109 protein-coding genes and 1 tRNA gene (2 of these 110 cut by a window edge) are annotated in these 113028 nt (G+C 69.0%); 45 read left to right on the top strand and 65 right to left on the bottom strand.

The features are described from left to right. On the bottom strand, positions 1–2452 hold the 5' portion of the coding sequence (locus tag ACZ50Z_RS00810) for a thioester reductase domain-containing protein (protein WP_464481834.1). The gene continues 800 nt to the left of window position 1, outside the view; the window shows 2452 of its 3252 coding nt (coding positions 1–2452); it begins with the start codon at positions 2450–2452; its stop codon lies beyond the left edge, outside the window. A 443-nt stretch (positions 2453–2895) separates the two neighbouring features. Beyond that, entirely contained in the window at positions 2896–3927 is a 1032-nt protein-coding gene (locus ACZ50Z_RS00805) for a diacylglycerol kinase family protein (RefSeq protein ID WP_464481833.1), read from the bottom strand. Between the two features lie 186 nt (positions 3928–4113). Between ACZ50Z_RS00805 and ACZ50Z_RS00800 the strand changes: the two genes are divergently transcribed. Beyond that, complete coding sequence (locus ACZ50Z_RS00800) at positions 4114–4995, top strand: oxidoreductase (protein ID WP_464481832.1); 882 nt, start codon at positions 4114–4116, stop codon at positions 4993–4995. 106 nt (positions 4996–5101) lie between these two features. Further along, positions 5102–6019, top strand: a complete 918-nt coding sequence (locus ACZ50Z_RS00795; protein ID WP_089152117.1) for a DMT family transporter — start codon at positions 5102–5104, stop codon at positions 6017–6019. A 52-nt stretch (positions 6020–6071) separates the two neighbouring features. On the opposite strand, the gene ACZ50Z_RS00790 is transcribed toward ACZ50Z_RS00795, so the two are convergent. Both ACZ50Z_RS00790 and ACZ50Z_RS00785 read right to left on the bottom strand, forming a co-directional pair. Further along, positions 6072–7379 carry an MCE family protein gene (locus ACZ50Z_RS00790; RefSeq protein WP_464481831.1) on the bottom strand — a complete coding sequence of 436 codons (1308 nt, stop codon included), beginning with the start codon at positions 7377–7379 and terminating at the stop codon, positions 6072–6074. A 311-nt stretch (positions 7380–7690) separates the two neighbouring features. Then, positions 7691–8983, bottom strand: coding sequence for an MCE family protein (locus tag ACZ50Z_RS00785; RefSeq protein ID WP_464486026.1), 1293 nt, complete (start codon positions 8981–8983; stop codon positions 7691–7693). A 315-nt stretch (positions 8984–9298) separates the two neighbouring features. On the opposite strand from ACZ50Z_RS00785, the gene ACZ50Z_RS00780 reads away from it, so the two are divergent. Together ACZ50Z_RS00780 and ACZ50Z_RS00775 are read left to right on the top strand one after the other, a co-directional pair. Continuing rightward, positions 9299–9835 (top strand): hypothetical protein, encoded by a 537-nt coding sequence (locus ACZ50Z_RS00780; RefSeq protein ID WP_464481830.1) that lies wholly within the window; start codon positions 9299–9301, stop codon positions 9833–9835. A 23-nt stretch (positions 9836–9858) separates the two neighbouring features. Further along, positions 9859–10347 carry a glutathione peroxidase gene (locus tag ACZ50Z_RS00775; RefSeq protein WP_042912978.1) on the top strand — a complete coding sequence of 163 codons (489 nt, stop codon included), beginning with the start codon at positions 9859–9861 and terminating at the stop codon, positions 10345–10347. Between the two features lie 12 nt (positions 10348–10359). On the opposite strand, the gene ACZ50Z_RS00770 is transcribed toward ACZ50Z_RS00775, so the two are convergent. The 5 genes from ACZ50Z_RS00770 to ACZ50Z_RS00750 all read right to left on the bottom strand — a co-directional run bounded on the left by ACZ50Z_RS00770 (position 10360) and on the right by ACZ50Z_RS00750 (position 13378). Further along, positions 10360–11133, bottom strand: coding sequence for an RsiV family protein (locus tag ACZ50Z_RS00770; RefSeq protein WP_464481829.1), 774 nt, complete (start codon positions 11131–11133; stop codon positions 10360–10362). A 176-nt stretch (positions 11134–11309) separates the two neighbouring features. Then, positions 11310–11386 (bottom strand) — tRNA-Met (locus tag ACZ50Z_RS00765). A 73-nt stretch (positions 11387–11459) separates the two neighbouring features. Next, positions 11460–11996: a cupin domain-containing protein gene (locus tag ACZ50Z_RS00760; protein ID WP_464481828.1), complete on the bottom strand. Its 537-nt coding sequence runs from the start codon at positions 11994–11996 to the stop codon at positions 11460–11462. Between the two features lie 16 nt (positions 11997–12012). Further along, positions 12013–12708, bottom strand: a complete 696-nt coding sequence (locus ACZ50Z_RS00755; RefSeq protein WP_464481827.1) for a nitroreductase family protein — start codon at positions 12706–12708, stop codon at positions 12013–12015. Between the two features lie 19 nt (positions 12709–12727). Next, the gene (locus ACZ50Z_RS00750; protein WP_464481826.1) at positions 12728–13378 is read right to left on the bottom strand and encodes an HD domain-containing protein; all 651 of its coding nucleotides are present in this window, start codon (positions 13376–13378) and stop codon (positions 12728–12730) included. Positions 13379–13479: 101 nt separating this feature from the next. Here ACZ50Z_RS00750 and ACZ50Z_RS00745 point away from each other — a divergent pair, with 101 nt between their 5' ends. After that, positions 13480–14460: a GlxA family transcriptional regulator gene (locus ACZ50Z_RS00745; protein ID WP_464481825.1), complete on the top strand. Its 981-nt coding sequence runs from the start codon at positions 13480–13482 to the stop codon at positions 14458–14460. A 3-nt stretch (positions 14461–14463) separates the two neighbouring features. Here ACZ50Z_RS00745 and ACZ50Z_RS00740 read toward each other — a convergent pair whose 3' ends face one another. Beyond that, on the bottom strand, positions 14464–17433 hold the full coding sequence (locus tag ACZ50Z_RS00740) for a UPF0182 family protein (protein ID WP_464481824.1): 2970 nt from the start codon (positions 17431–17433) through the stop codon (positions 14464–14466). 73 nt (positions 17434–17506) lie between these two features. Then, positions 17507–18529 carry a YlbL family protein gene (locus ACZ50Z_RS00735; RefSeq protein ID WP_163711537.1) on the bottom strand — a complete coding sequence of 341 codons (1023 nt, stop codon included), beginning with the start codon at positions 18527–18529 and terminating at the stop codon, positions 17507–17509. Between the two features lie 107 nt (positions 18530–18636). On the opposite strand from ACZ50Z_RS00735, the gene ACZ50Z_RS00730 reads away from it, so the two are divergent. The 3 genes from ACZ50Z_RS00730 to ACZ50Z_RS00720 all read left to right on the top strand — a co-directional run bounded on the left by ACZ50Z_RS00730 (position 18637) and on the right by ACZ50Z_RS00720 (position 22347). Then, positions 18637–20019 carry a zinc-dependent metalloprotease gene (locus tag ACZ50Z_RS00730; RefSeq protein ID WP_464481823.1) on the top strand — a complete coding sequence of 461 codons (1383 nt, stop codon included), beginning with the start codon at positions 18637–18639 and terminating at the stop codon, positions 20017–20019. A gap of 36 nt (positions 20020–20055) precedes the next feature. Next, positions 20056–20922 (top strand): cyclodehydratase, encoded by an 867-nt coding sequence (locus ACZ50Z_RS00725; RefSeq protein ID WP_464481822.1) that lies wholly within the window; start codon positions 20056–20058, stop codon positions 20920–20922. Positions 20923–21003: 81 nt separating this feature from the next. Further along, positions 21004–22347, top strand: a complete 1344-nt coding sequence (locus ACZ50Z_RS00720; RefSeq protein WP_464481821.1) for a macrolide-binding ATPase MABP-1 — start codon at positions 21004–21006, stop codon at positions 22345–22347. Between the two features lie 84 nt (positions 22348–22431). Here the strand turns inward: ACZ50Z_RS00720 and ACZ50Z_RS00715 are convergent, their stop codons facing one another. From ACZ50Z_RS00715 to ACZ50Z_RS00705, 3 genes are all read right to left on the bottom strand, one after another. Next, entirely contained in the window at positions 22432–22689 is a 258-nt protein-coding gene (locus tag ACZ50Z_RS00715; protein WP_464481820.1) for a WhiB family transcriptional regulator, read from the bottom strand. 141 nt (positions 22690–22830) lie between these two features. Continuing rightward, entirely contained in the window at positions 22831–22992 is a 162-nt protein-coding gene (locus ACZ50Z_RS00710; RefSeq protein WP_464481819.1) for a hypothetical protein, read from the bottom strand. Between the two features lie 101 nt (positions 22993–23093). Beyond that, on the bottom strand, positions 23094–25193 hold the full coding sequence (locus tag ACZ50Z_RS00705; RefSeq protein WP_464486025.1) for an ATP-dependent DNA helicase UvrD2: 2100 nt from the start codon (positions 25191–25193) through the stop codon (positions 23094–23096). Positions 25194–25430: 237 nt separating this feature from the next. Between ACZ50Z_RS00705 and mrx1 the strand changes: the two genes are divergently transcribed. Beyond that, positions 25431–25685, top strand: coding sequence for a mycoredoxin Mrx1 (gene mrx1 / locus ACZ50Z_RS00700; protein ID WP_464481818.1), 255 nt, complete (start codon positions 25431–25433; stop codon positions 25683–25685). A 6-nt stretch (positions 25686–25691) separates the two neighbouring features. Here the strand turns inward: mrx1 and nudC are convergent, their stop codons facing one another. The 4 genes from nudC to ACZ50Z_RS00680 all read right to left on the bottom strand — a co-directional run bounded on the left by nudC (position 25692) and on the right by ACZ50Z_RS00680 (position 34189). Next, positions 25692–26615: an NAD(+) diphosphatase gene (gene nudC, locus ACZ50Z_RS00695; protein WP_464481817.1), complete on the bottom strand. Its 924-nt coding sequence runs from the start codon at positions 26613–26615 to the stop codon at positions 25692–25694. Next, positions 26615–27682 carry a potassium channel family protein gene (locus ACZ50Z_RS00690; RefSeq protein ID WP_464481816.1) on the bottom strand — a complete coding sequence of 356 codons (1068 nt, stop codon included), beginning with the start codon at positions 27680–27682 and terminating at the stop codon, positions 26615–26617. The genes nudC and ACZ50Z_RS00690 overlap by 1 nt, the downstream gene beginning before the upstream one ends. Positions 27683–27743: 61 nt before the next feature. Then, positions 27744–31055, bottom strand: a complete 3312-nt coding sequence (locus tag ACZ50Z_RS00685; RefSeq protein WP_464486024.1) for an ATP-dependent helicase — start codon at positions 31053–31055, stop codon at positions 27744–27746. Beyond that, a complete protein-coding gene (locus tag ACZ50Z_RS00680) occupies positions 31052–34189 on the bottom strand; it encodes a PD-(D/E)XK nuclease family protein (protein WP_464481815.1) in 3138 nt (1045 codons plus the stop codon). The genes ACZ50Z_RS00685 and ACZ50Z_RS00680 overlap by 4 nt, the downstream gene beginning before the upstream one ends. Positions 34190–34311: 122 nt before the next feature. On the opposite strand from ACZ50Z_RS00680, the gene ACZ50Z_RS00675 reads away from it, so the two are divergent. The 3 genes from ACZ50Z_RS00675 to ACZ50Z_RS00665 are packed head-to-tail and all read left to right on the top strand — an operon-like array spanning position 34312 to position 35656. After that, positions 34312–34515 (top strand): hypothetical protein, encoded by a 204-nt coding sequence (locus ACZ50Z_RS00675; RefSeq protein WP_464481814.1) that lies wholly within the window; start codon positions 34312–34314, stop codon positions 34513–34515. Between the two features lie 47 nt (positions 34516–34562). After that, complete coding sequence (locus tag ACZ50Z_RS00670; RefSeq protein WP_464481813.1) at positions 34563–35348, top strand: alpha/beta fold hydrolase; 786 nt, start codon at positions 34563–34565, stop codon at positions 35346–35348. 2 nt (positions 35349–35350) lie between these two features. Continuing rightward, positions 35351–35656: an MGMT family protein gene (locus tag ACZ50Z_RS00665; RefSeq protein ID WP_464481812.1), complete on the top strand. Its 306-nt coding sequence runs from the start codon at positions 35351–35353 to the stop codon at positions 35654–35656. Here the strand turns inward: ACZ50Z_RS00665 and ACZ50Z_RS00660 are convergent, their stop codons facing one another. From ACZ50Z_RS00660 to ACZ50Z_RS00650, 3 genes are read right to left on the bottom strand one after another with little or no spacing between them, the layout of a single operon-like run. Beyond that, positions 35657–36511 carry a TIGR02569 family protein gene (locus tag ACZ50Z_RS00660; RefSeq protein WP_464481811.1) on the bottom strand — a complete coding sequence of 285 codons (855 nt, stop codon included), beginning with the start codon at positions 36509–36511 and terminating at the stop codon, positions 35657–35659. Positions 36512–36547: 36 nt separating this feature from the next. Continuing rightward, the gene (moeZ, locus tag ACZ50Z_RS00655; protein ID WP_464481810.1) at positions 36548–37741 is read right to left on the bottom strand and encodes an adenylyltransferase/sulfurtransferase MoeZ; all 1194 of its coding nucleotides are present in this window, start codon (positions 37739–37741) and stop codon (positions 36548–36550) included. 42 nt (positions 37742–37783) lie between these two features. Further along, positions 37784–38821 carry a DUF3152 domain-containing protein gene (locus tag ACZ50Z_RS00650; protein WP_464481809.1) on the bottom strand — a complete coding sequence of 346 codons (1038 nt, stop codon included), beginning with the start codon at positions 38819–38821 and terminating at the stop codon, positions 37784–37786. Positions 38822–39020: 199 nt separating this feature from the next. On the opposite strand from ACZ50Z_RS00650, the gene ACZ50Z_RS00645 reads away from it, so the two are divergent. Beyond that, positions 39021–39704 carry a TetR/AcrR family transcriptional regulator gene (locus tag ACZ50Z_RS00645; RefSeq protein ID WP_067167150.1) on the top strand — a complete coding sequence of 228 codons (684 nt, stop codon included), beginning with the start codon at positions 39021–39023 and terminating at the stop codon, positions 39702–39704. Here the strand turns inward: ACZ50Z_RS00645 and ACZ50Z_RS00640 are convergent. Then, entirely contained in the window at positions 39701–39967 is a 267-nt protein-coding gene (locus ACZ50Z_RS00640) for a DUF3107 domain-containing protein (protein ID WP_464481808.1), read from the bottom strand. The two genes, ACZ50Z_RS00645 and ACZ50Z_RS00640, sit on opposite strands and share 4 nt — an antisense overlap. 213 nt (positions 39968–40180) lie before the next feature. Here ACZ50Z_RS00640 and ACZ50Z_RS00635 point away from each other — a divergent pair, with 213 nt between their 5' ends. Then, complete coding sequence (locus ACZ50Z_RS00635) at positions 40181–40891, top strand: MmpS family transport accessory protein (RefSeq protein WP_464481807.1); 711 nt, start codon at positions 40181–40183, stop codon at positions 40889–40891. 57 nt (positions 40892–40948) lie between these two features. Here the strand turns inward: ACZ50Z_RS00635 and ACZ50Z_RS00630 are convergent, their stop codons facing one another. Next, on the bottom strand, positions 40949–41656 hold the full coding sequence (locus tag ACZ50Z_RS00630) for a ferritin-like fold-containing protein (RefSeq protein ID WP_464481806.1): 708 nt from the start codon (positions 41654–41656) through the stop codon (positions 40949–40951). Between the two features lie 277 nt (positions 41657–41933). Here ACZ50Z_RS00630 and ACZ50Z_RS00625 point away from each other — a divergent pair, with 277 nt between their 5' ends. Beyond that, positions 41934–43466, top strand: a complete 1533-nt coding sequence (locus ACZ50Z_RS00625; RefSeq protein WP_464481805.1) for a DEAD/DEAH box helicase — start codon at positions 41934–41936, stop codon at positions 43464–43466. A gap of 16 nt (positions 43467–43482) precedes the next feature. Beyond that, entirely contained in the window at positions 43483–44709 is a 1227-nt protein-coding gene (locus ACZ50Z_RS00620) for an Rv3212 family protein (RefSeq protein ID WP_464481804.1), read from the top strand. 197 nt (positions 44710–44906) lie between these two features. Here ACZ50Z_RS00620 and ACZ50Z_RS00615 read toward each other — a convergent pair whose 3' ends face one another. Further along, a complete protein-coding gene (locus tag ACZ50Z_RS00615) occupies positions 44907–45707 on the bottom strand; it encodes a ParA family protein (protein WP_464481803.1) in 801 nt (266 codons plus the stop codon). A 113-nt stretch (positions 45708–45820) separates the two neighbouring features. Between ACZ50Z_RS00615 and ACZ50Z_RS00610 the strand changes: the two genes are divergently transcribed. The 3 genes from ACZ50Z_RS00610 to ACZ50Z_RS00600 are packed head-to-tail and all read left to right on the top strand — an operon-like array spanning position 45821 to position 48038. After that, the gene (locus ACZ50Z_RS00610; protein WP_464481802.1) at positions 45821–46411 is read left to right on the top strand and encodes an acid phosphatase; all 591 of its coding nucleotides are present in this window, start codon (positions 45821–45823) and stop codon (positions 46409–46411) included. A 50-nt stretch (positions 46412–46461) separates the two neighbouring features. Further along, entirely contained in the window at positions 46462–47559 is a 1098-nt protein-coding gene (locus tag ACZ50Z_RS00605; protein WP_464486023.1) for an isochorismate synthase, read from the top strand. Then, positions 47556–48038, top strand: coding sequence for an N-acetyltransferase family protein (locus ACZ50Z_RS00600; RefSeq protein ID WP_464481801.1), 483 nt, complete (start codon positions 47556–47558; stop codon positions 48036–48038). Before ACZ50Z_RS00605 ends, ACZ50Z_RS00600 begins: the two co-directional genes overlap by 4 nt. On the opposite strand, the gene ACZ50Z_RS00595 is transcribed toward ACZ50Z_RS00600, so the two are convergent. Next, the gene (locus ACZ50Z_RS00595) at positions 47990–48421 is read right to left on the bottom strand and encodes a hypothetical protein (RefSeq protein WP_464481800.1); all 432 of its coding nucleotides are present in this window, start codon (positions 48419–48421) and stop codon (positions 47990–47992) included. The genes ACZ50Z_RS00600 and ACZ50Z_RS00595 overlap by 49 nt on opposite strands. A 75-nt stretch (positions 48422–48496) precedes the next feature. Between ACZ50Z_RS00595 and ACZ50Z_RS00590 the strand changes: the two genes are divergently transcribed. Next, a complete protein-coding gene (locus ACZ50Z_RS00590) occupies positions 48497–49462 on the top strand; it encodes a diacylglycerol/lipid kinase family protein (RefSeq protein WP_464481799.1) in 966 nt (321 codons plus the stop codon). A 282-nt stretch (positions 49463–49744) separates the two neighbouring features. Beyond that, entirely contained in the window at positions 49745–49999 is a 255-nt protein-coding gene (gene whiB1 / locus ACZ50Z_RS00585; RefSeq protein WP_036467351.1) for a transcriptional regulator WhiB1, read from the top strand. A 117-nt stretch (positions 50000–50116) separates the two neighbouring features. Here whiB1 and ACZ50Z_RS00580 read toward each other — a convergent pair whose 3' ends face one another. Continuing rightward, positions 50117–51616, bottom strand: coding sequence for a sensor histidine kinase (locus ACZ50Z_RS00580; protein WP_464481798.1), 1500 nt, complete (start codon positions 51614–51616; stop codon positions 50117–50119). A gap of 52 nt (positions 51617–51668) precedes the next feature. Beyond that, positions 51669–51884 (bottom strand): biotin/lipoyl-binding carrier protein, encoded by a 216-nt coding sequence (locus tag ACZ50Z_RS00575; RefSeq protein ID WP_007773063.1) that lies wholly within the window; start codon positions 51882–51884, stop codon positions 51669–51671. A gap of 238 nt (positions 51885–52122) precedes the next feature. Here ACZ50Z_RS00575 and ACZ50Z_RS00570 point away from each other — a divergent pair, with 238 nt between their 5' ends. Next, positions 52123–52197, top strand: a complete 75-nt coding sequence (locus tag ACZ50Z_RS00570) for a 50S ribosomal protein bL37 (RefSeq protein WP_085976515.1) — start codon at positions 52123–52125, stop codon at positions 52195–52197. Between the two features lie 6 nt (positions 52198–52203). On the opposite strand, the gene rsrA is transcribed toward ACZ50Z_RS00570, so the two are convergent. Both rsrA and ACZ50Z_RS00560 read right to left on the bottom strand, forming a co-directional pair. Further along, a complete protein-coding gene (gene rsrA / locus ACZ50Z_RS00565) occupies positions 52204–52518 on the bottom strand; it encodes a mycothiol system anti-sigma-R factor (RefSeq protein WP_464481797.1) in 315 nt (104 codons plus the stop codon). Continuing rightward, complete coding sequence (locus ACZ50Z_RS00560; RefSeq protein WP_464486022.1) at positions 52515–53177, bottom strand: sigma-70 family RNA polymerase sigma factor; 663 nt, start codon at positions 53175–53177, stop codon at positions 52515–52517. The genes rsrA and ACZ50Z_RS00560 overlap by 4 nt, the downstream gene beginning before the upstream one ends. A gap of 316 nt (positions 53178–53493) precedes the next feature. Between ACZ50Z_RS00560 and ACZ50Z_RS00555 the strand changes: the two genes are divergently transcribed. Then, a complete protein-coding gene (locus tag ACZ50Z_RS00555) occupies positions 53494–54342 on the top strand; it encodes an SDR family oxidoreductase (protein ID WP_464481796.1) in 849 nt (282 codons plus the stop codon). A 1-nt stretch (position 54343) separates the two neighbouring features. Beyond that, complete coding sequence (locus ACZ50Z_RS00550) at positions 54344–54811, top strand: aminoacyl-tRNA deacylase (protein WP_464481795.1); 468 nt, start codon at positions 54344–54346, stop codon at positions 54809–54811. Here ACZ50Z_RS00550 and ACZ50Z_RS00545 read toward each other — a convergent pair. From ACZ50Z_RS00545 to ACZ50Z_RS00525, 5 genes are read right to left on the bottom strand one after another with little or no spacing between them, the layout of a single operon-like run. After that, on the bottom strand, positions 54798–55808 hold the full coding sequence (locus ACZ50Z_RS00545; RefSeq protein WP_464481794.1) for a zinc-dependent alcohol dehydrogenase: 1011 nt from the start codon (positions 55806–55808) through the stop codon (positions 54798–54800). The two genes, ACZ50Z_RS00550 and ACZ50Z_RS00545, sit on opposite strands and share 14 nt — an antisense overlap. 22 nt (positions 55809–55830) lie before the next feature. Continuing rightward, positions 55831–56280 (bottom strand): VOC family protein, encoded by a 450-nt coding sequence (locus tag ACZ50Z_RS00540; protein ID WP_464481793.1) that lies wholly within the window; start codon positions 56278–56280, stop codon positions 55831–55833. Continuing rightward, the gene (locus ACZ50Z_RS00535; protein WP_464481792.1) at positions 56277–57461 is read right to left on the bottom strand and encodes a sulfotransferase family protein; all 1185 of its coding nucleotides are present in this window, start codon (positions 57459–57461) and stop codon (positions 56277–56279) included. The genes ACZ50Z_RS00540 and ACZ50Z_RS00535 overlap by 4 nt, the downstream gene beginning before the upstream one ends. Before the next feature lie 4 nt (positions 57462–57465). After that, the gene (locus ACZ50Z_RS00530) at positions 57466–58215 is read right to left on the bottom strand and encodes an SDR family NAD(P)-dependent oxidoreductase (RefSeq protein WP_464481791.1); all 750 of its coding nucleotides are present in this window, start codon (positions 58213–58215) and stop codon (positions 57466–57468) included. Then, positions 58212–59456 (bottom strand): alkyl sulfatase dimerization domain-containing protein, encoded by a 1245-nt coding sequence (locus ACZ50Z_RS00525; protein WP_464481790.1) that lies wholly within the window; start codon positions 59454–59456, stop codon positions 58212–58214. Before ACZ50Z_RS00525 ends, ACZ50Z_RS00530 begins: the two co-directional genes overlap by 4 nt. A gap of 42 nt (positions 59457–59498) precedes the next feature. Between ACZ50Z_RS00525 and ACZ50Z_RS00520 the strand changes: the two genes are divergently transcribed. From ACZ50Z_RS00520 to ACZ50Z_RS00510, 3 genes are all read left to right on the top strand, one after another. Continuing rightward, positions 59499–60269, top strand: coding sequence for an SDR family NAD(P)-dependent oxidoreductase (locus tag ACZ50Z_RS00520; RefSeq protein ID WP_464481789.1), 771 nt, complete (start codon positions 59499–59501; stop codon positions 60267–60269). Between the two features lie 3 nt (positions 60270–60272). Next, the gene (locus ACZ50Z_RS00515) at positions 60273–60896 is read left to right on the top strand and encodes a TetR/AcrR family transcriptional regulator (protein WP_464481788.1); all 624 of its coding nucleotides are present in this window, start codon (positions 60273–60275) and stop codon (positions 60894–60896) included. 159 nt (positions 60897–61055) lie between these two features. After that, positions 61056–62450 (top strand): HNH endonuclease signature motif containing protein, encoded by a 1395-nt coding sequence (locus tag ACZ50Z_RS00510; protein WP_464481787.1) that lies wholly within the window; start codon positions 61056–61058, stop codon positions 62448–62450. An 8-nt stretch (positions 62451–62458) separates the two neighbouring features. Here the strand turns inward: ACZ50Z_RS00510 and ACZ50Z_RS00505 are convergent, their stop codons facing one another. Beyond that, positions 62459–63223: an SOS response-associated peptidase gene (locus ACZ50Z_RS00505; RefSeq protein WP_464481786.1), complete on the bottom strand. Its 765-nt coding sequence runs from the start codon at positions 63221–63223 to the stop codon at positions 62459–62461. A 44-nt stretch (positions 63224–63267) separates the two neighbouring features. Here ACZ50Z_RS00505 and aroA point away from each other — a divergent pair, with 44 nt between their 5' ends. Continuing rightward, the gene (gene aroA / locus ACZ50Z_RS00500) at positions 63268–64551 is read left to right on the top strand and encodes a 3-phosphoshikimate 1-carboxyvinyltransferase (RefSeq protein WP_464481785.1); all 1284 of its coding nucleotides are present in this window, start codon (positions 63268–63270) and stop codon (positions 64549–64551) included. Then, a complete protein-coding gene (gene rsgA / locus ACZ50Z_RS00495) occupies positions 64548–65543 on the top strand; it encodes a ribosome small subunit-dependent GTPase A (protein ID WP_464481784.1) in 996 nt (331 codons plus the stop codon). Before aroA ends, rsgA begins: the two co-directional genes overlap by 4 nt. Here the strand turns inward: rsgA and ACZ50Z_RS00490 are convergent. Then, entirely contained in the window at positions 65527–66003 is a 477-nt protein-coding gene (locus tag ACZ50Z_RS00490) for a winged helix-turn-helix transcriptional regulator (protein ID WP_464481783.1), read from the bottom strand. The two genes, rsgA and ACZ50Z_RS00490, sit on opposite strands and share 17 nt — an antisense overlap. Before the next feature lie 92 nt (positions 66004–66095). On the opposite strand from ACZ50Z_RS00490, the gene ACZ50Z_RS00485 reads away from it, so the two are divergent. From ACZ50Z_RS00485 to ACZ50Z_RS00475, 3 genes are read left to right on the top strand one after another with little or no spacing between them, the layout of a single operon-like run. After that, a complete protein-coding gene (locus tag ACZ50Z_RS00485; RefSeq protein WP_464481782.1) occupies positions 66096–67277 on the top strand; it encodes a thiolase family protein in 1182 nt (393 codons plus the stop codon). An 11-nt stretch (positions 67278–67288) separates the two neighbouring features. After that, complete coding sequence (locus ACZ50Z_RS00480; RefSeq protein ID WP_464481781.1) at positions 67289–68251, top strand: carbon-nitrogen hydrolase family protein; 963 nt, start codon at positions 67289–67291, stop codon at positions 68249–68251. Next, positions 68238–68798, top strand: a complete 561-nt coding sequence (locus tag ACZ50Z_RS00475; RefSeq protein ID WP_464481780.1) for a DUF302 domain-containing protein — start codon at positions 68238–68240, stop codon at positions 68796–68798. Before ACZ50Z_RS00480 ends, ACZ50Z_RS00475 begins: the two co-directional genes overlap by 14 nt. Here the strand turns inward: ACZ50Z_RS00475 and ACZ50Z_RS00470 are convergent. Further along, positions 68731–69879: a hypothetical protein gene (locus tag ACZ50Z_RS00470; RefSeq protein ID WP_464481779.1), complete on the bottom strand. Its 1149-nt coding sequence runs from the start codon at positions 69877–69879 to the stop codon at positions 68731–68733. The genes ACZ50Z_RS00475 and ACZ50Z_RS00470 overlap by 68 nt on opposite strands. A 158-nt stretch (positions 69880–70037) precedes the next feature. Between ACZ50Z_RS00470 and ACZ50Z_RS00465 the strand changes: the two genes are divergently transcribed. After that, entirely contained in the window at positions 70038–70646 is a 609-nt protein-coding gene (locus tag ACZ50Z_RS00465) for a TetR/AcrR family transcriptional regulator (RefSeq protein ID WP_464481778.1), read from the top strand. Continuing rightward, positions 70643–71467, top strand: a complete 825-nt coding sequence (locus ACZ50Z_RS00460; RefSeq protein ID WP_464481777.1) for a hypothetical protein — start codon at positions 70643–70645, stop codon at positions 71465–71467. Before ACZ50Z_RS00465 ends, ACZ50Z_RS00460 begins: the two co-directional genes overlap by 4 nt. Positions 71468–71551: 84 nt before the next feature. On the opposite strand, the gene ACZ50Z_RS00455 is transcribed toward ACZ50Z_RS00460, so the two are convergent. The 4 genes from ACZ50Z_RS00455 to ACZ50Z_RS00440 all read right to left on the bottom strand — a co-directional run bounded on the left by ACZ50Z_RS00455 (position 71552) and on the right by ACZ50Z_RS00440 (position 76235). After that, on the bottom strand, positions 71552–72835 hold the full coding sequence (locus ACZ50Z_RS00455; protein ID WP_464481776.1) for a fatty acid desaturase family protein: 1284 nt from the start codon (positions 72833–72835) through the stop codon (positions 71552–71554). A 97-nt stretch (positions 72836–72932) separates the two neighbouring features. Beyond that, on the bottom strand, positions 72933–74087 hold the full coding sequence (locus tag ACZ50Z_RS00450) for a ferredoxin reductase (RefSeq protein ID WP_464486021.1): 1155 nt from the start codon (positions 74085–74087) through the stop codon (positions 72933–72935). 125 nt (positions 74088–74212) lie between these two features. Further along, entirely contained in the window at positions 74213–74728 is a 516-nt protein-coding gene (locus ACZ50Z_RS00445; RefSeq protein WP_464481775.1) for a DUF6912 family protein, read from the bottom strand. An 85-nt stretch (positions 74729–74813) separates the two neighbouring features. Beyond that, a complete protein-coding gene (locus tag ACZ50Z_RS00440; RefSeq protein ID WP_464481774.1) occupies positions 74814–76235 on the bottom strand; it encodes a WS/DGAT/MGAT family O-acyltransferase in 1422 nt (473 codons plus the stop codon). A 184-nt stretch (positions 76236–76419) separates the two neighbouring features. On the opposite strand from ACZ50Z_RS00440, the gene ACZ50Z_RS00435 reads away from it, so the two are divergent. Continuing rightward, the gene (locus tag ACZ50Z_RS00435; RefSeq protein WP_464481773.1) at positions 76420–76989 is read left to right on the top strand and encodes an Rv3235 family protein; all 570 of its coding nucleotides are present in this window, start codon (positions 76420–76422) and stop codon (positions 76987–76989) included. A 9-nt stretch (positions 76990–76998) separates the two neighbouring features. Here ACZ50Z_RS00435 and ACZ50Z_RS00430 read toward each other — a convergent pair whose 3' ends face one another. From ACZ50Z_RS00430 to ACZ50Z_RS00355, 16 genes are all read right to left on the bottom strand, one after another. Next, positions 76999–78150: a cation:proton antiporter gene (locus ACZ50Z_RS00430; RefSeq protein WP_464481772.1), complete on the bottom strand. Its 1152-nt coding sequence runs from the start codon at positions 78148–78150 to the stop codon at positions 76999–77001. A gap of 4 nt (positions 78151–78154) precedes the next feature. After that, on the bottom strand, positions 78155–78637 hold the full coding sequence (locus ACZ50Z_RS00425) for a cation:proton antiporter regulatory subunit (RefSeq protein WP_464481771.1): 483 nt from the start codon (positions 78635–78637) through the stop codon (positions 78155–78157). A gap of 60 nt (positions 78638–78697) precedes the next feature. After that, complete coding sequence (gene mddA / locus ACZ50Z_RS00420; RefSeq protein WP_464481770.1) at positions 78698–79462, bottom strand: methanethiol S-methyltransferase; 765 nt, start codon at positions 79460–79462, stop codon at positions 78698–78700. A gap of 102 nt (positions 79463–79564) precedes the next feature. Then, on the bottom strand, positions 79565–82393 hold the full coding sequence (gene secA / locus ACZ50Z_RS00415) for a preprotein translocase subunit SecA (RefSeq protein ID WP_464481769.1): 2829 nt from the start codon (positions 82391–82393) through the stop codon (positions 79565–79567). Between the two features lie 194 nt (positions 82394–82587). Continuing rightward, a complete protein-coding gene (gene hpf / locus ACZ50Z_RS00410; protein WP_464486020.1) occupies positions 82588–83256 on the bottom strand; it encodes a ribosome hibernation-promoting factor, HPF/YfiA family in 669 nt (222 codons plus the stop codon). A 303-nt stretch (positions 83257–83559) separates the two neighbouring features. Continuing rightward, on the bottom strand, positions 83560–84192 hold the full coding sequence (locus ACZ50Z_RS00405) for a ComF family protein (RefSeq protein WP_464481768.1): 633 nt from the start codon (positions 84190–84192) through the stop codon (positions 83560–83562). Between the two features lie 43 nt (positions 84193–84235). Further along, the gene (gene lpqB, locus ACZ50Z_RS00400; RefSeq protein WP_464481767.1) at positions 84236–85990 is read right to left on the bottom strand and encodes an MtrAB system accessory lipoprotein LpqB; all 1755 of its coding nucleotides are present in this window, start codon (positions 85988–85990) and stop codon (positions 84236–84238) included. After that, complete coding sequence (gene mtrB / locus ACZ50Z_RS00395) at positions 85990–87672, bottom strand: MtrAB system histidine kinase MtrB (protein ID WP_464481766.1); 1683 nt, start codon at positions 87670–87672, stop codon at positions 85990–85992. Before mtrB ends, lpqB begins: the two co-directional genes overlap by 1 nt. A gap of 40 nt (positions 87673–87712) precedes the next feature. Next, a complete protein-coding gene (mtrA, locus tag ACZ50Z_RS00390) occupies positions 87713–88399 on the bottom strand; it encodes a two-component system response regulator MtrA (RefSeq protein ID WP_007168097.1) in 687 nt (228 codons plus the stop codon). Positions 88400–88479: 80 nt separating this feature from the next. Beyond that, positions 88480–89112, bottom strand: a complete 633-nt coding sequence (locus tag ACZ50Z_RS00385; protein ID WP_464481765.1) for a dTMP kinase — start codon at positions 89110–89112, stop codon at positions 88480–88482. 50 nt (positions 89113–89162) lie between these two features. Beyond that, on the bottom strand, positions 89163–90635 hold the full coding sequence (ahcY, locus tag ACZ50Z_RS00380) for an adenosylhomocysteinase (protein ID WP_464481764.1): 1473 nt from the start codon (positions 90633–90635) through the stop codon (positions 89163–89165). Between the two features lie 120 nt (positions 90636–90755). Next, a complete protein-coding gene (alkX, locus tag ACZ50Z_RS00375; RefSeq protein WP_464486019.1) occupies positions 90756–91352 on the bottom strand; it encodes a TetR family transcriptional regulator AlkX in 597 nt (198 codons plus the stop codon). Between the two features lie 129 nt (positions 91353–91481). Continuing rightward, entirely contained in the window at positions 91482–91667 is a 186-nt protein-coding gene (locus tag ACZ50Z_RS00370; RefSeq protein WP_464481763.1) for a rubredoxin, read from the bottom strand. Between the two features lie 10 nt (positions 91668–91677). Further along, positions 91678–91848, bottom strand: a complete 171-nt coding sequence (locus ACZ50Z_RS00365; RefSeq protein ID WP_464481762.1) for a rubredoxin — start codon at positions 91846–91848, stop codon at positions 91678–91680. Continuing rightward, the gene (locus ACZ50Z_RS00360; protein WP_464481761.1) at positions 91845–93101 is read right to left on the bottom strand and encodes an alkane 1-monooxygenase; all 1257 of its coding nucleotides are present in this window, start codon (positions 93099–93101) and stop codon (positions 91845–91847) included. Before ACZ50Z_RS00360 ends, ACZ50Z_RS00365 begins: the two co-directional genes overlap by 4 nt. Positions 93102–93203: 102 nt before the next feature. Further along, positions 93204–94721: an amino acid permease gene (locus tag ACZ50Z_RS00355; RefSeq protein ID WP_464481760.1), complete on the bottom strand. Its 1518-nt coding sequence runs from the start codon at positions 94719–94721 to the stop codon at positions 93204–93206. 99 nt (positions 94722–94820) lie between these two features. On the opposite strand from ACZ50Z_RS00355, the gene ACZ50Z_RS00350 reads away from it, so the two are divergent. Then, on the top strand, positions 94821–96179 hold the full coding sequence (locus tag ACZ50Z_RS00350; protein WP_464486018.1) for an FAD-dependent oxidoreductase: 1359 nt from the start codon (positions 94821–94823) through the stop codon (positions 96177–96179). On the opposite strand, the gene manA is transcribed toward ACZ50Z_RS00350, so the two are convergent. The 4 genes from manA to ACZ50Z_RS00330 form a co-directional block, all read right to left on the bottom strand. Beyond that, positions 96157–97383, bottom strand: coding sequence for a mannose-6-phosphate isomerase, class I (gene manA / locus ACZ50Z_RS00345; RefSeq protein ID WP_464481759.1), 1227 nt, complete (start codon positions 97381–97383; stop codon positions 96157–96159). The two genes, ACZ50Z_RS00350 and manA, sit on opposite strands and share 23 nt — an antisense overlap. Positions 97384–97391: 8 nt before the next feature. Further along, the gene (locus tag ACZ50Z_RS00340; protein WP_464481758.1) at positions 97392–98504 is read right to left on the bottom strand and encodes a TobH protein; all 1113 of its coding nucleotides are present in this window, start codon (positions 98502–98504) and stop codon (positions 97392–97394) included. After that, a complete protein-coding gene (locus ACZ50Z_RS00335; protein ID WP_464481757.1) occupies positions 98501–99898 on the bottom strand; it encodes a phosphomannomutase/phosphoglucomutase in 1398 nt (465 codons plus the stop codon). Before ACZ50Z_RS00335 ends, ACZ50Z_RS00340 begins: the two co-directional genes overlap by 4 nt. A 334-nt stretch (positions 99899–100232) precedes the next feature. After that, the gene (locus tag ACZ50Z_RS00330; protein WP_464481756.1) at positions 100233–100676 is read right to left on the bottom strand and encodes a DUF3499 domain-containing protein; all 444 of its coding nucleotides are present in this window, start codon (positions 100674–100676) and stop codon (positions 100233–100235) included. A gap of 188 nt (positions 100677–100864) precedes the next feature. Here ACZ50Z_RS00330 and ACZ50Z_RS00325 point away from each other — a divergent pair, with 188 nt between their 5' ends. Next, entirely contained in the window at positions 100865–101287 is a 423-nt protein-coding gene (locus ACZ50Z_RS00325) for a metallopeptidase family protein (RefSeq protein ID WP_464481755.1), read from the top strand. A 22-nt stretch (positions 101288–101309) separates the two neighbouring features. On the opposite strand, the gene ACZ50Z_RS00320 is transcribed toward ACZ50Z_RS00325, so the two are convergent. Then, positions 101310–101648: a WhiB family transcriptional regulator gene (locus ACZ50Z_RS00320; protein WP_464481754.1), complete on the bottom strand. Its 339-nt coding sequence runs from the start codon at positions 101646–101648 to the stop codon at positions 101310–101312. A gap of 390 nt (positions 101649–102038) precedes the next feature. Here ACZ50Z_RS00320 and cofD point away from each other — a divergent pair, with 390 nt between their 5' ends. Genes cofD through ACZ50Z_RS00300 form a run of 4 tightly spaced genes read left to right on the top strand, consistent with a single transcriptional unit; the run spans position 102039 to position 106612 of the window. Next, positions 102039–103088 carry a 2-phospho-L-lactate transferase gene (gene cofD / locus ACZ50Z_RS00315; RefSeq protein WP_464481753.1) on the top strand — a complete coding sequence of 350 codons (1050 nt, stop codon included), beginning with the start codon at positions 102039–102041 and terminating at the stop codon, positions 103086–103088. After that, on the top strand, positions 103085–104443 hold the full coding sequence (locus ACZ50Z_RS00310) for a coenzyme F420-0:L-glutamate ligase (protein WP_464481752.1): 1359 nt from the start codon (positions 103085–103087) through the stop codon (positions 104441–104443). Before cofD ends, ACZ50Z_RS00310 begins: the two co-directional genes overlap by 4 nt. 28 nt (positions 104444–104471) lie before the next feature. Next, positions 104472–106064: an Eco57I restriction-modification methylase domain-containing protein gene (locus ACZ50Z_RS00305; RefSeq protein ID WP_464481751.1), complete on the top strand. Its 1593-nt coding sequence runs from the start codon at positions 104472–104474 to the stop codon at positions 106062–106064. Then, entirely contained in the window at positions 106061–106612 is a 552-nt protein-coding gene (locus tag ACZ50Z_RS00300) for an NUDIX hydrolase (protein ID WP_464481750.1), read from the top strand. The genes ACZ50Z_RS00305 and ACZ50Z_RS00300 overlap by 4 nt, the downstream gene beginning before the upstream one ends. Positions 106613–106646: 34 nt before the next feature. Here the strand turns inward: ACZ50Z_RS00300 and manB are convergent, their stop codons facing one another. From manB to rfbD, 3 genes are read right to left on the bottom strand one after another with little or no spacing between them, the layout of a single operon-like run. After that, a complete protein-coding gene (gene manB, locus ACZ50Z_RS00295; RefSeq protein ID WP_464481749.1) occupies positions 106647–107723 on the bottom strand; it encodes a mannose-1-phosphate guanylyltransferase in 1077 nt (358 codons plus the stop codon). A 1-nt stretch (position 107724) separates the two neighbouring features. After that, complete coding sequence (locus tag ACZ50Z_RS00290; RefSeq protein WP_464481748.1) at positions 107725–108648, bottom strand: glycosyltransferase family 2 protein; 924 nt, start codon at positions 108646–108648, stop codon at positions 107725–107727. Further along, the gene (gene rfbD / locus ACZ50Z_RS00285; protein ID WP_464481747.1) at positions 108608–109525 is read right to left on the bottom strand and encodes a dTDP-4-dehydrorhamnose reductase; all 918 of its coding nucleotides are present in this window, start codon (positions 109523–109525) and stop codon (positions 108608–108610) included. The genes ACZ50Z_RS00290 and rfbD overlap by 41 nt, the downstream gene beginning before the upstream one ends. Positions 109526–109633: 108 nt before the next feature. On the opposite strand from rfbD, the gene ACZ50Z_RS00280 reads away from it, so the two are divergent. The 4 genes from ACZ50Z_RS00280 to ctpC all read left to right on the top strand — a co-directional run. After that, positions 109634–111106: an LCP family protein gene (locus ACZ50Z_RS00280; RefSeq protein WP_464481746.1), complete on the top strand. Its 1473-nt coding sequence runs from the start codon at positions 109634–109636 to the stop codon at positions 111104–111106. 6 nt (positions 111107–111112) lie between these two features. Beyond that, complete coding sequence (locus tag ACZ50Z_RS00275) at positions 111113–111841, top strand: TIGR03089 family protein (protein WP_464481745.1); 729 nt, start codon at positions 111113–111115, stop codon at positions 111839–111841. Positions 111842–111953: 112 nt separating this feature from the next. Further along, the gene (locus ACZ50Z_RS00270; RefSeq protein WP_464481744.1) at positions 111954–112235 is read left to right on the top strand and encodes a DUF1490 family protein; all 282 of its coding nucleotides are present in this window, start codon (positions 111954–111956) and stop codon (positions 112233–112235) included. Positions 112236–112243: 8 nt separating this feature from the next. Next, positions 112244–113028: the start of a manganese-exporting P-type ATPase CtpC gene (ctpC, locus tag ACZ50Z_RS00265; RefSeq protein WP_464481743.1), read on the top strand. The gene runs 1447 nt beyond the window's last position; 785 of the gene's 2232 nt are visible here — the first part of the coding sequence; its start codon is at positions 112244–112246; its stop codon lies beyond the right edge, outside the window.

Below are 113028 nucleotides of genomic sequence, written 5' to 3'. Positions count from 1 at the left end.
CGTAGGTCCGTACGTAGTTGACCAGGGCGCCGTTGTGCACGACGGCATCGACATCCTCGGCAAGTTGCCCGAAGGCCGCCTCCCCGATGCCCAGCGCTGGCTCGGCGAGATCGCCGCAGATCACCCGCACCCGCGCCCGGACCTCGGCCTCGAGCGCCGGCGTCCAGAGCTGGGCGCGGCGCAGCGACGCGACGATGCGGTCCAGACCGTGCGCGGGGTCAGTAGCGCGCACCAGCGCGTGCACGTTGTACGACGTCCGGCCGAGCAGGCTGCCCACCAGGAACGGCCCCAGGAACCCCGTCGCCCCGGTCAGCAGGATGTCGGTGGGCGCACCGGCTCGTGCGGGCGCAAGCTCCGGCAGCGGCAGGGCCGCGTCGGCGCGCATCTGCGCGGTCTCGTATGCCTCGTAGTCGGCGGAGATCTGATCCAGCGCCCGGCGCAAAGCGTCCAGGGGTTGCCCGGATCCCTCGCCGAATTGCCGCATCAGGCCGAAGAATTCGGCCACCGTCAGCCGCTGTAACAGGCGCGTGTTGACCTCTTCGGCGAGCTCGCCCGCGCCGTGCTCGCTCAGCACGGCCTGCAGGTCGGTGCGGAGTTCGGCCAGCGCCAGCGAATCGATGCCGAGGTCGGCGAACGAGCAGTCCTCGTCGCCGGTCAGGTCGTAGCTCTCGATGAGATTGCGGAAACGCTCCAGCGGGCCGGCGCCGACCTCGAGACCCGCATTTGTCCGGGTGGCCGCCGGGTTGACCCAGCTGGTGTAGGCGGGCAGCGTCCCATCCAGCCACAGCTGGCGGGTCCGTGCGCGCCGGATCTTCCCCGAGGTGGTCTTGGGGATACTGCGCGGCGGCGCGAACACGATGGTGTGCGGATCGATGTGGCAGTACCGCCGGATCGCGCGCGCCATGGCTTTGGCGTCGGGCAGGTTGTGTTCGTCTCGCACCTCGGCGACCACCACCAGCGCCTCCTGCTCGTCGCGCTCGACCGAGAGGGCCGCGACGCACCCGCTGCGGACCTGGCCGGCCGAGCGTTCGACGACGGCTTCGACGTCGGAGGGGTAGCAGTTGACGCCGCGCACGATGATCAGGTCCTTGCTGCGGCCGCACACGAACAGCTCACCTTCGTAGAGGAAACCGAGATCGCCGGTCCGCAGATAGGTGTGTTCGTCGTCGCCGACGACGAGGGCGCCGAACATCTCGGCGGTGAGCTCCGGGCGGTTCCAGTAGCCGCGGCCCTTGGAGGGTCCGGCCAGCCAGACCTCGCCGACGCGCCCTTCGGGCAACGCCTGCCGCGATTCGGGTTCGACGATGCGAACCACGGTGTCCTCGATGGGCTTGCCGCAGCTGACCAACGGCACCTGGTTGCTGTTCTCCGGCAGCGCTTTTTCGACGCGCGCCACGTTTTTCTCCAGCCCACGCTTGTTCACCGCGATGGTCTGGCGCCCGCGGATCGACACGGTCAGGGTGAATTCGGCCATGCCGTAGGCGCCGGTCAGCGCCTCGGGCCGCAGACCGTAGTCGGCGAACCGCGACCGGAAATTCTCGAAGGTGTTGGCCCGCAAGGGTTCCGCGCCCACGACGATGCACTCGAGGCTGCTCAGGTCGATACCGGCCAGCTCGGCGGTGGGAAGCTTGTCCTCACGCAGGCAGTATTCGAGCGCGAAGTTCGGCCCCGGCGTGTGCGTGGCGCGCACGTCGCTGATCAGCCGAAGCCACGACGACGGCCGGGCGAGGAAGTCCAGCGGCGACATCGCGTGCGTGGACCCGCCCAGCAGCAGGATGAACATGTAGGCCGAGATCAGGCCCATGTCGTGGTGCTGCGGCAGCCACGAGGCCACCACCACGTCGCCGCCGGCGAAGGCGAAACCGTTGGCGATGATGTTGGCGTGACTGACGATCACGCCCTTGGGGTCGTTCGTCGAGCCCGACGTGTACTGCAGGAACAGCACGTCCCCCGGGGTGTCCGCGACCGGAGCGCCGCCGAATTCCTGGGCACCGTCAGTGGCGAACCAGGGCAGCTCCGGCACGGCCGCGTCGGACCAGGCCTGGCCACCGTGTCGCTGACCGAGCAGCAGCCGGAAGTCGTATTCGAACTGCTTGGTCGACAGCACGGCCTTGGCTCCGCAATCCCGCGCGATGAAGCTGAGCTTGGCCAGTCCGGACTCGAACGACATGGGCAGCGGGGGGCTGACCGGAACGGCGATCACCCCGATCCGCGCGCAGGCGTACAGCGCGGCGACCATCTCCAGGCCGGGCGGGTAGACGAGCAAGGCCCGCTCGCCCGCTTTGAGGCCGGCCTCTTTGGACAGGTAGGCGGCCAGCTCGCGGGTGCGGTCGGCGAAGCCCTGATAGGTGTAGTGCTCGAGTTCGCGCCCGTCGGCGTCGACGAAGCGGAAGAGGGTCTGGTCCGGCTTCAGCGCTTCCCACTTGTGCAGGTAATCGATCAGCGTCTCCATCGTAGGAGCGACCCCCTTCCAGGTTCGGGCTGAGCCCGGGAACGACTTCCGTCATGAATATAAAACCAATGTAGCCCCGCCGGCCGGTGAAGAGCAAAACACTTAGCAGCATTAATGGACGATGCACAACACATTCACAGCTGTGACTTAAGCGGCAAATTCAATTGCATAAATGCTGATCTACGACGATACGGACTTCAGTATCTCAGTGGCATACGACCAGGGATTATGGGCACGCGATGTCCTCAGATACTGATCTACGGATGTACTAATCCACGTAATTCAGATTCCGGTCACGCGGCCTGTGATAACCCTTTCACCCGCCTGGCCGAATAGTCAATTCGCAAAGCATGGAAAAGCATTTCCATGGTCGGATTACCGGGGGTTTCTACGCGCGCGGCACGGCGCCGGAAGCGGATTGCGGAACTATGCAGTGGCAGCTGTCACGACCCGGTCGCGCCGCGCGCCCGGGCGATGGTGGACGGCGCGACCTGCGCGATGCGAATCCGCGGCCCCGCTCGGGCCACGAGCTTTACGATGCCCAGGAAGCGTTCCCCGTCGATGATGGGTGACAGCGGCTCGTCCTCGGCTTCGATGATCATCTCGTGGCCATTGACATCCCGCAGCCCCTTGCCGCGGAGCATGCCGTTGGTCAGCGCCGTGGGAAGCTGCGCCACGATCCTCGAGGGCCGCAGGTACCCGGCCTGAAAGTGCAGCGCGCCGGGCTCGGACGCCTTGGGGAACAACCGTAGGGGCCCGCCGATGCGCAGATCGATCGCGCCCGCGTGCAGCAGGCTGTGCGTGCGCGACGGCACCTCGTCGCCGTCGATGACCACGCGGGCGCTCGTCGGGGTGAACAGGATCGAGGCGTAGTTCGGGGTCTTCACCCGACTGGGGGCGACCTTGGAAGTGATGTAGTCGCCGAAGCTGCGACCGATCACCCGCGCGACGGCCAGCCGACCGTGATCGGGGGCGTCGTAATACCGGTCATAGAAGCGGTTACCGACGCCGCCGGCGGCCAGCCCGAAGCACAACCGGTGAAACGCTTCGCCATCCGCGGTTTCACCGTCGAGCACCAACGTGTCCAGGCACACCTCGGGCGGGGGCTGATCGGCTTCGGCGGCGGCCGTCAACGCGCGGATGATCGTCTCCGGCCGACCACGCACCCGGGCCTTGCGGGCGACGGCGTTCACGCTGCCCCCGTTGGAGGGGACGAACACCGGCCAGCGTTCCGGATCCCCGATGCATCGCTCGGTTTCGTTGATCAACCAGTGCAGCGCGCCGTCGCCGCCGTCGCCCACCAGGTGGGTGACCCGGGGACCCAGCTCCGCGATGGTGTCGCGGAGGTCGTCGGTGGACGCGGTCTCGCGCACCTCGCCGAACGGACCGACGAGGCGACGCAACTCGTCGATGCGCTCGCGGGGGGCGGCACGATTCTTCCGCGCCTGCGGATTGACGATGACGCCTAGATACATCCGGCGATCCCCCACGCGTACCTGACAAAACACCGCTGGCGTGCTACGCGCGCCGGTGGGATGTCGCTGGTCATCCCAGGCACGATACCTGCGAGCGCCGCGGGACGAGCAAACCGTCCTCGGCGCCACCGCACGGCGGATCGGCCCGGCGGCGCCCTCGGCAGGTGCGTAGTTAGGGTGTCTGCCATGGCCGATTGGACCGCAGCGGAGCTGCCCTCGTTCGCCGGACGGACCGTCGTCATCACCGGGGCCAACGCCGGGCTGGGCGAGATCACCGCCCGCGAGTTGGTCCGGGTCGGTGGCCACGTCATCCTGGCCGTCCGCAACACCGACAAGGGTCAGACCGCCGCCGCCCGCATGGCCGGCCCGGCACCCGGCCGGGCCGAGGTGCGCCAGCTCGATCTGCAGGACCTGTCGTCGGTGCGGCGCTTCGCCGACGGCATCGAAACGGTCGACGTCCTGGTCAACAACGCCGGCATCATGGCCACCAAACACGCGGTGACCGTCGACGGCTTCGAGGGCCAGATCGGCACCAACCACCTCGGACATTTCGCGTTGACCAACCTGCTGTTGCCCAAGCTGGCCGATCGTGTGGTGACAGTGTCCTCGCTGATGCACCACTTCGGCTATATCAGCCTCAAAGACTTGAACTTTCGGTCGCGGCCGTACTCGGCGTGGCTGTCCTACAGCCAGTCGAAGCTGGCCAATCTGCTGTTCACCAGCGAGCTGCAGCGGCGTCTGGACGCCGCCCCCACGTCGGTGCGCGCGCTGGCCGCCCACCCCGGCTGGTCGCACACGAATTTGCAGGGCAACTCCGGCCGCAGATTCGGCGACGCGGCGGTCCTGGCGGTCGACCGCCTCGTGTCGACCGACGCGGATTTCGGTGCCCGCCAGACGTTGTACGCGGTGTCGCAGGATTTGCCGGGCAACACCTTCGTCGGGCCGCGGTTCGGGCTGTACGGCCGCACGCAGCCGACGTGGCGCAACTGGCCGGCCAAGCGCGCCGGTACCGCCGCCGCGCTCTGGGATCTGTCCGAGCGGCTCACCGGAACCACATTCCCGCTCTGAGCGGGTGGCGCCGCTGCGGGCGGGCAACCACGGGTCGCGCCCGTCGGCCGGGCGGCGATTAAATTAGTAGTTCGAGCACAAGCCATGTGGGTGAGGAGGTTATGCCATGTCCGACGTGCATCTGGCGGCCATTCTCGCCCTGTGCGCCGCGCTGGCATCCGCGATCGGCAACGTCGTCCGTCAGCGGTCCGCGCAGGAGGTCACCGACCAGCGGGTGGGCCACCTGACATTGTTCGGCATGTTGCTGCGCGACACCCGGTGGTGGTTGGGCGGTTTGGGCGATATCGGCAGTTACGTGCTGCTGGCCGCCGCCCTGGACAAGGGCTCGGTGTTGCTGGTGATGTCGCTGCAGGTGACGGCGCTGCTGTTCGCGCTGCCGATTTACGCACGGGTGACCCATCACCCGATCACGCGACGGGAGTGGACGTGGGCGCTGTTGCTGGCGGTCGCGCTGGCGGTGCTCATCGCGATCGGCGACCCGACCGGCGGTCAGCAACGGGCGCCCCTGCAGACATGGCTCGTAGTGGCCGCGGTGATCGGCCCGCTGCTGTTGCTGGGCTTGCTGGGCGCCCGCATCTGGGTGGATCGTCCGATCGCGGCGCTGCTGCTGGCGGCGGTGGCCGGAACGCTGCTGGCGGTGTTCGCGGTGCTGATGAAGGGCGTCGTCGACATCCTCGAGCGTCACCCGGGGCAGGTGTGGCATTCCTTCGAGCTCTATGCGCTGGTGGGCTGCGGGGCGGCGGGCATGATCTATCACCAGTCGGCGTATCGGGCCGGCGCGCTCACGGCCTCGCTGCCGACGATCATCGTGGCGAAGCCGGTGGTGGGCGGGATCCTCGGGATCGTCGTGCTCGGCGAGACGCTGGCGGCCGACGGCTGGGAGTGGGTTGCTCTCGCGGTGACGGCGGTGGTGGTGATCGTCGCGACGGTGGGCCTGGCCCGCGGCGAGGCGGCCACCATGTCCGCCGGCGCCGGGCGCGACGTGAAGCCCACCGACCGGCCCAAGGCGGCCTCCCAATCCTGAGGCAGGCCTGACCGGGCACGCGGATCACGGCCTCCGCCAATATCTTTCGCCGCTAGGGGTTGATGGTGTTGTCGCCTACCTGGCGTCCCCAGACGTACTCGATCGCGTACGGCGATCCGGTGTCCAGGTGGTTGTAGGGCGCGATGCTGTTGCCGGTGTCCATGACCAGTTCGGGCGCCGGCCACAGGTCGCGGGTGACTTTCTGCCAGCAGCCCGGCGCGCCGCCGGGGCCGCCGCGGGCGTTCACCCGCGGCAGGTTCTCGGGCCAGATGTAGGGGTTGGGCGCGCCGCCGACGACCCCGGCGACGCCGCCCACCAATGACGCGATGACGGGCACCGCGGACACCGGGTTCGCGATCAGCCCCAGCCCGGAGAGCACCTCGGTGTCCATGTTCAGCGAGTAGCCGTTGAAGCCGCCCTCGGCCGCGCCCGTCGCCGGCAACGCGTCGTGTTCGCTGCGCATCAGGCAATAGATTTCGGGGCTGTAGGTGTCCAGCAGTTGGGCGGTCGGGATGAGGTCGGCGGCCCCGCGGGCGAGGTACGGCCCGCCCTTGCTGAACAGATCCGCACCGGTGTTGCCGAACCCGGCCGCCGACAACAACGCCTGATCCAGATCCTTTTGCTGCGCGTTGATCGTGCGCGACGTGATCACGGCGTTGTTCAAGAAGTCGAACAGATCCGGCGACGCGTCCGCATACGTGTCCCCCAACGCCGCCAACCGCTGAATATCCTTGCGTGCCTGCGGCATCCGCGGATTCACCTCGTCGAGAACCGTGTTCGCGTTCACCACCGACTGTCCGAGCTTGTCCCCCAACCCCGACAACGACTGCGCCGCCGCACTCAACGTCAGATTCAGCTTCACCGGATCGACCTTCTGCGCGATCGAGGTGATCGTCTGAAACAGGGTGTTGATCTCGGTGGTCACCGAGCGGGCGTCGAGCACCGCGTGCGGCGAAATCTTCTGCGGCGACGGATGCGCCGGGGTGGTCAGCGACACATACTTGCCACCGAAGACCGTCGTCGCCTTGATATCGGCATTCACATTCGCCGGAATCAGGGATAGGTATCGCGGGTAGACCTCGAGGGTGAATTTGGCCGCCGGCTTGCCGTCGCGCACCGTCTCCGCGATCTTGCCCACGCGGCCGATCTCCACCCCGTTATAGGTCACCTTCGACCCCGGATCCATCACCAACCCGGCCCGCGACGCGAGCATCGTCAATTCGTCCTTGGGCGTGAAACCTCCCCGGAACTGGACGTAGACGAGGCTGAAGATGACCGCGAGCACCACCACCGTGGCCGCGGTGATCAACTTGTAGGGCGGCTCGCGGGAGTCGTTGATCTGGACGGGTGAACCTTCCACGGCTACACCACGAACCCGAAGGACGGCCGCGCTGCTCCGCAAGGAGCCGGCCAGGTATGCGGTTGGTTATTCAGGTAACCCACCGCTGCCCCTCACGTCGGTGCCGCGGCCCGGCGGCGCTGCGGCAAATCTCTCCCCCGCCTCACTGCCCTTTACCAGGGGCTCTGTACACAGATGCAATAACGAAGACCAGTGCAATGTACCGCGACGCGCTGGCACGGACAAAGAAACGGCGATCAATCCCTCCGCGCGCGGCGGGCCGCCAACCATGTCGGCTCGCGAATGATGGTTCCCGGCAAGTCTTTCGCGCGCTAGGGGTTGATGGTGTTGTCGCCAACCTGGCGTCCCCAGACGTACTCGATCGCGTACGGCGATCCGGTGTCCAGGTGGTTGTAGGGCGCGAGGCTGTTGCCGGTGTCCATGACCAGTTCGGGCGCCGGCCACAGGTCGCGGGTGATCGGCTGCCAGCAACCCGGGGCGCCGCCGGGGCCGCCGCGGGCGTTGACCCGGGGCAGGTTCTCGGGCCAGACGTAGGGGTTGGGCGCCCCCCCGACGACCCCGGCGATGCCCCCGAGCAGCGAGGCGATGACCGGGACCGTCGCCACCGGGTTGAGCAACAGCCCCAAGCCCGAGGTGACCTCGGTGTTCATGTTCAAGGAGTAGCCGTTGAAGCCGCCTTCGGAGGCGCCGGTGATGGGCACGATCTCGTGGTAGTTGTACAGCGTGCAATAGATTTCCGGGCTGTAGGTGTCCAGCAGCTGCGCCGAGGGCACCAGGTCGGCCGCACCGCGCGCCAGATACGGCCCGCCCTTGGTGAACAGTTCGGCGCCGGTGTTACCGAACCCGGCGGCCGACAACAACGCCTGATCCAGATCCTTTTGCTGCGCGTTGATCGTGCGCGAGGTCACCACCGCGTTGTTCAAGAAGTCGAACAGATCCGGCGACGCGTCCGCATACGTGTCGCCCAGCGCCGCCAACTGTTGAATGTCCTTGCGCGCCTGCGGCATTCGCGGGTTGACGTCATCGAGCAGCACATTGGCGTTGACTATCGACTGCCCGAACTTGTCCCCCAACCCGGCCAACGACTGCGCCGCCGCGCTCAACGTCAAATTCAACTTGACCGGATCAACCTTCTCCGCGATCGAGGTGATCGTCTGAAACAGCGTGTTGATCTCGGTGGTCACCGAGCGCGCATCCAGCACCGTGTGCGCACTGATCTTCTGCGGCGACGGATTGGCCGGCGTCGTCAGCGACACATACTTGCCGCCAAAGACCGTCGTCGCCTTGATATCGGCATTCACATTCGCCGGAATCAGGGATAGGTATCGCGGGTAGACCTCGAGAGTGAACTTGGCCGCCGGCTTGCCGTCGCGCACCGTCTCCGCGATCTTGCCCACCCGGCCGATCTCCACCCCGTTATAGGTCACCTTCGACCCCGGATCCATCACCAACCCGGCCCGCGACGCCAGCATCGTCAGGTTGGCCTTCGGGGTGAAATCACCACGGAACTGCCCGTACACCAGGGCCAAAATCACCGCGAGCACGAGTAACGCGGCGATAGCGACCCATTTATAGGGCGGGTTGCGTTGCGAGTTGATCTGCACGGGCGAACCGGGACTTTGATGTCTCGACACCACCGTCGCCGCCCCTCACGTTCGCGCCACGCGCCTTCTGTGGTCTGTGGCGAACCGCGTCCCCCGGGTCAGAGCCGATACCGGGGGCCCTTGCAAACAAGGATCATGAAAATGTACCGCGGCGGCCACGCGTATGCGAACCACCATTCACAAAACTCCGACCGGCGCCTCTTCCAGCGGTCAACTTTACGAGACGCGACGGTGCCTGGGCGATCGCCCCGTCTTCGGTGGCGGTGCGGGTCTACGCTCGGGTAGCGGCTCGGATACCGGCAAGAAAGGTGCGCAATGCTCGCAGCGTTCGGATTCGAAACCCTGGGCGTGGTCGTCGGGGACATGTACTTCATCGACCCCTCCCCGCTCGAAGGTCAGGAAACCCCGGAGCGGGGAGTCAGACTCGAACTGCGCCTCGTCGACCGGGCCGCGCCCCAGGGCTCGATCTACGCCGGCGTCCCGATCGCCTTCACGCGGCCGGTGTGGCGGGTGGACCTGTTCGGATCCACGGAGAGCCCGCCGGGCACACTGGACCGGGCCCATCACCACCCGCGTTTCGACGGCTGGGAACCCGGACGCCGACATTTCGTGCCCGAGTTGTCGGCCGACCCGGTGTCGTGGTTGGCCGAGCAGTTGGCCGACCCGGACACCGTGCTGGCCCGGGCGGGCGTGGATGCAAGCGAGGTCAGCGAGGCCGATCGCAGCGGGCTCGCCGCGGCGGCCCCGGAGATCGTCGCCGCGGTGAAGCGGTTGCTCGACGGCGTGCGAGACGGGGAGCTGGCCCCGGCCCCCGCACAGCCGGTCGCCGCCGCCCGCACCGGTTGGCTCTAGATCGTTGCGTTAGCGTCGTCGGCGTGACCCTCAAAGACATCGCCCTGATCACCCTCGACGGCCGGCCGACCACGCTGGCCGAATTGTCCGACGGCGCAACGCTCGTCGTCAACGTGGCCTCCAAGTGCGGGCTGACTCCGCAGTACACGGCGCTCGAGAAGCTGGCCAAGGACTACCGCGACCGTGGCCTGACGGTCGTGGGTGTCCCCTGCAACCAGTTCATGGGCCAGGAACCGGGCACGGCCGACGAGATCGCGCAGTTCTGCTCGACGACCTACGGCGTGACGTTTCCGCTGCTGGCCAAGACCGACGTCAACGGCGACGACCGCCACCCGCTCTACGCCGAGTTGACCAAGTCCGCCGACGCCGACGGCCAGGCCGGAGACATCCAGTGGAACTTCGAGAAATTTCTCCTCGCGCCCGACGGTGCCGTGGTGCAGCGCTTCCGCCCCCGCACCGAGCCCGACGCCCCCGAGGTCATCAGCGCCATCGAGGGCGTGCTGCCGCGATAGGTTCCGCCTTCGCTACGCGAGCATGGGGTCGATTGCGGAGCGCGGTACCAGCACCTGCGGGGCGCCTGCCGCGTCGGGCAGCATCTTGCCTTGGTCGAAGAAGAAGATCACCCCGTCGTTGGTGACGGCGAAATTCTGGTAGTTCGCCGGGTCGTAGGCCGCGGCCGGCGCGACGGTCACCGGCGGCGGCGTCGGCGTCTGGCTCGCGGGCGGCGCGGGCTGCGACTGGTTGGCCGGCGGCGCGGGCGGCGCGGTCTGCTTCTGCAATTCGCTCTGCACGATCGGCGCGACGGTCTGCAGCGGGTCGTCGACGCGCCACAAGGGCGTGTTGTTCTTGTCGTCTGACGCCGCGGTCCACACGATCGCCTTGCGATAGGTCTGGTCCCAGTTGAACGACTTGTACGTCGTCTTGGGGGCGCCGGTGCTCTCGACGATCTTGAACACCACGGCCTCGGTGCCTCGCGGCGGTATCGCCGATCCGTAATTTGTCGACGAGATGGTCAGCTGGTAGGGCTGATCGCGGGGTGCGGAGGATTTGGCGACATTGAGGAAATCGTCGCGCTCCTTAGCAATGAATTCGGCCACGGACTTCTGGTCGGGGTAGCTGATCGGAAAGCTGATGTCGAGGTTGTAGCCGGGGTCGGCCATCTGAATCTTGCACGCCTGGCCGGTGTTGGCGCCCTTGAGCTCGGCGCAGTAGTCCTTCGGCGGCGCGGCAGCGGCGACGCCGGCAGAGCCGAAGAGAACGAGGGCCGTGGCGGACGCTGCCACTTTGAAGCTGCGCATATGGGTCTCCTCCGACAACTCGCGGTACCGGTGCGACGGATGTGCGACGGATGGAGGTAAAGATAAGCCATCGCGCCGCCGACCATGATCGCCGGACTTCCTGAGAGGGCTGATCGACGAGTGCTTCCCACGGCTTGAAAACGGCCCCCGGAGCAATCTCCGGGGGCCGTTTTACCTGGTAGCGGGGACAGGATTCGAACCTGCGACCTCTGGGTTATGAGCCCAGCGAGCTACCGAGCTGCTCCACCCCGCGTTGGTGAATGTCAGGTTACCGAACCGGTGTCACGGCGACCAAATCGCGCGCTCAGCGGGGCCTCTGGCCTCGTTCAGTGTGACGGCGGGTTCAGTCCGTAGCGCTGCGCGATGTCGTCCATCCACTCCGGTGACCCGTAGGTCAGCCCGTATTTGTCGGCGAGTTCGCCGAACTCGGGCAACTCGTGCAGCGGCAAGCCGGCCGGGTCGTCGGCGTGCTCGAGGAGCAGCTCACCGAGTTCGCGGAAATAGTTCTCGAAGCCGCCGGGCGTGATGACCTCGATGATGCGGCCCGGCTCGCTGCCGGCGTTCCACATCGCGTGCATCTGCCCACGCGGCTTGGTGATGTAACCGCCGGGCCCCAGGACGACCTCGCTGTCGTCGGAGCGGAAGCCGATCTCGCCCGCCAGCACGATCGAATGCTCGTCCTCGCGGGTGTGCCGGTGCGCCGCGGTGAGCAGGCCGACCTCAAACGGGTGCTCGACGATCGACACTTCACCGCCGTTGGTCTTGCCTGACAGCTTGAAGACGGCCCCAAAACCCGGCAGGGCAACGTAATCGCCTTCCCCGGGCTGGACCACCGTGACCCCGATTCCGTTCGCGTCGCTCATCTGACTTCCTCCTTTTTCAGAACCCGACCGCGGTAGCCGTGCCATGAGGCGGCCAAAGCGGTTGCGGCACTTCGACGCCGAACGGCTTGTCCCAGCCGTTGCGGGACGAAACCTCGTGCACGGGATGGCGATTGGCCGCGACACCCCATTTGCCACGCGGATAGCCGAGGGCCAGCATGGCCGACATCGTCCAGCCTTCCTCGACGGGAACGCCCAGGAGCTCGTTGACCCGGTCCGCGAAATTGCGGAGCACCATCGTCATGACACCGCCGACACCCTCGGCCCGGGCTGCGAGCAACACGCTCCAGATCGCCGGGAAGATGTTGGCGCCGCCGAGGTCGTCGATCGCAAAGACGAAGAGCAACAAGGGAACTTCTTCGAAATGGTCGGCCAGGTAATCCCCCGAGCCTTTGATGCGGCGCATGGTTTCGGCGTGAGCGGCCACGTCGGCACCGGGTGCGGGCGCCACCATGGGTCCAGCCCCCGTCCCGAACTTCTCGTATTCGAGCGCGCGGGCCCGGCGGAACAGTTCGGCGAACTCGCGGATGAGTGCCGGATCGTCAACGGCCACAAAGTGCCAGCGCTGGGTGTTGGCCCCATTGGGGGCGCGCACGGCCGCATCCAGGATGCGGGCCTGCGTGTCCAGCGGAACCGGATCCGGCCGCAGCCGCCGCATCATCCTGGTGGTGTACAGCGCTTCGTAGATGTCCATCTGTCTACTCCCTTTCGGGCTATTCCGGCCAGCTGTTGTGCAGGATCTTGTCGACGAAGTCGACGCGCCCGAAGGTGGGATCGAAGTGCGCCAGCACGTCGGCGTTCATGGTGCCGTCGGTGGTCCGCGGCCGGTGCTTCATGCCGTCGTTGAACGCCGCGAGGATGCGCTGCTTGAACTGCGGGCGCGGGTGGGCGGCGGTCACCGCGGCCAGCGCCTCGGGAGCCAACTGCTCGCGCCCGACGCCGACCACGTCTACTTCGACACCGGCCTGCAGCAGGGCGACTTCGGGCGCCAGAAACTCGGGCACGCCCGGGGTGGTGTGCAGGGCGATGCCGAGCCACACCGTGTCGGCGTCGGCCTGGTCGGCGCCGGCGTCCATCAGGAAGTCCCGCGCGGCGTTGGCGCCGTCGACCTCGAAGCGCACGGTCGAGCTGCGGTAGTGCTCGGTCAGGCCGACGTCGTGGAACATCGCGGCGACGTAGAGCAGCTCCAAGTTGGGTTGCACCCCGCGGCGCAGGCCCTGCAGGGCGCCGAAGAAGTAGACCCGCCGGGAGTGGTTGAACAGCAACTCGTCTTCGGTGTCGCGAATGAACTCGGTGACCTCGCGCGCCAGCGCGCTGTCGGGCACGTGGATGCCGGCGATGGTGTCGATCGAGCTGGTGGTCATTATTTCGTCTCCTTCTGCGGTGACCGTCGTGCTCAGTGTGCGACGGGCCGGGCGATCCGACGCCGGCCGTTTGAGCCGTGAACTCCTCAGAAAGCGACACAATGGCTGACGTGGCGCACGCGAAAAAGCATTCGCGGGTGGTGGTCATCGTCGTCTTCGACGGCGTGACGCTGCTCGACGTCGCCGGGGCGGGTGAGGTCTTCGTCGAAGCCAACCGGTTCGGCGCGGACTACCGACTCAAGATCGCCTCGGTGGACGGCGGCGACGTGACGAGTTCGATCGGGACCCGCTTGGGGGTCACCGATCGCCTCTCGGCCATCGATTCCGCCGATACCGTCCTGGTGGCCGGCAGCGACAACCTGCCCGGGCGGCCGATCGACCCAGCGCTCGTCGAGGCCGTCAGATCCGTCTCCGCACGCACCAGACGGATGGCGTCCATTTGCACGGGGTCGTTCGTCCTCGCGCAGGCGGGCCTGCTCAGCGGCCGGCGCGCCACCACGCACTGGCACGACGCCCGGCGGTTGGCCCGGGCGTTTCGGGACGTCACCGTCGAGCCGGACGCGATCTTCGTCCGCGACGGCGACGTGTTCACCTCGGCCGGGATCTCCTCGGGCATCGACCTGGCGCTGGCGCTGGTCGAAATGGACTACGGGACCGAGCTGGTCCGCGACGTCGCCCGGTGGCTGGTCGTTTACCTGAAACGTGCTGGCGGACAGTCACAATTCTCGGTGCTGGTCGAGGCCGATCCCCCGCCGCAGTCGCCGCTGCGCGCAGTCACCGAGGCCATCGCGGCCGACCCCGGCGCCGACTACAACGTGAAAAGGCTTGCGGCCCTGGCGTCGTTGAGCACGCGGCAGCTCACCCGGCTGTTTCAATCCGAGCTCGGCATGACTCCGGCACGCTACGTCGAATTGGTTCGCGTCGATTTCGCCCGTAACGCGCTCGAAGCCGGCCGTTCGGTCACCGAGACCGCGGGCATGGCCGGCTTCGGCAGCATCGAAACGCTGCGCCGCGCTTTTGTCAGCCACCTGGGCATCAGCCCGAAGGCGTATCGGGACAGGTTCCGAACCGCCTACGCGTGAAGGCTATTTGGTGTTGTTGTACTTGGTGATCGCGTCGTCCAACCGCTGCAGCGCAGCGCCGTAACCGGCGAAATCACCCTTCTTCTGCGCATCCTTGGCCGCGCCGATCGCTGCCTGGATCTCTTGCAGCACAGCGGCTTTGGCCGGTGACAGCGACACCGATCCGTCCGGCGCCGGCGGGACGGCCGCCGGCGGTGGGGATCCGGGTGTCGCGGCAGGCGCCGGCGGGGACGCCGCGGGCGTTCCCGCTTCGGTGGGCTGAATCCCCGTTGCCGCCGCGCCCGCGCCGGGACCGAACAGCCCGGTGAGCGCGTCGCGCACGGTCGGGCCGTACCCGATCTTGTCGTTGTACATCATCGCCACCCGGATCAGCCGCGGGTAGGACGATGCCGCGTCGCTGGCGCCCGGGGATGCGTACACGGGTTCGACGTAGAGCAAACCGCCCTGACCGACCGGCAAGGTGAGCAGGTTGCCCCACCGGATCCGGTTCTGGTTGTCGCGCCCGATCACCCCGAGGTCCTGGGATACCGCCGGGTCGGTGGTGATCGCGTTGTTGGCCAGCTTCGGCCCGTTGACCTGGCCCGGGATGGTCAGCACAGTGATCCGGCCATACGTCGCCGGGTCGGAGCTGGCGCTGATGTAGGCGGCCAGGTAGTCGCGCTTGAACCGGTTCATCGCGCTGGTCAACTGATACGACGACGAATTGTCGTTCTTGGCAATGTTTTTCGCGACGATGTAATAAGGGGGCTGATAGCTGCTGGCCGTCGGGTTCGGGTCCAGCGGCACGTCCCAGAAGTCCGACGTGGAGAAGAACGTCACCGGGTCGTTGACGTGATACTTCGCCAGCAGCATCCGCTGCACCTTGAACAGATCCTCGGGGTAGCGCAGGTGTTCGGCCAGCTCGGGGCTGATGTCGCCCTTGGGTTTGACGGTGCCCGGGAACACCCGCATCCACGCCTTGAGCACCGGATCCTGTTCGTCTTGCTGATACAGGCTCACGGTGCCGTCGTAGGCGTCCACGGTCGCCTTGACCGAGTTGCGGATGTAGGAGACCCGCTTGTCGGGTGCGAGCCTGTTGAACGCCACCTCGTTGGAGTCCGCGGTCGCCGACTCCAGCGACGTGAGTTCGGAATACGGGTAGTTGTCCAGCGTGGTGTAGCCGTCGATGATCCACACCAGTCGCTTGTTGACGATCGCCGGGTACACCGAGCTGTCGGTGGTCAGCCAGGGCGCCACCGCCTCCACCCGCCGCGCCGGGTCACGGTTGAACAGGATCTTGCTGTTCGAACCGATCACGTTGGAAAACAAGAAGTTCCGCTCGGCGAACTTGGCGGCGAACACGCTGCGCGACAGCCAGTCGCCAAGGGGAACGCCGCCGAGTCCGGTGTAGGTGTAGTTCTTGGTCTCGTTGCTGGTCTCGTAGTCGTATTCGCGGTCGGCGCCGTTGCGCCCGACGATCGCGTAGTCCGCCGACGTGTTGGAGATGACGGGCCCGTAGTAGACGCGCGGCTGGTCGAGCGGCGCGGGACCGTCGGACACCACGTTGCCGTTGGCGCCAACGACGTTGACCAGAAATTCCGGGTAACCGCCGTTTTGGTTGGGGTCGTTGGCGATTCCGCGCACCGTGTTGGCCGGCGACGCGATGAACCCATTGCCGTGGGTGTAGACCGAGTGCCGGTTGATCCAGTCGCGCTGGTTGTCGATCAGGCGGTCGGGGTTGAGTTCGCGGGCCGCCACGACATAGTCCCGCAACGACCCGTTGCGGTCCAGGTAGCGGTCGATGGAGAGCTGGTCGGGGAAGTAGTAGAAGTTCTTGCCCTGCTGGAACTGGGTGAACGCCGGGCTGACGATGGTCGGGTCGAGCAGCCGGATGTTGGAGGTGGTCGCGCGGTCGTCGGCGACCTGCTGGGCGGTGGCCTGCGCGTCGCCGGTGTAGTTGCGATACGTGACCACGTCGGCGGTCAGGCCGTAGGCTTGCCGCGTCGCGGCGATGCTGCGGCTGATGTATTCGCTTTCCTTCTGCGCCGCATTGGGTTTGACGCTGATCTGCTCGACGATCAGAGGCCAGCCGGCGCCCACGATCAACGACGACAGCAGCAGCAGCACCAGCCCGATCGCGGGAATCCTCAAGTCCCGCAGGACGACCGCGGAGAACACCGCGCCCGCGCAGATGAGCGCGATCGCCATCAGGATCAGCTTCGCCGGCAGCACGGCGTTGATGTCGGTGTAGCCGGCACCGGTGAAGGGCTTGCCGCCGCGGGTGTGCGACAACAGCTCGTAGCGGTCCAGCCAGTAGGCGACCGCCTTGAGCAACACCAGCAACCCGACCAGGGTGACCAGCTGGATCCGCGCCGAACGGCTCAGCGCGCCGGTGCGGCCGGAGAGCCGAATGCCACCAAAGATGTAGTGGGCCAACAGGTTGGCCACGAACGCCAGGAACACGGCCACGAACAGGTAGGACAGCAGCAACCGGTAGAACGGCAACTCGAACGCGTAGAAGCCGAGGTCCTTGCCGAACTGCGGGTCTTTGATGCCGAAGTCTCCGCCGTGCAGGAACAGCTGGATGCGCACCCAATAGCTTTGCGCGATGATGCCGGCCAGCAGGCCGATCGCCACCGGAATGCCGGCACTGACCAGGCGCAGCCGGGACAGGACCAGGGCGCGGTAGCGCGCCACCGGATCGTTGTCGTTGCTCGGCACGAAGACCGGGCGGGTGCGGTAGGCGACCGCGAGCCCGGCGAACACGATGCCGCCCACCAGCAGCCCGGCGATCACAAAGACGACGAATCGGGTGACGAGCACGGTGGAAAACACCGAGCGGTAGCCGAGCTCGCCGAACCACAGCCAGTCGACGTAGGCGTCGATCAGCCGCGGGCCCGCGAGCAGCAAAGCGATCACACCCAGTGCGATCAGGATCAGAATTCGACTACGCCGAGTCAGCTTCGGCATTCTTGCGGTGGGCCGCATCCCCACTGGCTACGCTCCCTGATCGATTGCTAGACGGTGACAACTCTACGCACTGCACAACCGGCGATCCCGCGCTCGTCTAGCAACTCGGCGGCTGCCCACCGGACGTGATCGCGTGCAGCGCATCCACTGCCTGGCCGAGCGTCTCGACTTTGACCAGCCGCAGCCCGGACGGATTGTCCGAACTGGCCTCGTAGCAGTTCTTCGCCGGCACCAAAAACACCGTGGCCCCCGCCGCGTGCGCGGCGACCATCTTGTGGGTGATGCCGCCGATCTGGCCAACCTTGCCGTCGGCGGTGATGGTCCCGGTTCCGGCGATGAAGTTCGAGCCGGCCAGGCCGCCGGTGGTCAGCTTGTCGACGACGGCGAGGCTGAACATCAGTCCGGCGGACGGCCCTCCGATGTTGGCGAGGTTGAAGTCCACGACGAACGGCGCCCACGGCGCATCGAGCACCGCGACGCCGACGAAGCCGTAGTCACGGTCCTTGTTCGCGCCCAGCGTGATCTGCGCCACACCGGCCGGTTCGTTCTTGCGGCGGTAGTCGATCGTCACGGTCTGTCCGGGTTTGGTGTTCTTCAGCAGCCCGGTGAAGGCGTCGACGGTGGCGACCGGGGTGCCGTTGACCGCGTCGATGGCGTCGCCGGCCTTCAGCTTGCCCGCCGAGGGGCCGGGTTCGGGGACCTTCGCCACCGTGACCGCCGACGGGTACTTCAAATAGCCCAGCGCCGCATATTCGGCGCTGTCCTCGGATTGCTTGAAGTCCGCGCTGTTGGCCTTGTCCACTTCCTCGCGGGATTTGCCGGGCGGGTAGATGATGTCGCGCGGCACCAGCTGTTCCTGATCCGAAAGCCACAGCGTCAGCGCCTCACCCAGCGTCAGGTCGTCACGCTGGGACACCGTCGTCATGTTCAGGTGACCGGTGGTCGGATGCGTGAGGGTGCCCTGGATCGCCACCACCTGCTTGCCGTCGACCTCGCCGAGCGTGTCGAAGGTGGGGCCGGGGCCCAGCGACACGAACGGCACCGTCACCACCGCCAGCAACACACCGAACACCACGATCGGCACCAGCGCGACCATCAAGGTCAGGATGCGCCTGTTCACGCCGAATACACTAGACGGAGCGCGCCGCCGGTCATTCGGCTGCAAGGGGTCCGAGTACGAGGTTCAGCTACAAGCTGACCCGCCGTCGCGCGCCTTCCGATCCCACGGTGAGTACCGTTGGGGTCATGGCTGACCTGCCGTTCGGCTTCTCCCCCGGGGAGGACCCCGACAAACACGGGAAAAAAGATCCCGACTCGGGCTCGAACCCGTCCGACCCGTTCGCCGCGTTCGGCATGAGCGGTGATTTCGGCATGGGCGACTTGGGGCAGATCTTCACCCAGCTGGGTCAGATGTTCAGCAGCGCGGGCACAGTCGGACCCGGCGGAACGAGTTCGGGGCCGGTCAATTACGAATTGGCGCGCCGCGTCGCGTCGAACTCGATCGGGTTCGTGGCGCCGGTGCCCGATACGACGAACTCGGCGATCGCCGACGCGGTGCACCTGGCCGAGACCTGGCTGGACGGAGCGACGGCGCTGCCCGCGGGCACCGCCAAGGCGGTGGGTTGGACTCCCGCCGACTGGGTCGACAACACGCTTCAGACGTGGAAGCGGCTGTGTGACCCGATGGCCCAACAGATTTCGACGGTGTGGGCGGCGTCGCTGCCCGAGGAAGCCAAGAGCATGGCCGGCCCGCTGCTGCAGATGATGTCGCAGATGGGTGGCATGGCGTTCGGCTCGCAGCTCGGGCAGGCGCTGGGCCGGTTGTCCCGCGAGGTGTTGACGTCGACCGACATCGGTTTGCCGTTGGGGCCCAAGGGAATTGCGGCGATCATGCCCGACGCCGTCGAATCGTTCACCACCGGGCTGGAGCGTCCGCGCAGCGAGATCCTGACCTTCCTGGCCGCGCGCGAGGCCGCCCACCACCGGCTGTTCAGCCATGTCCCCTGGCTGTCGAGCCAACTGCTGGGCGCGGTCGAGGCGTACGCGATGGGCATGCAGATCGACATGTCCGGAATCGAGGAGCTGGCCCGTGACTTCAATCCGGCGTCGCTGTCGGATCCGGCGGCGATCGAAAACCTGTTGGGGCAAGGTGTTTTCGAGCCCAAGGCCACGCCGGCGCAGACGCAGGCACTCGAGCGCCTGGAGACGTTGCTCGCCCTGATCGAAGGGTGGGTGCAGGTGGTGGTGGCCGCCGCCCTGGGCGACCGGATTCCCGGCGCGGGTGCGCTCGGCGAGACGCTGCGCAGGCGCCGGGCCAGCGGAGGCCCGGCCGAGCAGACCTTCGCCACCCTGGTCGGGTTGGAGCTGCGGCCCCGCAAGATGCGCGAAGCCGCCGCGTTCTGGGAGCGTCTGACGCAGGCCGCGGGCGTCGACACCCGCGACGGCATTTGGCAACACCCCGACCTGCTGCCCGACGCCGAGGACCTCGACGAGCCGGCCGGTTTCATCGACCGGATCATCGGCGGTGACACCAGCGGCATCGATGAGGCGATCGCCAAACTCGAGCGCGAGGGCCCCGACTCCGACGGCCCCGACGCTGTGGATAACTGACCGGAGCCATCGCCGTCGGCGTGACACAGTGGCGCGGTGACTCAGCGGTGTCAGGCCGTGCTCATTCGCTATGCGCTGGACCCGGCGCTGCCGGTATTGCTGCGGCCCGACGGCGCCGTCCAGGTCGGCTGGGATCCCCGTCGCGCGGTGCTGGTGCGTCCCCCGAGCGGCTTGGCCGCCGCCGCGCTGGCCCCACTGTTGCGGTCCATGTCGTCCCCGACGGCGCTGCCGGAGTTGCAGCGACGGGCGCGTGACCATGGCTTGACCGACGCCGAGGGCCTGCAAAACCTGGTGGCGCAACTGGTCGGCGCCGGGGTGGCGACCGTGTGCGGAGGCCCGCGCGGCCGGGCCCCCTCGCTGCGCGTGCACGGCCGCGGGCCGATCTCGGAGCTGCTGGTGGAGTCGTTGCGCTGCTCGGGCGCCCGGATCGCGCACAGCAGCCAACCACACGCCGCGGTGTCGGCCGGCGACGTCGACCTGGTGGTGCTGTCCGACTATCTGGTCGCCGACCCGCGCCTGGTGCGCGACCTGCACGACCAGGGCGTCGCGCATCTGGTGGTGCGGGTGCGCGACGGCATCGGGCTGGTGGGTCCGCTGGTGATCCCCGGCGTGACGAGCTGCCTGGCCTGCGCGGACCTGCACCGAAGGGACCGCGACGCGGCGTGGCCGGCGATCTGCGCGCAGCTGCGCGAAACCGTCGGCGTCGCCGACCGCGCCACCGTGCTGGCGACCGCGGCGCTGGCGCTGTCCCAGGTGAACCGGGTGATCGCGGCCGTGCGCGGGCAGGAGGCGGACTCCGAAGCCGAACCGCCCCAGACGCTGAACGCGACGCTGGAATTCGATCTGCACGCCAGCGCGATCGTCGCGCGGCGGTGGGAAAAGCACCCGTTGTGCTCCTGCTGATGCGCAACGGGCAGGCTGACCTGCGCCGGCGAACGGTGACAACGAGCGTTGTCGGCTTGTCTCCACATCGCGTTGGCCATCATGGATGATGGGTACGTGGCAGACATCAAACGGGGCCGGGCTGCGCGTAACGCCAAGCTGGCCAGCATTCCGGTCGGATTCGCCGGTCGGGCAGCGCTCGGATTCGGTAAACGGCTGACCGGAAAGTCGCGGGACGAGGTCCAGGCCGAGCTTCTGGAGAAGGCCGCCCATCAGTTGTTCACCGTCTTGGGTGAGCTCAAGGGCGGCGCGATGAAGGTGGGCCAGGCCCTGTCGGTGCTCGAGGCGGCGATCCCCGAGGAGTTCGGCGAGCCGTACCGCGAAGCGCTGACCAAGCTGCAAAAGGACGCCCCGCCGCTGCCCGCTGCCAAGGTGCACCGGGTGCTCGACGCCCAGCTGGGCACCAAGTGGCGCGATCGGTTCAGTTCGTTCGACGACACCCCGGTGGCGTCGGCCAGCATCGGTCAGGTGCACAAGGGGGTGTGGTCCGACGGCCGCGAGGTGGCGGTCAAGATCCAGTACCCCGGGGCCGACGAGGCGCTGCGGGCCGACCTCAAGACCATGCAGCGCCTCGTCGGGGTGTTCAAGCAGCTCGCGCCGGGCGCCGACATCCAGGGCGTGGTCGACGAGTTGATCGAGCGCACCGAGATGGAGCTGGATTACCGGCTCGAGGCCGAGAACCAGCGCGCCTTCGCCAAGGCGTATCACGACCACCCGCACTTCGCGGTGCCGCGCATCGTGGCCAGCGCACCGAAAGTGGTGATCCAGGAGTGGATGCAGGGCATCCCGATGGCCGAGATCATCCGCCACGGCACCGCCGAGCAGCGCGACCTGGTCGGCACCCGGCTGCTCGAGCTCACGTTCGACGCGCCGCGCCGGCTGGAGATGCTGCACGGCGACGCCCACCCGGGCAACTTCATGCTGCTCGACGACGGCCGCATGGGCGTGATCGACTTCGGCGCGGTCGCGCCGCTGCCCGGCGGGCTGCCGATCGAGCTCGGGATGAGCATCCGGTTGGCCCGCGAAAAGAACTACGACCTGCTGTTGCCGACGATGGAGAAGGCCGGGTTCATCCAGAAGGGCCAGCAGGTGTCGGTGCGCGACATCGACGACATGCTGCGCCAGTACGTCGAACCGGTCGAGGTGGAGGTTTTCCACTACACCCGCAAGTGGCTGCAGAAGATGTCGGCCATCGAGATCGACCGGTCCGTGTCGCAGATCCGGACGGCCCGGCAGATGGACCTTCCGCCCAAGCTGGTGATCCCGATGCGGGTGATCATGTCGGTGGCCGCGATCCTGTGTCAGCTGGATGCCCACGTGCCGATCAAGGCCCTGTCCGAAGAGCTGGTGCCCGGTTTCGCCGAACCCGACAGCGCGATCGTCTAGCTCGGCCGTCGTCAATCACGTTCACGAGAGTGCAACTGCCGGCACCACCACTCGACAAAGGTGTCGGCAGTTGCACTTTCGCGCCTAGGCGGCCGCCGCCTTGCGGGGACGTCCGCGGGGCCGTTTGAAACCCAGGACCGAACCGCGGTCGAAGATCTCGCCGCCCCATACGCCCCAGGGCTCGGCTCGCTCCAGCGCGGCCGCCAGGCACTGGCGGCGCACCGGGCAGTCGACGCATAGCGACTTGGCGCGCTCGAGATCGGCCGGCGCGTCGGCGAACCAGAGATCGGGATCGCCGGCGTGACACGGCAGGCCCGGCCTGGGGGCTGTCGGTGCCGACATGTCCTACCACCTACTTCCTGGTCTGGGTTGCTGTCCTTGAGCAGTGATCCGGACCAGGTCGCTTCGTTGCCGACCGATAACTATGGCCACGGATCCTTGACTTCGGGTCCGTGGCCATCTGGGTGAAAACCGGGGCTGTGCTTACCTTGCCTTCGGTGGGCCCCCGACTCCTACGGACGCGTCGGTCGCGGCGGCCGCGCGATGCTTACGCGCGGCCGCCGACACGGCGGCGTGTGCGGCATGGGAGGTTCCCGCGGACAGCTCCGCGGGGGCCACGCCCGCACCGAACGCGTCGTTGATCATCGTGGCTGCCCTCCTTCTTCCGTAGTGCCGAGTCGCGGTATCGAGGGTAAACGGTCACCCTCGCCGTCCACAACCGATTTTGTGACCTGCGGGTTTAGCGGTCAGCGACCGCGAACCAGCTCCAGCACGTCGGGACCGTACTGCTCGAGCTTGCGCGCGCCGATGCCGGGAATCGCGATCAGCGCCGCGTCGTCGCCGGGGCGCAGCTCGGCGATGGCGATCAACGTGTTGTCGGTGAAGACGACGTAGGCGGGCACCTTCTGTTCCTTGGCGACGTCGAGGCGCCACTCCTTGAGCCGCAGTAGCAGGTCCTCGTCGATGTCGCCCGCGCACGTCTCGCAGCGGCGCAGCATGATGGCCGCCGGAGTGGTCAGGTTGTTGTTGCAGATCCGGCAGCGGGTCGCGGTACCCCGGCTGCGCCGAGACTTGTTCGGCCCCGCCTCGGCCCGCGCCTGGGGCGCGATGCCGTTGAGGAACCTCGACGGCTTGCGGCCCTGGCGCCCGCCCGGGCTGCGGGCGAGCGCCCAGCTGAGCGCCAAATGCATTCGGGCCCTGGTGATTCCGACGTAGAGCAGGCGGCGTTCCTCCTCGACCGCCTCGCTCTCGGCGCCGTGCGCCAGTGCGTGCGAGATGGGTAGCGTGCCGTCGGCCAGGCCGACCAGAAACACCGCGTCCCACTCGAGGCCCTTGGCGGCGTGCAGCGATGCCAGCGCGACGCCCTGCACCACCGGTGGGTGCCGGGCGTCGGCGCGCATCCGGAGCTCGGCCAGCAGCGCCGGGAATTCCAGCTGCGGGCGTTGCGCGACTTCGTCGTCCACCAGTTCGGCCAGTGCGCTCAGGGCTTCCCAGCGCTCGCGGGCCCGGGTGCCGACCGGCTCCTGGGCCGTCAGGCCCAGCGGTTCCAGCACCGCGCGCACGACGTCGGGCAATGGACCCTCGGCACCGCGCTCGGCAGCGCGCTGCAGCGCCAGCAGGGCCTGCTTGATCTCCTGGCGATTGAAGAATCCCTCGCCGCCGCGAATCTGGTAGGCGATGCCCGCTTCGGTCAGCGCCTCCTCGTAGATCTCCGACTGCGCGTTGACCCGATACAGCACCGCGATCTCGGAGGGCGGGGTGCCGGATTCGATGAGCCGCGCGATCGATTTGGCGACCGCGGCGGCCTCGGCCGGTTCGTCGGGATGCTCGTGGAACGTCGGCACGGGGCCCGGTGCGCGCTGGCCCACCAGGTGCAGCTTGCTGCCGGCGACCCGGCCGCGCGCCGCGGCGATCACCTGGTTGGCCAGCGACACCACCTGCGGGGTGGAGCGGTAGTCACGCTCGAGGCGCACGACGGTGGCGTCGGGGAAGCGGCGGGAGAAGTCGAGCAGGAATCGGGGCGAGGCCCCGGTGAACGAGTAGATGGTCTGGTTGGCATCGCCGACGACCGTGAGATCGTCGCGCTCGCCCAGCCAGGCCGTCAGCACCCGCTGCTGCAGCGGCGTGACGTCCTGGTATTCGTCGACCACGAAGCAGCGGTAGCGGTCGCGGAACTCTTCGGCCACCGCCGGGTCGTTTTCGATCGCGGCCGCGGTGTGCAGCAGCAGGTCGTCGAAGTCGAGCAGGGTGACGTGTTCACCGCGGGCTTTGAGGGACTCATAGGCGGCGTAGACGCCGGCGATCTGAGCGGCGTCCAACGGGATGTCCCGCCCGGCAGCCGCCACCGCGGCGGGGTATTCCTCCGGGCCGATCAGCGACGCCTTGGCCCACTCGATCTCGCCGGCCAGGTCGCGCACGTCGTCAGTGCTGGCATTGAGCCGGGTGCGGCTTGCCGCCCGGGCCACGACGGCGAACTTGCTGTCCAGCAGCTGCCAGCCGGTGTCACCGACCACCCGCGGCCAGAAGTACCGCAGCTGCCGGTGGGCGGCGGCATGAAAGGTCAGCGCCGAGACCGCGCCGACCGCGGCGCCCGTGCCCGCCGCGGCGTCGATCGCCCGCAGCCGGGAGCGCATCTCCCCCGCCGCCCGCTGGGTGAACGTGACCGCCAGCACCTGGCCGGCGGCGACGTGGCCGCCGGCCACCAGCTGGGCGATCCGGTGAGTGATGGTGCGGGTCTTGCCCGTTCCGGCGCCCGCCAGCACGCAGACCGGGCCGCGCGGAGCCAGCACGGCATCGCGCTGCTCATCGTCCAGCCCGGCTGTCAGTGGATCGGCGACGGTCGGCATGGCGTCCATAGTGGCTTCCCATACTGACAAGTCGCCGCCGGGGCCGGTGCATCGCCACGCCCGAATCGCATGTCCGCATCCCGCTGCGCGGAATGCATCGTCGCAGGGCTACACCCGATCGCCCACTCCTCCGCATCCCGCTGCGCGGAATGCATCGTCGCCGGGCTACACCCGATCGCCCACTCCTCCGCATCCCGCTGCGCGGAATGCATCGTCGCCGGGCTACGTTAACCAGCTATGACCAACGCCCTGCTCACCGTCTACACAACCTCCTGGTGTGGCTACTGCCATCGGCTCATGACGGTGCTCAAGTCCAACGGGATCGCCTACCAGGCGGTCGACATCGAGCACGACGCGGCGGCCGCTGATTTCGTCAGTTCGGTCAACGGCGGCAACAGGACGGTCCCGACGGTGAAGTTCGCCGACGGGTCGACGTTGACCAACCCGAGCGCGGCCCAGGTGAAGGCGAAGCTGGCCGAGACCGCCAACTGAACCCGGTCAGTCGATCGCGGCCCAGGATTCGATGATCACCCGCGCGATTGAAATCGAGCCGGGCAGAAGGAGTTTGGACTCCGAGGAACTCGACCAATCCCCGGCCGCCAGCGCCTCGCGCACCTGGTCGCGGGTGAACCACGCCGCCTCGGCGATCTCGCCGTCGTTGAACGAGAACTCCTGCGCCGGATCGCCGACGGCGTGGAAGCCGACCATCAGCGAGCGCGGGAACGGCCACGGCTGACTGCCCAAATAGCGCACGTCGCGCACGGTCAGCCCGATCTCCTCGCGGATCTCCCGGGCCACGCATCCCTCGAAAGACTCACCGGCCTCGACGAATCCGGCCAGCAGCGAGAACATCCGCTCGGGCCACACCGCCTGGCGGGCCAGCACCGCGCGGTCGCCGCCGTCGTGCACCAGACAGATGACCGCCGGGTCGATGCGCGGGAACTCCTCGTGCCCGGTGACCGGGTTCACCCGTGACCAGCCTGCCCGGGCCGGCCGGGTCGGCGAGCCGTCGACCGAGCTGAATCGCGCCTTCTCGTGCCAATTCAGCAGTGCCACAGCCGACGACATCAGTTGACCGCTGATGTCGTCGAAGATCGGACCGAGGCTGCGCAGGTTGACCACCTCGGTGCGCGCGTCGGGGTCCTCCGGGGCCTGCAGGGCGCCGCGGATCCCCCACACGTGACGCCCGTCCTCGAGGCGCCCCAGAAATACCGCCTCCGACGGCGGCTTGTCGCCCAGTTCGGCGGCGGCGCCCAGCACTACGCGGCCGTCGGCGACCAGCACCTGGTTGCGCGAGTCCACCCGCAGCAGCGCCGCCTCGGCCCAGCCGGCGGTGGCGGCTTCGACGTCGGTGCGCAGCTGATCGGCGCGGTCGGCGCCGACGCGCGACAGCAGCGGGACACTGCGCAACTGAAAGTCCACTAGTTTCCCGCGTCCCGGACGTAGAGCAGCCGGTCGTTGGCCTCGATCGCGTCCACCTCCGGAGCGCCGATGCGCAGCAGGTGGCCGTCGCGCACCACACCGAGCACGATGTCACGCAGATGCTTTGGGGATCCGCCGATTTCGGTCTGGTCGACTTCGCGTTCGGCGATCGCCAGCCCGGCGTCGGGGGTCAGCAGGTCCTCGATCATCTCCACGACACTCGGCGTGGTGGTGGCCAGGCCGAGCAACCGGCCGGCGGTTTCTGAGGAGACCACCACCGAGTCCGCGCCCGATTGCTGCAACAGGTGCTGGTTTTCAGCCTCCCGGATCGACGCCACGATCTTGGCCTTGGGCGAGATTTCCCGCGCCGTCAGCGTGACCAGCACGGCGGTGTCGTCGCGGCTGGACGCGATGATGATCGACGCCGCGTGCTGGGCACCGGCCAACCGCAGCACGTCGGATTTCGTCGCGTCACCATGGACGGTGACCAGGCCGGCGGATGCGGCGCGGTCGAGGGCGGCCTGATCGGTGTCGACGACGACGATTTCGCCCGGGACCACCTCGTCGCCGAGCATCGCCGCGACCGCCGTTTTGCCCTTGGTGCCGTAGCCGATCACGATGGTGTGGTTGCGCACTTTGCTCCTCCAACGCTGGATCTTCCACGCCTGCCGGGACGTTTCGGTGACGACCTCGAGCGTGGTGCCGACCAACAAGATCAGGAATGCGATGCGCAGCGGCGTGACGATCAAAACGTTCATCGCCCGCGCGAATTCCGAGATGGGCGTGATGTCGCCGTAGCCGGTCGTCGACAACGTCACCGCCGCGTAGTACAAGCAATCCAGGAACGTCAGCCGATCACCCTGGGCGTCGTGGTACCCGTCGCGATCGAGGTAGACGGTGATGGCGCCGGCGAACAACGCCGCGATGGCGATGGCCACCCGACGAGAGATGATGCGCACGGGACTGGCGCGCCCCTGGGGAATGCGCAGCACGCCGACGAGCGCGTAACTGGGCTGGACCGTCAACCGCTCGTCGAGACGTCCCAGCCGCCAGCTACCTTTGGCCACGGATATCCGTTATCGCATCGAACCGATCGCACGACAGACGCACGCCTCAAATGTAACCACGTCAGACACGGGCGGGGCGCTCGCCGGCGGAATCGGCCATTAGCGCGGCCAGCTCTGCGAGGTCCGGCAGTTCCGCGGGGGTGACCGTGGCGCCGGTGCGCACGTAAAAGAACGCGGTGCGCACCGACGATTCCGGAACCCCGGCCAGCGCCGCCCAGGCGGTCCGGTACACCGCGAGCTGCACGGCGGCCTGGCGCAGCGCTTCCGGGCCGTGCGGCGGTTCACCGGTTTTCCAGTCCACCACGGTCGCGCCGCCATCGGGATCGGCGAATACCGCGTCGATGCGGCCGCGGACCAGGGTGTCACCGATCGGCATCTCGAACGGGACCTCGACGGCGACGGGAACCTTTGCGGCCCAGGGTGATTCGGTGAAGGCCGCCTGCAGCACCGCCAATTCGGCGGTGTCGCCGACGTCGGAGTCCGCCGCGCCCGGCAGATCACCGAGATCGAACAGGCATTCGGCGCCGTAAAACTTCTGGACCCAGGCGTGAAACGCGTTGCCCAACAGGGCGTGCGGATCCGGCCGCGACGGCAGCCGATGTCTTAACCGCTGCGCGGCGCCCGCCGGATCGCGCGCCAGGCCGACCAGGGAGCTGACCGAAAGTTGCCCGGGCAACTCCCGGGCCGGTGGCGCGGTCAGCCGCGCACGTTCGGCCAGTAACGCGTCGACGTCGGCGGCCCAGCCGTCAACATCGGCGCACGGCTGGTCCGACCCGGCGGCCAGCGCCCGGTTCACCAGCGCCGCGCCGCGCTCGACCTCGCCGCGCCGCGCGGGCAGCGGGTCGGCTGGCCACACCGCTTCGATAATGCTGTCGCGCAGCGGGTTTCGTTCGCCATCCGCGGGGGCTGGCGACCAGTGCTCCACGGTTCCGCAGGGATCGCCGGCCGCGGCCGCGCCGTCGATGACGTCCTTAATCTCCACCAGGAAATCCGACGGGCCGCGCGGCTTGATCCCGGTGGCGCCCCAGTGGTGACCCGACACCAGCAGGGTGTCCTCGGCCCGGGTGATGGCGACGTACAGCAATCGACGCTCCTCGTCGATGCGCCGCTGATCGAGCTGGCGGCGATGCTCGGAGATCTTGTCCGACAGCTGCTTTCGGTTGGAGACATCCGAACAGTCGAGCACCGGGATGCCCAACGCGCCCGCGGCGGCGCGGTCGCCGCGAAGCAACGGCGGCAGTTCCGCGGCGTCGGTGAGCCAGGTGCTCTTGGAGGCGGTCGACGGGAACGTCCCGCCCGACAGGTGCGCGACCGCCACCACCTGCCATTCCAGCCCCTTGGCGGAATGCACGGTCAGCACCTGGACGCGGTCGCGCGCGACCGCCAACGGGGCCGGCGCCAAACCGTTCTCGACCGACTCGGCGGCATCCAGGAACGCCAGCAGGCCGGCCACCGAGGCGGTCGCGGACGTGTCCAGCAGCGGAGTCGCGCGCTCGGCGTATCCGGCGACGACGTCGGCGAACGCGTCGAGGTGCTCGGTGCCAGCCCAGCCCGCCTCGACCCCCGCCGCGGCCCGGACCTCGCAGTCGACGCCCAGCACGCGGCGCACCTCGGCCACCAAGTCGCCGAGGGGATGGTCGAGGTGGGCGCGCAGGGCGCTCAGTTCGGCGGCCAGCGCGGTGATGCGCTGATACCCGGCCGCCGAATACGAGCCGGCCGGACCGGGATCGGCGATCGCGTCGGCCAGGCAGATGGTGTCGGCGTCGACGTGGGCGGGATCGGCGGCGCTGGCGATCGCCTCGGGCGAGGGCGGCGCGGTGTCCGCCGCGGTTCCGCCAAGCGCACGCGCTCGCTGCCAGAGGGCGGCGATGTCGCGGGCGCCGAGGCGCCAGCGCGCGCCGGTGAGCACCCGCATCGCCGCCGCGCCGGCCGTGGGATCGGCGACCAGCCGCAGCATGGCGACCACCTCGGCGACCTCGGGTACCGACAGCAGTCCGGCCAGCCCGACGACCTCGACGGGGATGCCGCGGGCGCGCAGCGCATCGGCGATCGGCGCGGCGTCGGCGTTGCGCCGCACCAATACCGCGGCCGTCGGTGGGCTGACATCGTCGGCGCGGGCCTGCCGATAGCGGGCGTCGAGGTGGTCGGCGATCCACTCGCGTTCGGCCACCACGTCGGACAGCAAGGCGCAGCGGACGGTGCCGGGCGGCGCGTCCGGGCGCGGGCGCAGCGCGTGCACGGCCACCGATCGCCGCCGCGCCTCGGCGGAGACGGCGTTGGCGATCCGCAGCGTCCGTGGCGGATTGCGCCAGCTGGTCCGCAGTTCCAGCACTGGCGCGGGGCTGCCGTCGGAGCGGGGAAAGTCGGTGGTGAACCGGGGCAGGTTGGTCGCCGAGGCCCCGCGCCAGCCGTAGATGGACTGGATGGGGTCGCCGACGGCGGTCAGCGCCAGCCCGTCGTCGACCCCGCTGCCGAACAGGGCCGACAGCGCGATGCGCTGGGCGTGGCCGGTGTCTTGATACTCGTCGAGCAGCACCACCCGGTAGCGGGCGCGCAGGTCCTCGCCGACCTGCGGGAAAGCCGCCGCCAGCCGCGCCGCCGAGGCCATCTGCATCCCGAAATCCATCACCTTCGCGGCGTGCATGCGCTCGTCGAGGGCATCGAGCAGCGGCACCAGCTCGGTGCGCTCGGTCTGGGCGCCCAGCAGCCGCAGCAGCCATTGGCTGGGGCCGCGCTCGCGCTGATAGGGCCCGGCGGGCAGGGCATGGACGAGCCGCTCCAGCTCCACGTGGGTGTCGCGCAGCTGGCCGGTGTCGACGAGGTGTTCGGCCAGCTGCCCCCACAGTCGCAACACCATCGCGGTGACGGTGGCCGGGTTCTTGTCGGTGTGCAACTCGCCCCGGTACCCGTTGACGACGTCGAAGGCCAGCTGCCACAACTCGGTTTCGCTGAGCAGCCGGGTGTCGGGCTCGACGGGCAGCAACAGCCCGTAGTCGCGCAGCAGCGAGCCCGCGAACGCGTGGTAGGTGCTGATCACCGGGGCGCCCTCGGGTTCTGCCGCGGCGTTGCCGACGGCGCCCGTGACGCCCAGCCCGACGCCGGCCAGCCGCGCCAGCCGCGACCGCACCCGGCGCAGCAGCTGGCCGGCGGCCTTGCGGGTGAACGTCAGTCCCAGCACCTGGGAGGGGTCGGCGTAGCCGTTGGCGATCAGCCACACCACCCGTGCCGCCATGGTCTCGGTCTTACCGGCTCCCGCCCCCGCGATGACGACCAGCGGCCCCGGCGGCGCGGCGATGACCGCGGCCTGCTCCTCGGTCGGCGGGAAAAGGCCTAGCGCACTGGCCAATTCACTCGGGCTGAAGCGCGGGTTCACCGGGCTGCCCCGTCGTTGTGCGCCGGACAGCACGGCCGGAGGGGGCAGTGCGTGCAACCCTCGTTACGCCGCGCGACGAACTGCGGGCCGGCCGTCGCGTCCGCCGCTTGCCGGATGATCTCGCGCCACTCGTCACCGGCGGACGCCGTCAGCGGGTCCTGTTCCCTTTCGACGGCCCCCGAGGCCCCGGTCTTGCCGACGTAAACCAGCCGCGCGCCACCGGGTTCGGCCGCGTCGCCTCCGGAGGCCACCAGGCCTTCGGCGATCGCCAGCTGGTACATCGCCAGCTGGGCGTGTTGTTGGGCGTCGTCCTTGCTGACCGGGGACTTGCCGGTTTTGACGTCGACGATCACCAGCCGCCCGGCGGCGTCGCGCTCCAGCCTGTCGACGCGGCCGCGCAACCGAACCTGTTCCCCGTCACCGGTTTTCAGGATTCCGTCGATCTCGACCTCCGTGCCGACCTCGGTGAGCGCGCCGCGGGTCTGGCCGCGCCAGTCGATGAACGCCTCGAGCATCGCGCGGTGGCGGGCCAGCTCGTTATCCGAATGCCATTGCGCCGCAATGGGAAGATGCCGCCAGGCGCGCTCCAGTTCGGCCAGCAGTTCCGATTCGCTCCGGTGCGGTTCGGCGATCAGCGCGTGCACCACCGAACCGATCGTGGAGCGCAGATCGCGCGGGTTGGTCCCGCCGTGCCGTTCGGCGAGCCAGCGCAGCGGGCAGTCGGTCAGTGTCTGCAGGGTCGACGGGGTCAGCGTGACGACGTCGTCGCCGCCGCGCAGCGGTGCACTGGTGCTGACCGGGGTCAGGCCGTGCCATCCGGCCGGGTCTGCGCCGGGCACCCCAGCATCGGCCAGCCGCGCCAATTGTGTCGCCGCGCAGTCGCGGGCGAGCTCGTCCACCGCCCCGTCGGGTGCGCAGACCACGCCGCGCAACCGGCCTACCAGCGCGGCCGCCGACAGCACTCGTGGCGCCGAAACGGGTTGCAGCGCAGCAATGTCCGCGGCCTGGTCGGCCCACTGCGCGATGTCGAAGAAGAACGGCGACGGCAGCGCGGCCCCATGGTCTGCCCCGCCGGTGTCGCTGTCGACGGCCGTCACCAGCAGCCGCCGGCGGGCGCGGCCCATCGCCGCCACCAGCAACCTGCGCTCCTCGGCCACCAGCGGCGCCCGCATCGAAGCGTCCGCGGTGACCCCGTCCAGCTCGTCGAGCAGCCGCTGGGTGCCCAGCACACCGCCGCGCGGAACGGTGTTGGGCCACAACCCATCCTGCAATCCGGCGATCACCACGACATCCCATTCGTGTCCCAGCGCGGCGTGCGCGCTGAGGACCCTGACCTGCTCGGCCGCGGCAGCCGGCTCCGGATTGGCACTCGGCAGCTGCAGCGCGGCGACGTGCTCGACCAGCCCGCGCAGCGACGCCCCCGAGGTGCGTGAGACGTAGTCATCGGTGATGTCGAACAGCACGGTCACCGACTCGAGATCCCGGGTGGCCTGGGCGGCGGCGGGGCCGCCGCGCTCGCTGAGCGACAGCCAGCGGCGCTGCAGCCCTGACCGGTGCCAGGCAGCCCACAGGGTGTAGCGCGGGTCTTCACCGGCGCCGTGGCACCGCGCGGCGGCCTCCAGCACCGCGCGGACCTTGCGCAGCGAACGGAACTGCGGCCCCGGCGGTGGCGCGGCGCCGGACAGCGCCTCGACCAACAGCTCGGCGAAATCGGCTTGTGCGCGGGCGGGGTTGGCGCGCTGCAGTGTCCGGCGCAGCTGGCGCAGCGACACCGGGTCGACGCGACCGATGGGGCCGGTCAGCAAGGCCAGCGCCTGCTGCCCGTCCAGCCCGTCGGCGGCGGCCAGCAGCACGCTCAGCAGCGCGCGCACCGCCGGCTCCTCGGCCAGCGGCCCGGTGGCGGCGGCCGCGGCCACCGGCACCCCGGCGGCCGCCAGCGCGCGCGGCAATCGCGCGCCCGCGCGCGGCACCGACCTGACGATGACCGCCATCTGCGACCACGGCACACCGTCTACCAGGTGCGCGCGCCGCAGCGCGTCGGCGATCACCGCGGCCTCGGCGTGCGCCGAGGCCGCCAGGCGCACCGTGACCGATCCCTCCCCCGCCCCGGCGCCGTCGATCCGGCGGCCGGGGCCGCCGCCGGGCAACCGGGCGGCGATGCCGCTGACCGCGCGGGCCACGGCGGGAGCGCAGCGATGCGACATCGTCAGCGTCACCGCCGGGGCGTCGCCGTTGAGCAGCCCGGCGGGCTCGCCGCCCCGGAAGCCGAACACCGCCTGGTTGAGATCCCCGGCGACCAGCGCCAGCTCGGCGCCCGCCGCGAGCACGCGAACCAGGCGAGCCGCCTGCGGATCGAGCTGTTGGGCGTCGTCGACCAGCAGGACGCGGATCCGGCCGCGTTCGGCCGCCAGCAGCTCGGGATCGACGGCGAACGCCTCGAGCGCCGCGCCCACCAATTCGGCGGCGCCCAGCGCGGGGGTGGTCGCCTCCGGCGCGGCCGTGCCGACCGCCGCGCGCAGCAACATCACCTGCTCGTACTGGCGCGCGAATTGACCGGCGGCGATCCATTCGGGCCGACGGCAACGACGGCCGAGGCGCTCCAAGTCCTGGGGGTCGACACCGCGTTCGGCGCAGCGCGCCAACAGGTTTCGCAGTTCGGTGGCGAACCCCGCGGTGCTCAGCGCCGGCCGCAGCTGCGCCGGCCAGGCCGTCGCCGCGTGCGGCCCGTCGTCGAGGTCCCCGGCCAGCAGCTCGCGGATGATGGCGTCCTGTTCGGCGCTGGTGACCAGCCGCGGGGGCGCATCACCGGCACGCTCGGCGGCGCGCCGCAAGACCGCGTAGGCGTACCCGTGCACGGACCGCACCAGCGGTTCGCTGACGGCGACCGGGACCGGGCCGCTCGATCGCGACCGCAGCAACGCCGTCGTCAACGCGCTGCGCTCGGCCATCCCGAGCCGACCGGAACCCGTAAGCAGCAGAACCGATTCCGGGTCCATCCCGGCGTCGATCTGGGCGACCGCGGCGTCGATCAGCAGGCTGCTCTTCCCGGTGCCGGGCCCGCCGAGCACGCGAACGATCCCGCGCGCACCGGGCGCCAGCAGAGCGCTCGCGTCGGCCTCCCAGGTGTATGCCATGGCTGCATGCAACCACCAGGGTGTGACAAGTTCGCCCGGCCGGCATCGGCGCCGGCTCTTACTCTGGAAGTCGCCACAGCACGAAGGATGGACTCGACGCATGGAAGGAGGGGCTGAAGACCATGACGGACGACGAACACGGCTTTCCCACTGACGAGGCGCCCGAAGGCGACGCGGTGGAGCAACGGCGGCCCGCCGACTCTGACGACGAGGCCGGTCTGGACACCGATTACGTGAGCGCGTGGGATCGCGAAGCCAACGAGGCCGACGTGATCGAGCAGGCCTACGTCGTGTCCGCGGACGACGATCGGGACGACGACCGCTGACGAGGACCGCACGCGACGCGCGGTGACGCGGCTGGCACCATCGACGGGTGACCGCTGAGTTGTACGTCCACCGCTACGGTCCGTCGGGTCCGGCGCGGATCCTGGCGCTGCACGGGCTGACCGGGCACGGGCAGCGTTGGGAACAGCTGTCCGGCTTGCTGCCCGAGATCGGCCTGGCCGCACCGGATCTGCTCGGCCACGGCCGGTCCTCGTGGGCGGCGCCCTGGACCATCGACGCCAACGTCTCGGCGCTGGCCGGTCTGCTCGACGCGCAGCCCGGCACGCCGGTGGTGGTGGTCGGCCACTCGTTCGGCGCCGGTCTCGCGATGCACGTGGCCGCGGCCCGGCCGAACCAGGTGGCGGGTCTGCTGCTGTTGGACCCGGCGATCGGATTGGACGGCGAGTGGATGCGCGACATCGCCGAGGCCATGTTGTCCTCGCCCGACTATCCGGACCCCGAGGAAGCGCGGATGGAAAAGGTGCACGGCTCGTGGTCGGATGTCGAGCCCTCGCTGCTCGACGCCGAGCTCGACGAGCATCTGATCGCGCTGCCCGATGGCCGCTACGGCTGGCGCATCAGCCTGCCGGCGATGATGGCGTACTGGAGCGAGCTCGCCCGCGACGCCGTGCTGCCGCCGGCGCAAACGCCGACGATCCTGGTGCGCGCCAAGCGGACATCGCCGCCCTATGTCACCGACGAACTCGTCGCGGGCCTTCAGCAGCGGCTGGGCTCGCATTTCCGGCTGCTGGATTTCGACTGCAACCACATGGTGCCCTACGCCAAGCCGGACGACGTCGCCGCGCTGGCCCGTGAGCTGCTGGAAGCCCGCTGACCGTGGCGCCGGTGACCGACGACCAGGTCGAGCGGGTGCGCGCGCTGGTCGCCGCCATCCCGCCCGGCAGGGTCGCGACCTACGGCGACATCGCCTCGGTCGCCGGGCTTTCCAGCCCGCGCATCGTCGGCTGGATCATGCGGACGGACTCCTCGGACCTGCCGTGGCACCGCGTCATCACCGCCTCCGGCCGCCCGGCGCGACACCTGACCACGCGACAGCTGGAGCTGTTGCGCGCCGAGGGTGTGCTTGCCCACGACGGCAAAATCGCCTTGGGCGAAGTTCGCCACGAATTCCCACGCGACTGACTAGAGCACCAACCGGACCAGCGCCGCGGTGCGGGCCAGCCCGGGGAACGCCTCGGCCGTGGAACGCGGGTGCAGCGCGTGGACGGCAAGACGAAACATCAACGCCCGCAACAACATCTGCGGCCATTCCGGCAGCGCGTTCCAGCGTTCGATGAGTCCGTCGTCGGCCTCGCCCCAGGACAACGCGTCGATGACCACCACGCCCGCCGCCCACGATGCGGGGCGCCAGTACGGGGTGATGTCGGTGATGCCAGGCGCCGCGGTGCCCACGAAAAGCACTGTGCCATAAAGGTCCCCGTGGACCAGTTGGTTCGGGCTCTTGGTCGGCTTGCGCAACGTGGCGAGCTGGTTGAGCAACTCCACCGATCGCTCGGCGTCCGCGGTGGCAGGGGCCACCCGCGCGCCGGGCGGCACCGAGGCGAGCGGCCGGTCCTCCCACGCCGCGCGGTCGGCGGCGATGAAAATGTCGACGTCCCCCCACGGCGCCGCCGGGCCCTGGGTCAGAAAGCGCGGGCGTTCCAGTTTGCCCGTCGCCTCGTGCAGGCGCACCGCCGCCGAGACGACCTCGTCGTGGCGGGGCTCGGGCGTCCCGGCGACGAAGGTGTCCGCGCGCCAACCCGAAACGACGTAGCGCCCGTCGGTGGAACGGACCGGGCGGGCTAGCCGGACGCCGTCGACGAACAACGTCTCGCGGACCCGGGCGGACCACGCCGCGCGGGCGTTGTCGGCCACCAGCGACAAGACGACTTCACCGCACCGCCAGCCGCCCTCCCAGCTGGCGCCCAGATAGACGGGTTTGACGCCGGCCAAACCGAACGCCGACAGCACATGGTCCGGCGGTGGCTCGACTGTCACACCGGTACTCTAAACGAGTACAACAGCCGTATCGGGTCAGTACAGGATCATGTCGGGTTGCATCTGCTGCGCCCAGGCCACAATTCCGCCCTCCAGGTGCACCGCATCGGCGAATCCCGCCTGCTTCAGCACCGCCAGCGCCTGCGCCGAGCGCACGCCCGTCTTGCAATACAGCACCGGCATGCGGTCCCGCGGCACCTTTGCCAGACCCTCGCCGGAGTTGATCGACGACTGCGGGACCAGCTGCGCCCCGTCGATGTGCACGATGTCGAACTCCACGGGCTCGCGGACGTCGATCAGGGCCAGCTCCTTGCCCGAATCCAGCAGCTCGCGCAGCTCCCGCGGGGTGATGGCCGAGTCACCGACGGTGGCGGCGTCGTCCGAGGCTTCGGTCGCCACGCCGCACCACTGCTCGTAGTCGACGAGCTCGGTGATCTTCGGCCTCGACGCGTCGGAGGGGTCCCGACGAATCGCGATGGTGCGATAGGACATCTGCAGCGCGTCGTAGATCATCAACCGGCCCAGCAGCGAGTCGCCGATGCCGGTGATGAGTTTGATCACTTCGGTGCTCATCACCGAGGCGACGGAGGCGCACACGATGCCCAGCACGCCGCCTTCGGCGCACGACGGCACGGTGCCGGGAGGCGGCGGCTCGGGGTAGAGATCGCGGTAGTTGAGGCCGCGTCCGTCCGGCGCGTCCTCCCAGCACACCGAGATCTGGCCCTCGAATTGGTAGATCGACCCCCACACGTACGGCTTTTGCGCCAGCACCGCCGCGTCGTTGATCAGATACCGGGTGGCGAAGTTGTCGGTGCCGTCCACGATCAGGTCGTAGGAGCCGAACAGCTCGACGGCGTTGGTGGAGTCCAGGCGCACCTCGTGCAGGCGCACGTCGACCAGCGGGTTGATCGCGGCCATCGACTCCCGTGCGGAGACGGCCTTGGGCCGCCCGACGTCGGCCACGCCGTGAATGATCTGGCGGTGCAGGTTGGATTCCTCGACGACGTCGAATTCGACGATGCCGATGGTGCCCACGCCCGCCGCGGCCAAATACAGCAGGGTCGGCGCCCCCAGGCCCCCGGCGCCGATCACCAGCACCCGAGCGTTCTTGAGCCGCTTCTGCCCGTCGAGGCCCAGGCCGGGAATGATCAGGTGACGGCTGTAGCGGGCCACCTCCGCGCCGGTCAGGTGGTCTGCGGGTGCCACCAGCGGCGGCAACGACGTTGACATGACTCCAGTGAACGCCGTAACCGCCGGCATCGCTTCCCGGGGCTACGCGATCGGGTACGGCCAGGGGTTGAAGCGGCACGTTTTCCCGTCGGCCTTGACGGTGTCGGGGTCGAATTGCGCGGCGTCGTTGTTGGACGTGGAGAACGTCTGCTGCATCATCACCGGCGCCAGGGCACCCTGTTGCTCGCAGGCCTCGTGGTGCAGGTAGCCGATGGCGTGGCCGACCTCGTGGTTGATCACGTACTGCCGGTACGAGCCGATGTCCCCTTCGAACGGCACGGCGCCGCGCACCCAGCGCGCCTCGTTGATGAAGACCCGGGCCTCGCGGTTGGCGCCGAAAACCGGGTTGTAGCAGGACGTCTCCAGCCGGAATTCGTAGCCGCAGCCCCCCCGCACGGTCACCGGCGACACCAGCGAGATCCGGAAGTCGGGCTTTGTCCCACTGGCACCGTCGACCCGGATGAAGGCGAACTGCGGGTTGTGCGTCCAGCCCTTCGGATTGGCCAGCGTCTGGTCGACCATCTGCGCGAACGCCTCGTCGCCGCCGAACATCGTCGGATCGATGCCGTTCTCCACCTCGACGGTGTAGCGGAACACCTTCGCGGTGCCCTGACCGATCTGGGGCGTCGTGCCCGGCACCACGTGCCACGTCTTGTCGCCCGCTTCGGTGAAGGGGCCACCGTCCGGCAATGTCCCGGCCGGCAGGTTGGCGTCGAACGCGGCGAGACCGCGGGGTGGGGCGTCGATGATCGTGGTGCCCACCGCGCCGATCGCGGGCGGACTCTCGATGGGCTGGCTGGCGGTCGGCTTCGACGCACCGGCGCCGGTCACCGTCTGATACATGACCACGGCGGTGAGCACCGCCAGGACGGGCAGGGCGTACGCGCGCCAGCCGTAGGTGGACACGAACCGGCCCAGCCACGTTTGTTTGCGCCACTGCCGCTGCCGCTCACGGTCGGCCCGCACCCGCCCGGCTTCCGGGGCGGCCAGGGGGTCGCGCAGCGCCCGCAGCGGCTCGCGCCACTCGTCGCGGAGCACCGGCACGCGACCGGTGCCGCGCGGGGGCCGCTGCGACGTCATTTTCCCAGGATTACACAGCCGACCACCTGCGCCGACCGTGGCGCGCCCGAATGCCCGGTCCGACACCGCTTCTGCCAGCTGCGACGACGCCGATGGCGGGGGGTTCAAGCCCGGCGGGTAGTAAGGTCTTTTCAACGAGCTGCGAGCGGCTGGCCCCGGTGGACCGACGGCCGGCCGCCGACAATCAGATGAGGACTCGATGAGCGAACTCGCCAAGATGCCGGCACGGCGTGCCGTCAGATCGGCTGACCGCGGCCGGCCGGACGGCGCCGCGGCTCCCAACCGGCGGGGCAACCGGCTGCCCCGCGATGAGCGCCGCGGGCAGTTGCTCATCGTCGCCAGCGACGTCTTCGTCGACCGCGGCTACCACGCGGCCGGCATGGACGAGATCGCCGATCGGGCCGGTGTCAGCAAACCCGTTCTGTACCAACATTTTACGAGCAAGCTCGAGCTGTACCTCGCGGTGCTGGCGCGGCACGTGGAGAACCTGGTCTCCGGAGTCCAGCAGGCGTTGAGCGCCACCAAGGACAACCGCCGGCGGTTGCACGCCGCCGTGCAGGCGTTCTTCGATTTCATCGAGCACGACAGCCAGGGTTACCGGCTGATCTTCGAGAACGACTACGTCACCGAACCCGAGGTGGCCGCCCAGGTGCGGGTGGCCACCGAATCCTGCATCGACGCGGTGTTCGCGTTGATCAGCGAGGATTCCGGGCTGGACCCGCACCGCGCGCGGATGATCGCCGTCGGGCTGGTCGGCATCAGCGTCGACTGCGCGAGGTACTGGCTCGACTCCGATCGCCCGATTTCCAAGGCGGACGCCGTCGAGGGCACCGTCCAGTTCGCCTGGGGCGGACTGTCACACGTGCCGCTGACGCGTTCCTAACGTCCCTTGCCGGCGTGCTTCCCGGATTCGGCGCTGATCCCGAACCCGACCCGGCGCGCGTCGGCCACGCCGATCTCGACGTAGGCGATCTTGGTGGTGTGGATCAGGAAGCGACGGCCCCGGTCGTCGCTCAGTCGCAGCAGTCCCGACCCTTCGCTGAGCGCGGCGCTGACCAGCTCTTCGACTTCGGCGGGTGTCTGGTCGCTGGCGAGGACCAGCTCGCGCGGACTATCCGTGATCCCGATCTTGACCTCCACGGTCACCCCTTCCGTAGGTATTGAAGTCGTGCGCGGGCGGCGAAGTCCCAGCCCTGTCAGCAGCAGGCTAGTTGACGGGGCTGACCCCCACCTCGCCGCGTCCCCACACTTCGCGGTCAGCGAAACTTCGGTCGCGCGCCGATAACGATTCGCTTGCAGGTTGTCACACACACCCGCGCGATACCCGATCCGTGCTTTCACATGGCTAACTTCGGCCCCATGGGTACCACATTGCCGCACCTCGACGACCGGATCCGGAGCTACCCGGACGACGACGTAGACGACGACTGCGACACCGACCCCTACCTGAACGCCGACTACAACTGGACGGGCTGGCCGGCCGACTCGCGCTGGCGACCGGCGACGGCGATTCTCGGCGCGGTGGTGGCCGTCGGGGCCATCGCCACCGCCGTCATCATCAACAGCGGCGACAGCGCGTCGACCAAGGCCACGCTGGGGGCGCCGGCACCACACCCGGTGACCTCGGCGCCCGCGACCACCAAGGCGTCCGCGCCACCGAGCCCCTCGCGCGTGGCCCAGCTACCGCCCGAGACCGTGACCACCATCACCACGCCGAGCGCCGCGCCCAGCACCCCGGCAGCCCAAACACCCACGGCCGCACCACCTCTCGCGGCGGCGCCGCCGACCGCCGCGCTGAGCCCGCGCACCGTCGTGTACAGCGTGAGCGGAACCAAGCAGCTGCTGGACCTGGTGAACGTCGTCTACACCGACGCGCGGGGTGTCCCCCAGAGCGAGTTCAACGTGTCGCTGCCGTGGTCGAAGGTGGTGGTCCTCAACCCCGGCGTGCAGAACCAATCCGTGGTCGCGACCAGCTTCTACGGCCAGCTCAGCTGCTCGGTCTTCAACGCCGCCGGTCAGCGGATCATGGCGTCGGGCAACCCGTCGAACATGGCGACCTGCTCACGCTGAGACCGATGGCCGTGACCCGCCGCGCCCGGCTACACCGCGCTTGCGATCACGGCTGAGTCAGCTCAGGCCCAACTCGTGCATGCGGCGGTCGTGCGTCTGTTGCAACCGATCGAAGAACGCGTTGAGCTGGCCCAATCCGCCGGCCCCCGACATCACCAGGTCGACGAGCTCGTCGTGGTCGGCCAGCAGGTACTGGGCCTGGGTGATCGCCTCGCCGAACAGGCGGCGTGACCACAACGCCAGCCGGCTGCGCTGTTTGCCGCTCGACGTGACCGCGGCGCGCACCTCGGCGACGACGAACTGCGAGTGCCCGGTCTCGGCCAGCGCCCCGCGCACCACGTCGGCAACCTCGTCGGGTAGCCCGTCGGCGATCTCCAGATACAAATCGGCGGCCAGGGCGTCACCGACGTACGTCTTCACCAAGGCTTCCAGCCACGTGCTGGGCATCGTCAGCCGGTGGTAGTTCTCCAGCGCCGACACGTACTTCGACATCGCCGACACCACATCGACGCCGCGGCTTTCCAGCGCGTCGCGCAGCTGCTCGTAGTGCTGCATCTCGGCGGCGGCCATGCTCGCCATCGAGATCCTTCCCCGCAGGTCAGGGGCCATCCGCGCCTCGTCGGTGAGCCGGTAGAACGCGGCGATCTCGCCATAGGCCAAGACCGCGAACAACTCGTTGACCCCGGGGTGATCGGCCGACAGTCGGGGGGCCGCCGAATCCTCCACTTGGTCGATGGAAGAGGGCTGGTACGAGGGCCGGGTCATGGCAACACTGTAGTCGGCGGGCACGGCGCAAAATGGGTGCCGGCGCTCGACCAGCTATCATGTAGGTAGATGGCGGCTTTATTTGTGCCAAATGTTCTTCCCGCCGCTATCGGCGAAATGTGCGTGCACAGCAGGCCCGCGCGGGCTGGGACCACCCAGACTGAGCTGGAGCCCGCGACTCGGCGACGTATTCGGAGTCGGAACTCGTGCGCGCGTGACCGCGACAGAGAAACACCGACACAATCCGATACGTCTTCGAGAGGCTACCTACCCACGCATGACCACACTGACCAGCACAACTGAACTGACCTTTGCTCAACTCGGCGTCCGCGACGAAATCGTGCGGGCGCTCGCCGAAAAAGGGATCGAAAGCCCTTTTGCGATCCAGGAACTGACCCTGCCGCTGGCGCTCGCCGGCGACGACCTGATCGGCCAGGCCCGCACGGGCATGGGCAAGACCTTCGCCTTCGGGGTGCCGCTGCTGCAGCGCATCACGTCCGATTCCGCCGAGCGGCCACTCAACGGAACCCCGCGCGCGTTGATCGTGGTGCCGACCCGCGAGCTGTGCCTGCAGGTGACCGATGACCTGGCGCTGGCGGCCAAGCATCTGACCGCCGACGACAACCGGCGGCTGTCGGTGGTCCCCATTTACGGCGGTCGCCCCTACGAGACGCAGATCGAGGCGCTGCGCGCCGGCGCCGACGTCGTAGTGGGCACCCCGGGCCGGCTGCTCGACCTGAGCCAGCAGGGCCACCTGCAGCTCGGTGGGCTCTCCGTGCTCGTGCTCGACGAGGCCGACGAGATGCTCGACCTGGGCTTCTTGCCCGACATCGAGCGCATCCTGCGCCAAATCCCCGTCGACCGGCAGTCGATGCTGTTCTCGGCGACCATGCCGGACCCGATCATCACGCTGGCCCGCACCTTCATGAACCAGCCCACCCACATCCGGGCCGAAGCGCCACACTCGGCGGCCACCCACGACACCACCGCCCAGTACGCCTACCGGGCCCACGCCCTGGACAAGGTGGAGCTGGTGAGCCGGGTGCTGCAGGCCGAGGGCCGCGGCGCCACAATGATCTTCACCCGCACCAAGCGCACCGCGCAGAAGGTCGCCGACGAGTTGGCCGAGCGCGGTTTCGCGGTGGGCGCCGTCCACGGCGACCTCGGACAGGTGGCACGCGAGAAGGCCCTCAAGGCCTTTCGGAGCGGCGAGATCGACGTGTTGGTCGCCACCGACGTGGCCGCGCGCGGCATCGACATCGACGACGTCACCCACGTCATCAACTACCAGATCCCCGAGGACGAGCAGGCCTATGTGCACCGCATCGGGCGCACCGGCCGCGCCGGCAAGACCGGGGTCGCCGTCACCCTGGTGGACTGGGACGAGCTCACCCGCTGGGCGCTGATCGACAAGGCGCTGGGGCTGGACTGCCCCGAGCCCCCCGAGACCTACTCCAGCTCGCCGCACCTGTACGACGAGCTGAGCATCCCGGCCGAGGCCGGGGGCACCGTGGGTGCGGCCCGCAAGGCGCAGGGCGCGCGCCGCAACGGCGAGCGCCCCGCCCAGAAGTCGGGCCAGAAGTCGGAGAAGACGGCTCGCCGGTCCGGCACGCGGCGACGCACCCGCGGCGGCCAGCCGGTCGGCGGGCATCCGTCGGGCAACGGCGCCGCGAGCAGCAACGGTGATGCCGCCGCGGAAACGCCGGCCGGCTCCCCGCCGGGAAACCCCGGCTCCAGCCGTCGCCGCCGTCGTCGCCGCAAGCCGGCTGAGGGGGTAGCAGCTGCCGCCCCCACCGCGCACACCAACTAGCGCCTCGCGCTCACGCATGGTCAGACCCGAGCGCCGGACCAAGCGCGACATCATGGCCGCGGCGGCCATCGCGGTCGCCGTCGCCGTCGCCGCGGCCCTGATCTGGTGGACCAGCGACGCGCGGGCAACCAGCAGCCGGCCGGCCGACGTTCCGGCGCCCAATCCGAGCCCGGCACGTCAGGTGCCGGCCGGCCTGAAACAACTGTGGACCGCCGCCAGTCCAGCCACCACCGAGCCGGTGGTGGTGGGCGGGGTGGTCGTCACCGGCGCGGGCGTCCGCTTCGACGGGCGCGACGCCGGCACGGGTCAGTCCCGCTGGAGCTACGCCCGCGATACCGCCCTGTGTGGAGTCTCGTGGCTGTACCGCTACGCCGTCGGGGTCTACCGCGACGACCGCGGCTGTGGCCAGGTGAGCACCCTGGACGGCTCCACCGGCCGCCGCGGTCCCGCCCGCAGCGGCTACGCGGACCCGCGGGTGCGGCTCTCCTCCGACGGTATGACGGTGTTGTCCTTCGGTGACACGCACCTCGAGCTGTGGCGCTCGGACATGGTCCGCATGGTGGCCTACGGGGAGACCGACGCCCGCGTGAAACCGTCGTCACGGGGGCTGCACTCCGGCTGCAAGCTGACCTCGGCCGCGGCCAGCTCGTCGGCGGTCTCGGTGCTGGAGAGCTGCGCGAACCAGGCCGATCTGCGCCTGGTGCTGCTGCGGCCCGGCAAGGACGACGACGAACCCCAGCAACACGTCGTGGCCGAACTGGGGGTGGCACCGGATTCGGGCGCCCGCGTGCTGGCCGTCCGCGACACCACCACCGCGGTATACCTGCCCGCCCCCCAGCCCCGGGTGGATGTGATCGACGAAACCGGCACCACCGTGGCGAGCACCCTGCTGCCCAAGCCGCCGTCGCGCGCGGCGGCGGTCTCGCACGCCGGCAGCCTGATGACCTGGTGGACCGGCGATTCGCTGATGGTCTTCGACGTGAACACCATGGCGCTGCGCTACACCATCGCCGCGGGCGACAAGACGGCGCCGCTGGGGCCCGGCGTGATGATGGCGGGCCGGCTGCTGGTGCCGGTCACCGGTGCGATCGGCGTCTACGACCCGGTCAGCGGCGCCGGCGAGCGCTACATTCCGGTGGACCGGGCGGGGAGCCTCCCGCCACCCGGGGCGCCGGTGATCCCGGCCGTGTCCGGATCACGGGTGATCGAGCAGCGCGGCGACACCGTGGTCGCTCTGGGCTGAGTGGCTGGCGGGCCGCGGCGTCTTCGCCCGCCTTCGCACGTCTTCGTCTGCCCTGGCCCATCGAGTGTGAATCGTTGGCTTTCGGTGTGAACCTGCGGCGGCGACACGCCGATCCGGCCAGCCGCCAGCGCACACTCAAAGCCGCCAGTTCACACTCAATGCCGCTGGGCCGGCGGTCGCCGCTATGGCGGTCGCCGCTAGACCTCGACCGCGAACGTCGGCAGCGGCTTGCCGTTCTTCCAGTGCTTGAGCAGCGCCGTCGCCAGCTCGCCGTAGGCCGACGCGCCCTTGTTCTTGCGGCCCGCCATCACCGACGAACCCGAGGCGCTGGCCTCGGCGAAGCGCACCGTCCGCGGAATCGGCGGGGCCAGCACCGGCAGGCTGTAGCGGTCGGCGACGTCGAGCAGCACGTCGCGGGTGTGGGTGGTGCGCGAGTCGTACAGCGTCGGCAAGGCGCCGAGCAGGCGCAGCTCCGGATTGGTGATCTGCTGGACATCGGCCACGGTACGCAAGAACTGGCCGACGCCCCGGTGCGCGAGGGTCTCGCACTGCAGCGGCACGATGACCTCGTCGGCGGCGGTCAGCCCGTTGAGGGTCAGCACGCCCAGCGACGGCGGGCAGTCGATGATCACCACGTCGAACCGGTCGCCGAGTTTGGCCAGCGCGCGCTTGAGCGCGTATTCGCGGCCCGCCCGCATCAGCAGCATCGCCTCGGCGCCCGCGAGGTCAATGTTGGCCGGCAGCAGCGTCATTCCCTCCGCCGTCTCGACCAGCGCGGCGTTGGGCTCGACCTCACCGAGCAACACCTCGTGCACGGACACCGGGAGTTTGTCGGGGTCTTGGCCCAGCGAGAAAGTCAGGCAGCCCTGCGGGTCGAGGTCGACCAGCAGCACCCGTTTCTTCTCGTCCACCAACGCCGCCCCCAGCGACGCGACCGTGGTCGTCTTGGCGACACCGCCCTTCTGGTTGGCCACCGCCAATACTCGGGTCCTACTCACCAGCCGCCCGCCCCTCCGCATCGCCGCGCGTTCACAGTGCCATCCTGGCATGTTCGCCCGCCATGTGCTCGGGCCCAGCAACCACCGCATGTCGTCCGGCAGAATCGTTCGGTATGGGCTTGCACAACCACCGTTTGGTGCTGCTGCGCCACGGCGAGACCGAGTGGTCGAAATCGGGCCAGCACACCGGCGGCACCGAAGTCGAGTTGACCGACGCCGGCCGCGAACAGGCCCAGCTGGCCGCCGGGGTGCTGGGCGAACTCAAACTCGTTGACCCGCTGGTGATCAGCAGCCCGCGGCGACGCTCGCTGGTCACCGCCGAGTTGGCCGGGCTGTCCGTCGACGAGGTGACCGAAGAGCTCGCGGAGTGGGACTACGGCTCGTATGAGGGCCTGACCACCGAACAGATCCGGGAGTCGGTGCCCGACTGGCTGGTGTGGACGCACGGATGCCCGGGCGGTGAGAGCGTCGCGCAGGTCAGCGCGCGCGCCGACGCCGCCGTCACGACGGCGCTGCGGCACATGGAGTCGCGCGACGTGGTGTTCGTCAGCCACGGCCACTTCTCCCGCGCGGTGATCACCCGCTGGGTCGAACTGCCGCTGGTCGAGGGCAGCCGCTTCGGCATGATCACCGCCTCGATCGCGGTCTGCGGGTTCGAGCACGGGGTGCGGCAGCTGCGGGCGCTCGGGTTGACGGGTCAGTGAACGTCGAAGACGACGATGCGCGCCGTACGGCGCGAGGAGGAGTCGAGCATCTGAACAGCGAACCGCCGTTCGCCCTGTGCGGGCCGACTCAAACCCTGATCGCCGACGGGGTGTTGCGGCGCTACGGCGACGTGGGCGCGGCGCAGGCGGCGCTGCGATCTCAGGAGGCGCCGATCGTGTTGGGCGCGTTGCCTTTTGATGTCGGCAGTCCGGCCGCGTTGCTGACGCCGCACGCGGTCAACGTCACCGAGGGCCTCCCCGACTGGCCGTCCGGCGCGCTGCCGCCGGTGCGGGTGGCCGCGGCCCTGCCGCCGCCGGATGACTACCGCGACCGGGTCCGCCGCGCCCGCGATCACCTCGCCGCCACCGACAACCCACTGCACAAGGTGGTCTTGGCCCGCGCCTTGGAGCTGGTGGCCGACGCCCCCATGGACGCGCGGGCCGTCCTGCGCCGGCTCGTGTCCGCGGATCCGACCGCCTACGGCTACCTCGTCGACCTGAGCGCCGCCGGCGACGACTACGCCGGCACGGCGTTGGTGGGCGCCAGCCCCGAACTCCTGGTGGCCCGCAACGGCGTCCGCGTCGAGTGCCGGCCGTTTGCCGGGTCGGCCCCGCGCGCCGCCGACCCGCAGACCGATGCCGCCAACGGCGCCGCGCTGGCCGCCTCGGCCAAGAACCGGCACGAGCATCAGCTGGTGGTCGAGGCCATCCGGGCGGGCCTGGAGCCGCTGTGCGACGACCTGTCGATCGCCGCCGAGCCGCGACTGAGCCGCACCGCGGCGGTCTGGCATCTGTGCACTCCGATCAGTGGACGTTTGCGCGATACCTCAACGAGCGCAATCGATTTGGCCTTGGCACTGCACCCCACCCCGGCCGTCGGAGGCGTCCCGACCAAGGCCGCGGTCCAGCTCATCGGCGAGCTGGAGGGCGACCGCGGGTTCTACGCGGGGGCGGTGGGCTGGTGCGACGCCCGCGGCGACGGCCGCTGGGTGGTGTCGCTGCGCTGCGCGCAGCTGTCGGCGGACCGGCGCAGCGCGCTGGCGCGAGCCGGCGGCGGTATCGTCGCCGAGTCCGATCCCGACGAGGAAGTCGCCGAGACCACAACGAAATTCGCCACGATACTCAACGCCCTAGAAGTCCGACGATGACCACACACATGCGTCCCGCCGCGCCGCACGACGTCGCCGCCATCACCGAAATGATCCACGCGCTGGCCGAATTCGAGCACGCCTCCGACCAGTGCACGGTCACCGAAACACAAATCGCCGCAGCGCTTTTCGGCGACCGCCCCACGGTGCACGGGCACGTGGCCGAGGTGGACGGTGAGGTCGCGGCGATGGCGTTGTGGTTCGTCAACTTCTCCACCTGGGACGGCGTGGCGGGCATCTATCTGGAAGACCTGTTCGTGCGCCCGGGATTTCGCCGCCGCGGGCTGGCCCGGGCGCTGCTGGCGGCGCTGGCCGGCGAATGCCTGCAGCGGGGCTACACCCGGTTGTCCTGGGCGGTGCTGAACTGGAACACCGACGCCATCACGCTCTACGACGGGATCGGCGGGGAACCGCAGAACGAATGGACCACCTACCGGCTGTCCGGACCGCGGTTGGCGGGGCTGGCGGAGTCGCCCTGACCGCCCGCGGCCCAGCGCACCGCGGCCGGGCTGAACAGCAACCCCAACACGACCAGCGCGACAAGACCCGTTGGGATCCCGTAGCCCGGCTGGTGTGATCCGACCGCGAGGTACCAAGCCACCGGCAGCAAGAGCAGCTGGGTGATCACGGCCAGCCCGCGGCCCCAGCGCTTGCCGATCATCAGCGCGCGCCCCGCCGCGATCACTGCGGCGCCGACGAGGACGAACCAGCCGGCGGTGGCCAGACCGTTGGCCAGATGCTGGTCGACCCCGGCGATCCCGCGCACCACCAAGACGACGGCCACGATCAGCGCAACGGCCCCCTGCGCAGCGACGATGACGCCGGCGCGGCGAACGGCGGTCGGGGCAGCTGGCGGCGTCACAGCGCCAGCGTAGTCAGGACGCCCGCTGGTTCCCCCACAGCGCCGCCTTAACCCGCCCGCCTAAGCTCGTGCTTCATGCGGGCCGTGCTGATCGTCAACCCCACAGCGACTTCCACCACTCCGGCCGGTCGCGATCTGCTGGCCCACGCCCTCAAGAGCCGGCTGCAGCTGTCCGTCGAACACACCAACCACCGCGGGCATGGCACCGAACTCGCGCAGAAGGCCGTCGCCGACGGCGTCGACCTGGTGGTGGTGCACGGCGGTGACGGCACGGTCAGCGGGGTGGTCAACGGCCTGCTCGGTCGCCCGGGCACGCTTCCGACCGGCCCGGTGCCGGCGGTCGCGGTGGTGCCCGGCGGTTCGGCGAACGTGCTGGCGCGATCGCTGGGCATCTCCCCTGATCCGGTCGCGGCCACCAACCAGCTCATCCAACTGCTCGACGACTACCAGCGGCACGGCACGTGGCGGCGCATCGGCCTGATCGACTGCGGCGAGCGGTGGGCCGTGTTCAACACCGGCATGGGCGTCGACGCCGAAGTGGTGGCCGCGGTGGAGGCCGAACGCAACAAGGGCGGCAAGGTCACCGCGTGGCGTTACATCCGCGCGTCGGTGCCGGCGGTGTGGGCCTACACCCGCCGCGAGCCGATGCTGACCCTCGAACTTCCCGGCCGCGAACCCATCACCGGGGTGAGCTTCGCGTTCGTGTCCAACTCCAGCCCCTGGACGTTCGCCAACGAGCGGCCGGTATGGACCAACCCCGGCTGTAGCTTCGAGTCGGGACTCGGGGTGTTCGCGCCGACCAACCTGAAGACCATCCCGACCCTGCGGATCGTCCGGCAGATGTTCGCCAAACGGCCCACGTTCAACTTCAAGCATCTCGTCACCGAGGACGACCTGCCCTGCGTGCGAGTTACCTCCGCCGCCGGCGCCGTCGCCTGCCAGTTCGACGGGGACTACCTCGGCGTGCGCGAAAGCATGACGTTCAAGTCGGTCCCCGACGCGCTGGCGGTGGTCGCCCCTCCCCAGCAAAGGCGCCGCTGAACTGCGACAACGCGGGAGCTGTGGCGAACGCGACACAAAGCTACACCGGGGAGTGGCCCGTGAGTGTAGTACAACGGAGTAATGGCTTGACTACGAGATGATCAAAGTGAGATAGCCCACGAGCGAACTCACACTATTGACATCTGTTGAGCCTGTGAAACGATCAAAAGGTTGCATGCAGAAATTTACGTAGGGGTGCGGCCCCTTTTCTTCTGCACGCGTTTAACAGCCGAAGAAAATGGCCGTGCGCCTTGCTGCGCACTCAGTAAGGAGTAAAGACGTATGGATTGGCGCCACAAGGCGGTCTGTCGTGACGAAGACCCGGAGCTGTTCTTCCCGGTGGGGAACAGTGGTCCGGCGCTCGCGCAGATCGCTGACGCGAAACTGGTCTGTAATCGGTGTTCGGTGACCACAGAGTGCCTCGGCTGGGCCCTGAACACGGGCCAGGACTCGGGCGTCTGGGGCGGCATGAGCGAAGACGAGCGGCGTGCGCTGAAGCGTCGCAACGCCCGGACGAAAGCCCGCAGCGGGGTATAACCCAGATAACGCAAAACGGTGCGGCCTCGACGATTGTCGGGGCCGCACTCTTGCGTGTGGGCGCGGCCACCAGTGGCCGCGGGGTGCGTTGTGGGCGCGTCGTAAATACCCCCACGCCTACAACAACATTCGGGTTCGTCGACCGATCGGGACGCGCAACACCACGTCGGTTCCACGGGCCGCGGCCTGGCTCATGCCCAACGTGCCATCCAGCTCCGCGGAGACCAGCGTCCGCACAATCTGCAATCCGAGGCTGTCGGAGGTCTCGAGGCTGAATCCGTCCGGCAGCCCGCGGCCGTCGTCGTGCACCACGACGTCGAGCCAGCGCGCGGAGCGTTCGGCGCGGATCGTCACAGAGCCTTCCTCGACCGCCGGATCGAAGGCGTGCTCGATCGCGTTTTGCACCAGTTCGGTGATCACCATGATCAGGGCGGTCGCCCGGTCGGAGTCCAGCACGCCCAGATCGCCGACCCGGTTGATGCGGATCGGCCGGTCCACCGAGGCCACGTCGTTCATGATCGGCAGGATCCGGTCGATGACCTCGTCGAGGTTGACCTGCTCGTCCACCGACATCGACAGCGCGTCGTGCACCAACGCGATCGACGAAACCCGGCGCACCGACTCGATCAGGGCCTCCCGGCCCTCGGCGTTGGCCGTGCGCCGGGCCTGCAGGCGCAACAGCGCCGCGACGGTCTGCAGGTTGTTCTTCACCCGGTGGTGGATTTCGCGGATGGTGGCGTCCTTGGAGATCAGGGCCCGGTCGCGGCGTTTGACCTCGGTGACGTCCCGGATCAGCACCGCCGCACCGGCGCTGGCGCCATCGACCACCAGCGGCAGCGTGCGCAGCAACACGGTGGCTCCCCCGGCGTCGACCTCCATGCGCATGCTGCGCCCGCCGGCCACCAGATCCCGCACGTGTTCGGCGACTTCCTGCGCCTCGAATGGATCCGAGATCAAGGGGCGGGTGACCTCGATGAGGTTGTGACCCTCCAGGTCGGCGGTCAGGCCCATGCGGTGGTAGGCCGACAGCGCGTTGGGGCTCGCGTAGGCGACGACGCCCTTGACGTCGAGGCGGATGAAGCCGTCGCCGACCCGTGGGGTGGAGCGCGACATCACCACGTCACCGGCGTCGGGAAAGCTGCCCTCGGCGAGCATGTGGACGAGGTCGCCGGCGCACTGGCGGTAGGCGATCTCCAGCTGTCCGGACGCACGGTCGGCGGCCACCGCGGTCTGGTGGTGGGTGAGCACCGCCACCACCTGGCCGCCGTACCGCACCGGGGACGCCTCGACATGGGTGCCCGGCAGCCACGAATTCTCTTGGGTCGCAACGTCATCCCGCTTGGCGGTACCCGACGCAAAAGAGTCGGCGACGAGGGAGAGCCGGTCGGAGGCGATGGCGGTGCCTACCGCGTCGGTCTGTAGCACCGTGGGCGCGGTGTTGGGCCGGCATTGCGCCACGCACACCAGCACGCCGTCGTCACGGCGCACCCACATCAGGTAATCGGCGAACGACAGGTCGGCCAGCAGCTGCCACTCCCCGACCACCGCGTGCAGATGGTCGACCGCGCTGCCCGGCAACATGGTGTGTTCGGCGAGCAGATCACCGAGAGTTGACATCGCTCACTTTCCGGGTCGTTTCCCCGGCGGCTGGTCGAAGGGGCCTGACCGGCTAGCTGATCACCGCGATGAGGTCGCCCGCCTGGATGACGTCGCCCACCGACACGCTCACCTTGCTGACGGTGCCACCGACCTCTGCGAGGACGGGAATCTCCATCTTCATCGACTCCAGCAGCACCACGATGTCGCCTTTGCCGATCTGGTCACCCTCGTTCACAACGACTTCGAGCACGCTGGCCACGATCTCGGCGCGCACATCCTCGGCCATCTTCACCCCACTCGTTTCGGCCTCTGCGCAGGCTGGCTGCTATTCATCAAGGTTCTATCAGGCTCGCCTACATCGAACCACAGGGCCCGCCGGGGCCGCGCCGCGCGGCCCCCGAGGGGCCCTCACGCGCGCCGCACCAGGGCGAAGACACTGCGCGACGCGTCTCGTGAGAGACTGGACGGCAAGCCAACCGGCGCCAGGCGCCTGGTTTGACAAGCAATCAACGGAGGTTCGACCCATGGCCAAACGAGGCCGTAAGAAGCGCGACCGCAAGCACAGCAAGGCCAACCACGGCAAGCGGCCTAATTCCTGAGGGACGCTACTGCGTGCCCCGGATGATGGTGGTGCGCCGGATCTCGAGCCGTAGCCGCTCGCGCAGGCCCTCCGGGGCCCTGTCGCCTTTGCACTTGGTGGCGATCAACGCCTTGATCCGCTCTTCGAGGCCGTAGTGCTTGAAGCAGCCGGGGCACGCCTCGAGATGCTGGCGCAGTTGTTCGCGGGTATCCGGGCCGCATTCCCCGTCCAGCAGCAGCCAGACCTGGCGGATCACCTCCGCGCAGCCGACGCTGCCGTGAGACTCGTCGTTGGGGCAGGCATCCGGCGAAGCACCGCCCTGGCCGGCGAACTCGCTCATGACGACACCTCCTCGTGCGTCTGCTGGCCACGGTTGAAGCCCCGCTCCTTGGCAACGTCGGCCAACAGGCCGCGCAGTTGCCGTCGGCCGCGGTGCAGCCGTGACATTACCGTTCCGATGGGCGTATCCATGATCTCGGCGATTTCCTTGTACGGAAAACCCTCGACGTCGGCGTAATAGACCGCCATCCGGAATTCTTCCGGCAAAGCCTGCAGCGCGTCCTTGATCTCGGAGTCCGGCAGCGACTCCAGCGCCTCGACCTCGGCCGAACGCAGCCCGGTGGAGGAATGCTCGGCGTTGGCGGCGAGCTGCCAGTCGGTGATCTCCTCGGTCGGGTACTCCGCCGGCTGGCGTTGCTTTTTGCGGTAGCTGTTGATGTAGGTGTTGGTCAGGATCCGGTACAGCCACGCCTTGAGGTTGGTGCCGGCGCGAAACGAGCGGAAGCCCGCGTAGGCCTTCACCATCGTTTCTTGCAGCAGATCCTCGGCGTCGGCGGGATTGCGCGTCATGCGCAGCGCGCCGCCGTAAAGCTGGTCCAGCAGGGGAATCGCGTCGCGTTCGAACCGCGCCGTGAGTTCCGCGTCCGTCTCTTCGGGCGCCGCGGGCTCGGTGATGGACGGCCCCGCCGCACCATCGCGGCCATCTGGAGAATCGGCCATATCGATCAACCCGGTCCCTTCTGCTGCGGTGTTACCGGAAAGCACCGAAAGCGCCACCGGACTCGCAAGGACGCCAGCCAACCGCTCCTCGCCTAACAGGCTCGTCGCCGTTGACACCACGCTGCTCCTCCCAATCTAAAGGCTCACCCCGACAGTGTCCGCCCGGGTGTGACCCACCGCATCGAAAAAACCAATTGGATCAACGGCGTGCGCGATCCGCCTATTTCCGGGGTGGAATTCGGGCCGCGATATCGGTGCCCGCTCCCCGACGTAGACCCCGATCGGACCGATTCCGGCGTGGCGTTAGTGTGACGCCATGTCCCTGAATGGCAAGACCATGTTCATCTCCGGCGCCAGCCGCGGCATCGGCCTGGCGATCGCCAAGCGCGCCGCGCAGGACGGCGCCAACATCGCCCTGATCGCCAAGACCGCCGAGCCGCACCCGAAGCTGCCGGGAACGGTGTTCACCGCGGCCAAGGAGCTCGAAGAGGCGGGCGGGCAGGCGCTGCCGATCGTCGGGGACGTCCGCGAGCCCGACTCGGTCGAGGCCGCCGTCGCCAAGACCGTCGAGCAGTTCGGCGGCATCGACATCTGCGTCAACAACGCGTCGGCGATCAACCTCGGTTCCATCACCGAGGTCCCGATGAAGCGGTTCGACCTGATGAACGGCATCCAGGTGCGGGGCACGTACGCGGTGTCGCAGGCCTGCATCCCACATCTCAAAGGCCGCGAGAACCCGCACATCCTGACCCTGTCGCCGCCGGTGCTGCTGGGCCGGGAGTGGTTGAAGCCGACGGCGTACATGATGGCCAAGTTCGGCATGACGCTGTGCGCGCTGGGTATCGCCGAAGAAATGCGGGACGAGGGCATCGCGTCGAACACGCTGTGGCCGCGCACGCTGGTGGCCACGGCCGCGGTGCAGAACCTGCTCGGCGGTGACGAGGCGATGGGCCGGGCCCGCAAGCCCGAGGTGTACTCGGACGCCGCCTACGTCGTCCTGAACAAACCGTCCAAGTCCTACACCGGCAACATGCTGCTGTGCGAGGACGTGCTGGTGGAATCCGGCGTCTCCGACCTCTCGACGTACGACTGCGTGCCGGGTTCCAAGCTGGGCGTGGACTTCTGGGTCGACGGCGTCAACCCGCCGGGATATTCGGGACCTTAACTTGAAGTCCCGGACGGCCGCCGCCACTCCGGGCATCGCCGCATTGGTGAAAGCCGGTGTGCCGCACCAGGTTTTGCACTTCGACGCGGTCACCGACCTGTCCGAATCGCCCGACGTCGCGCCGGAGCAGGTTTTCAAGACCCTGATCGTCGCGCTGCCCGGCGAGCTGGCCGTCGCGATCGTGCCGGTGCCACGGCAGTTGTCGCTGAAGGCGGTCGCCGCGGCGCTGGGTGTGGCCAAGGCCATCATGGCGGAGCCCGCTTCCGCCGAGCGGGCCACCGGCTATGTGGTGGGCGGCATTTCGCCGTTCGGTCAGCGCAAGCGCCTGCGCACGGTGCTGGACACCTCCGCGCTGCGCTGGAATCGGGTGCTGTGCAGCGCCGGCAAACGGCACTACGACGTCGCGGTGGCGCCGCAGGACCTGATCCGCCTCACCGGCGCGGTCACCGCCGACATCAGCCGAACGTGACGACGACCTTGTCCGCAGCGCCGGGCGTCTGGGCCAGTTCGAGCGCCTCGCCGACGCTGCCGAATCCGATGGTGTGACTGACGATCAGCGCGTATTTCTCCCAGTTCGCCACGAGATCGCGGGTGACTTCGAAGATTTCGTCGGGATAGCCCATGCTTCCGACGAGGGTGATCTCGTTGCTCATCACGTTGATCAGGTCGACGGGCACCGGCTCCTTGTGGACGCCGACGATGCCCACGGTGGCTCCCTTTTGCGCCGCGGCGAGCGCGGTGTTGACGACGGCGGGCACACCGGCCGCGTCGAGATAGATGTTCGTGCCGGCCTTTCCGGGGAACATGGAGTCCCCCGCGCCGTGCAGTTCGATCAGCCGCGCCACGACGTCCTCCTCGGCGGAATTGATGACGGCGTCGGCGCCGATCTGCAGCGCCTTGTCCAGGCGGCCGGGGAGCAGGTCCACGACGACGACGTGGCTCACGCCAAGGGATTTGAAGGCCAGCGTGGCGCCCAGGCCTATCGGCCCGGCGCCGAACACCACCACCTTGTCCGTCGGTTTGGGGTGGCAGCGGTTGGCGCCGTGGCGTGCGACAGCCATCGGCTCGTTGAGCGCGGCCACCTCCCACGGGATGTGATCGGGGATGACCTCAAGACTCGTTCCGCGAACGGCGTTTTCGATGAGCAGGTAATCGGCGAGCGCGCCGCTGGCGCCGCCGTTGCCGATGATGCCGCCGGGCGCCGCCATCGGGTTGATGACGACGTGGTCGCCGACGGCCAGCCCGGTCACCTGCGCGCCGACCTCGGCGACTTCCCCGGCGGGCTCGTGCCCGAGCGGGGTGTGCCCCTGCCGCGGCGGGATGCCGCCGATGGTGATGTAGAACGCGTCCGAACCGCAGATGCCGCAGGCGCGCATCCGCACGAGGACGTCGTTGGGGCCCACGGTGGGACGCTCGGTGTCGAGCACTTCGGCCTTGCCCGGGCCGGTGACCACGGATGCTTTCATCGCAGAGTCCTCACGCTTAGGGTCACGCGGCCATCGATTGCAGAAACCCGGGCCAGTCGGGGAACAACGCCCGGTCAACGATCTCGATGCGGACGCCGGCCGGGTCGAGGTAGTAGGCGAACATCGACAGTGTTTCGCCGCTGGGCCGCGCCTCCAGCCGGTACCCGCTGCGCTCGAGTTGCGCTGCGGCAGCGGCCATGTCGTCGGCCCAGTAGCCGAGGTGGTGGGCGCCGCCGCCGGGCGGTGGGGTCCAGATCGTGCCCGGCACGGCCTGAATGACTTCCAGATGCGGGGCGTTCACCGAGTACGCGAACTTGAACGGCACTTCGATGTCGCCGTCGGCGGTGGCGACGCTCAACGTGGACTCGACCGGTTTTGTCCACCGGTAACCCATCGCGGCGGTGAGCCGTTCCGCGGCGACGGTCATGTCGTCGACCACCAGGCCGGTGTGGTAGCAGTCCGCCGGGTTCATGGCGTGCCCTCCAATTCGATGTCGAAGGTATCGAGGTACTCGGCGAAGATGGGCTCGAGTTGCTCGACGGTCAGGCCGTATTCGTCAAGGCGATACGCGTTGAGCGCGAAGCGGTCCTGCGGGTGCTGCTTAAGCCAATTGCGCATGCGCGCTTCAGTTTCGGCGGGCAGCGGTTCGTCGGCCCAGTGATAGATGCGCCGCATGACGTCCATCGGGTCGCGCATCATCTCGTGGTAGTACATGTGGAAGAAGCGCTCGTCGCCGATGCGGTCACGAGCCCGCAGTGGCCGCTCCACGTGGTAGTGCATCTGCCACACCGCGAGCCGGCCCATGTCCGTCTGATCGAGCAGCTCGATGTTCATCACCAAACTCTGCGGCAGCCGCCACAGGTTGCACAGCGAACCGGTCGCCTTGTACGGATCGCGGTGCGCCCAGATCAGCCTGGCGTCCGGAAACACCTTGAGCAACGCCTCGATGTGCACCGAATGCGACGGCATCTTCAGGCTCCAGTTGCCCGGCGCGGTGGACTGCAGGACCTGCAGGTAGCGCTTCTGGTACTCGTAGGTGCTGGTCATGTCGGTCTCGTCGAACAGCCACCGCGCGTAGCGGTCCGTCGGCAGGAACGAGTCCCAGGACAGGCCTTTGAAGTCCTGGTTGTGGATGAACATGTCCTCGGTCGGTCCGTCGGCGTCTTCCCAGTGCGGCAGCGGCATTTTCGCCTGCGTGACCAGCTCGAGGATCTTGCGCTGCTCCTCCAGCAGGGCCAGGCAGCGCGGGTCGGTGCGCAGCATCTCGGTGGGCGCCGGCGGGATCGGGTGCACGCACTGCCAGTGCAGCAGCGACCGCCGGGCCGGGTCCTGGTCGAGCAGGTAGCTGATCACGGTGGTACCGGTGCGGGGCATGCCGAGCACGATCAGTGGCCGCTCGACCGGTGTGTCGAGCACCTCGGGGTGCGCCTTGATGTAGTCGTGGACCTGCATGCGCCGGCCTAAAGCATTGGTGGCGTCGTCGAGGACGCGTTCGCGCCCGAAAGGCGTGAAGGCCGGGGAGCTGTTGAGCTCGTCGAGCATGATGGCCAGTCCGTCTCGCCAAGAGTCGGAATCGATTTCGCTCAGGCCGGTGCGTTGCGCGGCGAGTTTGAAGACGTCGTCGGTGGAGGTGATGCTATCGAAGTCGCCCATGGTTCTAGACCGTCAGGTATCCGCCGTCGACGGCGATGGTGGTGCCGGTGATGTACGAGGCGGCATCGGTGCACAGGAACAAGGCCGCGCCGGCGCAGTCCTGCGGGGTGCCGGGCCGGCCGAGTGGCGTGTGGAAGCCGATCTCGACGTCCATCACCTCGGGAATTCCCATGGCGGGGTGGGTCATTCGGGTATCGATGAGGCCGGGCGCGACGGCGTTGACCCGGATCCCGTCGTCGGCCCACCGGCGGGAGAGGTTCATCGTCAGCGCGATCAGGCCCATCTTCGACGAGGCGTAGCCGGGGACGAAGACCGCCGAGCGGAACGCGGACATCGACACGACGCTGACGACGCTCGCCCCGCCGGGGGCCTGGCTGGACGTGAGAAGGTCATGGCAGCGCATGGTCAGCCGCATCGGGCCGAACATGTTTTGCGTCACCGACGCGACGTAGCCGTCCGGGTCGTATTCGTCGCCCGCCGGATAGGGGCCGCCCGCGTTGTTGACCAGGATGTCCAACGCGTCCAGCGAATCAGCCAGTGTATCAACCGATTCCGGCTCCTGAATCTGACACTGCCGGTAGGTGAACGCGCTCAGGTCGGTCTCGGGATAGTCGGCGGCCGACCCGCGGGTGCCGGTCACCGTGACGGCGGCACCCGACGCGGCGAATGCGGCGGCGATGGCGTTGCCGATGCCGCTGGTGCCGCCGGTCACCAGCACGTGGGCGCCGGTGAAATCGAACGTGACGGTGTTCATTCGGGTGACCTCAATTCAGCGATGGATTTGGTGAGCCAGGCTTTTTCCCAGAAGTTCCCGGTGCCGGCCAACAGGGCCTCGTGGGCGTCGGCGGCGACCGCGCGGCCCGCGGCGTGCAACGGCTGGGCGGTGAGGATCAGGTCGGTGAGGTGTATCGCCTGCACGGGCCGCCCGGCGGCCATGTGCGCGCGGGCCGCGTCCACGAGCGCGTCGGCCCCGGCGGCGCTGACCACGTCGGCCGCCACGGAATCCGATGCCACCCCGTACAGTTCGGTGGTGGAGCGATGCCGGAACCATCCGGTGTACATCTCCCAGATCGCGCGCACGTTCCACGAGGTCTTGCCGTACCCCTCGCCGATGTCGAGATGCTCGGGCACCGTGACCTCGCGCATCGCGGTATGGACGTCGGCACCGGAATTCATCAGTTCGGCCGTGCGGTCGTGCACGGCCTGCATGGCGTCGCGCATCGCGGTGACCTCCTCCGCGATGCGATCGGCACCCTCGATGGGCTCGAAGTGGCCGGTGACCAGCCGCTGGGGCGCGAATTCGAGCACGGTGTTCAACGACTCGATGTAGAGGATCGGGTCGCGATAGCGATCGCCGCGGATGGTCATCAGGTTCGGCACGTGCCCGAACAAGGGACCGAACAGGTTGCCGGTGAACAGGATTCGATCGTCGGGCAGCCACACCACCAGCGCGTCGGTGGTCTCGCCACCCGGTGTCCACGCCAGCTCGAAGGCGCGCCCGCCGACGGTGATGCTCATGCGCTGGTCGAACGTCGTCGTCGGTTCGGGAAACGAGAAGTCGATGGTCGCGGGGTCGAGGGTCTTGAAGTGGTCGAGCATGGCGTCGGAGAACTTCTGGAAGGCGAATGACGTCTTGGGCACCCGATATCCCATGAGCAGCGTGTTGTCGTCGCGCCAATACCGGTAGTTGCGGTGCATGATGATGTCGGTGCCGTCGTCGCGCAGCGAGTTCACCCCGCCCCAATGGTCGGCGTGCCCCTGCGTCACGATGATGGCCCGCGTCGGGCCGGCCACGTCGTTAAAAGCCTTGCGGTGCAACGGCCCCTCGAAGACCAGCCCGCTGTTGACGATGACCCGCCCCTCGTCGGTGGCCACGGCATAAGCGTTGGAAACGCCCGGTGACATCCAGACGCCGTCGCCCAGGGACAGCGCGGGCGTGTCCGTGGCCGCCGACAGGTCGCCGGCTCCGGGGCGCTCCCGATGAATTCCAGCCATGACTGGCGATCCTCTACAGTTCTAGAGGTAAAGTCAATATCCATGGGATTAAAGGGTCTGACCGACAAGGTCGCGATCGTGGTCGGCGGCGCCACGGGCATCGGTGCGGCGACGGCCGCCCGTCTCGCCGCGGAAGGCTGCCGGGTGGTCATCGGCGACGTCGCCGCCGACGCCGCGCGACGGACGGCCGAACGCATCGGCGCGGCCGGCGGCACGGCGGCATCCGAGGCCTTCGACCTGGCGGATCCCGCGTCGGTCGCCGGGCTGATCGACACCGCCGCAACCACTTTCGGGGGCGTGGACCTGCTGTTCAACGTGGGCGCCGACATGAGCACGATTCGGGCCGACACCGACGTGGTGGACATCGATTTCGGCGTCTGGGACCGGGTGATGGCGGTGAACCTGCGCGGGTATGTGGCCGCGATGAAATACGCCATCCCGAAAATGCTGGAGGGCGGCGGCGGGGCGATCGTCAACATGTCCTCGGCGGCGGCGTTCCAGGGTGAGCCCGCGCGTCCGGCCTACGCCACCGCGAAGGCCGGCATCGGCGCGCTGACCCGACACGTCGCGTCGCGGTGGGGCAAGGACAACATCCGATGCAACGCGGTCGCGCCCGGCTTCACCGCGACCGAGGCCATCCGCGCGGTGCCGCAGTGGCCGGACCTGGAGGCCGGCGCGCTCAAGCGCATTCGCGGACCGCGCGTCGGCGATCCCGGCGACGTCGCCGCGCTGGTCGCCTTTTTGCTGTCCGCGGAGGGCGAGTGGATCAACGGTCAGGTCATCAACGTCGACGGCGGCACCGTCCTTCGCTGACCCATGGCAGCCAGCTCACGATCCCGGAAACGCGATGGCGACGAGCGCCGCCGCGACCTGTGCGACGCCGCGATAAGAGTGCTCGCCGAGCACGGATCGCGCGGACTGACACATGGGCAGGTGGACCGCTGCGCAGGCGTCCCCGACGGCACCACGTCGTACTACTACCGCACGCGCGCGGCCCTGCTGCGCGGCGTCGGCAAGCGCGTGGCCGAAATCGACGTCGCCAACTTGCAATCGGTGATCGACGAGCCGGTCGACCCGGTCTCGCCGTTCGCGCACCTGGCCCGGCTCACCATGATGCAGGCCGACGGTTCCGGGCTCATGCTCAACAGAGCGCGCCACGAACTGTTGCTCGGCGCCGCGCGCGATCCCGATTTGGCCGAAACGTCACAGGTTTTCGTCGCGCGGATCAACACGATGGCCCGCGACGCCATCGCGCACCTTCAGCCGGACACCCGCGACCCCGAACTGCTGGCCGCGCAGACCACCGCCGTCACGACGTTCATCGCCGGCATCTTCACCCGACTGGCCGCCGGTGACCGCGATGTGGGGGACGCCGAGCAACTTGGCCGGCTGCTGGAAGCGGTGGCCACCGCCGTGGCGCTCGCGGCGCAGCGGGGTTAGGTCGCGGCGCGGGCGGCAGCCTGAGCGCGCCATCTGCCATTCCCGCCCCGCGACGCGTTTTCGGATATCGGAAGCATATAGCGAGATCCCTTGTGTCACTGTGGTTTCAGTGGTCACAATGCGGGTTTTTTGTCGGTGGGTGCCGATAGTTTCGCTCCTATGAGTTCGGGCGGCATCACCGATCGGGACGCGATCGTCGCGGCCTTCGACGCCCTCGATGCCGCGGCCGAGGGTGTGGGTGCGCTGTGTTTTGACGCGTTGACCCCGCGCGAGTGCCTGGCGCTGTTGGAACGCTGCGAAAAGGTGCGCCGCCGGTTGCCGGTCCCCGAGCATCAGTTGATCAATCACCTTGCGCGCCAAGCCAGCGTCGAAGAACTCGGCGGAAGACTCGATCACGCGATCGCCGACCGGACCCGAATCAGCCGCGCCGAAGCCTCTCGGCGCGTGCACGATGCCGCCGATCTGGGTCCACGCCACGGCCTGACCGGCGAACAGTTGCCGCCGACACTCGCCGCCACCGCCGCCGCCCAGCGCCGGGGGGATTTGGGCGCCGGCCATGTCGCGGTGATCCGCAAGTTCTATCGCCGCCTGCCCGGCTGGATCGACCAGGCCACCCGCGAACGCGTCGAAGCCGACCTGGCCGGCCACGCCGCGTATCACCGGCCTGAGGAACTCGACGGCTTGGGCCACACCCTAGAAGATTGCCTCAACCCCGACGGCACCTTCACCGACGACGACCGCGCCCGTAGCCGCGGCGTGACCCTGGGCCGCCAACAACCCGACGGCATGTCAGCACTGCGCGGCCTGATCACCCCGGAACTGCGCGCCACCATGGAAGCCGTAGAGGCCAAGCTGGGCGCCCCGGGCATGTGCAACCCCTTCGATGAGGTTCCGTGTGTGGACGGTGCGCCCAGCCAAGAGGCCATCGACCGCGACCCCCGCTCGGCCGCCCAGCGCAACCACGACGCCCTGTTGGCCGCGCTGCGTGCGCTGCTGGCCTCCGGAGACCTCGGCCAACACAACGGCCTGCCGGCCTCGATCATCGTCACCACCACCCTGGCCGAGCTCGAGGCCGCCGCCGGACGCGGCCTGACCGGCGGCGGCACAATCCTGCCGATGAGTGACGTGATCCGCCTGGGCCGCCACGCCCACCATTACTTGGCCATCTTCGACCAAGGCAAAGCCCTGGCGCTCTACCACACCAAGCGGCTGGCCTCCCCGGGGCAGCGAATTGTGTTGTACGGCAAGGACCGCGGCTGCACCGCACCGGGCTGCGACGTCAAGGGCTACTACTGCGAAGTCCACCACGTCACCGACTACAGCAAGTGCCAGACCACCGACGTCAACGATCTGACCTTCGCCTGCGGCCCCCACCATCGCATGCTGCAACCCGGCGGCTGGGCGACCCGCAAAAACGCACACGGCGACACCGAATGGAAATCCCCGCCCCACCTCGAACGCGGCCAACCGCGCACCAACACCTTCCACCACCCCGAAAAACTGCTACGCGACGAAGACGACGACGAAGATGCCGACAATCCGGGGGCAGCGTGAGTGGCGCGCTAAAGAAGCCGCGCCTGCTCGGGCTCCAGCTCCGCCGGCTCGAGTAGCTGCGGGCCGTTGTTGCGCACGTTGTTGACCAGCGTCGAGACCTCGCGGGTGCGGATGGCGCGGATGTCGGGCGCCCGGGCCAGCAGTTTTTCGTCGATCGGGGCGTCGGGATCGAGCCAGCGGTCCCAGTCACGCTCGGGCATCACCAACGGCATCCGATCGTGGATCTGCGCGAGCTCCCCGGGCGCGTCGGTGGTGATGATCGTGCAGCTCAGCAGCGGCGAGGCGTCCTTGGCGGGCTTCCACACCGACCACAGGCCCGCCATGAACAGCGGCTCGCCGTCCTCGCGATGCATGAAAAACGGTGTCTTGCGGGACTTCTTGCCGGCCGCGGCGTCGGAATTGACCTGCCATTCGTAGTAGCCGTCCATCGGGATCAGGCAACGCTTGGACTTGGCGCTGGTCCGGAAGGCGGGCGAGCTGGTGACCTTGTCGGCGCGGGCGTTGATCAGCATCGGCCCCTTGGTGTCGGGCGCGCCGTCGGCGCCCGCCTTGGCCCACGGCGGCACCAGACCCCAGCGCATCAGCCGCACCCGCCGCGTCGGCTCGTCCTCGGGCTCGGAATGCCGGCTGACCACGGTCGCGATCGTCGAGGTCGGGGCCACGTTGTAGTTGGGCGCGCTCGAATCGGCCTCGGCGCTGGTGGCCTCGTCGATCGCCTTGATCTTCTGGGCCAGCAGGGCCGGATCGGTGGTCACCGCGAACCGTCCACACATGCATCCCATGGTGCCCGAAACTGGTGACAGGCGATGATGGACCGGTGAGTACGTGGACGGCCCCCCTGGCATCGCAACCGGTGCACGCGACCGTGACCGTCCCCGGTTCGAAGTCGCAGACCAACCGGACCCTGGTGCTGGCGGCGCTGGCGGCCGCTCAGGGGCAGGGCGCCCCGACCATCAGCGGGGCGCTGCGCAGCAGGGACACCGATCTGATGGTCGGCGCGCTGCGCACGCTGGGCTTGAACGTCGATGGCGACGGGACGGAGTTGACGGTCAGCGGCCGCGTGTCGCCGGAGCCGATGGCCCAGGTCGACTGCGGCCTGGCGGGCACGGTGCTGCGGTTCGTCCCGCCGCTGGCGGCACTTGCCGAATCGATCGTCGAATTCGACGGCGACGAACAGGCCAGGGCGCGGCCCATCGTGCCCTTGCTCGACGCGCTGCGCGGGCTGGGCGTGCGGATCGACGGCTCTTCGCTGCCGTTCCGGGTCCTGGGCACCGGTGCGATCACGGGGGGCACCGTCGAGATCGACGCCTCCGCCTCCTCGCAGTTCGTCTCCGGGTTGCTGTTGTGCGCGGCCTCTTTCGACGAGGGGCTGACGGTGCGACACACCGGTTCGGCGCTGCCATCGGCGCCGCACATCGCGATGACGGTGGTGATGCTGCGCCAGGCCGGCGTCGACGTCGACGACTCCGTCCCCAACGCCTGGACGGTGCGACCCGGGCCGGTCGCGGCCCGGCACTGGGAGGTAGAGCCGGACCTGACCAACGCCGTTCCGTTCCTGGCGGCGGCCGTGGTGACCGGCGGCGCAGTGCGCATCACCGGCTGGCCGGTGAACAGCGTGCAGCCCGCCGACCATATCCTGGAGGTGCTGGGCAAGCTGAAAGCCGTTGTCAATCACCATGATTCGTTTTTGGAGGCGCGCGGCTCCGGGGATTACGGCGGTTTTGACGTCGACCTGCGTGCCGTCGGCGAGCTGACACCGTCGGTGGCCGCCCTGGCGGCGCTGGCCACCCCGGGCTCGGTGTCCCGCCTGTCCGGCATCGCCCACCTGCGCGGCCACGAGACCGACCGGCTGGCCGCGCTGAGCACCGAGATCAACCGCCTGGGCGGCGATTGCGCCGAAACGCCCGACGGCCTGGTGATCACCGCGGCACCGCTGCGGCCCGGGGTCTGGCGCGCGTACGCCGACCATCGGATGGCGATGGCGGGCGCGATCGTCGGGCTGCGGGTGGCCGGCGTCGAGGTCGACGACATCGGCGCCACGACGAAGACGCTGCCGGACTTCCCGCGGCTGTGGGCCCAGATGCTGGAGCACGGCATGTGAGGCCCGGCGACTACGACGAGTCCGACGTCAAGATCCGCTCGGGGCGGGGTTCGCGGCCGCGGACGAAGACGCGCCCCGAGCACGCCGACGCCCAGGCCGCCATGGTGGTCAGTGTCGACCGCGGCCGATGGGGGTGCGTGCTGGGCGGCGACGTCGACCGTCGGGTCACCGCCATGCGGGCCCGGGAGCTGGGCCGCACGCCGATCGTGGTCGGCGACGACGTCGACGTGGTTGGCGATCTGTCCGGGCGGCCGGACACGTTGGCCCGCATCGTGCGCCGAGGTGAGCGCCGAACGGTGTTGCGGCGCACCGCCGATGACACCGATCCGACCGAACGGGTGGTGGTCGCCAACGCCGACCAGCTGCTGATCGTGGTGGCGCTGGCCGACCCGCCTCCCCGCACCGGGCTGGTGGACCGGACGCTGATCGCCGCCTACGCCGGCGGCCTCACGCCGATCCTGTGCCTGACCAAGACCGACCTCGCCCCACCGGAGCCGTTCGCGGAGCAGTTCGTCGATCTGGACCTGACGGTGGTCGCGGCGGGCCGCGACGATCCCCTGCTCGCCGTGGCGGACCTGCTCGACGGCAAGATCACCGTGCTGCTCGGGCATTCCGGCGTCGGCAAGTCGACGTTGGTGAATCGCCTTGTCCCCGAGGCCGAACGCGCCGTCGGCGAGGTCACCGACATCGGCCGGGGGCGGCACACCTCCACCCAATCGGTCGCCTTCCCTTTGAGGGACCCCCTGGGGCGTTCGGGCTGGGTGATCGACACGCCGGGCATCCGATCCTTCGGGCTGGCCCACATCCAGCCCGACGACGTCATGATGGCGTTCTCGGATTTGGCCGACGCCATCGAGGACTGCCCGCGCGGCTGCGGGCACATGGGTCCGCCGGCCGACCCGGAATGCGCGCTGGACACGCTGAGCGGGCCCGCCGTCCGCCGGGTCGCGGCGGCGCGCCGGCTGCTGGACGCGCTCAATCAGACCTCTTAGCCAGCCGCATGCCGAGTTCGTCGGGCGGCACCAAATGCCCTTCGGTGCATCGGATTTCGACGCCCGCTTCCGCGCCGCAGCCCAGGTGGGTCAGCCGCAGCCGGTGGCGTCCCGGCAGGTGATGCCTCCCCCACTCGAACATCGCCCACACCACGGGCATGAAATCGATGCCCGCCTGGGTGAGCACATACTCGTCGCGGCTGCGCTGGCCGGGCTCCCGATAGGGCTGGCGCCGTAGCAGCCCCAGCTCGACCAGCTCGGCCAGCCGCGCCGAGGTGGCGGCCTTGGTGATGCCCACCCGGCGGGCGAAGTCGTCGAACCGCGTCGTGCCGTAGTACGCCTCGCGCATGATCAGCATCGCGGATTTGGTTCCGACGACCGCCATCGTCTTTTCGATCGCGCACTCGCCCACCGCCGACCAGGCGTCGCGGTCGGCCAGCGGACCTTGCAGCAGTGTCATCTAAATCACCTCCCCGGCTGGGTTGCTTTCAGCATACCGAGGTGTTTATCTGAGTACAGCTAGCTATACCCAGATGGACTCGAGGAGGAGCCATGAACCAGGGCCGCGACGCCGTCATCGTCGGAGCAGTGCGCACCCCCATCGGCAAGGGCAAAGCCAGTGGCGCGCTGCACAATGTGCTGCCCGCCGACCTGCTCGCGCACAGCCTGCGCGAGCTGGTGGCCCGCACCGGCGTGGATCCGGCCCAGGTCGACGACGTCATCGCCGGCGCCGTCACCCAGGTAGGCGACCAGGCGGCCAACATCGCCCGCAACGCGCTGCTGGGCGCGGGTTTCCCGGAGTCGGTGCCCGGTGTCACGATCGACCGCCAGTGCGGCAGCAGCCAGCAGGCCATCAGCTTCGCCGCGCAGGGCGTGATCGCCGGCGCCTACGACCTGGTCATCGCCGGCGGCGTCGAGTCGATGAGCCGCGTCCCGATGGGCAGCCAAGTGTCACCGGGCAGCAACCCGATGGGCGAGGACATGACCCGGCGCTACCCCGACGGCCTGGTGCCACAAGGCATCAGCGCCGAACTGATCGCCGCGAAATGGGGCTTCTCGCGCACCGAGCTCGACGAGTTCTCCGCCGGCAGCCACGAGAAGGCCGCCCGCGCCACCAAGGAAGGCCTGTTCGACAACGAGCTCATTCCGATCGCCGGACTCGCCACCGACGAGATCATCCGGCCCGGCACGACGGTGCAGACGCTGGCCGGCCTGCAGCCGGCGTTCTACAGTGAGGCGGCCAAAGCACGTTTCCCGCAGATCAATTGGGAGATCACGCCGGGCAACTCCTCACCGCTGTCCGACGGCAGCGCCGCGGTGCTGATCACCAGCAGCGAGGTCGCGGGGAAGTTGGGCCTACGCCCGCTGGCCCGGATCCACACCACCACCGTGGTGGGCTCCGACCCGCTCTACATGCTGACCGGCGTTATTCCGGCCACCGAGAGGGTGTTGTCGAAAGCGGGCCTGGCACTCGCCGACATCGACCTGTTCGAGGTGAACGAGGCGTTCGCGCCCGTGGTGCTGGCCTGGGCGCGCGACACCGGGGCGGATCTGGCCAAGACCAACGTCAACGGCGGGGCGATCGCGATCGGTCACCCCTTGGGCGCCAGCGGCGCTCGCCTGATGACGACGCTGGTCAACGCTTTGGAGCAGCGCGGCGGCCGGTACGGGCTGCAGACGATGTGCGAGGGCGGCGGCATGGCCAACGCCACCATCATCGAGCGGTTGGACTAGGAGGCGGGACGATGACCGTAATCCGCGCCGCCGCAGTGCAACTCAGCCCGGTGCTCTACAGCCGCGAGGGCACCGTGGAAAAGGTCATCGCCAAGGTCGAACAGCTGGCCCGCCGTGACGTGCAGTTCGCCACCTTCCCGGAAACGGTGGTGCCTTACTACCCGTACTTCTCGTTTGTCGAGCGCCCTTTCGAGATGCGGCCCGAGCACCTCAGGCTGCTGGATCAGGCCGTGACGATACCGTCGCCGGCGGTCGATGCGATCGCCGAGGCCGCGCGTACGGCTCACATGGTGGTGTCGATCGGCGTCAACGAGCGTGACGGCGGCTCGTTGTACAACACGCAGCTGTTGTTCGACGCCGACGGCGCCCTGCTGCAGCGCCGCCGCAAGATCATGCCGACGTACCACGAACGGATGGTCTGGGGCCAGGGCGACGGCAGCGGGCTGCGCGCCGTCGACAGCGTGGTCGGACGGATCGGGCAGTTGGCGTGCTACGAGCACTTCAACCCGCTGGCCCGCTATGCCTTGATCGCCGACGGCGAGCAGATCCACTCGAGCATGTTCCCCGGATCGTTCGGCGGCGACCTGTTCGGGCAGCAGATGGAGATCAGCGTGCGCAATCATGCGCTCGAGGCGGGCGTCTTCGTCGTCAATGCGACGGCCTGGCTGGACGCGGACCAACAGGCGCAGATCATGGCCGACACGGGCTGCCCGATCGGCCCGATTTCGGGTGGCCACTTCACCGCGATCATCACGCCCCAAGGCGAATACCTCGGCGAGCCGCTGCGCTCCGGTGAGGGCGAGGTCATCGCCGATCTCGACTTGTCGTTGATCAACACCCGGAAAGTCCTGATGGATGCCGACGGCCACTACAGCCGGCCCGACATGCTCAGCCTGCTGATAGATCGCACCCCACGCACGCAGGTGCACGAGAACGCCGAACTGCTTCAGGAGGCCGAAAATGTCTGCGTCTGAAAGCCGCTTCGACGGCGTACGACTGCGCTACGACAGCACCAGAAGCTACGACGAGCTGGTCGCCGCGCTGCTGGCCGACATCGGCGAGCAACCGGTGCCGATCAATGACATCGTGACGTCCACCGGCGACTGGCGGACATACCAGGAACGCGTCGAATCCCACGTCGGCCCAAGCGGATTCATGCTGTTCGGGATTGTCGACCATGGGGCCTGGATCACCAAGGCCGGCATCGATCGCAAGGCGTTGCGCGTCATCCTCGGCAACCCGCTGATCGCTATCACCATGCTGCGCCACGACGTGACCGCGGGTCTGTTCGCCCCGGTCGAGTTGCTCGTCACCGATAACGGCACGGGCAGCAGTCTGATCTACGTCAAGCCGTCGTCGCTGATGGTCGTCGAGACCAATCCCGAGTTGCTCAGCGCAGCAGAGAAACTCGACGCCAAACTGGCGGCACTGGCCGAAAAGGTAACCGGGGCGGTCATGGCGCTACCCCGCGCCGCGTCCGCTGCACTCGCCGCACGAGAGCCGCGGGACGGCCGGGGCTGATTGTCACCGACATAATCAGCGCGACGGCGAGCACAAAGCACGCCAGCGCGTATATCGGGTTGCCAGTGGGTGTTCCGTCGGGGGTGAGGCCATGCGAGGCGCCCAGGTAGTCGGGCATGGCCGACAACCACAGCGCCCCGAGCACGATCAAGAATGCGGTCCCGAAGACTCCGACGAAGGGATTGCGGGCGTTGGGCGTGAACCTGGTGTTGCGCCACTGCCGCAACAGGATCGGGATCGCCACCACGGCGAACGCACCAAGGATGACGAAGTACACGGCGCGCCGCAGGGCGCTGTCGGGATGTTCGCCACCGGCGAGCAGAATCGGAACATTGGCGACAACCAAGCCGACCGGCACCAGCACCGCAATGGCGAATGTGCGGCCGACCAAGCCAATTCGGCTCAGCAATCGGCCGCGTTCGATGGGACGAGTCACCAATAGCTGGGCGAACAATGCGACGCAGGCCGGTCCGACGGTGGCGAAGAGCAACACGCTGCTCATCGGCACCGACGCCAGCATCGGATGGTTGATCGCGTTGTCGGTGTTCCATGCCCACCAGCGCAGTTGTGGACCCAACTGGTCGAAGATTTCGTAGAAGCAGTGGTGGACGAATCCCACGCACACCGCGCCGACGACCGCGCCCCAGTCCCGAAACACGCCGAGGCTGCGCACCACCTCGTAGGCCAGCGTCATCATCGCCGGGTACAGCGCGACGATGTAGATCGGCAGCCGGTCATACATGAACTGGACCGTAAAGACGTTGTGCGCGAAGACCGCACCGATGGAGCCGTCGACGCCGAAGACGGTGGGAAAGTACAGCGGCGGCTCGACGATCAGCAGGTAAATCACCGTGGCGAACCAGATCACGAGGTTGACGGGGTCCCCGTCGCGGCGCCGCCGACGGATCGCCCACCAGAGCGCCAGCGCGGCGCCCGCGACGATCAGCACTTCGAGAACGGGCAGCGTCCAATTCGCCAATCCGAATGGGTTTCGCAGCGTCACCCATGGCGACGCGTGCTCGCAACTGAACCCCAGCCGGTGGACGATGCGTTCGACGTCGTCGCTGCATTGACCGCTCATCGTGGGTGTCCTCAGTGTCTGCGCACGCGCCAAGGTGGGTGCTTACCGAAAGGCTGACGATACATGTCTCGAGGGATGCTGTGACGCCACGGCGCACGCTGACAATTCACTGACGCCCGTCATTGACGCCCGTCAGTCACGAGGCGTACGGTGCCTCCATGCAGTCACCACGCGCGCCATCCGCGACCGGATCGCCGGGTGGCAGCGTCCGCGAAACGCGCCGACTGGAGACCCGGGCGCGCCTATTCGAGGCGGCGTTGGCCGAGATTTCGCGGCGCGGGCTGGCCGCCGCCGATGTCAGCGCCATCGTCGCCGACGCGGGCGTGGCCCGGGGGACGTTCTATTTCCACTTCCCGACCAAGGAGCACGTACTTATCGAGGTGGAGCGCGTCGAGGAGATGCGGATCATCAGCGAACTCGGCGAGGCCAAGGGCGATCTGACGTCGGTGCTCTCCCAGCTGGTGCATCACGTGCTCAGCGCCAAAAGTCGCTTGGGCGAAGCGGTTTTCCGGGACATGCTCGGCTTGCACTTCTCCTCGACCCGTCCGGTCGAAGAGGAGTTCGCCCAGCACCCGGTCGGACAATTCCTGGTCGGCGTCATCGGCCGAGCGCAAGACGCGGAGCAGGTCGACTCCGGCGTCGACGCGGCCGAACTCGCGACGTTCTTCCTCACCGGGCTCTTCGCGCTGCTAGCCACCGGGGCCCACGATGCCGCGCTGTTAAGCCGTTATGTGACAACGATTGTCAAAGGATTGGAGAAGCGATGAACACCACCGACATCGAAGGCTACCGGGACTTCCTGGCCAAGCGCGACGGCGAGGCCGATCTGCTCAACAGGCGGCTGGCCAACCGCGAGCAGTTCTTCAGCGACATCGAATCCAATCCCGTGCGGTCGGCCCATCCCGCCGACCGAACCACCTTCCTGCGCAACCTGCGCCGCCGGCGACCCGAGGCCGGGCTGGATGACAAGATGCTCTTCCTACTGGCAACCGCCAAGCTCAATCAGGCGGAGCGGTTCGGCGTGGGGCTGGGCGAGACCTACGGGCGCAACAGCGACGAGAGCGTGCCGCCCGAGCGCGTCTACCTCGAACTCGAAGAGCACTACCACACTCGGCTGCTGGCCTACGCGCTCGACGTGTTCGACCTGACCTTCCAGGTCGTCCCGCCGCCCTTCGTGATACGCCAGTTCGTCAAAGCGAACGTGTTCGTCCCCGAACGGCTCGGGTTCATGTTCGTCGGAGCCGCGGAGATGGCGGGCTGCATCCTGTTCGATGAATTACGCCGTGCCGGCACAAGGCTTTTCGCCGATGAACCCGACGTCGCCGAGCGAATCGAACTGCTCTACAGCGAAATCCTCACCGACGAGATCGGCCACGTCGGCTACTGTGCGTCGCGCTGCACATCGGCGGAGCGGGCCGTCATGCGCCGAATCTATCCCCTCATCGGGCGCCTGTTCGCCCGTCAGACCGCCGAGATCAGCCTGCTCATCGATCCGAAGGCGTTGGCCGCCCGCCTCGACCGCCCGTTCGACGTCGACGACCTCACGGCCGACCTGGACAACGAGACCTACCTCGTCACGCACCCCTGAGGGTCAGGGTCGGCCGGCCGAGCGTGCACCCAGCGCGAGAAATCAGCGAAATAGTCGCAGTGGGTACACGTTCGGCGCGCTGGCCTAGGCCGCGAGGTCGCCGTCGGCGCGCCGGGCAGCGTCCGCACGCTTCCCGCGCCGCCAACCGCGCACGGCGGCGATCGCGGACTTGAGCCCGCGGCGGCGGCCGGTGGCCGGATCGGTGCCCAGGAAACCCGGCTCGAGTTCGGCGAACATCCGCTCGCTGCGGGTCTCCGGGGCGTTGTCGGCGTCGTCGCGCAAGTACTTGTTCGGCAGCGACAGCTTGGCCAGCGTGCGCCACGTCTTCGCGTACTGGAGCAGGAAAGAGCCTGTGGTGTAAGGCAAGTCGTACTTGTCGCAGACCTGGCGCACCCGCAGCGAGATCTCGTGCAGCCGGTTGCTCGGCAGATCGGGGTACAGGTGGTGCTCGATCTGGTGGCACAGGTTGCCGCTCATGAACCGCAACGCCGGGCCGGCCTCGAAGTTGGCGCTGCCCAGCATCTGTCGCAGATACCACTGGCCCTTGGTCTCGCCGATCATGTCGGTCTTGGTGAATTTCTCTGCGCCGTCGGGGAAATGGCCGCAGAAGATGACCGCGTTGGCCCACACGTTGCGAATCACGTTGGCAAGCGCGTTGGCCTTCAGCGTGGACATGTAGGTGGCTCCGGGTGACAACGAGGTCAGCGCGGGGAACGCCACGTAATCCTTGAACACCTGCCGCCCCGCCTTGGCCAGGAACTCGTCGACCCGCTCCCGGGCTTCGTCGTTGTCCATGCGGCGCTTGGCGATCTTGCCGAGCTCCACGTGCTGCAGGCCGACGCCCCACTCGAACAGGAGGGCCAGCAGGGTGTTGTACACCAGGTTGAAGATGTTGAAGCGCTTCCATTTCTGGTCGCGGGTGACGCGCAGCAGGCCGTAGCCGACGTCGTCGTCCATGCCCAGGATGTTGGTGTACTTGTGGTGCACGAAATTGTGCGTGTAGCGCCAGTGCTTGGACGACCCGCTCATGTCCCACTCCCACGTCGAGGAATGAATCTCGGGGTCGTTCATCCAGTCCCACTGGCCGTGCATGACGTTGTGGCCGATCTCCATGTTCTCGACGATCTTGGCCACGCCCAGGGTCAGGGTCCCCGCCCACCAGGCCGAGCGCCGCGAGCTGGCGGCCAGCAACAGCCGGCCGGTCACCTCGAGCGCGCGCTGGGCCGCGATGGTGCGGCGAATGTAGCGGGCGTCCCGCTCGCCGCGCGAGTCTTCCACGTCCTGGCGGATGGCATCGAGCTCAAAGGCCAGGTTTTCGATATCGGCGTCCGTCAGATGGGCGAATACGTCGACGTCTGTGATCGCCATCGTCGTCATCTCCCTGCGGTCGTTAGTTCGGTCGTTGAGGTGTTCCAGACCTACGCTATCGTAACCTACGAAGCCGTAGGTTACCTTTGAGTAGCCTTTAAATTTCGAGCACGCAATCGCCGGAGGCGGCCGACACACAGGTCTGCACCCGGGTTCCCGGGTCGTGTTCCTGGCCGGTTCGCAGATCGCGGACGTGGCCCTCCACCAGGCCGACCACGCAGGACTGGCAGATCCCCATGCGGCACCCGAAGGGCATCTGCACCCCGACGCTCTCCCCCGCATCCATCAGCGACGTCGCGGCGTCGGCGACGACGGTGCGTCCGCTCTGGGCGAACGTGACCGTGCCACCGGCACCGGCGGGCGCTGCCTTGGACACCGCGAACCGCTCGAGATGCAAATGCTCGCCGATACCCGCGGCCGACCATACGCGTTCGGCCGCGATGAGCAGGCCTTCCGGCCCGCAGGCCCAGGTCTGGCGCTCACGCCAGTCGGGCACGTCGGCGTCCAGCGCGGACAGCTCCAGCCGGCCCTGGGTGCGCGTCTCGCGCAGCTGCAACCGATAGCCGGGGTGGTCGGCCTGCAGCGCGGCCAGCTCGCCGCGGAACATCACGTGGGATTCGGTGGGCGCCGAATGCAGGTGCGCGATGTCACCGATTTGGTTGCGGCGCACCAGGGTTCGCAACATCGACATCACCGGCGTGATCCCGGAGCCGGCGGTGAGGAACAGGATCGACGGCGGCGCGGGATCGGGCAGGACGAAGTTGCCCTGCGGCGCGGCCAACCGGACGACGGTGCCCGGCTCCACACCGGCCACCAGGTGCGACGACAGGAACCCTTCCGGCATCGCCTTGACGGTGATGGTCACGGTGCGCGCCGAACCGGAGCGCGCGGGGGTCGCCGCCGGGGCCGACGTCAGTGAATACGACCGCCAGCGCCAGCGGCCGTCCATCAGCAGGCCGATGCCGATGTACTGGCCCGGTTGGTAGTCGAAATTGAAGCCCCAGCCGGGCTTGATCACCAGGGTCGCGGAGTCCTCCGTCTCGCGGCGCACCTGCAGGACCCGTCCTCGCAGTTCGCGCGCCGACCAGAGCGGATTGGCCAGGTGCAGATAGTCGTCGGGCAGCAGCGGCGTCGTGATGCGCGCGGCGAGCTTGCGCAGGGCGTGCCAGCCGGGATGCCGGTCGGCACCGGCGACCACGGGTCGCTTGGTGTCGACGACGTTGCCCGTGATCGATGGGTTTCGTTTGCCCAGGGGAAGCTCCTGCTCACGACGTGGCGTTTTGCTGACGCTCACATTGTGATCGATTCTGTGTGCTTCACGAAACCTACGGTACCGTAACCTACGGTGTCGTAGCTAGCGCTGCGGGCGGGGATGCCTCACATCAGTTCCAGCAAAAACGGCAGCTCCTGGTTCGCGTACCAGGCCAAATCGTGGTCTTGCGCGTCGCCGACGATCAGCTCGGCGTCCTCATCGCCCAGGTCCGCGGCGTCGACGGCCTCGATGGCTCTGGCCACCGCCTCTTCGGCGCCGGCGTTGTCGACGTACGCGGCGATCACGTCCTCGATCGGGACCGCGCCGGGCAGCCTGACCACGGCGTCGTCCAGGTCGGGACGGTAGGTGACCCCGGATGCGTCGAAGTCGACGTCGGCGGCCAGCACGGCGCGACGCGGCGGCGCGGATTCCGACGGCGCTTCGGTGGCCAGCAGGCGCAGCGACGCCAGCGCCGCCTCGCGCAGCGCCACGTCGGCGAGCTCGTCGTCGTCGCCCTCGGCGTAGGCCTCGCGCAGCTTCGGCGTCAGCGCGAACGCCGTGCCGCTGACCGGCCGCACCGAGCCGTCGGCGACGAGCTGCTGCAGCATGGCGAGCGTGGCGGGGATGTAGACGACCGTCATGTGCGGCGCCGGTGGTTCCCACTCGCGGGCACGGCTGGCTTCACAGCACCGAATGATAGCCGCACGCAGGGGTTTTGACCGCCGCCTAGGACCGGGAAGCCTCCAGCAGTTCCTCGAGCGCCTGGCTCAGCAGGCCCGGCAGCAGGTCGACATCGCTCATGGCCTCGCGGTCGGCGTTGATTCCGTAATAGAGCATGCCGTTATAGGACGTCACGCCGATCGCCAGCGCCTGGTTGTGCAGCAGCGGCGGCACCGCGTAGGTCTCGAGCAACTTGGTGCCGGCGACATACATTTGCGACTGGGCCCCGGGCGCATTGGTGATCAGCAGGTTGAACGTGCGCTTGGAGAAACTCGGGAAACTGGTCGCGACCCGAATCCCCATGGCGTGCAGCGTGGGCGGGGCGAACCCCGACAGCGTGACGATGGTCCTGGCGTCCACCAGATGGGCGGCCGTCGGGTTGGACTCGGTCGCGTGCGCGATCTGCGAGAGCCGCACCACGGCGTTCGGCTCCCCCACCGGCAGGTCGACGAGGAACGGCATCACCTGGCTGATCGCCTGGCCGGGGCCGCTCGCGTCGAGGTCGCCGTCGTCGTACACCGACAGCGGCGCCATCGCCCGCACCGTCGCGGTCGGCGAGACCGCCACCCCGCGCGACATCAGCCAGTTGCCCAGCGCGCCGGCGATCACGGCGAGCACCACGTCGTTGACGTCGCAGTCGTAGCGGGCCCGCACGGCGCGGTAGTCCTCGAGGCTGCCGGCGGCGACGGTGAACCGGCGATGACGCGAAACGGTGGCATTGAGCGGGCTGCTGGGCGCGTCGCCGCGGGCCAGGTTGCGCACGAAATCGAACACCCGGCGGCCGGCGCCGACGAGCTCGCCGTAGTTGGTCACCAGGCCGCCGAGCGCGGAGCCGACGGCCTGCAGTTGCGCGCTCGGACCCGCGACCCACTCACCGATCGCGCCCAGCACCAGGCGGGTGTTGCCGGGATCGCGTTCGGGGACCCAGATGTCTTCCGGGGCCGGGGGCGGGCGTTTGGTCCGATCGCTGATGACGTGATTGATCTCCAGCGCCGCCATCCCGTTGATCAGGGCTTGATGCGATTTGGTGTAGAGGGCGACCCGGTTTTTGGCCAGGCCCTCGACCAGGTACATCTCCCACAGCGGCCGCGACTTGTCCAACGGCCGCGCCGCCAACCGCGCGATCAGCTCATGCAGTTGCCCGTCGCTGCCCGGCGAGGGCAGCGCCGAGCGCCGCACGTGATAGGTGATGTCGAAGTCGTTGTCGTCGATCCACACCGGGCGGGCCGTGCCGACGGGCACCTCGCGGACCTTCTGCCGGTACCGCGGAATCTGGGGCAGCCGCTGCTCGATGGTGGCCAGCAGCGTCTCGTAGCTCAGTCCGGCACGCGGACGGCGCAGGATGGCCAGCGATCCGACGTACATGGGGGTGGCGGTGTTTTCCAGCCGATAGAACGACGCGTCCGGCGGGGACAACCGGGTCACCATACGGCGCAGTCCTCCTCGTCGATTTCATCGCCCTGTCGGCTTAAGCGATGTCTGGCCCACGGTAATCGTGCGCCCGGGGCGCACGTCCGCGTGGGAACGCGCTTGCCCGAGTTATGCCATGATGACCACTGTCTGCCCCTCTCCAGCAGGCTTCCGGTCCGGCCGAAGAGTTGGAGAGTGCGCGTTGAACTGTAGCCCCGTTGCCGATCCATCCGGCGCTTTCACCGTCATACCAGTCGTCGAGTACGAGCCGGAAACCCAGGACGTGCCGCGCACCGTTGCTCCGTGCCGGCCGTCCTCGCGCGCCCCGTTGCGCCATCGCGGCGGCCACACCGCGCCGCGCCCCTACACCGGGCCGCCCAGCAGGGCGCCGGCGCCCGATTCGGCCACGGTCATGTCGCCGCGGATGCGCCAGGCGGCGACCTTCGCCGACGCTGCGCTGCGACGCGTGCTGGAGGTCATCGACCGGCGCCGCCCGGCCGCCCAGCTGCGTCCGCTGCTGTCGCCCAGCCTGGTGGATTCGGTTGTCGCGGTGGGGTGTTCGGCGGCCGGGCGGGCGCCCGGCCACGCGGGTGCCGCGGTGTTGCGCCGGATGCGGTTACAGCCGTCGGGTCACCGGGACCCGGACACGGCGGCCGAGGTCTTCGGCTCCTACAGCCGCGGGGACCGGGTCCACGCCATCGCCTGCCGGGTCGAGCAGGTGAGCCTGGCGAGCGGGGCCCGATGGATGGTGGTGGCCCTGCACATCGGGTGACCGCGCCGGTCACCTCGTCGCGGCGGCCGTCCGCGGGCCACCGGTGTAGCGGGCCAGGACCGGCCCCATGATCGCCATGACGAATACGTAGGACGTCGCCAACGCCGCGACCGCGGGCAGCGACTTGCCCGCCAATCCGATGATGATCAACGAGAACTCGCCGCGGGCGATCAGCGCGGTGCCCGCGCGCAGCTGGCCGCGCCGCGCCACCCCGTCGTGCCGGGCGGCGAACATCCCGGTGGCCACCTTGGTCGCCGCGGTCACCGCCGCGAGGATCAGCGCCGCGGGAAGCATGGGGATGAGCTCCTGCGGGTCCACCGCGTAACCGATCGCCAGGAAGAAGATGGCGGCGAACAGATCGCGCAACGGCCCCAGCACCTGGCGGGCCCGCTCGGCGGTTTCCCCGGTCAGTGTCAGGCCCACCAGGAACGCGCCCACGGCGGCCGAGGCGTGCAGCGACTCGGCCAGCGCCGCCACGATCAGCGTGATGCCCAGCACCCGCAGCATCAGCTGTTCGGAGTCGGGGTGTGCGACCAGCCGGTCCACGTGATGGCCCCAGCGGTAGGAGGCGGCGAACGCGGCCACCAGGGCGCCCACCGCCGCCGCCATGCCGCCGACGGCGTGCAGCCACCCGCCGCCTGAGGCCAGGACGGCGAACAGCGGCAGGTAGGCGGCCATCGCGAAGTCCTCGAGCACCAGCACCGACAGCACCGCCGGCGTCTCCCGGTTACCGAGGCGCTGCAGGTCCTCCAGCAGCCGGGCGATGACGCCGGAGGAGGAGATATAGGTGACCCCGGCCAGGCACAGGATGGCCACCCCGTCCAGTCCGAGCAGCCAGCCGGCGATCGCGCCGGGCGCGGCGTTCAGGACGACGTCGACGGCGGCGGACGGCAGGTGGTGGCGCATGCTGGACGAGAATTCGGCCGCCGAAAACTCACACCCCAGGGTGAGCAGCAGCAAGACGACGCCGATGGGCGCGCTGGTGGTGATGAACTCCCCGCCGGCGGCCATCGGCAGGATCCCGCCGTTGCCCAAGGCCAGCCCGGCCAGCAGGTACACGGGGATGGGCGACAACGCGAATCGGCGTGCGGCGGCGCCCAATACGGCCAGCGTGGCCAGGAGGGCGCCGAGTTGTAGCAACAGCGTCCCCGAGATTTGCACCGGCTCAACCTTTGTCGATAATTTGCTCGACGCCCGCGATGCCGTCTTCGGTGCCGATCACGATCAGAACGTCCCGGACATGCAGCGTCTCCGCGGGGCCCGGCGAGGCCAGCACTTCCTCGTTGCGCACGATGGCGACGATGGACGCCCCGGTGCGGGTGCGGGCGCGGGTATCACCCAGCGGGTGGTCGACGAAGGGGCTGCCGGCCAAGATGTGCACCTGCCCCGTCTCGAGCCCGGGTATCTCGCGGGCCAGCTCGGTGAACCGTTCGGCGATTCGGGGTGCCCCCAGGATCTGGGCCACGGCCTCGGCCTCCTGGTCGTTGAGGTGCAGCAGCGGCCGGGCCTCGTCCGGATCCTCGCGGGCGTAGACGACGACGTCGAAATCGCCGCTGCGCCGCGCGATGATGCCGATGCGGTCGCCCTTTTGGTCGGTGAATTCGTAGCGAAGACCGACCCCGGGCAGCAGCACCTCCTTGACATCCATGACGTCAATCCTGACAGGTCGCGCGGCGCGCCGTCAGCGGACCGCCAGCTTGCCCGAAAGCTAATGCAGCTCCGCCGGTTGGGCCGGGTCGCGGCGCGGCCGGTGTCCCAGCGGCAGCAGCATCGGCACCCGACGACGGTAGTCGCGATACTGCCCACCGAGAGCCTCCACCAGGTCGTGCTCTTCCAGGTGGGTGGCGACCAGGATGTAGCCCGTCATGGCGACCGAGAAGAGCAGGTGTCCGGCCGTCATGGTGGGCACCGCCCAGAAGACGATGACGAAACCGAGCATGAGCGGGTGACGGACCAGCCGGTACAGCATCCGGGCGTGAAAACCTATGTGCGTGTAGGGTTCTCCGCGCCAGGCCAGGTAGACCTGGCGAAGGCCGAACAGGTCGAAGTGGCTGACCATGAACGTCGCGGCCAGCGCGATGGCCCAGCCGAGCCAGAACAACGTCCACAGCGCCAAGCGCCCGGCCGACAACCGCACATCCCAGACGACGGCCGGCATCGTTCGCCATTGCCAGTAGAGCAACACGAGCGCAAGGCTGGACAGCACGACGTAGGTGCTGCGCTCGATCGACGACGGCACGAGCCGCGTCCACCAGCCCTTGAACGACGGCCGCGCCATGACGCTGTGCTGGACGGCGAACACGGCGAGCAGACCGATGTTGATCAGCACCGCCTCACCGATGGGCGCGGAGAGCCCGTGATCGACGGTTCGCGGCACCCAGAAGTTTCCCAAGAAAGCCACCAGGTACAGAAATGCGGCGAGAAAGAGCAGGTAAGCGGCGGCGCCGTAACCGACTATCGAGAATCGCTTCATTCGCTGATTGTGCGCCTCGCGGGCGCGTTTGAACATGGCCCCCGATGCCTCATTTTCGGCCGCGCCAGGCACGTTTCCGGACGCCGAGCGTGCGGCCGGCCGCTAGCGCCGCTTCACCGATTTGGGCGACTTGGCGCCGCGGCCCTGTTGCCGCGCCGCCGCGCGCCGCTCGCGGCGGCTGGCCCCGGCGGGAACCCCGGCCGGCGTCTTGGCGTCGCCGCCGTTGCGCTGCACCTGCGCCGAGCCGTCCTCCGACGGGCCGGAATAGGTGAGCGCCGGCGCCTGGTTGTCAATCCCCTTGGCGCGCAACGTGCTTGGGGCCTCTTCGCGCACGGCCGTCGTGGTACCGCCCTGCTTTCCGGCGGCGGCGGTGGCGAATTCCTCCAGCCCTTCGGGCGTCTGGACCGGGGCAACCTGCGGGGAGGGCACGGCCTCGACCGTGACGTTGAACAGGAAGCCGACCGACTCCTCCTTCATGCCGTCGAGCATGGCCATGAACATGTCGTAGCCCTCGCGCTGGTACTCGACCAGCGGATCGCGCTGCGCCATCGCGCGCAGCCCGATGCCCTCCTTGAGGTAGTCCATCTCGTAGAGGTGCTCGCGCCATTTGCGGTCGATGACGTTGAGCAGCACGTTGCGCTCCAGCTGACGCATCGCGCCCTCGCCGGCGATCTCCTCGAGCTCGGATTCCCTTGTGGCATAAGCACGTTCGGCGTCTTTGAGCAGCTCTTCCAGCAATTCCTCACGGGTGAGGTCGTCGCGCTCGGAGTCGGCGTCGTGATGTGTCAGTGGCGCGTGGTCGATGCCCACCGGGTACAGCGTCTTCAGCGCCGTCCACAGGGCTTCGAGGTCCCAATCCTCCGCGTAGCCCTCGGTCGTCGCGCCGTCGACATAGGCGGTGACCACGTCGCGGACCATGTCCAGCGCCTGCTCCTTGAGGTTTTCGCCCTCCAGGATGCGGCGGCGCTCGGCGTAGATGACCTTGCGCTGCTGGTTCATCACCTCGTCGTACTTGAGGACGTTCTTGCGGACCTCGAAGTTCTGCTGCTCCACCTGCGTCTGGGCACTCTTGATCGCCCGGGTGACCATCTTGGCCTCGATGGGCACGTCGTCGGGCAGGTTCAGCCGGTTGAGCATCGCCTCGAGCGCGGCGCCGTTGAAGCGGCGCATCAGCTCGTCGCCCAGGGACAGATAGAAGCGCGACTCGCCCGGGTCGCCCTGGCGGCCGGAGCGGCCGCGCAGCTGGTTGTCGATGCGCCGCGACTCGTGCCGCTCGGTGCCCAGCACGTACAGACCGCCGGCCTCGATCACCTCTTCGGCCTCTTTGGAAGCCTCCTCCTTGACCTTCGGCAGTTCGGAGTGCCAGGCCGCCTCGTACTCGTCGGCCGTCTCCACCGGATCGAGGCCGCGCTCACGCAGCCGCAGGTCGGTGAGGAAGTCGACGTTGCCGCCCAGCACGATGTCGGTGCCTCGACCGGCCATGTTGGTGGCCACCGTGACGCCGCCGCGGCGGCCGGCGACCGCGATGATGGTCGCCTCCTGCTCGTGGAACTTCGCGTTGAGCACGTTGTGCGGGACGCGGCGCTTCTGGAACTGCCGCGACAGGTACTCCGAACGCTCGACGCTGGTGGTACCGATCAGCACCGGTTGACCCTTTTCGAAGCGCTCGACGACGTCGTCGACCACCGCGATGTACTTGGCCTCTTCGGTCTTGTAGATCAGGTCGGACTGGTCGGCGCGCACCATCGGCTTGTTGGTGGGGATGGGCACCACGCCCAGCTTGTAGATCTCGTGCAGCTCGGCCGCCTCGGTCTGGGCGGTGCCGGTCATGCCGGCGAGCTTGTCGTAGAGCCGGAAGTAGTTCTGCAGGGTGATGGTGGCCAGCGTCTGGTTCTCGGCCTTGATCTCGACGTGCTCCTTGGCCTCGATGGCCTGGTGCATGCCCTCGTTGTAGCGGCGGCCGTAGAGCACGCGGCCGGTGAACTCGTCGACGATGAGGACCTCGCCGTCGCGCACGATGTAGTCCTTGTCGCGGTTGAACAGCTCCTTGGCCTTCAGCGCGTTGTTGAGGTAGCTGACCAGCGGCGAGTTCGCGGCCTCGTAGAGGTTGTCGATGCCGAGCTGGTCTTCGACGAACTCCACGCCGAGCTCGTGCACGCCGACGGTGCGCTTGCGCAGGTCCACCTCGTAGTGGGTGTCCTTTTCCATCAGCGGCGCCAGCCGGGCGAACTCGAGGTACCAGTTGGAGGCGCCGTCGGCGGGGCCGGAGATGATCAGCGGGGTGCGGGCCTCGTCGATCAGGATGGAGTCGACCTCGTCGACGATGGCGAAGTTGTGCCCGCGCTGGACCAGGTCGTCGAGCGAGTGCGCCATGTTGTCGCGCAGGTAGTCGAACCCGAACTCGTTGTTGGTGCCGTAGGTGATGTCGGCGTTGTAGGCCACCCGGCGCTCGTCGGGGGTCATCTGGGCGAGGATCACGCCGACGTCCAGGCCGAGGAAGCGGTGCACGCGGCCCATCCACTCGCTGTCGCGTTTGGCCAGGTAGTCGTTGACGGTGACGATGTGCACGCCCTTGCCGCCGATGCCGTTGAGGTAGGCCGGCAGCACCGAGGTCAGGGTCTTGCCCTCACCGGTCTTCATCTCGGCGACGTTGCCGAAGTGCAGCGCCGCGCCGCCCATCAGCTGCACCTCGAACGGCCGCTGGTCGAGCACCCGCCAGGCCGCCTCCCGGGCCACCGCGAAGGCCTCGGGCAGCAGGTCGTCGAGGCTCTCGCCGTCGGCGTGCCGCTTCTTGAACTCGTCGGTCTTGGCTCGCAACTCGGCGTCGGTGAGCTTCTCGATCTCGTCGGACAAGGTGTTGACGTAGTCAGCCACCCGCTTGAGACGCTTGAGCATGCGACCTTCGCCAAGGCGCAGCAACTTCGACAGCACAGCTATGTCCTCTACGGTCTGATCGCCCGGCTCCTCCTCATCGCGCTACGCGCTCTGCATCGTCACCGGGCCGGATCGGAGTCTTTGGCGACACCCATCCTAGGTGACGTCGCTCTTTGGACGCCGAACGTCGACTTGGTGCGCCAGTTCGCGTGGAATCCCGCAGCAAGTCGACGTTCGGCGGGACGACGCGGTCAGCCCAGCCGGATCAGGCCGTAGTCGTAGGCGTGGCGCCGGTACACCACGCACGGCCGCTCGGTGTGCTTGTCGTGGAACAAGAAGAAGTCGTGCCCGACGAGCTCCATTTCGTACAGCGCGTCGTCGACCGTCATCGGCGTGGCCGGATGCTCCTTGGTCCGCACGATCCGCCCGGGTTCGTGGTCCGGTTCCGCCCCATCCTGCTCGGCGGGCGCGTCGGACGCGCCGCGCGTCGGCGCGGGCGGTGGCACCGCGGTGGCGGCGGCCAGCGAGACCGGAGTCTTGTCGCCGTAGTGGACCTTGCGGCGGTCCTTGACGCGGCGCAGCCGGCTCTCCAGCTTGTCGACCGCGGATTCGAACGCGGCGTAGAAACTGTTGGCGCAGGCCTCCGCCCGGCTCACGGGGCCCCGGCCGCGGGCGGTGATCTCCACACGTTGACAGGATTTGCGCTGCCGCCGGTTGGGGGCGTGCTTGAGCTCGACATCGAAAAGGTAGATGGAGCGATCGAACCGCTCGAGGCGGGCGAGTTTTTGGGAGACGTACAGACGGTAATGATCGGGAATTTCTACGTTGCGGCCTTTGAACACAACGTCGGCGGTGGTTGTCGGTTGGGCTTGCCCATCGGTGACGGAGGGCGGTTGGTCCAGAATCTGACCGGAATCCACGGATAGCCTTGACATACGTGACAACTCGTTTCTCTTTACACGTCGCACGCGCATTGCGTGCCCGGCTGGCTTAATGCGCCGACGAGGTGGGAGCGGTTCGAGACTGGCTACCGCCGCAGGCTGCCCGCCGGTGCAAGGTGTCGATTACTCACCCCTTCCCGCAAGTGGGGCTCAACCTGGGAAAATCCCGACCAGTGAGTCAATGAATGTTGATTCCGACGTTAGCTCGTGTTCGCCTACCCATGCCACTAATTTCGCAGAGCTGTTGCGAGTTCTTCACATCCTCTTGGCTGCGGCACAGACTTACGCGGCGGCGATCGCGAGCACCGCGACGACCCGGACCCCCGCGCCCTGAAGAACGCGCACCGACTCTCGCGCGGTCGCCCCGGTGGTGACGATGTCGTCGACGACCATGACGTCGCTGCGCGGCGCCCGGCCGCGCAGCACGACCCGGCCGGTGATGTTGCGTTCGCGCGCGGCGGTGCCCAGGCCCACCGAGTCGCGGGTCAACGCCTTGATCCGCAACGCCGCGGCGACTTCGATCTCCGGGTGGTGTGCCACCGCGGCGCGGGCCAGCCGGGTGACCGGGTCGCCGCCGCGCCGGCGGGCGGCCGAACGCCGGGTCGGCGCGGGCACGACGGTCAGCGGGGTGTCGACGATCCCCCACGACAGCAACCGGTGCACCCCGAGGGCCAGGGCACGCGCCAGCGGCGCGACGAGATCGGCGCGGCCGTGTTCCTTGAGCGCCAGGATCGCCTGCCGGCGGGCGTTGGCGTAGCGGCCGAGCGCGAACACCGGGACCCCCGCGTCGATGCGCGGGTTCACCACATGCGGCTCGTCCGGCCGGACGGCCAGCTCGGTGGCGCAGACGTCGCACCAACGGGACGACGGCGCCCCGCAGCCGCCGCATTCGGCCGGCAGGACCAAGTCGAGCATGGCGTCAGTGTGCCGGGCGGGGGTGACATGGGCCGCCGAGCAGCTAGCCCGGCAGCACCGGCGCCGCCCCGGGGATCGTCAGCCCGGGCACCTGTGACCAGCCCTGCTGACCGTCGGCGGAGGGCGAATACTGCAGCACCCCTTCGGGTCCCGCGACGTAGGCCGTGGACGGGTTGGCCACCACGGTCGTCACCGGCATCTGCAGGCCGCGGGCCGGCGCGTCGGAGTTAACCCCGTCGATGTTCACGTAGGAGACCGGATGGTTGGCGTCGGTGCGGGTGACCACGATGTCGTCGCCGGTGCGCCAGGACAGCGACACCACCGAACTGCCCAACCCGAAGCCCAGCCGGCGCGGATAGGTCAGGGCATACTGCCCGGCCTGGGTCTGCTCGACGCTGGCGAGGATCACCTGGCCGCCGATCACCATCGCGGCCCGCGTGCTGTCGCGGGACAGCTGCAGGTCGGTGATGGGCCCGGGGAACCGGGTGGCCACCGCCACCGAATCCACCGGGATGCGGGCGGGCTGCCCCGACGCCGGCTCCTGGATCGCCCGCAGCACGTTGTTGCCGTCGACCACCACCCACACCACGTCGTCCAGCGACCAGGTGGGCCGCGACAGGCTGTGCCCGTCGGCGGACTGCACCGCTTCTGCGCCAAGATCACCGATCCACAGGGAGGCCGCCATGTCCGGGGCGCCGCGGTGCAGCGTCACCACCGACGCCACCTCCCGGCCGCTGCGCGACAGCGCGGCGCCGGTCTGGTCCCCCATGCGCCCGAACGCGCCGGGCACCATCGCGGTGTGCTGCCCGTCCAACGACACCAGTGAGCCGTTCACCAGCGCGTGCAGCCCGGCGCCCGCACCGTCGGCCACACCGGGGTCGGTGGCCGCGACATCGGAGGTGGTCCACCCGTCGCGGAACCGGTCGTCCAGCGGCGCGCCGTCGGCGTTGATCACATACGGGCCCCGGATATCGGCCCGGGCCAGCGTCCAAATGATCTGTGCGGCAACCAATTGCCTGCTGTGCGGATCGGTGGTGGACAGCTTCTCCAGATCGACGCGCGCACCGCCGTACCCGCGGCCGATCCCGCTCTTGCCGCCGTCGGCCCGGGTCACCGGCCCGCGCAGCCGCAGCGGCGGTGCGAGCAGGTTGCGCACCGTGTGGGCCATCTCGGGCCGCGGCCCGGCGATCAGCTTGGAGACCAGCTCGGTGGCGAGCTGGTCGTGGTCGGGCACCGCGACATAGCGCGGATCGGGGACCACGGTCTTGCCGGTCGGGTCGGCGAAATAGAGCGTGTTGCGTTTGTAGGTCGCCTGAAACTGCTGCCAGTCCAGGAAGACTCCGTTGGGCAGGCGGTCGATGCGCCAGCCGCCGGAGGTCTTGACCAACTCGATCGGCCCCGGGTCGGGCAGCACGCCCTCGGCGGTCTCGAACACCCCCATGTCGGACAGCGAGCCCAGAATGTCGGCTCGCATGGTTGCTGAAACCCGTTCGGCCGCACGGGTTTCGACGAACACGACGTGGTCGATCAGCAGCGCGCTACCGGCGTCGTCCCAGGAATTGGACGCCGACTGGGTGAGGAACTGGCGGGCGGCCAGGTGCCGGTTCGCGGGATCGGCTGTGGCCTTGAGGAATTCGCGCAGCAGCACGTCGGGGTCCATGCCCGGGGTCGGCTTGGGCAGGTTCGACGGCGCCGGCCGCTCGACGGTCCCGATGGCCTGCGGCGCCGACGAACTGGGCACCCCGGCGCACCCCGCCAGCAGCACGGCCAACACCAGCAGGCCCAACAGCCGCCGCATCACAGCGTCCTTTCCGCGTGCTCACGCTGGCGCGGCGGGCGTTCCTTGCGCTCGGACCCACCGGCCTGCGGGGCGGGCTGCGGAATCGGCTTCATGGGCAGCGGGCTGGTGGTGACCTTGTGGCCGCGCACCAGCGGGAGCGTCAGCCGGAAGCACGAACCGTCGCCCGGTTCGCCCCACGCCTCCAGCCGGCCCTGGTGCAGCCGCGCGTCCTCGATGCTGATCGCCAGGCCGAGCCCGGTGCCGCCGGACCGGCGCACCCGCGAGGGGTCCGCGCGCCAGAACCGGCTGAACACCAGCTTCTCCTCACCGGGCCGCAGCCCGACACCGTAGTCGCGGACGGTGACCGCGACCGTGTCCTCGTCGGCGCCCATCCGGATCTTGACCGGCTTGTGCTCGGCGTGGTCGATGGCGTTGGCGATCAGGTTGCGCAGGATGCGTTCGACCCGGCGGGTGTCGACCTCGGCGATGACCTCGTGCGTCGGCAGATCCACCTTCAGTTCGATGCCGGCGTCCTCGGCCAGATGCCCGACGTTGCTCAGCGCGCTGCGCACGGTGGTGCGCAGGTCGACCGCCTCGACGGACAGCTCGGCGACACCGGCGTCGTGCCGGGAGATCTCCAGCAGGTCGTTGAGCAGAGACTCGAACCGGTCCAACTCGCTGACCATCAGCTCGGTGGAGCGCGCCAGCGTCGGGTCCAGGTCCGCGCTGTGGTCATAGATCAGGTCGGCGGCCATGCGCACCGTGGTCAGCGGGGTGCGCAGCTCGTGGCTCACGTCAGAAGTGAAGCGGCGCTGCAGATTACCGAACTCCTCCAACTGGGTGATCTGACGCGACAGGCTTTCCGCCATGTCGTTGAACGACATCGCCAGGCGCGCCATGTCGTCCTCGCCGCGCACCGGCATGCGTTCGGACAGGTGCCCCTCGGCGAACCGTTCGGCGATGCGCGACGCCGACCGTACCGGCACCACCACCTGGCGCGAGACCAGCAGCGCGATCCCGGCCAGCAACACCAGCAGCACCGCACCGCCGGTGATCATGGTCCCGCGCACCAGCTGGATCGTGGCCTGTTCGTTCTTCAGCGGGAAGATCAGGTACAGCTCCAGGTTCGCCACTTGCGAGGACGCGGGAGTGCCGACGATCAGCGCCGGGCCGGAGAACCCGTCGGTGTGCACGGTCGCGTACTGATAGGACGCCTGCCCGGCCTTGACGAAGCCGCGCAACGAATTGGGCACCTGGTCGACGGGCCCGGCCGTGGTCGCGGCGCGCGGGCCGTCGCCCGGCACCATCAGCACCGCGTCGAAGGCGCCGGCCATCCCCGCGCCCGAGGCCGGGTCGGTCTTGGAGGTCAGCGTGTTGCGGGCCAACTGGAGGCTGCTGTCCAGCGAGCGCGCCTCCTCACCGTTGACGATCCCACCGACGGTGGTGCGCGCCCGCTCGATCTGCTCGATCGCGGCCTTGACCTTGACATCGAGCACGCGATTGGTGACCTGAGAAGTCAATACGAAGCCGAGCGCCAGGATCACCGCCAGCGACAGCCCAAGCGTCAACGCGACGACCCGCAACTGCAACGAGCGGCGCCAGGCGATGGCCACGGCCCGACTCACTGCGCCCATGCCGCGAGTCATGGGGCCGGAGCGCCCCCAGCGGCTCCGAGTACGTCGCCGGGAGCCCCAGATCACCGCCGGCGCTCCTCCCTACGACGCTCTAGACGTGCGTGGGTCACGGAGGTCCGGCCTTGTAACCCACTCCTCGAACGGTCAACACCACGGTCGGGTTCTCAGGGTCTTTCTCAACCTTGGCCCGCAGGCGCTGGACGTGCACGTTCACCAGACGCGTATCCGCCGGGTGACGATAGCCCCACACCTGTTCGAGCAGCACATCACGAGTAAACACCTGCCGCGGTTTGCGCGCCAACGCCACCAGCAGGTCGAACTCCAGCGGGGTCAAAGAGATCTGCTCGCCGTTGCGGGTGACCTTGTGCGCCGGCACGTCGATCTCGACGTCGGCGATGGACAGCATCTCGGCGGGCTCGTCGTCGTTGCGCCGCAGCCGCGCCCGCACCCGGGCCACCAGCTCCTTGGGCTTGAACGGCTTCATGATGTAGTCGTCGGCGCCCGACTCGAGGCCCAGGACGACGTCGACGGTGTCGGTCTTGGCGGTCAGCATCACGATCGGCACGCCCGAATCGGCGCGCAACACCCGGCACACGTCGATGCCGTTCATGCCGGGCAACATCAGGTCCAACAACACCAAATCGGGGCGCAGTTCGCGCACCGCAGTCAGGGCCTGGGTGCCGTCACCGATGACCGCAGTGTCGAAACCCTCCCCACGAAGCACGATGGTGAGCATCTCGGCTAGCGAAGCGTCGTCATCGACGACCAAAATCCTTTGCCTCATGGAGTCCATGGTGTCACCAGATCGGGACAAAACTCGGGCGCCACACGGGCGTTTCTTCTCCGATAAGGCCGAATCGTGACAAATCTGTGCTATTTGGCCATCAAAGCAGCGGCCAAACCACCCGGATCGACGTCTTTGTCGACGACCCGCCACGAACCTCCCCAGCCGGCGGCGGCCAGCCCCGCGTAGACGTCGCCGGTGCGTTGCTGGAGCCCGTCGTCGCGTTCGTAGCTGTCGCGCGCGCGACTCGGATCGGATTCGGCGCGGCTGCGCGCGCGCTGCCCCGCCAGCTCGGCCGACACCGCGAGCAGCACCTGCCAGTCGGGGGCGGGCAGGCCCAGGCGCTGGTATTCGAGGCCGTGCACCCAGGCCACCGCAGGCCCGCCCGCGTCCTGATGCAGGCGGGCGGCGGTGTAGGCCGCGTTGGAGGCGACGTAGCGATCCATGATCACCACGTCGTAGTCGCGGCGCAGCCCTTCGAGATGCTCGACCGCCGCGGCGCGGTCGAGCGCGAACAGCGTCGCCATCGCGTAGACCGAGGACGCGAGGTCGCCGTGCTCGCCGTGCAGCGCCTCGGCCGCGATGTCGGCCGTCGCCGATTGGCCGTACCGCGGAAAGGCCAACATGGCCACCGACTTCCCGGTCGCCTCGAACGCCTTGCGCAGCCCTTCGGACAGCGTCCGCTTGCCGGCGCCGTCGACGCCTTCGATCGCGATCAGCACGGCGCGAGCCTAGCGCCCGCGCAGCCGCGCACGCGGCTCAGGAGCCGCGATCAGTAGCGGTAGTGGTCGGCCTTGTAGGGGCCGTCGACGTCGACGCCGATGTACTCGGCCTGCTCCTTGGTCAGCTTGGTCAGCTGGCCGCCGAGGGCCTCCACGTGGATGCGGGCCACCTTCTCGTCGAGGTGCTTGGGCAGCCGGTAGACCTCGTTGTCGTACTCGTCGTTCTTGGTCCACAGCTCGATCTGGGCGATGACCTGGTTGGAGAAGCTGTTGCTCATCACGAACGACGGGTGTCCGGTCGCGTTACCCAGGTTCAGCAGCCGGCCCTCGGAGAGCACGATGATCGACTTGCCGGTGTCGCCGAAGGTCCACAGGTCGACCTGCGGGCGGATGTTGGTCTTGGTGGCGCCGGACTTTTCCAGCCGGGCGATCTGGATCTCGTTGTCGAAGTGGCCGATGTTGCCGAGGATCGCCTTGTCCTTCATCGCCTTCATGTGCTCGAGGGTGATGATGTCCTTGTTGCCGGTGGTCGTGATGATGATGTCGGCCTCGCCGATCACGTCTTCCACCCGCTTGACGTCGAAGCCCTCCATCAGCGCCTGCAGGGCGTTGATCGGGTCGATCTCGGTGACGGTCACCCGCGCGCCCTGGCCGGCCACGGACTCGGCCGAACCCTTACCGACGTCGCCGTAGCCGCAGATCAGGACCTTCTTGCCGCCGATCAGCACGTCGGTGCCGCGGTTGATGCCGTCGATCAGCGAGTGCCGGCAGCCGTACTTGTTGTCGAACTTGGACTTGGTGACCGAGTCGTTGACGTTGATCGCCGGGAACGCCAGGTCGCCGGCCGCGGCGAACTGGTAGAGGCGCAGCACACCGGTGGTGGTCTCCTCCGAGACGCCCTTGATCGACGCGGCGATCTTGGTCCACTTGTCCTTGTCGGTCTCGAAACGCTTGCGCAGCAGGTTCAAGAACACCCGGTGCTCGGTCGAGTCGTCTTCCTCGTCCGGCGGCACCACTCCGGCCTTCTCGTACTGCGCGCCGCGCAGCACCAGCATGGTGGCGTCGCCGCCGTCGTCCAGAATCATGTTCGCGGGCTCGTCGGGCCAGGTCAGCACCTGCTCGGCCGCCCACCAGTACTCCTCGAGCGTCTCACCCTTCCACGCGTACACCGGAACGCCCTTGGGCTCCTCCGGGGTGCCGTGCGGGCCGACGACGACCGCGGCCGCGGCGTGGTCCTGAGTGGAGAAGATGTTGCAGGATGCCCAGCGGACCTCGGCGCCCAGCGCGACGAGGGTCTCGATCAGCACCGCGGTCTGCACGGTCATGTGCAGCGAACCCGAGATGCGCGCGCCCTTGAGCGGCTGCACGTCGTGGTACTCGCGGCGCAGCGACATCAGACCCGGCATCTCCTGCTCGGAGAGCTCGATGTCCCGGCGACCGTAATCCGCCAACGACAAATCGGCGACCTTGAAGTCGATGCCGTTTCGAACGTCGGGGGTCAGTGCGTTTTCGGTCGTCGTCATAGCTTCTCTTCCTTTTTTCTGCCGTCTGGGGGCTCGCTCGGATCCAAGCGGTAATTAGCTTAGGTATGTTCTTGCGCCACTGTAGTCGTGCGCCCGTACGCCGCACGGGCCAGGCAACGTTCAGGGAACGTTGACGACACCGTGCCGCTCGGCGAACGGCGTCATCAGCCGCGCGAGATCGGCGGCCACGTCGTGGTCGGCCTCGGGCGGCATCGACACGTAGCTCAGCGCCAGCCGAACGATGGCACGCGCGAGCACGCCGGCGTCCTCGTCGCTGGTGGACACCCAGCTGTGCGTGAGCGCGGTGGTCAGCCGCTCGGAGGCCCGCGTGATGATGGGCGCGCTACCCGTCGTGATGATCTGCAGCAGGTCCGGTTTGGCGACGCCGGTCAGCAGCGAGATCACCAGCGGGTCGGCCGACAGCTCGGTGAACAGGTCGCGGAACCCCTGCAGGAATGCCTCATAGATGTCGCCGACGTGGGCCTGTAGCGCGGCGTTGACGGCGTCGACCAGGCGGTCGGCCAGGCGCAGGCCATACCCCTGCGCCAGACCCTGCCGCGAGCCGAACTCGTTGTAGATGGTCTGCCGGCTGATGCCCGCGGCGCGGGCCACGTCGGACAAGGTGACGGCCGACCAGTCCCGGGTCAACAGCAGTTCCCGCATCGCGTCGAGCACCGAGTCGCGCAGCAGGGCGCGCGACGCCTCGGCGTACGGCATCCGCTTCACAGGCGCGACAATAGCGGTCCGGGCTTCGAAATCTGCCGTTTGCCTACCGTCGACAACGTGCGCCGGGATCATGGCGCCGCTCCTCCTCATCGCTACGCTCTGCATCGTCACCGGCGGAGATCACGACCGGGCGATCTCCACCATCTCGAAGTCGGCTTTGGCCGCGCCGCAATCCGGGCAGCTCCAGTCCTCGGGGATGTCGGCCCATCGGGTTCCGGGCGCGATGCCGTCCTCCGGCCAGCCCTTGGCCTCGTCGTACTCGAATCCGCATTGCACGCAGATGAAGAGCTTGTAGTCCTCACTCATCGGTTCACTCCTATCCCACAGTCGTGGTTTCGAAATCGACCTTTTCGCGCACCGCACAATCGGGGCAGCACCAGTCGTCGGGTATGTCACTGAAGGGCGTCCCCGCGGGAAAGCCTTCCCGCGGAGCGCCTTTTGTCTCGTCGTAGACGTAGTCGCAGCCGGGGCAGCGGTAGACGGTCATGCCCGGGCCTCCTGCGCGCCGTAGCGCGCCAGCAGCTTCTCGCGCCGCCGCGGCGCGACGTTGACGCGGGTGATGTCACCGTCGTAGTGCGCCAGCACCCGGCGGTCCATCACCTTGCGCCACAGTGGCGGGAAGTAGGTGAGCGAGATCATCGACGCGTACCCACTGGGCAGGTTGGGCGAGCCGTCCAGGCTGCGCAGCGTCTGGTAGCGCCGCGTCGGGTTGGCGTGGTGATCGCTGTGCCGCTGCAGGTGGTACAGGAACAGGTTGGTCACCACGTGGTCGGAGTTCCAGCTGTGCGCGGGGGTGCAGCGCTCGTAGCGGCCGCTCGAATTCTGTTGCCGCAGAAGGCCGTAGTGCTCGAGGTAGTTGACCGACTCGAGCAGGCTGAAGCCGAAGACCGCCTGGATGATCACGAACGGGATCAGCGCCGGACCGAAGACCGCGATCAGGACCCCCCACAACACCACCGACATGGCCCACGCGTTGAGGACGTCGTTGGACAAATACGTCTTGGGGTGCCATGGGCTGGAGCCCTGCCGGCGGATCCGCTGTGCTTCCAGCCGCAGCGACGAGCGCAGGCTCCCGAAGACGCTGCGCGGCAAGAACTCCCAGAAGGTCTCCCCGAAGCGCGACGAGGCCGGGTCCTCCGGGGTGGCCACCCGCACGTGGTGGCCGCGGTTGTGCTCGATGTAGAAGTGGCCGTAGCAGGTCTGCGCCAGGGTAATCTTGGACAGCCAGCGCTCCAGCGCATCCTTCTTGTGGCCCATTTCGTGCGCGGTGTTGATGCCAACCCCCCCGAGCACCCCGACCGACAGGGCCAGGCCCAGCTTGCCCGCCCAGCCCAGGCCGCCTTGGGAGTCCGGGAAACCGAGCCAGTGCAGATTCGAGGCCGTGAACAGGTAGGCGCCCATCACCACGCTCAAGTACTGGAACGGGATGTACAGGTAGGTGCAGTAGCGGTAGTACTTGTCGTTCTCCAGCTGCTCCATCACCTCGTCCGGCGGGTTCTGCCCGTCGGGCCCGAAGCGCAGGTCCAGGATCGGCAGCACGACCCACAGCAGGATCGGCCCGATCCACAGCGGCACCTGCGCGGCGGCGTGCCAGCCGAGCCGGTTCAACGCCCAGACGAGCGGCAGCATCACGAACAGCGCCGTCGGGGCGATCAGGCCCATCAGCCACAGGCGACGCTTCTTGTCCCGCCAGACGGGCGCGCCGGTTCCCTGCTCGAGTTGCGGTTCGAGTGTGGTCATATGCCAAACCTCCTTGTGAGTCACACCACGTTGAGGTTGGACAATACCGACGTTTGCGTCTTCTGTCTAGACAAAAATCGTTATTTTGTAAAGCAAGCGTATCTACGGCACCGGGCTGTTGGGGTCCGCCTCGAGCGCGTCGCTGGGCTGGGCCGTCACCGCCTCACGCTCGCCCTGCACCGAATGCCGGTAGCCGTAGCCGACGTAGATCGCCGTGCCCACCACCAGCCAGACCCCGAACCGGACCCAGGTCAGCGCGGTGAGGTTGAGCATCAGCCAGACGCAGGCTGCGATCGAGGCGATCGGAAGCACCGGCACCCACGGCGCCTTGAACCCGCGCTCCAAGTCCGGCCTGGTGCGGCGCAGCACGATCACGCCGGCGGAGACCAGCACGAACGCGAACAGCGTCCCGACGTTGACCATCTCCTCGAGCTTGGTGATGGGGAAGACCGACGCGGTCACGGCCACCACCAGGGCGACGAGCACGGTGATCCGCACCGGGGTGCCCCGCGAACCGGTCTTGGCCAGCGAGCGCGGCAACAGCCCGTCGCGCGCCATCGCGAACAGCACCCGGCACTGGCCGAGCATCAGCACCATCACCACGGTGGTCAATCCGGCGAGCGCGCCGATCGAGATGACCTTGCTGGCCCAGTGAATGCCGTTCGCGGTGAAGGCGGTGGCCAGGTTCGCCTGCCCGCGGCCGCGCACGGTCTTGAGTTGCGTGTAGGACACCATGCCCGACAGCACGACCGCGACCGCGACGTAGAGCAGGGTCACGATGCCCAGCGACGCCAGGATCCCCCGGGGGACGTCGCGCTGCGGATGCTTGGTCTCCTCGGCCATGGTGGCCACGATGTCGAATCCGATGAACGCGAAGAACACGATGGACGCCCCCGCCAGCACGCCGTACCAGCCGTAGTGGCTGCTGTGCGCGCCGGTCAGCAACGACAAGACCGACTGGTCGATGCCCTTGGCCTCGCTACTGGCTTCGGGTTTGGGAATGAACGGCGAATAGTTGGCACGCTTGATGTAGAAGGCGCCGACCACCACGACGAACAGCACGACCGACACCTTGATCGCGGTGACCACGGCGGAGAACCTCGACGAGAGCTTGGTGCCCAACGCGATCAGCGTCGCCACTCCCGCGACGATCACCAGGGCACCCCAGTCGACCTCGGCCGGCCCGAATTCGGCTGTGCCACCGGCGAACCCGAACACCGTGCCCAGATAGCTCGACCAGCCCTTGGCCACCACCGCGGCGCCGATCGCCAATTCCAGCAGCAGGTTCCAGCCGATGATCCAGGCCAGGAACTCCCCGAAGGTCGCGTAGGAGAAGGTGTAGGCGCTACCGGCCACCGGCAGCGTCGAGGCGAACTCGGCGTAACACAGCGCCGCCAGCGCGCAGGTGCCCGCCGCGATCACGAACGACAACCAGATGGATGGCCCGGTGATGTCGCCGGTGGTCGACGCGGTGACCGTGAAGATGCCGGCGCCGATCACCACCGCGACGCCGAAGACGACCAGGTCCCACCACGTAAGGTCCTTGCGCAACTTGGTGTCCGGCTCGTCGGTGTCGGCGATCGATTGTTCCACCGACTTCGTGCGCCATCGATTGGCCATGCAACCGCCCTTTCCCAACGCTGGGAGCCATTGGTCCGACACAGTACTGGGTACTCCCCCCAGATGCCGGACAGCAAAGCAAACGCGAGGGACCACGCGCTGGTCATCGGGGGGAGCATCGCCGGGCTGTGCGCCGCGCGGGTGCTTTCCGACACGTATTCACGGGTGACCGTCTACGAGCGCGACGAGTTACCGGCCGTCCCGACGAACCGGGCGACGGTCCCCCAGGACCGGCACCTGCACATGTTGATGGCGCGGGGGGCGATCGAATTCGAGAACCTTTTTCCCGGCCTGCTCGACGACATGGTGGCCGCCGGCGTGCCCAAGCTGGAGAACCGGCCCGACTGTATCCACCTGGGCGCCGCGGGCCACGTCCTGGGCACTGGGCAAACCCTGCGCGACGAATTCACCGCCTACGTCCCCAGCCGGCCGCACCTGGAATGGCAGCTGCGCAAACGCGTTCACGGCCTCCACAACGTCACCATCGTGCGGCGCTCGGTGGCCGAACCGCGGTTCGACCCGGCGCGACAACGTGTGATCGGCGTGCTGGTGGATCCGGCCGATCCCGACGGCGGCGAGCCAGAATTCGTCGACGCGGACCTCGTCGTCGACGCGGCGGGGCGGGGCACCCGGCTGCCGGTGTGGTTGACGCAATGGGGATTTGCGCGCCCCGTCGAGCAGTCCGTCGACATCGGCATCAACTACGCCACCCAGCAGTTCCGCATCCCCGATGGGTTGATCGCGGAGAAGGTCGTGGTCGCCGGCGCCTCCCACGACCAGTCCCTGGGGCTGGGCATGCTGTGCTACGAGGACGGCACGTGGGTCCTGACCACCTTCGGCGTGGCCAACGTCAAACCGCCGAGGACCTTCCCCGAGATGCTGGCCCTGGGCGAACAACTGCTGCCTCCGCACTTCAATGCGGCGCTGGCCCAGGCCGAGCCGCTCGGCGATCCGGCCTTCCACGCCTTTCCGGCCAGCAAGTGGCGCCGCTACGACAAACTGGACCGGTTCCCCGGCGGCATCATCGCCTTCGGCGACGCGGTGGCCAGCTTCAACCCGACCTTCGGCCAGGGCATGACGATGACCTCATTGCAGGCCGGCCATCTGCGCCGCGCGGTGCAAGGCCCCGACGATCAGCTGGCCGCGGCGTTGAGCCGGGCCACCGCGAAAAGCACCTTCCCGGTGTGGATGATGAACGCCATCGGCGACATCACCTTCCACCACGCCGGCACGAAGGGTCCGATTCCCTGGTGGTGGCGGCCCTCCGGCGCGCTGTTCGACCAGTTCCTCGGCGCCGCAGAAACTGAACCCGTTCTGGCGGAATGGTTTTTGCGCCGGTTCTCGCTGCTGGACAGCCTCTACATGGTTCCGCCGCCGCGGATCATCGGCCGTGCCATGGCGCACAACGCGCGGCTGTGGCTGGGCGAGCGACGCGCTAGAGCCCTACCGTCGCCCTGAACAGCTTGCTGGGCTCGTGGGCGACCAGCCGGATCGGGGCGTCGTCGGCCGCCACCCACGCGGCCATGCCCCGCTTGAGCGTCAGCGAGCCGGACTTGCCGTGCACCGTCGTGCAGCCCTGGATGCACAACAGGATCTGCGGCCCGTCGTGGCTGCACGTCGCGTCCACCTCGTGGCCGACGTACTCGTCTTCGAGCTCGAGCAGCGCGACGGCGAACTCGTCGGTCGGCGTCTCATAGATCAGCCCGAAGCCCTCGCGGCGGATGTGCGGGCGCAACTGCTCCTCGGTGGTGGGCGCGAAGTCCAGCACCCGCAGCAGCTCGGGCACGTCGACGTGCTTGGGGGTCAGGCCGCCTCGTAACACGTTGTCGGAGTTGGCCATCACCTCCACCGCGAAGCCCCGCAGGTAGGTGTGCAGGTTGCCGGCGGAGACGAAGATCGCCTCGCCCGGGCCCAGGCTGACGCGGTTGAGCAGCAACGCCGCCAGTACGCCGGCGTCGCCGGGATAGCGTTCGCCGAGTTCGAGTACCGTCTTGGCCTCGGCCGCGAATTCGGTTGCCCCCGAACTGAGATATGCGATGGCGCCGTCCAGCACGGCGGGCACCAGCACGTCGATGTCGGGCTGCGGCGCGGTGATCCACGTGGTGAACAGCGCGCGCAGACCGTCGGCGTCGGACTGGTCGTTGAGCAGGTCGATGAAGGGGTCGAGGTCCGAGACCGCCAGGGCCCGCAGCAGCTCGACGGTGCGCGACACCTGGCGGAACCCGGCCAGCGCCTCGAAGGGGTGCAACGCCACCAGCAACTCCGGCTTGTGCGAGGTGTCGCGATAGTTGCGCACCGGCGAGGTCAGCGGGATGCCGACCCGCTCCTCGCGCAGGTAGCCCTCGGCCGCCTGCGCGGCGCTCGGGTGCGCCTGCAGCGACAGCGGCTCGTCGGCGGCCAGCACCTTGACCAGAAAGGGCAGCACGTCCCCGAAGCGCGCCCGCGACCCCGTGCCGAGCTGACCCTCCGGGTCGGCGTCCAACGCTTCGAGCAGGGTGATTTCACCCTGGTCGGTTTCCAGCCAGGCCGGATCGCCCGGGTGGGCGCCGAACCAGAGCTCGGCCTCCGGATGCGCCGCCGGCACCGGACGTTCGGTGAACTCGGCGATCGCGGTACGCGAACCCCACGCGTACGTTCTCAAGGCCCCGCGAAGCAGTTCCACTGTTCTATTTATCCCCGCACCAGTCGCATGTAAACCGCGGCCATCTCCAGCCGGACGGCTAATACTGCCAGCTGTTGCTCGGCGCGGCCGGGGCCACCCAGCGCAGGCGAAACACCGGAGCCGGCCGAGCCGCCGGGCCCGTCGGGCACATCCTCGGCGGCGAGCAGGTAGACGTCGTCGAGCCCGGCCGTCCGGGCGGCCACCAGCGTCTGCTCGGCCGCCAGGATGACCGCCAGCACCCGCAGCCGCTGGGGCAGGGGGCCGTCGATCTCTTCGTCGTGGAACAAAGCGGCGTCGGGGTCGGCGAAGTCGCCCCCGATGCCAGCCGTCGCGGCGGCGCGCAGGGCGACCACGGCGTCCGCCAGCGCCGTGGCGGCGGTCACCGTGTTCGCGACCCGCAGCAGCACCGTGCTGCCGTGCCGGGCCAGCGCCAGCGTCGCGGCGCCGTCGCCGGCCAGCGCGACCTGGCGGTCGGCGATGCGCGCGGCCAGCAGCTTGGCCGGATTGGTGAACAGCTCGCGCGCGGCGCTGTTGCGCAGCGCCTCGGCGTCGAGTTCGTCGGCGAGCAACCCCAGGTCCACGCTGGGCCGCGGGTCGACGGCGTGCAGCACGGCCAGCCCGGCGGCCAGATACCGGCACAGTCCGAATTCGTCGGGAATTCCCAGCCGCGGCGCCAGCACCGCCGCGCGCCCCGCGGTCGCGTCCCGCAGCGGACCCTCATACGGCGCCGCCACCACGACCCGCGCGCCGCGACGCACCCCGGTCGCGGCCGACGCGACCAGCGCGGGGTCGCCCGGGTCGTCACCCGCGACGATCAGCACGTCGAGCGGGCCCACCCACGGGGGTGCCTCGCCGGCCAGCGTGAACGGCTGGGAGGCCACCGAACCCAACGTCGCGGCCAGCATCACCCCGGCCGTCTCCGCGGTGCCGCGACCGGCCACCCAAATCACGCTGCGCGGACGGTCCTCGGCCCGCAGCGGGTCCAGCGCGCCCTCCTCGACCGCGGTGGCGATCGCCCGCACCTGCGCGCCGGCCGACGACGCCGCCCGCAGCAGGCCGTCGCGGTCGGCGGTCAGCAGGCCATCGGTGTCCTCGAGATCGATTGCCCGGGTGGCGTTCACGGGGCGGCCCCGGCGCGCGGGGTGTGAGCGGCGATCTCGGCGCTGATCTGGGCGACCACCGCGCCCACGTCCTCGGCGGTACGGCCCTCCACGTTGAGCCGCAGCAACGGCTCGGTGTTCGAGCTGCGCAGGTTGAACCAGTTGCCGTCGCCCAGGTCGACCGTCACCCCGTCCACGTGATCGAGGGAGTGGATGCGGGTGCCGAACGAGCGCAGCACCGCCTCGGTGCACTGCGCGGCGTCGGCCACGGTGAAGTTGAGCTCGCCGGACGATTCGTAGCGCTGGTAGTCCGCGGTCAGCTCCGAGAGCGGGCGGTCCTGCTCGCCGAGGGCGGCCAGCACGTACAGCGCCGCCAGCATCCCGGAGTCGGCACCCCAGAAGTCGCGGAAGTAGTAGTGCGCCGAATGTTCGCCGCCGAAGATCGCGCCGGTCTCGGCCATCAGCGCCTTGATATAGGAGTGGCCCACCCGGGACCGCAGCGGCGTGCCGCCGCGCTCGCTGACCAGTTCGGGCACCGCCCGCGAGGTGATCACGTTGTGGATGATCGTCGCGCCGATCTCGCGGCCCAGCTCGCGCGCGGCCACCAGGCTGGTCACGGTCGACGGCGACACGGGGTTGCCGCGTTCGTCGACCACGAAGCAGCGGTCGGCGTCCCCGTCGAAGGCCAGCCCGATGTCGGCGCCGGTCTCGCGCACGAACGTCTGCAGGTCCACCAGGTTGGCGGGTTCGAGCGGGTTGGCCTCGTGATTAGGGAAGGAGCCGTCGAGCTCGAAGTACAACGGCAACAACGTGATCGAGCCGATCGGGCCGAGCACCGCGGGGGTGGTCAGACCCGCCATGCCGTTGCCGGCGTCGACGGCCACGCGCAGCGGGCGCAGCCCGGACGTGTCCACCAGTGACCGCAGGTATTCCCCGTAGTCGACCAGCACGTCGCGATCGCTGAGGGCGCCGGGCGGACCGTCGTATCCCTCGACACCGGCGATGACGTCGTCGGCGATGACGCGCAACCCGCTCTCGGCCCCGACCGGTTTGGCCCCCGCCCGGCACAGCTTGATTCCGTTGTAGGCGGCGGGGTTGTGGCTCGCGGTGAACATCGCGCCGGGACAGTCCAGCAACCCGGAGGCGAAGTAGAGCTGATCGGTGGAGGCCAAACCGACGCGCACCACGTCGAGACCCTGGCCGGTGACGCCGGAGGCGAAGGCGGCGGCCAGGGTGGGCGAACTGTCGCGCATGTCGTGGCCGATCACGACTTGGCGGGCGCCCTCGGCGCGCATCAGTCTGGCGAAGGCTGCGCCCAGATCGGTGACCAGTGGCTGGTCGAGCTCTTCGCCGACTAGACCACGCACGTCGTACGCCTTGACGACACGGTGGACAGTCGCGGCGGGCCGAGACATGCGGGACTCCTGACGACGTGAACTCTTGGCCGTCAGCCTATCGGGCCGAAGCGAACACGAGCTGCCACCATCGGGACGTGGCGATCGCAAGCGCGGCCGTGGCGATCGCAAGCGCGGCGAAGCCGGGCGCAGCGGGTCGCCACCATCGGGACGTGGCGATCGCAAGCGCGGCCGTGGCGATCGCAAGCGCGGTGAAACCGGGCGCAGCGGGTCGCCACCATTGGGACGTGGCGATCGCAAGCGCGGCCGTGGCGATCGCAAGCGCGGCGAAGCCGGGCGCAGCGGGTCGCCACTAAAGGCCGTAGCCGGGCGCAGCGGGTCGCCACCATCGTGGCTAGTCGCTGGGATCGGGCAACACGCGCAGATGCCCGCGGCGCCGCCCGGACCGGTGTTCCGGCGGCGCGAGCACACTGCTGCTGGGCGCGGTGGCCTGGGAGCCGCCATGGATGTGCGGATCGGCGAAGCCGCTCACGGGCGATGCGGTGCCGCCGTAGGGCACGCCGCGCTCCCCCGACCCTCCTTCGCGAACCGCGTCGGCCAGGGCGACCAGGTCGTCCTCGTCAGGATGAGTGGGCAGCGGACCGGCATGGCGCACCAGCTCCCATCCGCGGGGGGCGGTGATGCGGCCGGCGTGGTTGACGCACAAATCCCAGGAATGCGGTTCCCGAGCGGTCGCCAGCGGGCCGACGACTGCCGTCGAGTCCGAATAGACGAACGTTAGGGTCGCCACGGCGTAGTGCGGGCACCCGGGCCGGCAACAGCGACGGGGAACGTTCACGCTCGAAAGGCTATCGTGCGCAAACGCCGCCGAAGGGCCGGACACGCGCAACCGGGCGGCCGCCGATGTGTAACCGTTACCATCGGCGCGTGGGCGATTCGCGCAGTTCCCCGCGAAGAGATCGGTTTTCGGACGGATCGGCTCCGCGCCGACCGGCCAGGCATCGACTCTTCCGCAGGGGTCGCGAGATGCGCGGCCCGTTGCTGCCCGCCAGCGTGCCGGGGTGGCGCAGCCGTGCCGAGCGGTTCGACATGGCGGTGCTGGAGGCCTACGAACCCATCGAGCGGAGCTGGCAGGATCGGCTGGCCGAGCTCGACGTGGCGGTCGACGAGATTCCGCGGATCGCGGCCAAGGATCCCGACAGTGTGCAGTGGCCGGCCGAGGTGATCGCCGACGGGCCGATCCCCCTGGCGCGGTTGATCCCGGCCGGCGTCGACATCCGCGGCAACTCCACGCGGGCGCGAATTGTCCTGTTCCGCAAGCCAATTGAGCGGAGAGCCAAGGATACCGTTGAACTCGGCGACTTGCTGCACGAAATTCTGGTCGCGCAGGTCGCCATCTATCTCGACGTTGAACCGTCGGTCATCGATCCGACGATCGACGACGAATAACTGACGTTGCGCCAAGCGCCTCTCAGATTATGCCGCGCTTGAGGCGGCGGCGCTCGCGTTCGGAGAGACCGCCCCAGATCCCGAAGCGCTCGTCATGCTCGAGGGCGTACTCGAGGCACTCGTGGCGCACCTCGCAGCCCAGGCAGATCTTCTTGGCCTCGCGGGTGGAGCCGCCCTTTTCCGGGAAGAAGGCCTCGGGGTCGGTTTGGGCGCACAGCGCCCGATCCTGCCATTGGTCGGCGGCGGGCGCCGGCAACGGCTCGGGCTCGAATGCGACTGGCGCATCGGGAACCACGGTCAAATGAGGCCGGGCGGGTTGGGCCGGCGGCAAGTCGATTGGGTTGTGCGGCGTGCTCGCCATTGCGCCTCGAAAAGTGTCGTATGACATACGGTCGTCCGCCTCCTCAGCTTGATTTGAGAAAGAGTGATTGATTTCCCACTGTTCTGATGTACAGACAATTCGAACAAGTGATCGAATCTCGGTCTGCGACACCGGAGTCGGCCGGCCAACCGGGAAATGACACTGATGTGATTAGACACGGGTTGATCTGCCGGGTCAAGCACTTCGGCGCATTTCCATACCATCTCGTGATCGAATTTCGGCGTTTCTGTTGCCTTGGGCCGTCGGCGTGTTGATCACATAGCCCACATCTTCCCCACAAGTGGTGGGCAGCCCCAACTTTGAGGCAGGCGCGACGGGCCCGCCACCGCACGGTCGTCGGGCAGTACTGTCGTGCTGTGTGAGGCTCAAGTGAAGGTCACCGTCCTGGTCGGTGGGGTTGGCGGCGCCCGGTTCCTGCTGGGGATTCAACAGTTGTTCGGGCTGGGTCAATTTCACTCGCAAGGGCGCCCAGACACCGAGGCCGGCAGTCACGAGCTGACGGCGATCGTCAACGTTGGCGATGACGCCTGGATCCACGGACTGCGAGTCTGCCCCGATTTGGACACCTGCATGTACACCTTAGGTGGAGGTGTCGACCCGGAGCGAGGGTGGGGGCACCGCGACGAAACCTGGCACGCCAAAGAGGAATTGGCGCGTTACGGAGTGCAGCCCGACTGGTTCGGACTCGGCGACCGCGACCTGGGCACCCACCTGGTGCGCACCCAAATGCTCAACGCCGGCTACCCGCTGTCACAGATCACCACGGCGCTGTGCGACCGCTGGCAACCCGGCGCGCGGCTACTGCCCGTCACCGACGACCGCTGCGAGACGCACGTGGTGATAACCGATCCCGACGACGGCAGCCGGCGGGCCATCCACTTCCAGGAGTGGTGGGTGCGCTACCGCGCCCAGGTGCCCACGCACAGCTTCGCCTTCGTCGGCGCCGAAAAGGCAGCGGCCACAACTGAAGCCACAGCGGCCATCGCCGAGGCCGACGTCATCCTGCTGGCCCCGTCGAACCCGGTGGTGAGCGTCGGCGCCATCCTGGCCGTCCCCGGTGTCCGTGGCGCGCTGCGCGCGGCGAAGGCCCCGGTCGTCGGCTACTCGCCGATCATCGGCGGAAAGCCGTTGCGTGGCATGGCCGATGCCTGCCTGTCCGTGATCGGCGTCGAGTCCACCGCCGAAGCCGTCGGCCGCCACTACGGCGCGCGCCGCGGCACCGGCATCCTGGATGGCTGGCTGGTGAGCGAAGGCGACGGCGCCGACATCGAGGGCGTGGCGGTGCGCTCGGTGCCGCTGGTGATGACCGACCCGAAGGCCACGGCCGAGATGGTGCGCGCGGGGCTGGAGTTGGCCGGGGTGAGCCCGCGCGCGGGCGACGATGCAGAGCGAAGCGATGCGGAGGAGTCGCGCCCATGACTCGGGCGTCCGCACCCGGCGAACACGGCACCGCCGCCGCCATCGAGATCCTGCCCGTCGCCGGTCTGCCCGAATTCCGGCCCGGCGACGATCTGGGCGCGGCCGTCGCCGCGGCGGCTCCGTGGCTGCGCGACGGCGACGTCGTGGTGGTCACCAGCAAGGCGGTGTCCAAGTGCGAAGGCCGGCTGGTGCCGGCGCCCCGCGATCCCGAGGAGCGCGACCGGTTGCGGCGCAAGCTGGTCGACGACGAGGCCGTGCGCGTGCTGGCGCGCAAGGGCAAGACCCTGATCACCGAGAGCCGGATCGGGCTGGTGCAGGCCGCCGCGGGCGTGGACGGGTCCAACGTCGGGCGCGACGAGTTGGCGCTGCTGCCCGTCGACCCGGACGGCAGCGCCGCCACGCTGCGCGCCGCGCTGCGCGAGCGGCTCGGCGTCGAGGTCGCCGTGGTCATCACCGACACGATGGGCCGCGCCTGGCGCAACGGCCAGACCGACGCGGCGGTGGGCGCCGCGGGTCTGGCTGTGCTGCACGGCTATTCGGGGGCACTCGATCAGCACGGCAACGAGTTGCTGGTCACCGAGGTCGCGATCGCCGACGAGATCGCCGCGGCCGCCGATCTGGTCAAGGGCAAATTGACCGCGATGCCGGTGGCGGTGGTGCGCGGCCTGTCCGTGACCGACGACGGCTCGACGGCCCGGCACCTGTTGCGGCCCGGCACCGAAGACCTGTTCTGGCTCGGCACCGCCGAGGCGATCGACGCGGGCCGCCGCGAGGCGCAGCTGCTGCGCCGCTCGGTGCGCCGGTTCAGCGCCGAGCCGGTCCCGGCCGATCTCGTGGAGGCGGCCGTCGCCGAGGCGCTCACTGCGCCGGCTCCGCATCACACCCGCCCGGTGCGGTTCGTCTGGCTGCAGCACCCGGGCACCCGGGCCCGGCTGCTGGACCGCATGAAGGACAAGTGGCGGACGGACCTCGCCGGCGACGGTAAGCCCGCCGACGCCATCGAGCGCCGGGTGGCGCGCGGCCAGATCCTCTACGACGCGCCCGAAGTCGTCATCCCGATGCTCGTTCCCGACGGCGCCCACTCCTACCCCGACGCGGCCCGCACCGACGCCGAGCACACCATGTTCACCGTGGCGGTCGGGGCGGCCGTGCAGGCCCTGCTGGTCGCGCTGGCGGTGCGCGGGCTGGGCAGCTGCTGGATCGGTTCGACGATTTTCGCCGCCGACCTGGTGTGCGCCGAGCTCGAGCTGCCCGCCGACTGGGAGCCGTTGGGCGCCATCGCCATCGGCTACGGCGCCGAGCCCGCCGGCCCGCGCGACGCCGCGGCCCCCGGGGACCTGCTGATCCGCAAGTGAGCCGTCGTTTTTCCGAGATACTGAGCCCATGAACTTCGCGGGCAAGGCGGCGGCCTCGGCCGACAAGGTCCGCGGCGGCTACTACACCCCCGCGCCGGTGGCGAGCTTTCTGGCCCGCTGGGTTTGTGAGGCCGGCCCGAAGATCGTCGAACCCTCCTGCGGCGACGGTGCGATCCTGCGCGAGCTGGCCGCGCTCACCGACCGGGCCCACGGCGTCGAGCTGATCGCGCTCGAGGCGGCCAAGGCCCGCCGGTTCGCTCCCGTCGACGCCGACAGCCTGTTCACCTGGCTGGCGGAAGCCGCTCACGCCGACGCCGGCGGCTGGGACGGGGTCGCCGGCAATCCGCCCTACATCCGGTTCGGCAACTGGGCATCGGAGCACCGCGATCCGGCGCTGGAATTGATGCGGCGCGAGGGCCTGCGCCCAACCAGGCTGACCAACGCGTGGGTGCCGTTCGTCGTGGCGAGCACGGTGTTGGTGCGCGACGGCGGGCGGGTGGGCCTGGTGCTGCCGGCCGAGCTCCTCCAGGTCACCTACGCCGCGCCGCTGCGCGAGTTTCTGCTGAGCCGATTCCGCGACATCACGCTGCTGACCTTCGAGCGCCTGGTGTTCGACGGCATCCTGCAGGAGGTGGTGTTGTTCTGCGGCGTACGGGACACGGTCGGGCCGGGTCCCGCCCGCATCCGCACCGTGCACCTGCCGGACGCCGACGCGCTGGCGGGGGCCGAGCTGGACGGCGAATGGGCGCCGGCGCTGCTGCACGAAAACGAGAAGTGGACCAAGTACTTCCTCGACCCCGCCGCCATCGGGCTGCTGCGCGCGCTCAAGGGCTCGGGCGCGTTGCTCCCGCTCGGGTCTTTGGCCGAGGTGGACGTGGGCGTCGTGACCGGGCGCAACGCGTTTTTCACCCTGACCGACGCCCAAGCTCGGGAGCTGGGGTTGCGGCAGCACTGCGTCCCGCTCGTCTCGCGCAGCGCCCAGCTGTCCGGGCTGGTCTACGACACCGATTGCCGGGCAAGCGATGTCGCGGCCGGGCACCGCAGCTGGCTGCTCAACGCGCCCCGCGAGCCGGCCGATGCCGCGTTGCTCGCCCACATTCGCGCCGGACAAGCGGCCGGCGTGCACCGCGGTTACAAGTGCTCGATCCGCACGCCGTGGTGGAGGACGCCGTCGCTGTGGGCGCCAGACCTGTTCCTGCTGCGCCAGATTCACCGGGCGCCGCGGTTGACCGTCAACGGCGTGGGAGCGGTCAGCACCGACACGGTGCATCGGGTGCGGCTCACCTCTGGGGTCGACCCGGCCGCGCTGGCCGCGGTGTTCCACAACAGCGTGACGTTCGCCTTCGCCGAGATCATGGGCCGCAGCTACGGCGGGGGCGTGCTGGAGCTCGAACCCGGCGAAGCCGAGCAGCTGCCCATCCCCGCGCCGGCGCACGCCGATCCCGACCTCGCCGGCGATGTGGACCTGCTGTTGAAGGCCAACGAGATCGACAAGGCGCTCGACCTCGTCGACCGTCGCGTGCTGATCGACGCGCTGGGGCTGCCGGCCGAGGCGGTGGCGGACTGCCGCGCGGCGTGGGCGTCGCTGGCCGGTCGCAGGAAACGGCGGGGTGCGCGATGAGCCTGCGGGACTCGGTGATCGCGACCCTGTCCGGGTGGGAACCCCCGGACGCGGGCCAGGATTCGTTGCGGCACGCCGTCTTGGCCTTCGTTGAGGCCCGCGACGACGCGTGCCGCCGCGAGTGCGTGCCGGGACATGTCACCGCGTCGGCGCTGGTGCTCGATCACGGCGGCGGCCGGGCGCTGCTGACGTTGCACCGCCGCCTGGGCCGCTGGGTGCAGCTGGGCGGGCACTGCGACGAGGGTGACGACGGCGACCCAGATATCGTCGCCGCGTCGTTGCGCGAGGCGACCGAGGAGTCCGGGGTCGACGGGCTGCGCATGGAACCCGAATTGGCCGCCGTGCACGTGCATCCGGTGGTGTGCTCGCTGGGCGTGCCCACCCGCCACCTGGATTTGCAGTTCGTGGCGCACGCGCCCGCCGGCGCCCAGATCGCGATTAGCGACGAGTCGGAGGATCTGCGGTGGTGGCCCGTTGACGCGTTGCCGGAGGGAACCGATCACGCGCTGGCTTATCTGGTGTCCCGGGCGCTGGCCCGCCGAGCGTGACGCCTGCCGCACGTTCGGCGGCGTAACCCCGCCCTCAGACGTCGGACGAGTAGCGGATCCCGCCGTCGGGAATCGACACTCCGGGCCACACCCGGGCGCCGCGCAACAGTTCGCACCGCGCGCCGATGTCGGCGCCGTCGCCGATCACCCCGTCGCGGATCAGCGCACGCGGGCCGATGCGCGCGCCGAAGCCGATGATCGAGCGCTCGATCACGCTGCCGGCCTCGACCTTGGCGCCATCGAAGATCACCGCGCCGTCCAGCCGGACGCCCGGCCCGATCTCGGCGCCGCGCCCCACCACGGTGCCGCCGATCAGCACCGCGCCCGGCGAGACCGCCGCGCCGTCGTGCACCAGCTGCTCGCCGCGGTGGCCGTGCAGGGCGGGCGAGGGCGCGATGCCGCGCACCAGATCCGCCGATCCCCGGACGAAGTCTTCGGGGGTGCCCATGTCGCGCCAGTAGCTGGCGTCGACGTAGCCGCAGACCTTGACGTCGGGATCCGACAGCAGCGCGGGGAACACCTCGCGCTCCACCGAAACCTCACGGCCGCGCGGGATTCGGTCGATCACGGCGCGCGAGAACACGTAGCAGCCGGCGTTGATCTGATCGGTCGGCGGATCCTGAGTCTTCTCCAGGAAGGCGGTGACCCGGCCCTCCTCGGTGGTCACGCAGCCGAAGGCCCGCGGGTCGCCCACCCGGACCAGGTGCAGCGTGACGTCGGATTCCTGGGCGCGGTGGAAGTCGAGCATCTGGCCCAGATCGCAGCCGGAGAGCACATCGCCGTTGAACACCATTGCGGTGTCGTGCCGCAGGTGGCCGGCGACGTTGGCGATGCCGCCGCCGGTGCCCAGCGGGCTGTCCTCGGTGACGTATTCGATCTGAAGGCCCAGCTTGGAGCCATCACCGAACTCCGCCTCGAAGACGCCGGCCCGATACGACGTGCTCAAGATGACGTGCTCGATGCCCGCCGCGGCGACCCGCGACAGCAGATGGGTGAGGAACGGCAGTCCGGCGGTGGGGAGCATGGGCTTGGGCGCCGACAGCGTCAGCGGCCGCAGCCGCGTGCCCTTGCCGCCGACCAGGATCACGACGTCGACTTGTGGAGTTCCCACCTCAGTGTCGCCCTTCTACCAGATTCGCCCGGCCCGACGCGCGCACCGCGCTGCGCACCATCAGGCGGGAGCGGACCGCCAACGAGACGCGCAGCGCCCAGCGCAGCGGCGCACGCAACCAACCGGCATGCCGGTCGGCCAGAAACATATACGTGCTCTTGTGATGGGCGGCCAGGTGGCTGGCCGGGTCCCCGCCCGTCGAGTGGCCTTTGTGGTGCAGGACTTCCGCCGACGGCACGTAGACGGAAAGCCAGCCGGCCTTGCCGAGCCGGTCGCCGAGGTCGACGTCCTCCATATACATGAAGTAGCGCTCGTCGAACCCGCCGATCTGGCCGAACGCCGACCGGCGCACCAGCAGGCACGATCCCGACAGCCAGCCCACCGGGCGCTCGCTGGGCTCCAGCCGCTCCTGGCGGTACGCCGCCGACCACGGGTTGGTCCTCCAGAACGGCCCGACGACCGCGTGCATGCCGCCGCGGATCAGGCTGGGCAGATGGCGCGCCGACGGATACACCGACCCGTCGGGATCGCGGACCAGCGGGCCCAGCGCACCGGCGCGCGGCCAGCGCGAGGCGGCATCCAGCAGGGCGTCGATGCTGCCCGGGCCCCACTGCACGTCGGGGTTGGCCACGATCACCCAATCGTCCTCGCGGTCCAGTTGCGCGACGGCGCGATTGATCGCGGTGCCGTAACCGAGATTGGCCCCGGTATGAAACAGCCGCACGTTGGGGTACCGATCGACCGCGGCCTGCGGGGTGCCGTCGGTGGAGCCGTTGTCGGCCAGCAGCACGCACACCTCCCGCTCCGTGGCCAGCGACAGCGAGGCCAGGAAGCGCTCCAGGTGCGGGCCCGGTGAGTAGGTCACCGTCACGACCGGCAGCACGTCAGTCACGCGTAGAGGGTAACGGTCGATCGGCCGCGACATCGCTGGCTGCGCCGGTCGGCGAGGCGGCCAGGGCCGCGACAAGCGCAGGGCGCCAGGGCCTTAACGGCCGCAGCCCGGCCGCCGCGGACTGGCCGCCCGACAGCGCGGAGTAGGCCGGTCGCGGCGCCGGCCGGGGAAAGCGGTCGGTGCCGACGGGCCGCACGCGCGCCGGGTCGGCGCCGCATTCCTCGAAGACGGCGCGGGCCTGCTCGAAGCGCGAGACCGCGCCCTCGTTGGCGGCGTGCAGAATCGGGCCGGGCACGCCGTCGTCGACGATCTGCAGCAGCGCGGCGGCAAGGTCGCCGACGTAGGTTGGGGAGCCGGTCTGGTCGTCGACCACGTCCACCGGGCCGTCCCCGCCGGCCAGCCGGCGCATGACGGCGACGAAGTCCTTGCCGGCGCCGCCGGTGTAGACCCAGGCGGTGCGGACCACGACCGCCTCGGGCAGCGCGTCCAGGACGGTCTGCTCGCCTGCGGCCTTGCTGCGGGCGTACACGCCCTGCGGCGCGGTTTGATCGCTGGGCTCGTACGGCCGGGGCGCCGCGCCGCCGAAGTCGCCGTTGAAGACGTAGTCGGTGGAGACGTGGATCAGCTGGGCCCCGGCCCGCGCGCAGGCCCGCGCGATGTGCCCCGGACCGGCCTCGTTGACGGCGAAGGCACCCGCCTCGTCGGTCTCGGCGCCGTCGACGTTGGTGTAGGCCGCGCAGTTGATCACCACGTCACCGCGCTGCACGATCCGTTCGGCCGCCGCGGGGGCGGTGATGTCCCACTGCGATGACGCATACGCCTGGACCTCCCGGCCCTGACCCGTCGCCAGCGAGCTCAAATAGCCGCCCAGCTGCCCACCGGCCCCCGCGATCACGATCCTGCCTGACATGGTTCGAGTCTGGCATGGCCCGACAACGCTCAAGAAAGCGCGGGGCAGCGCGGGCCACGCCGCCGTCGGCTACCCATGAAACTCATGTGTCGCAAGTAATGTTGTGGGATGCCTGTGCAACGTGTGGTTCGTGTGATTGCCACCGTGCTGACGCTCGCGGTCGTCGTCGGCACCGGGATCGCGTGGAGCAATGTCCGGTCCTTCGAAGACGGCATCTTTCACATGTCGGCGCCCTCGCTGGGCAAGGGCGGCGACGACGGCGCGATCGACATCCTGCTCGTCGGCATGGACAGCCGCACCGACGCGCACGGCAACCCGCTGTCCCAGGAGGAGCTCGACACGCTGCGTGCCGGCGACGAGGAAGCCACCAACACCGACACGATCATCCTGATCCGCATCCCCAACAACGGGCGCTCGGCGACTGCGATCTCGATCCCGCGCGACTCCTACGTCGCCGCTCCCGGCCTGGGCAAGACCAAGATCAACGGCGTCTACGGCCAGACCCGGGAGGCCAAGCGCGCCAGCCTGGTGCGCGCCGGTGATGCCGCCGCGGACGCGGCCGCCCAGGGCACCGAGGCCGGCCGCGAGGCGCTGATCAAGACGGTCGCCGACCTCACCGGCGTCACCGTCGACCACTACGCCGAGATCGGCCTGCTCGGCTTCTCGCTGATCACCGACGCCCTCGGTGGCGTCGATGTCTGCCTCAAAGAGCCGGTGTTCGAACCGCTTTCGGGCGCCGATTTCCCGGCCGGCCCGCAACGGCTCACCGGCCCGGAGGCGCTCAGCTTCGTGCGCCAGCGCCACGAACTGCCGCGCGGCGACCTGGACCGGGTGGTGCGCCAGCAGGTGGTGATGGCCTCGCTGGCCCACCGGGTCATCTCCGGCAAGACGTTGTCCAGCCCCACCACGGTCCGGCGCCTGGAGGCCGCCGTGCAGCGTTCGGTGGTGATCTCCGCCGGCTGGGACGTGATGGACTTCGTGCAGCAGATGCAGAAGCTGGCCGGCGGCAACGTCGCGTTTGCCACCATCCCGGTGCTCGACGGCGCCGGCTGGAGCGACGACGGCATGCAGAGCGTGGTGCGGGTGGACCCGCACCAGGTGGCCGACTGGGTCGGTGGGCTGCTGCACGAGCAGGAAGAGGGCAAGACCGAGGAGATCGCCTACACGCCCGCGAAGACGACCGCCAGCGTCGTCAACGACACCGACATCAACGGGCTGGCGGCTGCCGTGTCAGACGTGTTGAGCGCCAAGGGTTTTGCCACCGGCACGGTGGGCAACAACGACGGCGGGCACGTCAAGGCCAGCCAGGTCCGCGCCGCCAAGAGCGATGACATGGGGGCCAAGGAGGTCTCCAAGGAGTTGGGCGGGTTGCCGGTGATCGCCGACAGCTCGCTGGCGCCGGGCGCGGTGCGGGTGGTGCTGGCCAACGACTACAGCGGTCCGGGCTCGGGCCTGTCGGGCACCGAATCGATCGTGCCCGCCCGGGTGTCCACCGCCGGCGCGGTGGCCACCAACGCGAACGTTCCCGCGCCGTCGCCGATCCTGACCGCGGGTTCCGACAAGCCGGAGTGCATAAACTAACGACCCGTGCATCAACTGAGCACGCTGAGCGGGGCCATCCTCGATCCGATGCTGCGGGCCGACCCGGTCGGCCCGCGGATCACGTACTACGACGACGGCACCGGCGAGCGCATCGAATTGTCCGGGGTGACGCTGGCCAACTGGGCCGCCAAGACGGGCAACCTGTTGCGCGACGAACTGGGGGCCGGGCCGGCCAGCCGCGTCGCGATCCTGCTGCCCGCGCACTGGCAGACCGCGGCGGTGCTGTTCGGGGTGTGGTGGATCGGCGCCGAGGCGGTACTCGCGGGCCCGGCCGATGTGGCGCTGTGCACCGCCGAGCGCCTCGACGAGGCGGACGACGCCGTGAGCGCGTCGGCATCGGGAGGTGAGGTGGCGGTGCTGTCGCTGGACCCCTTCGGCCGCCCCGCACCCGATCTGCCGATCGGCGTGACCGACTATGCCACCGCGGTGCGCGTGCACGGCGATCAGATCGTGGCCGAACCGCGGCCCGGGCCCGCGCTGGGCGGGCGCTCGGTCGACGAAGTGCTGGCGGATTGTCAAAGCTCCGCGGCGGCACGGGGTTTGACGTCGAGCGACAGGGTGCTCTCGAGTAAGCCGTGGACCGGCGCCGCCGAGCTGGTGGACGGCCTGCTGGCGATCATGGCCGTCGGCGGCTCGCTGGTGCAGGTCGCCAACGCCGACCCGGCCGCCCACGCGCGCCGGATCGAGACGGAAAAGGTCACCCGGGTGCTCTAGACCCGACCCGCGGGACCACCTCCCCGCCGATTCATATTGATATCGCAATATTTCGATGTTAACGTCGAGCGAGCATGGGCTAAACGCGGAAACGACGAGGAAGGTTGCGGCAATGGCGGTGTACGGGCTCTTGGCGAAAGCGGCGGGGACGGTCGTCACCGGGTTGGTCGGCGTGACGGCCTACGAAGTGGTGCGCAAGGCCGCGGCCAAGGCGCCGCTGCATGAGACGGCGGTCAAGGGCGCCGAGCTCGGGCTGCGTGGCACCCGCAAGGCCGAGGAGGCCGCCGAGTCGGCGCGCCTGCGGCTCGCCGACGTCATGGCCGAGGCCCGCGAACGCATCGGCGAGGAGGCGCCCACGCCCTCGATCGCCGACACCCACGACCACGAGCACTGACCGCCGCGATGGACCTCGCCCTAGTCCCCGACATTGACGACGAGTCTCGGGCGAAAGACCCTGCGCTGCAGGTGATTTCCGACGCCGCCGGACGCATGCGGGTCTCGGTCGGGTGGGTGCGCGCCGATTCCCGGCGCGCCGTGGCGGTCGAGGAGGCCGTCGCCAAGTGCGAGGGCGTGCGCGTGGTGCACGCCTACCCGCGCACCGGATCGGTGGTCGTCTGGTATTCGCCCCGCCGCTGCGAGAAGTCCTTGGTGCTGGCGGCCATCGGCGATGCGGCGCACGTCGCCGCCGAACTGATCCCGGCGCGCGCGCCGCACTCGTCGGAGATCCGCAACGCCGACGTGCTGCGCATGGTGATCGGCGGCGCGGCGCTGGCCCTGCTCGGGGTGCGCCGCTACGTGTTCGCGCGCCCGCCGCTGCTCGGCCCCAGCGGGCGGCTGTTCGCCACCGGCGTCACCGTCTTCACCGGCTACCCCTTCCTGCGCGGCGCGCTGCGCTCGTTGCGTTCCGGCAAGGCCGGCACCGACGCGCTGGTCTCGGCGGCGACGGTGGCGAGCCTGGTGCTGCGGGAGAACGTCGTCGCGCTCACCGTGCTGTGGCTGCTCAACATCGGTGAGTACCTTCAGGATCTGACGCTGCGCCGGACCCGCCGCGCCATCTCGGAGCTGCTGCGCGGCAGCCAGGACACGGCCTGGATCCGGCTCGACGACGGCCCCACCCCCCGCGAGGTGCAGGTTCCCATCGACACCGTGCAGATCGGCGACGAGGTGGTGGTGCACGACCACGTCGC

This window comes from Mycobacterium sp. NTMscope_MAC_269 (assembly GCF_976985695.1).
Note: the sequence above shows the minus strand (reverse complement) of the source record. Positions and strands in the feature narration are given on the sequence as shown.

Bases quoted from the DNA above. Each gene is read 5' to 3' on its own strand.
- ACZ50Z_RS00290 (WP_464481748.1), bottom strand. From the start codon at position 108,648: ATGTCGCGGCCGATCGACCGTTACCCTCTACGCGTGACTGACGTGCTG.
- mrx1 (WP_464481818.1), top strand. From the start codon at position 25,431: ATGACCAACGCCCTGCTCACCGTCTACACAACCTCCTGGTGTGGCTAC.
- ACZ50Z_RS00360 (WP_464481761.1), bottom strand. From the start codon at position 93,101: ATGACCACACTCGAACCGCAACTCGAGCAGGGAACCGGCGCGCCCGTC.
- ACZ50Z_RS00335 (WP_464481757.1), bottom strand. From the start codon at position 99,898: ATGTCTCGGCCCGCCGCGACTGTCCACCGTGTCGTCAAGGCGTACGAC.
- ACZ50Z_RS00680 (WP_464481815.1), bottom strand. From the start codon at position 34,189: ATGGCATACACCTGGGAGGCCGACGCGAGCGCTCTGCTGGCGCCCGGT.
- ACZ50Z_RS00800 (WP_464481832.1), top strand. From the start codon at position 4,114: ATGGCCGATTGGACCGCAGCGGAGCTGCCCTCGTTCGCCGGACGGACC.
- ACZ50Z_RS00620 (WP_464481804.1), top strand. From the start codon at position 43,483: ATGGTCAGACCCGAGCGCCGGACCAAGCGCGACATCATGGCCGCGGCG.
- ACZ50Z_RS00760 (WP_464481828.1), bottom strand. From the start codon at position 11,996: ATGAGCGACGCGAACGGAATCGGGGTCACGGTGGTCCAGCCCGGGGAA.
- ACZ50Z_RS00530 (WP_464481791.1), bottom strand. From the start codon at position 58,215: ATGAACACCGTCACGTTCGATTTCACCGGCGCCCACGTGCTGGTGACC.
- ACZ50Z_RS00490 (WP_464481783.1), bottom strand. From the start codon at position 66,003: ATGACACTGCTGCAAGGTCCGCTGGCCGACCGCGACGCCTGGTCGGCG.
- ACZ50Z_RS00510 (WP_464481787.1), top strand. From the start codon at position 61,056: ATGAGTTCGGGCGGCATCACCGATCGGGACGCGATCGTCGCGGCCTTC.
- ACZ50Z_RS00505 (WP_464481786.1), bottom strand. From the start codon at position 63,223: ATGTGTGGACGGTTCGCGGTGACCACCGATCCGGCCCTGCTGGCCCAG.
- ACZ50Z_RS00355 (WP_464481760.1), bottom strand. From the start codon at position 94,721: ATGGCCAATCGATGGCGCACGAAGTCGGTGGAACAATCGATCGCCGAC.
- alkX (WP_464486019.1), bottom strand. From the start codon at position 91,352: ATGCCGTACGCCGAGGCGTCGCGCGCCCTGCTGCGCGACTCGGTGCTC.
- rfbD (WP_464481747.1), bottom strand. From the start codon at position 109,525: ATGTCAGGCAGGATCGTGATCGCGGGGGCCGGTGGGCAGCTGGGCGGC.
- ACZ50Z_RS00675 (WP_464481814.1), top strand. From the start codon at position 34,312: ATGACGGACGACGAACACGGCTTTCCCACTGACGAGGCGCCCGAAGGC.
- ACZ50Z_RS00485 (WP_464481782.1), top strand. From the start codon at position 66,096: ATGAACCAGGGCCGCGACGCCGTCATCGTCGGAGCAGTGCGCACCCCC.
- ACZ50Z_RS00610 (WP_464481802.1), top strand. From the start codon at position 45,821: ATGGGCTTGCACAACCACCGTTTGGTGCTGCTGCGCCACGGCGAGACC.
- ahcY (WP_464481764.1), bottom strand. From the start codon at position 90,635: ATGACGACGACCGAAAACGCACTGACCCCCGACGTTCGAAACGGCATC.
- ACZ50Z_RS00710 (WP_464481819.1), bottom strand. From the start codon at position 22,992: ATGATCAACGACGCGTTCGGTGCGGGCGTGGCCCCCGCGGAGCTGTCC.
- ACZ50Z_RS00425 (WP_464481771.1), bottom strand. From the start codon at position 78,637: ATGGATGTCAAGGAGGTGCTGCTGCCCGGGGTCGGTCTTCGCTACGAA.
- ACZ50Z_RS00625 (WP_464481805.1), top strand. From the start codon at position 41,934: ATGACCACACTGACCAGCACAACTGAACTGACCTTTGCTCAACTCGGC.
- whiB1 (WP_036467351.1), top strand. From the start codon at position 49,745: ATGGATTGGCGCCACAAGGCGGTCTGTCGTGACGAAGACCCGGAGCTG.
- ACZ50Z_RS00270 (WP_464481744.1), top strand. From the start codon at position 111,954: ATGGCGGTGTACGGGCTCTTGGCGAAAGCGGCGGGGACGGTCGTCACC.
- ACZ50Z_RS00645 (WP_067167150.1), top strand. From the start codon at position 39,021: ATGAGCGAACTCGCCAAGATGCCGGCACGGCGTGCCGTCAGATCGGCT.
- ACZ50Z_RS00535 (WP_464481792.1), bottom strand. From the start codon at position 57,461: ATGGGCGACTTCGATAGCATCACCTCCACCGACGACGTCTTCAAACTC.
- ACZ50Z_RS00440 (WP_464481774.1), bottom strand. From the start codon at position 76,235: ATGGTGACCCGGTTGTCCCCGCCGGACGCGTCGTTCTATCGGCTGGAA.
- lpqB (WP_464481767.1), bottom strand. From the start codon at position 85,990: ATGCGGCGGCTGTTGGGCCTGCTGGTGTTGGCCGTGCTGCTGGCGGGG.
- ACZ50Z_RS00635 (WP_464481807.1), top strand. From the start codon at position 40,181: ATGGGTACCACATTGCCGCACCTCGACGACCGGATCCGGAGCTACCCG.
- ACZ50Z_RS00720 (WP_464481821.1), top strand. From the start codon at position 21,004: ATGGATGATGGGTACGTGGCAGACATCAAACGGGGCCGGGCTGCGCGT.
- ACZ50Z_RS00455 (WP_464481776.1), bottom strand. From the start codon at position 72,835: ATGGCGATCACAGACGTCGACGTATTCGCCCATCTGACGGACGCCGAT.
- ACZ50Z_RS00590 (WP_464481799.1), top strand. From the start codon at position 48,497: ATGCGGGCCGTGCTGATCGTCAACCCCACAGCGACTTCCACCACTCCG.
- ACZ50Z_RS00545 (WP_464481794.1), bottom strand. From the start codon at position 55,808: ATGAAAGCATCCGTGGTCACCGGCCCGGGCAAGGCCGAAGTGCTCGAC.
- ACZ50Z_RS00280 (WP_464481746.1), top strand. From the start codon at position 109,634: ATGCCTGTGCAACGTGTGGTTCGTGTGATTGCCACCGTGCTGACGCTC.
- ACZ50Z_RS00540 (WP_464481793.1), bottom strand. From the start codon at position 56,280: ATGAACCCGGCGGACTGCTACCACACCGGCCTGGTGGTCGACGACATG.
- ACZ50Z_RS00780 (WP_464481830.1), top strand. From the start codon at position 9,299: ATGCTCGCAGCGTTCGGATTCGAAACCCTGGGCGTGGTCGTCGGGGAC.
- ACZ50Z_RS00795 (WP_089152117.1), top strand. From the start codon at position 5,102: ATGTCCGACGTGCATCTGGCGGCCATTCTCGCCCTGTGCGCCGCGCTG.
- ACZ50Z_RS00365 (WP_464481762.1), bottom strand. From the start codon at position 91,848: ATGACCGTCTACCGCTGCCCCGGCTGCGACTACGTCTACGACGAGACA.
- ACZ50Z_RS00600 (WP_464481801.1), top strand. From the start codon at position 47,556: ATGACCACACACATGCGTCCCGCCGCGCCGCACGACGTCGCCGCCATC.
- rsrA (WP_464481797.1), bottom strand. From the start codon at position 52,518: ATGAGCGAGTTCGCCGGCCAGGGCGGTGCTTCGCCGGATGCCTGCCCC.
- ACZ50Z_RS00575 (WP_007773063.1), bottom strand. From the start codon at position 51,884: ATGGCCGAGGATGTGCGCGCCGAGATCGTGGCCAGCGTGCTCGAAGTC.
- ACZ50Z_RS00515 (WP_464481788.1), top strand. From the start codon at position 60,273: ATGGCAGCCAGCTCACGATCCCGGAAACGCGATGGCGACGAGCGCCGC.
- ACZ50Z_RS00320 (WP_464481754.1), bottom strand. From the start codon at position 101,648: ATGGCGAGCACGCCGCACAACCCAATCGACTTGCCGCCGGCCCAACCC.
- ACZ50Z_RS00470 (WP_464481779.1), bottom strand. From the start codon at position 69,879: ATGAGCGGTCAATGCAGCGACGACGTCGAACGCATCGTCCACCGGCTG.
- moeZ (WP_464481810.1), bottom strand. From the start codon at position 37,741: ATGTCAACGTCGTTGCCGCCGCTGGTGGCACCCGCAGACCACCTGACC.
- ACZ50Z_RS00480 (WP_464481781.1), top strand. From the start codon at position 67,289: ATGACCGTAATCCGCGCCGCCGCAGTGCAACTCAGCCCGGTGCTCTAC.
- ACZ50Z_RS00305 (WP_464481751.1), top strand. From the start codon at position 104,472: ATGAACTTCGCGGGCAAGGCGGCGGCCTCGGCCGACAAGGTCCGCGGC.
- ACZ50Z_RS00770 (WP_464481829.1), bottom strand. From the start codon at position 11,133: ATGCGCAGCTTCAAAGTGGCAGCGTCCGCCACGGCCCTCGTTCTCTTC.
- mddA (WP_464481770.1), bottom strand. From the start codon at position 79,462: ATGAAGCGATTCTCGATAGTCGGTTACGGCGCCGCCGCTTACCTGCTC.
- ACZ50Z_RS00750 (WP_464481826.1), bottom strand. From the start codon at position 13,378: ATGACCACCAGCTCGATCGACACCATCGCCGGCATCCACGTGCCCGAC.
- ACZ50Z_RS00300 (WP_464481750.1), top strand. From the start codon at position 106,061: ATGAGCCTGCGGGACTCGGTGATCGCGACCCTGTCCGGGTGGGAACCC.
- ACZ50Z_RS00630 (WP_464481806.1), bottom strand. From the start codon at position 41,656: ATGACCCGGCCCTCGTACCAGCCCTCTTCCATCGACCAAGTGGAGGAT.
- ACZ50Z_RS00520 (WP_464481789.1), top strand. From the start codon at position 59,499: ATGGGATTAAAGGGTCTGACCGACAAGGTCGCGATCGTGGTCGGCGGC.
- ACZ50Z_RS00445 (WP_464481775.1), bottom strand. From the start codon at position 74,728: ATGACGGTCGTCTACATCCCCGCCACGCTCGCCATGCTGCAGCAGCTC.
- ACZ50Z_RS00715 (WP_464481820.1), bottom strand. From the start codon at position 22,689: ATGTCGGCACCGACAGCCCCCAGGCCGGGCCTGCCGTGTCACGCCGGC.
- ACZ50Z_RS00310 (WP_464481752.1), top strand. From the start codon at position 103,085: ATGACTCGGGCGTCCGCACCCGGCGAACACGGCACCGCCGCCGCCATC.
- ACZ50Z_RS00525 (WP_464481790.1), bottom strand. From the start codon at position 59,456: ATGGCTGGAATTCATCGGGAGCGCCCCGGAGCCGGCGACCTGTCGGCG.
- ACZ50Z_RS00460 (WP_464481777.1), top strand. From the start codon at position 70,643: ATGAACACCACCGACATCGAAGGCTACCGGGACTTCCTGGCCAAGCGC.
- ACZ50Z_RS00465 (WP_464481778.1), top strand. From the start codon at position 70,038: ATGCAGTCACCACGCGCGCCATCCGCGACCGGATCGCCGGGTGGCAGC.
- ACZ50Z_RS00560 (WP_464486022.1), bottom strand. From the start codon at position 53,177: ATGGCCGATTCTCCAGATGGCCGCGATGGTGCGGCGGGGCCGTCCATC.
- ACZ50Z_RS00325 (WP_464481755.1), top strand. From the start codon at position 100,865: ATGCGCGGCCCGTTGCTGCCCGCCAGCGTGCCGGGGTGGCGCAGCCGT.
- ACZ50Z_RS00745 (WP_464481825.1), top strand. From the start codon at position 13,480: ATGGCTGACGTGGCGCACGCGAAAAAGCATTCGCGGGTGGTGGTCATC.
- ACZ50Z_RS00555 (WP_464481796.1), top strand. From the start codon at position 53,494: ATGTCCCTGAATGGCAAGACCATGTTCATCTCCGGCGCCAGCCGCGGC.
- ACZ50Z_RS00705 (WP_464486025.1), bottom strand. From the start codon at position 25,193: ATGCCGACCGTCGCCGATCCACTGACAGCCGGGCTGGACGATGAGCAG.
- ACZ50Z_RS00650 (WP_464481809.1), bottom strand. From the start codon at position 38,821: ATGACGTCGCAGCGGCCCCCGCGCGGCACCGGTCGCGTGCCGGTGCTC.
- ACZ50Z_RS00475 (WP_464481780.1), top strand. From the start codon at position 68,238: ATGTCTGCGTCTGAAAGCCGCTTCGACGGCGTACGACTGCGCTACGAC.
- ACZ50Z_RS00580 (WP_464481798.1), bottom strand. From the start codon at position 51,616: ATGTCAACTCTCGGTGATCTGCTCGCCGAACACACCATGTTGCCGGGC.
- ACZ50Z_RS00755 (WP_464481827.1), bottom strand. From the start codon at position 12,708: ATGGACATCTACGAAGCGCTGTACACCACCAGGATGATGCGGCGGCTG.
- ACZ50Z_RS00370 (WP_464481763.1), bottom strand. From the start codon at position 91,667: ATGAGTGAGGACTACAAGCTCTTCATCTGCGTGCAATGCGGATTCGAG.
- mtrA (WP_007168097.1), bottom strand. From the start codon at position 88,399: ATGGACTCCATGAGGCAAAGGATTTTGGTCGTCGATGACGACGCTTCG.
- ACZ50Z_RS00405 (WP_464481768.1), bottom strand. From the start codon at position 84,192: ATGCTCGACTTGGTCCTGCCGGCCGAATGCGGCGGCTGCGGGGCGCCG.
- ACZ50Z_RS00805 (WP_464481833.1), bottom strand. From the start codon at position 3,927: ATGTATCTAGGCGTCATCGTCAATCCGCAGGCGCGGAAGAATCGTGCC.